At 65.7% G+C, this 113554-nt stretch carries 106 protein-coding genes (1 of these 106 only partly in view); 46 read left to right on the top strand and 60 right to left on the bottom strand.

From position 1 onward, the window contains the following. Positions 1-43: 43 nt before the first annotated feature. Together AB3G45_RS26695 and acnA are read right to left on the bottom strand one after the other, a co-directional pair. Positions 44-805 carry a DUF1223 domain-containing protein gene (locus AB3G45_RS26695; RefSeq protein WP_367833397.1) on the bottom strand — a complete coding sequence of 254 codons (762 nt, stop codon included), beginning with the start codon at positions 803-805 and terminating at the stop codon, positions 44-46. 241 nt (positions 806-1046) lie between these two features. Next, positions 1047-3740: an aconitate hydratase AcnA gene (gene acnA / locus AB3G45_RS26690; protein WP_367828708.1), complete on the bottom strand. Its 2694-nt coding sequence runs from the start codon at positions 3738-3740 to the stop codon at positions 1047-1049. A gap of 265 nt (positions 3741-4005) precedes the next feature. Between acnA and ccmA the strand changes: the two genes are divergently transcribed. The 5 genes from ccmA (at position 4006) to AB3G45_RS26665 (ending at position 6925) form a co-directional block, all read left to right on the top strand. After that, positions 4006-4650 carry a heme ABC exporter ATP-binding protein CcmA gene (gene ccmA / locus AB3G45_RS26685; protein ID WP_367833685.1) on the top strand — a complete coding sequence of 215 codons (645 nt, stop codon included), beginning with the start codon at positions 4006-4008 and terminating at the stop codon, positions 4648-4650. After that, positions 4647-5306 (top strand): heme exporter protein CcmB, encoded by a 660-nt coding sequence (gene ccmB / locus AB3G45_RS26680; protein WP_367833396.1) that lies wholly within the window; start codon positions 4647-4649, stop codon positions 5304-5306. The genes ccmA and ccmB overlap by 4 nt, the downstream gene beginning before the upstream one ends. Positions 5307-5379: 73 nt before the next feature. Further along, the gene (locus AB3G45_RS26675) at positions 5380-6150 is read left to right on the top strand and encodes a heme ABC transporter permease (RefSeq protein WP_367833395.1); all 771 of its coding nucleotides are present in this window, start codon (positions 5380-5382) and stop codon (positions 6148-6150) included. Continuing rightward, a complete protein-coding gene (gene ccmD, locus AB3G45_RS26670) occupies positions 6147-6314 on the top strand; it encodes a heme exporter protein CcmD (protein ID WP_367833394.1) in 168 nt (55 codons plus the stop codon). The genes AB3G45_RS26675 and ccmD overlap by 4 nt, the downstream gene beginning before the upstream one ends. Further along, complete coding sequence (locus AB3G45_RS26665) at positions 6311-6925, top strand: DsbE family thiol:disulfide interchange protein (RefSeq protein WP_367833393.1); 615 nt, start codon at positions 6311-6313, stop codon at positions 6923-6925. Before ccmD ends, AB3G45_RS26665 begins: the two co-directional genes overlap by 4 nt. Positions 6926-6941: 16 nt before the next feature. On the opposite strand, the gene AB3G45_RS26660 is transcribed toward AB3G45_RS26665, so the two are convergent. Continuing rightward, positions 6942-9002, bottom strand: a complete 2061-nt coding sequence (locus AB3G45_RS26660; RefSeq protein ID WP_367833392.1) for a M3 family metallopeptidase — start codon at positions 9000-9002, stop codon at positions 6942-6944. Positions 9003-9385: 383 nt separating this feature from the next. Here AB3G45_RS26660 and AB3G45_RS26655 point away from each other — a divergent pair, with 383 nt between their 5' ends. Beyond that, on the top strand, positions 9386-10504 hold the full coding sequence (locus AB3G45_RS26655; protein WP_367833391.1) for a DUF475 domain-containing protein: 1119 nt from the start codon (positions 9386-9388) through the stop codon (positions 10502-10504). Positions 10505-10629: 125 nt separating this feature from the next. Here the strand turns inward: AB3G45_RS26655 and AB3G45_RS26650 are convergent, their stop codons facing one another. The 5 genes from AB3G45_RS26650 to AB3G45_RS26630 all read right to left on the bottom strand — a co-directional run bounded on the left by AB3G45_RS26650 (position 10630) and on the right by AB3G45_RS26630 (position 15172). Next, positions 10630-10794, bottom strand: a complete 165-nt coding sequence (locus tag AB3G45_RS26650) for a hypothetical protein (protein WP_367833390.1) — start codon at positions 10792-10794, stop codon at positions 10630-10632. Between the two features lie 162 nt (positions 10795-10956). Further along, complete coding sequence (locus AB3G45_RS26645) at positions 10957-12474, bottom strand: tripartite tricarboxylate transporter permease (RefSeq protein ID WP_367833389.1); 1518 nt, start codon at positions 12472-12474, stop codon at positions 10957-10959. Between the two features lie 10 nt (positions 12475-12484). Beyond that, the gene (locus AB3G45_RS26640; RefSeq protein ID WP_367833388.1) at positions 12485-12973 is read right to left on the bottom strand and encodes a tripartite tricarboxylate transporter TctB family protein; all 489 of its coding nucleotides are present in this window, start codon (positions 12971-12973) and stop codon (positions 12485-12487) included. Next, positions 12970-13914, bottom strand: a complete 945-nt coding sequence (locus tag AB3G45_RS26635; protein WP_367833684.1) for a Bug family tripartite tricarboxylate transporter substrate binding protein — start codon at positions 13912-13914, stop codon at positions 12970-12972. Before AB3G45_RS26635 ends, AB3G45_RS26640 begins: the two co-directional genes overlap by 4 nt. 205 nt (positions 13915-14119) lie before the next feature. Continuing rightward, positions 14120-15172 carry an ABC transporter substrate-binding protein gene (locus AB3G45_RS26630; protein ID WP_367833683.1) on the bottom strand — a complete coding sequence of 351 codons (1053 nt, stop codon included), beginning with the start codon at positions 15170-15172 and terminating at the stop codon, positions 14120-14122. Between the two features lie 91 nt (positions 15173-15263). Here AB3G45_RS26630 and AB3G45_RS26625 point away from each other — a divergent pair, with 91 nt between their 5' ends. From AB3G45_RS26625 to AB3G45_RS26615, 3 genes are all read left to right on the top strand, one after another. Continuing rightward, positions 15264-15938 carry a response regulator gene (locus AB3G45_RS26625; protein WP_367833387.1) on the top strand — a complete coding sequence of 225 codons (675 nt, stop codon included), beginning with the start codon at positions 15264-15266 and terminating at the stop codon, positions 15936-15938. After that, positions 15935-17329 carry a sensor histidine kinase gene (locus tag AB3G45_RS26620; RefSeq protein WP_367833386.1) on the top strand — a complete coding sequence of 465 codons (1395 nt, stop codon included), beginning with the start codon at positions 15935-15937 and terminating at the stop codon, positions 17327-17329. Before AB3G45_RS26625 ends, AB3G45_RS26620 begins: the two co-directional genes overlap by 4 nt. Positions 17330-17454: 125 nt before the next feature. Continuing rightward, entirely contained in the window at positions 17455-17940 is a 486-nt protein-coding gene (locus AB3G45_RS26615) for a MarR family winged helix-turn-helix transcriptional regulator (protein WP_367833385.1), read from the top strand. Positions 17941-18132: 192 nt separating this feature from the next. Here AB3G45_RS26615 and AB3G45_RS26610 read toward each other — a convergent pair whose 3' ends face one another. After that, positions 18133-19356, bottom strand: a complete 1224-nt coding sequence (locus tag AB3G45_RS26610; RefSeq protein ID WP_367833384.1) for an argininosuccinate synthase — start codon at positions 19354-19356, stop codon at positions 18133-18135. A 175-nt stretch (positions 19357-19531) separates the two neighbouring features. On the opposite strand from AB3G45_RS26610, the gene AB3G45_RS26605 reads away from it, so the two are divergent. Both AB3G45_RS26605 and AB3G45_RS26600 read left to right on the top strand, forming a co-directional pair. Beyond that, the gene (locus AB3G45_RS26605) at positions 19532-20383 is read left to right on the top strand and encodes an SDR family NAD(P)-dependent oxidoreductase (protein ID WP_367833383.1); all 852 of its coding nucleotides are present in this window, start codon (positions 19532-19534) and stop codon (positions 20381-20383) included. Between the two features lie 110 nt (positions 20384-20493). After that, a complete protein-coding gene (locus tag AB3G45_RS26600) occupies positions 20494-21135 on the top strand; it encodes a LysE family translocator (RefSeq protein WP_367833382.1) in 642 nt (213 codons plus the stop codon). A gap of 56 nt (positions 21136-21191) precedes the next feature. Here the strand turns inward: AB3G45_RS26600 and AB3G45_RS26595 are convergent, their stop codons facing one another. From AB3G45_RS26595 to AB3G45_RS26575, 5 genes are all read right to left on the bottom strand, one after another. Then, entirely contained in the window at positions 21192-21986 is a 795-nt protein-coding gene (locus tag AB3G45_RS26595; protein ID WP_367833381.1) for an ABC transporter ATP-binding protein, read from the bottom strand. After that, complete coding sequence (locus AB3G45_RS26590; protein WP_367833380.1) at positions 21986-22864, bottom strand: ABC transporter permease; 879 nt, start codon at positions 22862-22864, stop codon at positions 21986-21988. The genes AB3G45_RS26595 and AB3G45_RS26590 overlap by 1 nt, the downstream gene beginning before the upstream one ends. Before the next feature lie 127 nt (positions 22865-22991). Continuing rightward, entirely contained in the window at positions 22992-23945 is a 954-nt protein-coding gene (locus tag AB3G45_RS26585; protein ID WP_367833379.1) for an ABC transporter substrate-binding protein, read from the bottom strand. Positions 23946-24063: 118 nt separating this feature from the next. Further along, positions 24064-25302, bottom strand: coding sequence for a 23S rRNA (adenine(2503)-C(2))-methyltransferase RlmN (gene rlmN, locus AB3G45_RS26580; protein WP_367833378.1), 1239 nt, complete (start codon positions 25300-25302; stop codon positions 24064-24066). 149 nt (positions 25303-25451) lie between these two features. Beyond that, positions 25452-26345 (bottom strand): LysR family transcriptional regulator, encoded by an 894-nt coding sequence (locus tag AB3G45_RS26575; RefSeq protein ID WP_367833377.1) that lies wholly within the window; start codon positions 26343-26345, stop codon positions 25452-25454. 129 nt (positions 26346-26474) lie between these two features. On the opposite strand from AB3G45_RS26575, the gene AB3G45_RS26570 reads away from it, so the two are divergent. Continuing rightward, complete coding sequence (locus tag AB3G45_RS26570) at positions 26475-27863, top strand: MFS transporter (protein ID WP_367833376.1); 1389 nt, start codon at positions 26475-26477, stop codon at positions 27861-27863. Positions 27864-27927: 64 nt separating this feature from the next. Here the strand turns inward: AB3G45_RS26570 and AB3G45_RS26565 are convergent, their stop codons facing one another. The 5 genes from AB3G45_RS26565 to AB3G45_RS26545 form a co-directional block, all read right to left on the bottom strand. Further along, positions 27928-28431 (bottom strand): invasion associated locus B family protein, encoded by a 504-nt coding sequence (locus AB3G45_RS26565; protein WP_367833375.1) that lies wholly within the window; start codon positions 28429-28431, stop codon positions 27928-27930. 331 nt (positions 28432-28762) lie between these two features. Continuing rightward, positions 28763-29152, bottom strand: coding sequence for a YkvA family protein (locus AB3G45_RS26560; RefSeq protein WP_367833374.1), 390 nt, complete (start codon positions 29150-29152; stop codon positions 28763-28765). Positions 29153-29223: 71 nt separating this feature from the next. Next, on the bottom strand, positions 29224-29532 hold the full coding sequence (locus AB3G45_RS26555) for a 4a-hydroxytetrahydrobiopterin dehydratase (RefSeq protein ID WP_367833373.1): 309 nt from the start codon (positions 29530-29532) through the stop codon (positions 29224-29226). A 78-nt stretch (positions 29533-29610) separates the two neighbouring features. Continuing rightward, positions 29611-30336 (bottom strand): beta-ketoacyl-ACP reductase, encoded by a 726-nt coding sequence (locus AB3G45_RS26550; protein WP_367833372.1) that lies wholly within the window; start codon positions 30334-30336, stop codon positions 29611-29613. Between the two features lie 86 nt (positions 30337-30422). Beyond that, positions 30423-31604, bottom strand: coding sequence for an acetyl-CoA C-acetyltransferase (locus tag AB3G45_RS26545; RefSeq protein ID WP_367833371.1), 1182 nt, complete (start codon positions 31602-31604; stop codon positions 30423-30425). A gap of 291 nt (positions 31605-31895) precedes the next feature. Between AB3G45_RS26545 and phaR the strand changes: the two genes are divergently transcribed. Then, on the top strand, positions 31896-32474 hold the full coding sequence (phaR, locus tag AB3G45_RS26540; RefSeq protein ID WP_367833370.1) for a polyhydroxyalkanoate synthesis repressor PhaR: 579 nt from the start codon (positions 31896-31898) through the stop codon (positions 32472-32474). Between the two features lie 34 nt (positions 32475-32508). Here phaR and AB3G45_RS26535 read toward each other — a convergent pair whose 3' ends face one another. From AB3G45_RS26535 to mtgA, 4 genes are all read right to left on the bottom strand, one after another. Next, the gene (locus AB3G45_RS26535) at positions 32509-32916 is read right to left on the bottom strand and encodes a hypothetical protein (protein WP_064331869.1); all 408 of its coding nucleotides are present in this window, start codon (positions 32914-32916) and stop codon (positions 32509-32511) included. Positions 32917-33183: 267 nt separating this feature from the next. Then, entirely contained in the window at positions 33184-33369 is a 186-nt protein-coding gene (gene rpmF, locus AB3G45_RS26530) for a 50S ribosomal protein L32 (RefSeq protein ID WP_024271259.1), read from the bottom strand. Positions 33370-33516: 147 nt separating this feature from the next. Next, positions 33517-34164: a glutathione S-transferase family protein gene (locus AB3G45_RS26525; protein WP_367833369.1), complete on the bottom strand. Its 648-nt coding sequence runs from the start codon at positions 34162-34164 to the stop codon at positions 33517-33519. Positions 34165-34240: 76 nt separating this feature from the next. Further along, complete coding sequence (mtgA, locus tag AB3G45_RS26520; RefSeq protein WP_367833368.1) at positions 34241-34924, bottom strand: monofunctional biosynthetic peptidoglycan transglycosylase; 684 nt, start codon at positions 34922-34924, stop codon at positions 34241-34243. A gap of 205 nt (positions 34925-35129) precedes the next feature. Between mtgA and AB3G45_RS26515 the strand changes: the two genes are divergently transcribed. Together AB3G45_RS26515 and hisC are read left to right on the top strand one after the other, a co-directional pair. Next, positions 35130-36047 carry a polyprenyl synthetase family protein gene (locus AB3G45_RS26515; RefSeq protein ID WP_367833367.1) on the top strand — a complete coding sequence of 306 codons (918 nt, stop codon included), beginning with the start codon at positions 35130-35132 and terminating at the stop codon, positions 36045-36047. 4 nt (positions 36048-36051) lie between these two features. Beyond that, complete coding sequence (gene hisC, locus AB3G45_RS26510; protein ID WP_367833366.1) at positions 36052-37107, top strand: histidinol-phosphate transaminase; 1056 nt, start codon at positions 36052-36054, stop codon at positions 37105-37107. A 16-nt stretch (positions 37108-37123) separates the two neighbouring features. Here hisC and ispG read toward each other — a convergent pair whose 3' ends face one another. The 10 genes from ispG to AB3G45_RS26460 all read right to left on the bottom strand — a co-directional run bounded on the left by ispG (position 37124) and on the right by AB3G45_RS26460 (position 48268). Then, on the bottom strand, positions 37124-38377 hold the full coding sequence (ispG, locus tag AB3G45_RS26505) for a flavodoxin-dependent (E)-4-hydroxy-3-methylbut-2-enyl-diphosphate synthase (protein ID WP_367833365.1): 1254 nt from the start codon (positions 38375-38377) through the stop codon (positions 37124-37126). Between the two features lie 137 nt (positions 38378-38514). Continuing rightward, on the bottom strand, positions 38515-39708 hold the full coding sequence (locus tag AB3G45_RS26500) for an MFS transporter (RefSeq protein ID WP_367833364.1): 1194 nt from the start codon (positions 39706-39708) through the stop codon (positions 38515-38517). A gap of 31 nt (positions 39709-39739) precedes the next feature. Then, on the bottom strand, positions 39740-40513 hold the full coding sequence (locus tag AB3G45_RS26495) for a DeoR/GlpR family DNA-binding transcription regulator (RefSeq protein ID WP_367833363.1): 774 nt from the start codon (positions 40511-40513) through the stop codon (positions 39740-39742). 141 nt (positions 40514-40654) lie between these two features. Further along, positions 40655-41515 carry an RNA polymerase factor sigma-32 gene (locus tag AB3G45_RS26490; protein WP_367833362.1) on the bottom strand — a complete coding sequence of 287 codons (861 nt, stop codon included), beginning with the start codon at positions 41513-41515 and terminating at the stop codon, positions 40655-40657. Positions 41516-41777: 262 nt separating this feature from the next. Next, a complete protein-coding gene (locus AB3G45_RS26485) occupies positions 41778-42347 on the bottom strand; it encodes a CarD family transcriptional regulator (protein WP_119257839.1) in 570 nt (189 codons plus the stop codon). Positions 42348-42716: 369 nt separating this feature from the next. Continuing rightward, on the bottom strand, positions 42717-43055 hold the full coding sequence (fdxA, locus tag AB3G45_RS26480; RefSeq protein WP_367833361.1) for a ferredoxin FdxA: 339 nt from the start codon (positions 43053-43055) through the stop codon (positions 42717-42719). 192 nt (positions 43056-43247) lie between these two features. Then, on the bottom strand, positions 43248-43667 hold the full coding sequence (locus AB3G45_RS26475) for an RNA-binding S4 domain-containing protein (RefSeq protein WP_367833360.1): 420 nt from the start codon (positions 43665-43667) through the stop codon (positions 43248-43250). A gap of 4 nt (positions 43668-43671) precedes the next feature. Further along, entirely contained in the window at positions 43672-46725 is a 3054-nt protein-coding gene (locus AB3G45_RS26470; RefSeq protein ID WP_367833359.1) for a helicase-related protein, read from the bottom strand. 228 nt (positions 46726-46953) lie between these two features. Next, positions 46954-47541 carry an RNA 2',3'-cyclic phosphodiesterase gene (thpR, locus tag AB3G45_RS26465; protein ID WP_367833358.1) on the bottom strand — a complete coding sequence of 196 codons (588 nt, stop codon included), beginning with the start codon at positions 47539-47541 and terminating at the stop codon, positions 46954-46956. An 82-nt stretch (positions 47542-47623) separates the two neighbouring features. Continuing rightward, a complete protein-coding gene (locus AB3G45_RS26460) occupies positions 47624-48268 on the bottom strand; it encodes an arylesterase (RefSeq protein WP_367833357.1) in 645 nt (214 codons plus the stop codon). Between the two features lie 59 nt (positions 48269-48327). Between AB3G45_RS26460 and AB3G45_RS26455 the strand changes: the two genes are divergently transcribed. The 3 genes from AB3G45_RS26455 (at position 48328) to AB3G45_RS26445 (ending at position 52516) form a co-directional block, all read left to right on the top strand. Further along, positions 48328-49044, top strand: a complete 717-nt coding sequence (locus AB3G45_RS26455; protein WP_367833356.1) for an ABC transporter ATP-binding protein — start codon at positions 48328-48330, stop codon at positions 49042-49044. Beyond that, positions 49041-51593 (top strand): ABC transporter permease, encoded by a 2553-nt coding sequence (locus AB3G45_RS26450; RefSeq protein WP_367833355.1) that lies wholly within the window; start codon positions 49041-49043, stop codon positions 51591-51593. Before AB3G45_RS26455 ends, AB3G45_RS26450 begins: the two co-directional genes overlap by 4 nt. 179 nt (positions 51594-51772) lie before the next feature. Beyond that, entirely contained in the window at positions 51773-52516 is a 744-nt protein-coding gene (locus tag AB3G45_RS26445; protein ID WP_367833354.1) for a Bax inhibitor-1/YccA family protein, read from the top strand. 172 nt (positions 52517-52688) lie between these two features. Here AB3G45_RS26445 and bfr read toward each other — a convergent pair whose 3' ends face one another. Both bfr and AB3G45_RS26435 read right to left on the bottom strand, forming a co-directional pair. After that, positions 52689-53174 (bottom strand): bacterioferritin, encoded by a 486-nt coding sequence (gene bfr / locus AB3G45_RS26440; protein WP_367833353.1) that lies wholly within the window; start codon positions 53172-53174, stop codon positions 52689-52691. Continuing rightward, positions 53140-53451 (bottom strand): (2Fe-2S)-binding protein, encoded by a 312-nt coding sequence (locus AB3G45_RS26435; protein ID WP_367833682.1) that lies wholly within the window; start codon positions 53449-53451, stop codon positions 53140-53142. The genes bfr and AB3G45_RS26435 overlap by 35 nt, the downstream gene beginning before the upstream one ends. A gap of 388 nt (positions 53452-53839) precedes the next feature. Between AB3G45_RS26435 and AB3G45_RS26430 the strand changes: the two genes are divergently transcribed. Then, on the top strand, positions 53840-54274 hold the full coding sequence (locus tag AB3G45_RS26430; protein ID WP_367833352.1) for a metallopeptidase family protein: 435 nt from the start codon (positions 53840-53842) through the stop codon (positions 54272-54274). Between the two features lie 102 nt (positions 54275-54376). On the opposite strand, the gene AB3G45_RS26425 is transcribed toward AB3G45_RS26430, so the two are convergent. Together AB3G45_RS26425 and AB3G45_RS26420 are read right to left on the bottom strand one after the other, a co-directional pair. After that, on the bottom strand, positions 54377-54583 hold the full coding sequence (locus AB3G45_RS26425; RefSeq protein ID WP_367833351.1) for a DUF1737 domain-containing protein: 207 nt from the start codon (positions 54581-54583) through the stop codon (positions 54377-54379). Further along, positions 54580-55491: a CoA ester lyase gene (locus tag AB3G45_RS26420; RefSeq protein WP_367833350.1), complete on the bottom strand. Its 912-nt coding sequence runs from the start codon at positions 55489-55491 to the stop codon at positions 54580-54582. The genes AB3G45_RS26425 and AB3G45_RS26420 overlap by 4 nt, the downstream gene beginning before the upstream one ends. Positions 55492-55671: 180 nt before the next feature. Here AB3G45_RS26420 and AB3G45_RS26415 point away from each other — a divergent pair, with 180 nt between their 5' ends. The 5 genes from AB3G45_RS26415 to AB3G45_RS26395 all read left to right on the top strand — a co-directional run bounded on the left by AB3G45_RS26415 (position 55672) and on the right by AB3G45_RS26395 (position 59059). Next, the gene (locus AB3G45_RS26415; protein WP_245290181.1) at positions 55672-55881 is read left to right on the top strand and encodes a hypothetical protein; all 210 of its coding nucleotides are present in this window, start codon (positions 55672-55674) and stop codon (positions 55879-55881) included. Positions 55882-56038: 157 nt separating this feature from the next. After that, the gene (leuD, locus tag AB3G45_RS26410) at positions 56039-56644 is read left to right on the top strand and encodes a 3-isopropylmalate dehydratase small subunit (RefSeq protein WP_367833349.1); all 606 of its coding nucleotides are present in this window, start codon (positions 56039-56041) and stop codon (positions 56642-56644) included. Positions 56645-56648: 4 nt separating this feature from the next. Further along, positions 56649-57029, top strand: coding sequence for a RidA family protein (locus tag AB3G45_RS26405; protein ID WP_367833348.1), 381 nt, complete (start codon positions 56649-56651; stop codon positions 57027-57029). A 108-nt stretch (positions 57030-57137) separates the two neighbouring features. Next, positions 57138-58250 (top strand): 3-isopropylmalate dehydrogenase, encoded by a 1113-nt coding sequence (gene leuB / locus AB3G45_RS26400; protein ID WP_367833347.1) that lies wholly within the window; start codon positions 57138-57140, stop codon positions 58248-58250. A 116-nt stretch (positions 58251-58366) separates the two neighbouring features. Next, the gene (locus AB3G45_RS26395; RefSeq protein ID WP_367833346.1) at positions 58367-59059 is read left to right on the top strand and encodes a phosphatase PAP2 family protein; all 693 of its coding nucleotides are present in this window, start codon (positions 58367-58369) and stop codon (positions 59057-59059) included. A gap of 57 nt (positions 59060-59116) precedes the next feature. Here AB3G45_RS26395 and AB3G45_RS26390 read toward each other — a convergent pair whose 3' ends face one another. After that, complete coding sequence (locus AB3G45_RS26390) at positions 59117-61006, bottom strand: MFS transporter (protein ID WP_367833345.1); 1890 nt, start codon at positions 61004-61006, stop codon at positions 59117-59119. 487 nt (positions 61007-61493) lie between these two features. Between AB3G45_RS26390 and AB3G45_RS26385 the strand changes: the two genes are divergently transcribed. After that, on the top strand, positions 61494-62528 hold the full coding sequence (locus AB3G45_RS26385; RefSeq protein ID WP_367833344.1) for an aspartate-semialdehyde dehydrogenase: 1035 nt from the start codon (positions 61494-61496) through the stop codon (positions 62526-62528). 224 nt (positions 62529-62752) lie between these two features. Continuing rightward, positions 62753-63574, top strand: coding sequence for a lytic transglycosylase domain-containing protein (locus AB3G45_RS26380; protein ID WP_367833343.1), 822 nt, complete (start codon positions 62753-62755; stop codon positions 63572-63574). A gap of 108 nt (positions 63575-63682) precedes the next feature. Here AB3G45_RS26380 and AB3G45_RS26375 read toward each other — a convergent pair whose 3' ends face one another. Together AB3G45_RS26375 and pdxY are read right to left on the bottom strand one after the other, a co-directional pair. Next, positions 63683-64324 (bottom strand): carbonic anhydrase, encoded by a 642-nt coding sequence (locus AB3G45_RS26375; protein ID WP_367833342.1) that lies wholly within the window; start codon positions 64322-64324, stop codon positions 63683-63685. A 74-nt stretch (positions 64325-64398) separates the two neighbouring features. Beyond that, the gene (gene pdxY, locus AB3G45_RS26370; RefSeq protein WP_367833341.1) at positions 64399-65274 is read right to left on the bottom strand and encodes a pyridoxal kinase PdxY; all 876 of its coding nucleotides are present in this window, start codon (positions 65272-65274) and stop codon (positions 64399-64401) included. Between the two features lie 276 nt (positions 65275-65550). On the opposite strand from pdxY, the gene AB3G45_RS26365 reads away from it, so the two are divergent. Together AB3G45_RS26365 and AB3G45_RS26360 are read left to right on the top strand one after the other, a co-directional pair. Continuing rightward, positions 65551-70332: an NAD-glutamate dehydrogenase gene (locus AB3G45_RS26365; protein WP_367833340.1), complete on the top strand. Its 4782-nt coding sequence runs from the start codon at positions 65551-65553 to the stop codon at positions 70330-70332. A 186-nt stretch (positions 70333-70518) separates the two neighbouring features. Continuing rightward, positions 70519-71844, top strand: coding sequence for an MFS transporter (locus AB3G45_RS26360; protein ID WP_367833681.1), 1326 nt, complete (start codon positions 70519-70521; stop codon positions 71842-71844). Positions 71845-71920: 76 nt separating this feature from the next. Here the strand turns inward: AB3G45_RS26360 and purH are convergent, their stop codons facing one another. The 4 genes from purH to htpX form a co-directional block, all read right to left on the bottom strand. Beyond that, positions 71921-73531: a bifunctional phosphoribosylaminoimidazolecarboxamide formyltransferase/IMP cyclohydrolase gene (purH, locus tag AB3G45_RS26355; RefSeq protein WP_367833339.1), complete on the bottom strand. Its 1611-nt coding sequence runs from the start codon at positions 73529-73531 to the stop codon at positions 71921-71923. A 100-nt stretch (positions 73532-73631) separates the two neighbouring features. After that, entirely contained in the window at positions 73632-75314 is a 1683-nt protein-coding gene (locus AB3G45_RS26350) for a heparinase II/III family protein (protein WP_367833338.1), read from the bottom strand. A gap of 116 nt (positions 75315-75430) precedes the next feature. After that, positions 75431-76837 (bottom strand): RsmB/NOP family class I SAM-dependent RNA methyltransferase, encoded by a 1407-nt coding sequence (locus AB3G45_RS26345; RefSeq protein ID WP_367833680.1) that lies wholly within the window; start codon positions 76835-76837, stop codon positions 75431-75433. After that, positions 76828-77793, bottom strand: coding sequence for a zinc metalloprotease HtpX (htpX, locus tag AB3G45_RS26340; protein WP_367833337.1), 966 nt, complete (start codon positions 77791-77793; stop codon positions 76828-76830). The genes AB3G45_RS26345 and htpX overlap by 10 nt, the downstream gene beginning before the upstream one ends. A gap of 207 nt (positions 77794-78000) precedes the next feature. On the opposite strand from htpX, the gene AB3G45_RS26335 reads away from it, so the two are divergent. Beyond that, positions 78001-78198 (top strand): DUF1674 domain-containing protein, encoded by a 198-nt coding sequence (locus AB3G45_RS26335; protein WP_367833336.1) that lies wholly within the window; start codon positions 78001-78003, stop codon positions 78196-78198. A gap of 203 nt (positions 78199-78401) precedes the next feature. On the opposite strand, the gene acs is transcribed toward AB3G45_RS26335, so the two are convergent. Beyond that, positions 78402-80357, bottom strand: a complete 1956-nt coding sequence (acs, locus tag AB3G45_RS26330; protein ID WP_367833335.1) for an acetate--CoA ligase — start codon at positions 80355-80357, stop codon at positions 78402-78404. 229 nt (positions 80358-80586) lie between these two features. Between acs and AB3G45_RS26325 the strand changes: the two genes are divergently transcribed. Then, positions 80587-81288: a DUF1013 domain-containing protein gene (locus AB3G45_RS26325; RefSeq protein ID WP_023516580.1), complete on the top strand. Its 702-nt coding sequence runs from the start codon at positions 80587-80589 to the stop codon at positions 81286-81288. A 70-nt stretch (positions 81289-81358) separates the two neighbouring features. On the opposite strand, the gene AB3G45_RS26320 is transcribed toward AB3G45_RS26325, so the two are convergent. Next, positions 81359-83263: a propionyl-CoA synthetase gene (locus tag AB3G45_RS26320; protein ID WP_367833334.1), complete on the bottom strand. Its 1905-nt coding sequence runs from the start codon at positions 83261-83263 to the stop codon at positions 81359-81361. Between the two features lie 132 nt (positions 83264-83395). Next, on the bottom strand, positions 83396-84055 hold the full coding sequence (locus tag AB3G45_RS26315) for a YggS family pyridoxal phosphate-dependent enzyme (protein ID WP_367833333.1): 660 nt from the start codon (positions 84053-84055) through the stop codon (positions 83396-83398). Positions 84056-84252: 197 nt separating this feature from the next. Between AB3G45_RS26315 and leuS the strand changes: the two genes are divergently transcribed. The 3 genes from leuS to holA are packed head-to-tail and all read left to right on the top strand — an operon-like array spanning position 84253 to position 88436. Next, a complete protein-coding gene (leuS, locus tag AB3G45_RS26310; protein WP_367833332.1) occupies positions 84253-86883 on the top strand; it encodes a leucine--tRNA ligase in 2631 nt (876 codons plus the stop codon). After that, positions 86870-87394, top strand: coding sequence for an LPS assembly lipoprotein LptE (lptE, locus tag AB3G45_RS26305; protein WP_367833331.1), 525 nt, complete (start codon positions 86870-86872; stop codon positions 87392-87394). Before leuS ends, lptE begins: the two co-directional genes overlap by 14 nt. Before the next feature lie 7 nt (positions 87395-87401). Further along, the gene (gene holA, locus AB3G45_RS26300; protein ID WP_367833330.1) at positions 87402-88436 is read left to right on the top strand and encodes a DNA polymerase III subunit delta; all 1035 of its coding nucleotides are present in this window, start codon (positions 87402-87404) and stop codon (positions 88434-88436) included. Between the two features lie 15 nt (positions 88437-88451). Here the strand turns inward: holA and AB3G45_RS26295 are convergent, their stop codons facing one another. The 8 genes from AB3G45_RS26295 to hemE form a co-directional block, all read right to left on the bottom strand. Continuing rightward, on the bottom strand, positions 88452-89342 hold the full coding sequence (locus AB3G45_RS26295) for a ParB/RepB/Spo0J family partition protein (RefSeq protein ID WP_367833329.1): 891 nt from the start codon (positions 89340-89342) through the stop codon (positions 88452-88454). 24 nt (positions 89343-89366) lie between these two features. Further along, complete coding sequence (locus tag AB3G45_RS26290) at positions 89367-90161, bottom strand: ParA family protein (protein WP_367833328.1); 795 nt, start codon at positions 90159-90161, stop codon at positions 89367-89369. A gap of 13 nt (positions 90162-90174) precedes the next feature. After that, positions 90175-90810, bottom strand: a complete 636-nt coding sequence (gene rsmG / locus AB3G45_RS26285; protein ID WP_367833327.1) for a 16S rRNA (guanine(527)-N(7))-methyltransferase RsmG — start codon at positions 90808-90810, stop codon at positions 90175-90177. Further along, the gene (gene mnmG / locus AB3G45_RS26280; protein ID WP_367833326.1) at positions 90807-92696 is read right to left on the bottom strand and encodes a tRNA uridine-5-carboxymethylaminomethyl(34) synthesis enzyme MnmG; all 1890 of its coding nucleotides are present in this window, start codon (positions 92694-92696) and stop codon (positions 90807-90809) included. The genes rsmG and mnmG overlap by 4 nt, the downstream gene beginning before the upstream one ends. A gap of 66 nt (positions 92697-92762) precedes the next feature. Further along, positions 92763-94088 (bottom strand): tRNA uridine-5-carboxymethylaminomethyl(34) synthesis GTPase MnmE, encoded by a 1326-nt coding sequence (mnmE, locus tag AB3G45_RS26275; protein WP_367833325.1) that lies wholly within the window; start codon positions 94086-94088, stop codon positions 92763-92765. Between the two features lie 126 nt (positions 94089-94214). Beyond that, a complete protein-coding gene (gene rho / locus AB3G45_RS26270; protein WP_367833324.1) occupies positions 94215-95480 on the bottom strand; it encodes a transcription termination factor Rho in 1266 nt (421 codons plus the stop codon). A gap of 187 nt (positions 95481-95667) precedes the next feature. Beyond that, entirely contained in the window at positions 95668-96207 is a 540-nt protein-coding gene (hemJ, locus tag AB3G45_RS26265; RefSeq protein WP_367833323.1) for a protoporphyrinogen oxidase HemJ, read from the bottom strand. After that, the gene (gene hemE, locus AB3G45_RS26260) at positions 96204-97238 is read right to left on the bottom strand and encodes a uroporphyrinogen decarboxylase (RefSeq protein ID WP_367833322.1); all 1035 of its coding nucleotides are present in this window, start codon (positions 97236-97238) and stop codon (positions 96204-96206) included. Before hemE ends, hemJ begins: the two co-directional genes overlap by 4 nt. Positions 97239-97642: 404 nt before the next feature. Here hemE and AB3G45_RS26255 point away from each other — a divergent pair, with 404 nt between their 5' ends. From AB3G45_RS26255 to dnaQ, 5 genes are read left to right on the top strand one after another with little or no spacing between them, the layout of a single operon-like run. After that, entirely contained in the window at positions 97643-98464 is an 822-nt protein-coding gene (locus tag AB3G45_RS26255) for a pyruvate, water dikinase regulatory protein (RefSeq protein ID WP_367833321.1), read from the top strand. 24 nt (positions 98465-98488) lie between these two features. After that, a complete protein-coding gene (locus AB3G45_RS26250) occupies positions 98489-99085 on the top strand; it encodes a Maf-like protein (RefSeq protein WP_367833320.1) in 597 nt (198 codons plus the stop codon). Further along, positions 99078-99938 (top strand): shikimate dehydrogenase, encoded by an 861-nt coding sequence (locus AB3G45_RS26245; protein ID WP_367833319.1) that lies wholly within the window; start codon positions 99078-99080, stop codon positions 99936-99938. The genes AB3G45_RS26250 and AB3G45_RS26245 overlap by 8 nt, the downstream gene beginning before the upstream one ends. Next, on the top strand, positions 99935-100525 hold the full coding sequence (gene coaE / locus AB3G45_RS26240; protein WP_367833318.1) for a dephospho-CoA kinase: 591 nt from the start codon (positions 99935-99937) through the stop codon (positions 100523-100525). The genes AB3G45_RS26245 and coaE overlap by 4 nt, the downstream gene beginning before the upstream one ends. Next, entirely contained in the window at positions 100525-101229 is a 705-nt protein-coding gene (gene dnaQ / locus AB3G45_RS26235; RefSeq protein ID WP_367833317.1) for a DNA polymerase III subunit epsilon, read from the top strand. Before coaE ends, dnaQ begins: the two co-directional genes overlap by 1 nt. A gap of 82 nt (positions 101230-101311) precedes the next feature. Here the strand turns inward: dnaQ and secB are convergent, their stop codons facing one another. Then, complete coding sequence (gene secB / locus AB3G45_RS26230; RefSeq protein ID WP_367833316.1) at positions 101312-101788, bottom strand: protein-export chaperone SecB; 477 nt, start codon at positions 101786-101788, stop codon at positions 101312-101314. 69 nt (positions 101789-101857) lie between these two features. Further along, on the bottom strand, positions 101858-102328 hold the full coding sequence (locus tag AB3G45_RS26225) for an FxsA family protein (protein ID WP_367833315.1): 471 nt from the start codon (positions 102326-102328) through the stop codon (positions 101858-101860). Between the two features lie 143 nt (positions 102329-102471). Between AB3G45_RS26225 and AB3G45_RS26220 the strand changes: the two genes are divergently transcribed. The 5 genes from AB3G45_RS26220 to gyrB all read left to right on the top strand — a co-directional run bounded on the left by AB3G45_RS26220 (position 102472) and on the right by gyrB (position 107803). Then, positions 102472-103176 (top strand): Tim44/TimA family putative adaptor protein, encoded by a 705-nt coding sequence (locus tag AB3G45_RS26220; protein WP_367833314.1) that lies wholly within the window; start codon positions 102472-102474, stop codon positions 103174-103176. Positions 103177-103189: 13 nt separating this feature from the next. Continuing rightward, positions 103190-104305, top strand: coding sequence for a murein transglycosylase A (locus AB3G45_RS26215; RefSeq protein WP_367833313.1), 1116 nt, complete (start codon positions 103190-103192; stop codon positions 104303-104305). Continuing rightward, positions 104292-104861 (top strand): Smr/MutS family protein, encoded by a 570-nt coding sequence (locus AB3G45_RS26210; protein WP_367833312.1) that lies wholly within the window; start codon positions 104292-104294, stop codon positions 104859-104861. Before AB3G45_RS26215 ends, AB3G45_RS26210 begins: the two co-directional genes overlap by 14 nt. Further along, a complete protein-coding gene (locus AB3G45_RS26205) occupies positions 104858-105238 on the top strand; it encodes a helix-turn-helix domain-containing protein (RefSeq protein WP_367833311.1) in 381 nt (126 codons plus the stop codon). Before AB3G45_RS26210 ends, AB3G45_RS26205 begins: the two co-directional genes overlap by 4 nt. A 132-nt stretch (positions 105239-105370) precedes the next feature. Then, positions 105371-107803, top strand: coding sequence for a DNA topoisomerase (ATP-hydrolyzing) subunit B (gene gyrB / locus AB3G45_RS26200; protein ID WP_367833310.1), 2433 nt, complete (start codon positions 105371-105373; stop codon positions 107801-107803). A gap of 119 nt (positions 107804-107922) precedes the next feature. Here the strand turns inward: gyrB and AB3G45_RS26195 are convergent, their stop codons facing one another. Continuing rightward, a complete protein-coding gene (locus AB3G45_RS26195; RefSeq protein WP_367833309.1) occupies positions 107923-108516 on the bottom strand; it encodes a nitroreductase family protein in 594 nt (197 codons plus the stop codon). Positions 108517-108774: 258 nt separating this feature from the next. Between AB3G45_RS26195 and gabD the strand changes: the two genes are divergently transcribed. Both gabD and AB3G45_RS26185 read left to right on the top strand, forming a co-directional pair. Next, on the top strand, positions 108775-110226 hold the full coding sequence (gabD, locus tag AB3G45_RS26190; protein ID WP_367833308.1) for an NADP-dependent succinate-semialdehyde dehydrogenase: 1452 nt from the start codon (positions 108775-108777) through the stop codon (positions 110224-110226). A 62-nt stretch (positions 110227-110288) separates the two neighbouring features. After that, positions 110289-111089, top strand: a complete 801-nt coding sequence (locus tag AB3G45_RS26185) for an HpcH/HpaI aldolase/citrate lyase family protein (protein WP_367833307.1) — start codon at positions 110289-110291, stop codon at positions 111087-111089. Here AB3G45_RS26185 and AB3G45_RS26180 read toward each other — a convergent pair. Beyond that, positions 111083-112174, bottom strand: coding sequence for a mannitol dehydrogenase family protein (locus AB3G45_RS26180; protein WP_367833306.1), 1092 nt, complete (start codon positions 112172-112174; stop codon positions 111083-111085). The genes AB3G45_RS26185 and AB3G45_RS26180 overlap by 7 nt on opposite strands. A gap of 11 nt (positions 112175-112185) precedes the next feature. Further along, positions 112186-113064, bottom strand: a complete 879-nt coding sequence (locus AB3G45_RS26175) for a GntR family transcriptional regulator (RefSeq protein WP_367833305.1) — start codon at positions 113062-113064, stop codon at positions 112186-112188. 164 nt (positions 113065-113228) lie between these two features. Between AB3G45_RS26175 and AB3G45_RS26170 the strand changes: the two genes are divergently transcribed. Then, positions 113229-113554 carry the 5' portion of an aldo/keto reductase gene (locus tag AB3G45_RS26170; protein WP_367833304.1) on the top strand. 694 nt of this gene lie beyond the right edge of the window, so 326 of the gene's 1020 nt are visible here — the first part of the coding sequence; the start codon lies at positions 113229-113231; its stop codon lies off the right edge, out of view.

Raw genomic sequence — 113554 nt, 5'->3', positions numbered from 1 at the left:
CTCCATGCTGTTTTCGCGCAGCCGCCTGCTGTCGCGCGAGGCGCTACCGCGACGCCTTGTCGCCGGTCAGTACCGTCGCGCCGAGGATGGCGCCGGGCGTATCGGCCGTGCGCATGCGCTGGAGCAGCACGGCGCAGCCGCCGGACTTCTTTTTCTTCTTCAGCATGTCGGCGGGCAGCACCAGATTGGTCTCCTTGCCCTCCCACATGCCGATCGTCTCCATGTCGGTGACGGCGTGCCAGTAGTTGACGGTCTTGCCGCGGTTCTCGCCCTTGTCGATGTTGATCGTGCGCTCGCGCTCGAAATAGGCGATGACGATATTGGCCTTGCCTTCGCCCGGGCCAACGCGGATGCGCAGTTCGTCGTTCTCCACCGCGACGTCGACCGGCACCCGGAGGCCCTTCTTCTCGCCGGGCATGGCGCTGAGCCGCGAACGGATGCCGCTGATGTCGGCGCCGTTGATGTGCTCGCGGCCGTTCAGCACGGCCTGCGGTGTGTAGACGCCGTTGCGGCCGAACATGCGGGCATAGGCATATTGCCGGTCGGTATTGTCCTTCGAGGCGAGCGTGTCCGCCCAGCCGAGATAGTTCCAGTAGTCGACATGGTAGGAGAGCGCGACGACCTCGCCCTCGCGCGCCAGCGCCTCTAGCGCCTTGTCGGCGGGCGGGCAGGACGAGCAGCCCTGGCTGGTGAACAGCTCGACGACGCCCTTGGGCCGAACGGTCTCGCCGGCATGGGCTGCATCGATACCCGCTCCCAGCGTCAGCAGGATCGCCAGACAGTGCGGAATGTGCGGTCTCGGCATGATCAATTCCAGTGGAGCGCCGACAACGGCCAGCCTTTCGAGCCCGTCATACGCGCTTGCCCTTTCAACAGGAAGTCACGATGGAGTGAGCTTCATAGCTGAGAAAAATGCTCCGGAAAATAGAAATGCCGGGGTTTGCAACCCCGGCATGAGACTGTTGATCAAATCCGCCCAACCTTCCCCGCCATCATGGTCGGACTTGGCCCGGCCATGACAGAGGTGGCCGGGGCACTGAAACCGATCAGGCGGCGAGGTCTCTGAGGACGGTTTGGAGGATGCCGCCGTTGTTCATGTACGTGACCTCGTCGAGGGTATCGATGCGGCAGAGCAGCGGGATGTCGCGGACGGTTCCGTCGGCATAGGTGATCCTGGCGATCTTCCTCTCGCGCGGCTTGATGTCGCCTTCCAGGCCCTCGATGGTGACGATCTCGTCGCCCTTCAGGTCGAGGCTCGCCCAGCTCGTGCCGTCCTCGAAGACGAAGGGCACGATGCCCATGCCGACGAGGTTGGAGCGGTGGATGCGCTCGAAGGACTGGGCGATCACCGCCTTGACGCCGAGAAGGTTGGTGCCCTTGGCCGCCCAGTCGCGCGACGAACCGTTGCCGTATTCCACGCCCGCGAAGATGACGAGCGGAACGCCCTCCTCCTTGTACTTCATCGCCGCGTCGTAGATCGACAGCTCCTCCTTCGTCGGATAGTGGATCGTGTAGCCACCCTCCTTGCCGTTCGGTCCGAGCATGTGGTTGCGGATGCGGATATTGGCGAAGGTGCCGCGCATCATCACCTCGTGATTGCCGCGCCGCGTGCCGTACTGGTTGAAGTCGGCCACGGCCACGCCGTTGCCCGTGAGATAGGCGCCGGCAGGGGACGCCGCCTTGATCGAACCGGCCGGCGAGATGTGGTCGGTGGTGATCTTGTCGCCGAACAGGCCCAGCACCCGCGCGCCCCTGATGTCGGAAAGGCCCGAGCCGGTCTTGCCCATGCCCACGAAGTAGGGCGGGTTCTGCACATAGGTCGACTGGTCGTCCCAGGCATAGGTCTGGCCCGCCGGCACCTGCACGTCCTGCCAGTTGGCGTCGCCCTTGAACACGTCGGCATATTTCGTGGCGTAGAGCTCGCGCGTGACATACTTCATGATGAACGCCTGGATCTCCTTGGAGGAGGGCCAGATGTCCTTGAGGTAGACGGGCTTGCCGTCCCTGTCCTGGCCGAGCGGTTCGCTCGTCAGGTCCTTCCGCACGGAGCCGGCCAGCGCATAGGCGACGACGAGCGGCGGGGAAGCGAGGTAGTTCGCCTGCACGTCCGGCGAGATGCGGCCCTCGAAGTTGCGGTTGCCGGAGAGCACGCCGGCGGCGATCAAGCCCTTGTCGTTGATCGTCTTCGAGATCGGCGCCGGCAGCGGGCCGGAATTGCCGATGCAGGTCGTGCAGCCGAAGCCGACGAGGTTGAAGCCGAGCGCGTCGAGATCGGCCTGCAGGCCGGACTTGGCAAGATATTCGCCGACGACCTGCGATCCCGGCGCCAGCGATGTCTTCACCCAGGGCTTGGTCTTCAGGCCCTTCGCGACCGCGTTGCGGGCGAGAAGACCGGCCGCGATCAGCACCGACGGGTTCGACGTGTTGGTGCAGGACGTGATGGCGGCGATCGCCACGTCGCCATGGCCGATGTCGTAGTCCGTGCCCTCGACCGGATAGCGGTTCTCAAGCTGGCCCGGCTTGTTGTAGTCGCCTTCCAGCGAGGCGGCGAAGCCCGAGGCGATGTTCTCCAGCGGGATGCGGCCCTCGGGACGCTTCGGGCCGGCCATGGCCGGAACGACGTCGCCGAGGTCCAGCTCCAGCGTGTCGGTGAAGACGAGGTCGGAACCGTCGCCGTCACGCCACATGCCCTGCGCCTTCGAATAGGCCTCGACCAGCGCGATGCGCTGCTCCTCGCGGCCCGACATGGTCAGGTAATTGACCGTCTCGGCATCGACCGGGAAGAAGCCGCAGGTCGCGCCGTATTCCGGGCCCATATTGCCGATCGTCGCGCGGTCGGCCAGCGTCATGTTGTCAAGGCCCGGGCCGAAGAACTCGACGAACTTCGACACCACACCCTTCTTGCGCAGCATCTGCACGACCATCAGCACCAGGTCGGTCGCCGTCACGCCTTCCTTCAGCCTGCCCGTCAGCTTGAAGCCGATGACCTCCGGCAGCAGCATGGAGACCGGCTGGCCGAGCATGGCCGCCTCCGCCTCGATGCCGCCGACGCCCCAGCCGAGAACGCCAAGCCCGTTGATCATCGTCGTGTGGCTGTCCGTGCCCACACAGGTATCCGGGTAGGCGATGGTCTCGCCGTCTTCGTCCTTGGTCCAAACCGTCTGGCCCAGATATTCCAGATTGACCTGATGACAGATGCCCGTGCCCGGCGGCACCACGCGAAAGTTCTTGAACGCCTGCTGGCCCCACTTCAGGAAGCGGTAGCGCTCGCCGTTACGTGCGTATTCGAGCTCCACGTTGCGGGCGAAGGCCGTCGGCGTGCCGAACTCGTCGACGATGACCGAATGGTCGATGACCAGGTCGACGGGAACGAGCGGGTTGATCTTCTCCGGATCGCCGCCGAGCGAGACCATCGCATCGCGCATCGCCGCAAGGTCCACCACCGCCGGAACGCCGGTAAAATCCTGCATCAGGACGCGCGCCGGGCGATAGGCGATCTCGTTCTCCACCGTGCCCTTGTTCGAAAGCCAGGCGGCGACGGACAGGATATGCTCCTTCGTCACCGAGCGCCCGTCCTCGAAGCGAAGCAGGTTCTCAAGCAGAACCTTCATCGAATAGGGCAGCTTCGAGACCCCGGAAAGCCCGTTCGCCTCGGCCTTCGGAAGGCTGTAATACACATAGTCGGTGCCGTTCACCGTCAAGGTCGAACGACAATTGAAACTGTCTAGGGATCTGGACACGTTATACCCCGTTCCGTCTGGTCGCCAGAAACTGACGTACGAACGCCCGTGCGCCGAAACGCGTATGGGATGCGGGTGCGGCCATTTCCGCTGTCCGTACCCGGAAATCACTCCCCGTGTTCGGCGCTGAATATCAAATTCACGCCGACCGCTGGCGTGTCGCCGGCGTTATAGATAATTTCTAAGAAACGTTCCAGAGTGCCGGACGGCAAATCGGGACAATTTTTTGCGTTGCGACCAGGGTCGTGAAAAGAAAGTGAACGCCATGCGGCTCGTCGCCGAGGGATTGTGTGCCAAACGCGGCGAAGATTTGATTTTCCAAGATATTTCCTTTGAAATCGCCGGCGGCGAAGTCTTGATCGTCAAGGGGCCGAACGGCTCCGGCAAGTCGACGCTGCTGCGGGTCCTGGCCGGGCTGCTGCCGGCCGAATCGGGGACGGCGAAACTCCTTGCTGCAGCGCACCCGGTCGAGCGCCTCGGCGAGGCGGCGCACTATCTCGGCCATCGCAACGCGATGAAGCGCGAACTGACGGTGGAGGAGAACCTCGCCTTCTGGAAGGCCTTCTTCGGCGATTTTTCCGGCGGCGAGGGCGCCAGCGTCGAGACGGCGGTGGAGGCGGTCGGCCTCGGCGGCATCGCCCACCTGCCCTTCGGCTATCTTTCGGCCGGACAGCAGCGCCGCATGGCGATGGCCAAGCTGCTCGTCGCCTGGCGCCCGGTCTGGATCCTCGACGAGCCGACGGCGGCGCTCGACGTGGCGGCCGAGGCAATGTTCGCCGGCCTCGTCACGGCGCATCTCGCCCGCGGCGGCCTTGCCATCGCAGCGACGCACCAGCCGCTCGGGCTGGAGGGCGCGCCGGAGTTGCGGATGACGGGATTTGTACCGGCCGATGCGGGGGATTGGGCATGATGTCCCTCCTCCTGCGCGACCTAAAACTCTCCGTACGTGCCGGCGGCGGCGCGCTGATCGGCGTCCTGTTCTTCATGACGGTCGTCGCGGTCATTCCGTTCGGCGTCGGGCCGGACCTCAACCTGCTGTCGCGCATCGGCCCGGCGATCCTGTGGATCGGCGCGCTGCTCGCCTGCCTGCTCGGGCTCGACCGGCTGTTCCAGGCCGAGTGCGAGGACGGATCGCTCGATCTTCTCCTGATGCAGGAGACGCCGCTGGTGCTGACGGTGTTCGTCAAATGCCTGGCGCACTGGATCGCGACCGGCCTGCCGCTCGTCATCGCCTCGCCGCTGCTCGGCCTCTTCATGAACATGGACGAGGTGGCGATCGGTGCGACGACGCTGACGCTTCTTGCCGGCACGCCGGCGCTGACCTTCATCGGGGCGGCGGGGGCCGGCATTGCCGTGGCGCTGCCGCGCGGCGGCCTGCTCGTGTCGATCCTCGTGCTGCCGCTCGCCATTCCCGTGCTGATCTTCGGCGTCAGCGCGGTCTATGCGGCGATCGAGGACCCGGCGCCCTTCCTGCCGCCCTTCCTCGTCCTCGTCGCGCTCAACCTGTTCTTCGCGGTCATCGGCCCGGTGGCGGCCGCGGCGGCGCTTCGGCTTTCCAGCGACTGACGCGGCGATTTGACGGGAATGTGATTGCGGCAGATCAATTGAAGCCGGGGGGCTTCCGCGTTAAAGAACCATCATGAGCGAACCGAGCCTTGCCATCCGCAAATTCAGCGACCTCGCCAACCCGACCCGGTTCCTGGCGCTGGTCGCGACCGTCTGGCCCTATCTTGCCGGGCTGACGCTCTGTCTTTTCGCCGCCGGTCTCTACCTTTCCTTCACGACAACAGGCGACTACCAGCAGGGCGAGACGGTGCGCATCATGTATGTGCATGTGCCGGCGGCCTGGCTCTCCATGATGTGCTATACCGTCATGGCGCTTTCGGCGCTCGGCACGCTCGTCTGGCGCCATCCGCTCGCCGACGTCTCCGCCAAGGCGGCCGCCCCCATCGGCGCCTGCTTCACGCTGGTCGCCCTCATCACCGGCTCGCTCTGGGGCAAGCCCATGTGGGGCACCTGGTGGGTGTGGGACGCGCGGCTCACCTCCGTCTTCGTTCTGTTCCTGATGTATCTCGGGCTGATCGCGCTCAACCGCGCCATGGACGATCCGACGCGGGCGGCCAAGGTGAGCGCCGTGCTCATCCTCGTCGGCTTCGTCAACATCCCGATCATCAAGTTCTCCGTCGAATGGTGGAACACGCTGCACCAGCCGGCCAGCGTGGTGCGGCTCGACGGGCCGACCATCGACCCGGAATTCCTCTGGCCGCTCCTCGTGATGGCGGTTGCCTTCACGCTTCTGTTCTTCACGCTGCACATCCTCGCCATGCGCAACGAGATCCTGCGCCGGCGGATCGCCGTGCTGCGCCGGCACGCCGCAAGGGCCGCCGGCCGTCCGGGAGAGACTGCATGAGCCATGCCTTCTATGTCACGGCGTCCTATGCCGCCGCCTTCGCCGTCACGGCGGGCCTCGTCCTCTGGGTCTGGCTTGATCACCGCGCGCGGCACCGCGAGCTGGCGCGGCTGGAAGCCGCCGGCATCCGCCGCCGTTCGGCGCGCGACGGGGACAAGCCATGAGCAGCACCGACAATACCGGGAGCAGCGGCAAGCGCACGCGCCTCGTCCTGGCAGCCCTTCCCCTGGCGATCTTCGCCGGCATGGCGGCGATCTTCTTCGTCATGCTGACGGACCCGGACCGCGACACGTCCGAAATCCCCTCCGCGCTGATCGGCACGAAGGCGCCCTACCGCGATCTCGAACCGCTGGCGGGAGCCATGAAGGGCGGCGCCCAGGTGCCGGCGCTCACGGCCGAAAGCGGCAAGGGCAAGCTGACGCTCGTCAATTTCTGGGCGTCCTGGTGCGTGCCCTGCCGGCAGGAACATCCGGTCATCCTGGCGCTGTCCAAGGATCCGCGCCTCAATGTCGTCGGCGTCAACTACAAGGACGGCAGCGAGAACGCGCTGCGCTTCCTCGGCGAGCTCGGCAATCCCTTCTCCGCCATCGGCCTCGATCCCGTCGGCAAGATGGCGATCGACTGGGGCGTCTACGGCATCCCGGAATCCTACCTCGTCGGTCCTGACGGCACGATCCTCTACAAGAAGGTCGGCCCCTTCGATGACAGGAGCCTCAAGGACGGGCTCTATCCCGCCATCGAGAAGGCGCTCGGCACGCCCGCGCAGGCCGGCTGAACTGAGGAAGGTCCGCTCAGGCGGCGAGCCCCTTCTTCTCCAGCATGGCCTCGGGGCTCGGCAGCTTGCCGCGGAAGGCCTTGTAGGCATCCTCCGGGTCGATCGAACCGCCGACGGCGTAGATATGGGCCTTCAGCCGCGCGGCCATGGCCGGATCGAAGGCGTCGCCCGTCTCGGTGAAGGCGGCGAAGGCGTCGGCGTCGAGCACTTCCGACCACATGTAGGAATAGTAGCCCGCCGAATAGCCGTCGCCGGAGAAGACGTGCTGGAAATGCGGCGTGGCGTGCCGCATGACGATGGATGCCGGCAGCCCAATCGTTTCCAGCACCTCCCGCTGCACCGCCATCGGATCCTCCACACCGCCGCGCGTGTGGAAGGCCATGTCGACCAGGGCGGAGGACGTGAACTCCACCGTCGCGAAACCGGAATTGAAGGTGCGGGCGGCGAGCACCTTGTCGAGCAGCGCCGCGGGCATCGCCTCGCCGGTCCGGTAGTGCACCGCATAGCGCGTCAGGATGTCCGGCACGGTCAGCCAGTGCTCGTAGAGCTGCGAGGGCAGCTCTACGAAATCGCGCGCGACGCCCGTGCCCGAGACCGAGGGGTAGGTGACGTCGGAGAGCATGCCGTGCAGGGCATGGCCGAATTCGTGGAAGAGCGTGCGCGCATCGTCGAGCGAGAGCAGCGCCGGCTTGCCTTCGGCAGGCTTGGCGAAGTTGCAGACATTGTAGACGATCGGCAGTTCGCCGACCGCGCCGTTCCTGAGCGGCAGGCGGTGCTGGCTCTGGTAGGAGCTCATCCACGCGCCCGAGCGCTTGGAGGCGCGGGCGAAATAGTCGCCGAGGAACATAGCGACGAGCCGGTCGTCGCGGTCGAGGATCTCGAAGACGCGGACGTCGGGATGATAGACCGGCACGCCGGTCTTCTCGACGGCGCGAATGCCGAACAGCCGCCCGGCGACGTCGAAGCAGGCGTCGATGATCTTTTCCAGTTGCAGATAGGGTTTCAGCTCCGCCTCGGAGAAGCTGAACTTTTTCGCGCGCAGCTTTTCGGCATGATAGCGCCAGTCCCAGGGCATGACCGCATGGTTGTGGCCTTCCTCCGCAATGAGGGCGGCAAGCTCGGCCTCCTCCTCGCGCGCCCGCGCCAGGGCCTTTTCCCAGACCTGCATGAGCAGGCCGTTCACCGCCTCCGGCGTCTTGGCCATGGTGTTGTCGAGCTTCAGCGCGGCGAAGTTCTCGTAGCCGAGCAGGCCGGCCTTTTCGGCGCGCAGTGCCAAGGTTTCCTTGACGATGCCACGGTTGTCCGTTTCACCATCGTTCTCACCCCTAGCCACCCAGGCGCGAAAGGCCTGTTCGCGCAGGTCCCGGCGGGTGGAGAAGGTGAGGAAGGGCTCGATGATCGAGCGCGACAGGGTGACGGCGAAGCGGCCTTCCTCGCCGCGCTCGCGGGCCGCGGCAGCCATGGCGTCCTTCAGGAAGTCCGGCAGCCCGTCGAGCGCCTCGCCCTCGTCGAGCAGGAGCGCCCAGTTCTTCTCGTCGGCCAGAACGTTCTGGCCGAATTTCGCGCCGAGCCCGGCCAGCGTCTCGTTGATCGCGGCGAGGCGGTCCTGCTCGGGCTTTGCCAGCCTGGCGCCGGACTTGACGAAACCCTTCCAGTGCCGCTCCAGCACGCGGACCTGCTCCAGCGAGAGGTCCAGCGTCTCGCGGGCCTGCCAGAGCGCATCGATACGCGCGAAGAGCGCCGCATTGGTGCCGATCTTCGAATAGTGCCGCGACATTTTCGGCGCGACGTCGCGTTCCAGCGCCTGGATCGTGTCGTTGGTGTTGGCGCCGGCGCGGCTCCAGAAGAGCGCGGAGACGCGGGAAAGCTCGTCGCCGGCGATTTCAAGCACGACGACCGTGTTGTCGAAGGTCGCGGGCTCCGGATTGCCGGCGATGGCGTCGATCTCCGCCTCGTGCGCGGCGAGCGCGGCGGCGAACCCGTCCGCGAAGGCATCGTCCTTCACGAGATCGAAACGCGGCAGGCCGTTGAGGCCGGTCCACTCGACGAGGGCGGGATCGATGCGCGTTTCAGTCATGGGCCTTGGTCCTTTCCGGCAAATCAGCGTGCGGCGACTATAGGAATTGCGTAGGGCATTGGTACAGGGCGGCCGCGCAAAATAGACGGGAACCCAAAGGCGCGCGCGGCGTTTGAGCCAGAGCGGCGGCCCGCCTCTTGACGCGGAGGGCAACTTCGGTGAAAAGAGGGGCCATCCGCGGCCTTTGACATCGGGTTGCCGCGGTGAACCCTGGTGCCGGGCCCCTCTGGCGAGAGTTTTTACGGCGCTCTCGTGATGTCGGTACCGCCAGCAATTAGCCGGCGGATTCATACGCACATGAACATCCTGACCATGCCTCACCCGCATGCCCGTTGTGGTATGCGCTTTTCGCTTTCCCGTCCCTCCAGCCTGGAGGTGCTGTCATGATCGGCAACGGCGAAGGCAAGACCACCCTCTCCTATCTCAAATGGGCATTCATCTCGACCGTCATCGGCCTCGCGCTCGGCGCGTGGCTGGGCTGGCAGTCGGAAGGCACGCTCGCCGGCATGGCGACCGTCTTCTTCATCTGCGCGGTACTCGCGGTGCTGGAGATTTCGCTCTCCTTCGACAATGCCATCGTGAATGCCAACAAACTCAAGGACATGACGCCGGTCTGGCAACGCCGGTTCCTGACCTGGGGCATCCTGATTGCCGTCTTCGGCATGCGCATCGTCTTCCCGCTGCTGATCGTCGTCATCGCCGCCGGTATCGGCCCGATCGATGCGCTCATCCTCGCAGCCCGCGAGCCTGCGGAATATGCCCGCATCATGCATGATGCGCACCTGCCCATCGCCGCCTTCGGCGGCACCTTCCTGATGATGGTCGGCCTCACCTACTTCTTCAACCATGAGAAGGACGTGCACTGGATCAGTTTCATCGAGAAGCACATGGCCCGCTCGGCGACCGTCAAGGGTATCGAGATCGCCTTCGTCCTGGCGCTCATCATCGGCTTCTCGAAGCTTCTGGAGCCGCAAGCGGCGAACACCTTCGTGCATGCGGCGGTCTACGGCCTCCTGACCTTCCTTGCAGTGGAAGTGATCGGCGGCCTGCTCGACGCATCGCAGAAGGCGATGTCGGAAGCGGCCAAGGGCGGCCTCGGCGCCTTCATCTATCTGGAAGTGCTCGATGCCAGCTTCTCCTTCGACGGCGTCATCGGCGCCTTCGCCCTGACGCAGAACCTCTTCGTCATCGCGATCGGCCTGGGCATCGGCGCCATGTATGTGCGCTCGATGACCATCATGCTGGTGGAGAAGGGCACGCTGGCAGAATACCGCTACCTGGAGCACGGCGCGTTCTACGCGATCCTCATCCTCTCGGTGGTCATGTATTGCCAGACGCTGGTGCACATTCCGGAAGTCATCACCGGGCTTGGCGGCGCGACGCTGATCGGCATCTCGCTCTGGTCGTCGATCCGCTACAACAAGCGGGAGAAGGCACTGGGGCACCACGAGGCTCCGCACGGAACGGATCGCGTGGCGGCCCATCTCGGCGGCAAGGCCTGACGAAACCCGCAGCCGGCCGTTCGCGGCCGGCTCCTCCGCCTTCTGAAAGCGGGACCCGACACACAGAAGGCCCGCCGATCTTGCGACCGGCGGGCCTTTTCATTCGGGAAATTCTCTTGGCGGCCTCAGGCGCGCGGGAAGTCGGCGGGGTTGATGCCGAGCGTCCTCAGGTCGCGCTCCTTCGGGCGGCGGTGCCCTTCGACAGCCGCGGCGGCTGCATTGGCAGCGCTCAGTACGGCGAAGGCCCGGCCGAAGAAGCCCTGGGCGAAGGAATTGCGGAGGGTGGTCATTGGATTGCTCGCTTTCTGTTTTAGCTTACGAGCAGAAGATGATGCCTCGGGCCTCGAAGGACAAGCGACGGAATCTCAGCCCAGCCATGCAATGGATGCAGGCCGGAAACGGGGGCTTCCGGCCTGCATCCTGCCCTGTCCCGGAAGGACCCCGGGTAAGGCTCAGTCTTCGTTGGCCGCGAACTGCGAGAGAACCTCGCCCCTGCCGCGGGCGCGCAGGATGAGCGGCACGACGACGGCGAGGACGGCAAGCACGAAGAGCACGGCGGCGATCGGCGACAGGAAGAGCGCGGAGACGTCGCCCTGGCTTATCGCCAGCGCCCGGCGCAATTGCTGTTCCGCCATCGGCCCGAGGATGAGGCCGACGACGACGGGCGCGATGGGATAGCCGAAGATGCGCATGGCAAAGCCGAGCAGGCCGAAGGTGAGCAGCATGCCGAGTTCGAAGACCGACGGGTTGGCGCCGATCGTGCCGAGCGTCGCAAACAGCAGGATGCCGGCATAGAGCCAGGGCTTCGGGATCGTCAGAAGCTTCACCCAAAGGCCGATCAGCGGCAGGTTCAGGACCAGCAGCATGAAATTGGCGATGAGGAGGCTTGCGATGAGGCCCCAGACGAGCTGCGGATTGGTCGCGAACAAGAGCGGGCCGGGTTGCAGGCCGTATTGCTGGAAGCCGGCAAGCATGATCGCCGCCGTCGCCGTGGTCGGCAGGCCGAGCGAGAGCAGCGGCACCAGCGTGCCGGCAGCCGACGCGTTGTTCGCCGCCTCCGGGCCGGCGACGCCTTCGATGGCGCCCTTGCCGAACTCGTCCTTGTGGCTGGAGAACTGCTTCTCCGTCGAATAGGACAGGAAGCTCGCTATATCGGCGCCGCCGGCCGGCATGGCGCCGATCGGAAAGCCGATGAAGGTGCCGCGCAGCCACGGTTTCCACGAGCGGGCCCAGTCCTGCGCGCTCATCCAGACCGAGCCCTTCACCGCCTCCACCTTGTCGGGGATGCGGTCGCCCTGGCAGGCGACGTAGAGCGTCTCGCCGATGGCGAACATGGCGACGGCGAGCGTCGTCACCTCGATGCCGTCGAGCAGGTCCGGAATGCCGAAGGACAGCCGCGCCTGGCCGGTCTGCTGGTCGATGCCGATGACGGCAAGGCTAAGGCCGACGAAAAGGGCGGTGAGGCCGCGCAGCGTCGAATCGCCGAAGGCCGCCGAGACGGTGACGAAGGCGAGCACCATCAGCGCAAAATATTCGCGCGGGCCGAAGGAGAGCGCGAACTTGACCACGAAGGGCGCGATGAAGGCGAGGCCGAGCGTGGCGATGAGGCCGGCGACGAAGGAGCCGATCGCCGCCGTCGCGAGCGCCGGCCCGCCGCGCCCGGCCCGGGCCATCTTGTTGCCCTCGAGCGCGGTGACGACGGAAGCGCTCTCGCCCGGCGTGTTGAGCAGGATAGAGGTGGTTGAGCCGCCATACATGCCGCCGTAGTAGATGCCGGCGAACATGATGAGGGAGCCGGCCGGATCGAGCTTGTAGGTGACGGGCAGCAGCAGCGCCACCGTCAGCGCCGGGCCGATGCCGGGCAGGACGCCGACGGCGGTGCCGAGCGTCACGCCGATCAAGGCATAGAGCAGGTTCATCGGCTGGGCGGCGATAGAGATGCCCTGCAGCAGGAATTCGAATGTACCCATCGGACGTTCCTCAGAAGAACAGGTGTTCCAGCGGCCCGGCGGGCAGCGAAAGCTGCAGGAAGCGGCCGAAGATGATGAAGACGACGAAGCTGAAGGCGATGCCGATCGGCAGCGAGATCCACAGCTTGCGCCGGCCGAAGCCGAAGGCGGTCAGCGCGAAGAGCACGCCCGTCGCGATCGAGAAGCCCGCGGTCTTCAGGAGCAGCATCTGCCCGGCAAGACCGGCGACGATGAAGACGACCGGCTTCACCTCGATCGGCTCGCGCTCCGGGAAATCGCCGCGCCAGGCCTCGAACCCCGTCCAGACGGCGAGCAGCGCAAGGCCGATGGCGACGACATGCGGCACGGTGGCGGGGCCGATGCGGGAATAGTTGCTCATCTCCGCAAGGCGCCCGGCATCCCACCAGATCACGGCGGCGACGACGAAGAGGACGGGTGCGATGGCCAGCGCCGCCCGGTCGGGGCGGCGCCTTTCGCTGGAGGCGTGGACCGTGCTCATTTGACGAGCCCGATGTCCTTGAGGATGCTTTCCGTCGCCGCGATGTCCTTGTCGAGCTGCGCCTTGAAGGCATCGCCGGCAAGATAGGTGTTCTGCCAGCCCTTGGTCTTCAAGGTTTCCTTCCAGGCGTCGGAGTTCACGACCTTCGCGATATCGGTGTCGATGGCCGCGACCTGCTCGGCCGACAGGCCGGGGGCGGCGGCGATCATGCGCCAGTTCTCGACGACGACGTCGAGGCCGCCTTCCTTGATGGTCGGGGCGTCGATGCCCTCGATGCGCTCGGCGCTGGAGATGGCGATCAGGCGCAGCGTGCCGGCCTTTACCTGGGCCTCGAACTCGCCGTAGCCGGAAATGCCGGCGGTCACCTGGTTGCCGAGGATGGCGGCAAGCGCCTCGCCGCCGCCGGAATAGGCGATGTAGTTGATCTTCGTCGGATCGACGCCGGCGGCCTTGGCGATCAGGCCCGCCGTGATGTGATCCGTGCCGCCGGCCGAGCCGCCGGCCCAGGACACCGCGCCCGGATCGTCCTTCAGGGCCTTGACGAGGTCGTCCATCGTCTGGATCGGCGAAGCGGCCGGAACGACGATCGCTTCATACTCGCCGGTCAGGCGCGCGATGGGCGTCACGTCGTTGAGCGTCACCGGCGACTGGTTGGTGAGGATCGCGCCGACCATGACGTAACCGCCGACGATGAGGGCGTTCGGGTTGCCGCTGTTCTGGCCGGCGAACTGGGCAAGGCCGATCGTGCCGCCCGCGCCCGGAACGTTCACCACCTGCACGCTGCCGGAGATCTTCTCGTCCTGCAGGACGGTCTGCAGCGAACGGGCCGTCTGGTCCCAGCCGCCGCCCGGTCCGGCCGGGGCGATGATCGAATAATCGGCGGCAAACGCCGGAAGCGCCATGGCGCCGGCGATGAGGGATGCCAGGAAGAAGTGTTTCAAGAGTATGTCCTCCGTCAGGCGCGGCTTGGCGCGCATCGTTGCTTCTGGCGGGAGGATGGGCGGCCGGCGGCGGCGCGAACGATGGTTCGCAGGCGCGGTCACGGCAGAATTCTCCTCCCGGTCTTCCGTCCGCCTCCACGGACGATGAAGAGCCCAAAGGCACCACAGGAAGCTGACATCTACCTGACATGGCCCCGAAGCGGCGCTACTGCGTGCGCAGGACCTCGTTCCAGCGGGCGATCAGCCGGGCCCGCTTCACCTGGTCGAGATAGACCATGAGGCCCGGGCTCACCGGCACGGGCTTGAGTTGCGCGCCGAGCAGCGCGCTCATCGTGCGCGCCGTGTTGGTGCCCGATACGTCGGGACTGACGGCGGCGATCTGCAGTTCGCGAGCCATGATCGTCTGGCCCTCCTTCGACATGAAGAAGGCGAGGTAGCGCCGGCCGAGCTCGGGAGAGGCGGCGGCCTGCGGCACAAGGCCGATGCGCGACATGACGACGGTATAGTCCTTCGGCAGCACGATGCCGACATCGGGATGGCGCGAGGCCCAGTCCGCCGCATAGGAGCCGAGGATATTGTAGCCGAGAACGAAGCGCCCGTCGGCGACGCGCTCCAGGATGGCCGAACTGGTGGAATAGAGCTTCACCCCCGCCGCCCCCATGGCCTGGATCACCGTCCAGATATCGCCGAACTGCTCCTGGTCGCGCGCCATGAAGAGGAAGCCGACGCCGGAGCGCTCGATATCGTAGGTGCCGATGCGGCCGTAGACCGCCTCGCCCTGCCGCTTGAGGTAGTCGACGAATTCGGCGCGCGAGGCCGGCGGCTTCCCGTCCTTGAAGCTCGGCTTGTGATAGACGAAGACGGCAGGCTCGAAGGTCAGTGCATAGGCGGTGTTGCGCCAGTTGGCCCAGGCCGGCCAGCGATCGCTCATCGGCAGGTCGCTGCGCTGGGCATAGCCGTCATTGCTGAGCTTGACCTGGAGGTCCATCGCCGAGGAGAAGGCGAAATCGGCCGTCTTCTCCCCCGCATCCGTCTCGCGCACGATGCGGTCGTAGACCTCGCCGGTCAGCATCTCGTCATAGCGCAGCGCCACATCCGGATTGGCCGCCTGGAAACCCTCGATCATCGGCCGGGCAAGCGGTTCGTCCAGCGAAGAATAGACGACGAGCACCGGCGCGTCCGCATCGCCGTTGCGGGCCGGGAAGAAGGCCGGCTCGGAAAATGCGGGTAGGGGCGCCGCCAGGAGCGCGAGAAGCATGAGGACAAGACGCATGGCGCGACCTTGCCAAAGCGCGAGGCCGTTCACAAGTGCGCCGCCCGCCGTTAAGCTCGCGGCGGGAGGACGAGACGTGCGCATTCTACTGGTCGAGGACAACGAAGCCCTGGCGGACGGCCTGTCCGCCATCCTGAAGGGCACGGGGCATGCGGTGGACGTGGTGCGCGACGGCACTTCCGCCGATGCCGCCATCGCGTCGGAAAGCTTCGACCTCGTCATCCTCGACCTGACGCTGCCCGAGATGGACGGCCTCGACGTGCTGCGCGCCATGCGCGCGCGCCGCAGCAAGGCCGCCGTCCTGATCCTGACGGCCCGCGGCGCGCCGGAGGAGCGGGTGCGCGGCCTCGACCTCGGCGCCGACGACTACATGATAAAGCCCTTCGACATCTCGGAATTCGAGGCGCGCGTGCGCATGCTGCTGCGCCGGCAGGCGGGGCTGCGCTCGGCGGCCATCGCCTTCGGCGATGTCGTGCTCGACCTCAACTCGCGCAGCTTCTCGGCCGCCGGCGTGCCGCTCGACATTCCCGCCCGTGAACTCGGCCTGCTCGAAATCCTCTTCATGCGCGCGGGAAAGGTGGTCGCCAAGGAGGCCATCATGCAATCGCTCGCCGCCTTCGACGACGACCTCTCGGCCAATGCCATCGAGCAATATGTCAGCCGGCTCCGCAAGCGGCTGGCGCCGCACGGCCTGACCGTGCGCACCGCCCGCGGCATCGGCTACTATCTCGACAAGGCGCCCGCCGCTTGACGCTCCTTCCGGCCTCCTCGCTGCGCCGGCGCCTGCTTGCCTGGCTGCTCGTCTCGACGGCGGTGATCGGCATCGTCGCCCTCGTCGACACTTACAACGAAGCCGTCAAGACGGCGAACGAGGTCTCCGACCGGGTGCTGGCCGGATCGGCGCTGGCGATCGCCGAGCGCGTCGTGGTGACGGAGAACGGCACGCTCGAAGTGGACATTCCCTATGTCGCGCTGGAAATGCTGACCTCGGCCGCACAGGACCGCGTCTTCTACCGCGTCGAAGGGCCGCCCGGCCGGTTCATCACCGGCTACCAGACCCTGCCGACCATCGCGGAGACGGCCGGCCAGCCGATCGGCTTTGCCGACGCGACCTTCCGCGGCGAACCGATCCGCATCGCCGTGCTGCAGCGTTCGGCGTCGACCGGCGTCAATTCCGTGCCCTTCGCCGTCACCGTCGCCGAAACCACCATCGCCCGCCGGCAGTTGACGGAAACGATCCTGCTGCGCTCGGCGCTGCGCCTCGCCATGATGATCGCCGGCGCCGCCCTTATCGTCTGGATCGCCGTCACCGTGTCGCTCCGCCCGCTCTACAGGCTGAGCGACGCCATCGCCGAGCGCAGCCCGAACGACCTGCATCCGATCGAGCAGCGCGTGCCGAGCGAGGTGCAGGGGCTCGTCGATACGGTCAATTCCTTCATGGTGCGCCTGCAATCGGCGCTCGATGCGCTGCGGCACTTTTCCGGCAATGCCAGCCACCAGCTCCGCACGCCGCTCGCCATCATCCGCACCCAGCTCGCATTGGCCAGCCGCGCCGCCACGCTGGAGGAGGCGCAGGAGACGGCCCGCAAGGGCGATGCCGCCGTCGCCCATGCCGAGCGCATCCTCGCCCAGCTCCTGCTGATGGCCAAGATCGACGCTGCCGGCTCCCGCGAGCCGCAGAAGCCGGCACCGGTCGATATCGCCGCACTCGCCCAGCAGCTCACCGCCGACCGCGTGCCGGCCGCCGCGGAGGCCGGCATCGACCTCGGCTATGAGGGAGACGGCCCGACCCTTGCGCGCGTCGAGCCGCTGCTTTTCGGCGAACTCCTGCGCAATCTCGTGGAGAACGCCCTTGCCTATGCGGGGAGCGGGGCGGAGGTTACGGTTCGCGTGCGCCAAGAGGCGGGCGCCGTGCTTCTGAGCGTGGAGGACAACGGTCCCGGCATTCCCCCCGGGCGCCGCGGCCTTGTGCGCCAGCGCTTCTTGCGCGGCGAACACCGCGATGCGCCAGGCATGGGCCTCGGCCTGCCGATCGTGGAGGAGATCGCCGGCCTGTTCGATGCAACGATGGCGCTGGACAGCGGCACGAACGGGCGGGGTCTCTGCGTGACGATCCGCTTCCCGCCCGGGGACGACCGCTAGGACTGCCGCACTGGCGGGAGCGTCGAGCGTGCAGCAGGCCAGCCATGCGAAGCAGCCATGGCTGGCCGGTTGCTCCTTCCGGCAATGCATAGTAAGCTCTCCTTACAATCAGCCGGAAAGCGAACATGTCCTCCCGACCCGATCCCGACGCCCTCGGTTTCGTCCTTATCGACGTTGCCCGCATGCTGCGCAGCGCCTTCGAGCGCCGCATCGCCACCGCCGGTCTCGGCCTCACGCCGGGCGAGGCGCGCACCCTGGTGCGCGTCGCCACGCTGGAGGGCAGCCGCCAGCTTGAGATAGCCCAGCGCATGGGCATCGAGCCGATGACGCTCTCGACCTATCTCGACCGCCTGCAGAGCCTCGGCTACGTGGAGCGCCGTCCCGATCCGGCCGATCGCCGGGCCAAGCTGATCTTCACCACGCCGGCCGCTGGCGCCCTCATCGCCAATATCCGCACCGAGCAGATCGAGTTGATGGAGCTGGTGACGAGCGGCATCGGTCCGGAGGAGCTGGAACTGATGCGCGACCGGCTGAAGCGGCTGCGCGCCAACCTCTTCGCGCTGGAGGAAGACAGCGCCGCCGCGACGCTTGCCAAGGAAGCCGGCCGGTGACGATGCCGCAAATGAGCGAGCGCCGCACCATCGCCCCCGTCATGGGCTGATCGCGATCCCTTCCTATGCCCGCTGCGGTGCGATCTGCAGTCGCGATGCGCTGCCGGCCGCCGAGCCTGCGGAGCAGCGTCACCGGAAACAAAAAGGCCCGCGGCCGGGAACGGCAGCGGGCCTTTTGCGTAGTGCGTGCGATCAGCCGCGGCGCTTGCGGGCGGCGAGCGTACGCAGGCGCAGCGCGTTCAGCTTGATGAAGCCGGCGGCGTCCTTCTGGTCGTAGGCGCCCTGGTCGTCCTCGAAGGTCACCAGCTTGTCGGAGTAGAGCGACTGGTCCGATTCACGGCCGGTCACCATGACATTGCCCTTGTAGAGCTTCAGCGTCACTTCGCCTTCGACATGTTCCTGGCTCTTGTCGATCAGCGCCTGGAGCATTTCGCGCTCCGGCGAGAACCAGAAGCCGTAATAGATCAGTTCCGCGTAGCGCGGCATCAGCTCGTCCTTCAGGTGCGCGGCACCGCGGTCGAGCGTGATGCTCTCGATGGCGCGGTGTGCGGCGAGCAGGATCGTGCCGCCGGGCGTCTCGTAGACGCCGCGCGACTTCATGCCGACGAAACGGTTCTCCACGAGGTCGAGACGGCCGATGCCGTTGTCGCGGCCGTAGGTGTTGAGGGTCGCGAGCAGCGTGGCCGGCGACATGCGCACGCCGTTGACGGAGACGGCGTCGCCGCGCTCGAAGCCCACCTTGATGACGGTCGCCTTGTCGGGCGCCGATTCCGGGGAAATGGTGCGCATATGCACATATTCCGGCGCCTCGACGGCCGGGTCTTCCAGCACCTTGCCCTCGGAGGAGGAGTGCAGCAGGTTCGCATCGACCGAGAACGGCGCCTCGCCCTTCTTGTCCTTGGCGACCGGGATCTGGTGCTGCTCGGCGAATTCCAGGAGATGGGTGCGACTCTTGAACGACCAGTCGCGCCAGGGCGCGATGATCTTGATGTCCGGGTTCAACGCATAGGCGGACAGTTCGAAGCGGACCTGGTCGTTGCCCTTGCCGGTCGCGCCGTGCGCGATGGCGTCGGCGCCGGTCTTGGCGGCGATCTCGATCAGGTGCTTGGAGATCAACGGGCGGGCGATCGACGTGCCGAGCAGGTAGACGCCTTCATAGACCGCATTGGCGCGGAACATCGGGAAGACGAAATCGCGCACGAATTCCTCGCGCACGTCCTCGATGAAGATCTCCTTGATGCCGAGCATCTCGGCCTTCTTGCGCGCCGGCTCCAGCTCCTCACCCTGGCCGAGATCGGCGGTGAAGGTCACGACTTCGGCGCCAAGTTCGGTCTGAAGCCATTTCAGGATGATCGAGGTGTCGAGGCCGCCCGAATAGGCCAGCACGACTTTCTTCACGTCTTTATGTGATGCCATGGTGATGAGGTCCGTTGCATGAAGGGGCGCGGCAAACCCGCGGAGGCCCGGTATGCCGGCACTTTTAGCGAGATTGGCGCGTGACGCAAGGGTGCGTGCCGATGCAGGGCGGGTTTGACTGCGCCGGACGAAGACCCATATTCGCCGCAGCGAACCCCTTAAAGGAGGCGAAGCCATGACGACCCTGCAAGAGATCATCAAGGAATCCAACGTCGCCGTCATCACCGGCGGCGCCGCCGGCATCGGCCTTGCCGCCGCACGGCATTTTGCCGAAGCCGGCATGTGCGTCGCCATTGCCGACCTTGACGCCGACCGCCTCGGCGAAGCCCGGGCCGAACTAGAGGCGATCGCCGGCGAGGCCAACGTCATGGCGGTGGAGACGGACGTCGCGCACCGGCACGCCCTGGAGGCGCTGGAGCGCGCCGTTCTGCAGCGCTTCGGCCGCGTGCATGTGCTCATGAACAATGCCGGCATCCAGCCGGACACCTCCGTCTTCAGCGCGGAGGCGAACTGGGACCACATCCTTTCCGTCAACCTGACGGGCGTGATCCACGGCACGCAGGTCTTCGGGCCGTCCATGCTGGCCCATGGCGAGCCGGGTCTCATCATCAATACCGGCTCCAAGCAGGGCATCACCACGCCGCCCGGCAATCCCGCCTACAATGTCTCCAAGGCAGGCGTGAAGGTGTTCACCGAGGCGCTCCAGCACGAATTGCGCAACACGGCGGGCGCAAGGCTTTCGGCCCATCTGCTGATCCCCGGCTTCGTCTTCACGGAGCTGACGAAGGGCGATCGCACGGAAAAGCCGGATGCCGCCTGGACGCCGGCCCAGACCGTCGCCTTCATGATGGAAAGCCTGGAGCGCGGCGATTTCTACATTCTGTGCCCGGACAACGACGTGCCGCGCACGCTCGACGAGCGCCGGATGGCTTGGGCGATCGGCGACGTCATCGAGAACCGTCCGCCGCTCTCGCGCTGGCACAAAGACTATGCCGGGAAGTTCCGGGCCTTCGTCGAAGGCGACTGATGTCACAGGGTCGATGAGGCGGCGTAACAGCCCATCATAGACTTTGATTGGTAATTTCCGGAAAGCCGGATTAGAGGTCTTTGATCTTCCCCGGCTTTCAAGGCTCTGCCATGGATTTCCTGCCCACGCTCCCGACGCTTCTCGCCTTCACGGCCGCAAGCCTGCTGCTCGCCATGACGCCCGGCCCGGACATGACGCTGTCGATCAGCCGCGCGCTCTCGCAGGGGCGCGGCCCGGCGCTCTTCGTCGTGGTCGGCACCAGCCTCGGCATCGTCGTGCACACGCTGCTCGTCGCTTTCGGCGTCTCCGCCCTCATCACCGCCTCGCCGACCGCCTTCCTGATGCTGAAGACGGGCGGCGCCGCCTATCTCCTGTGGCTCGCCATCCAGGCGATCCGCTACGGCTCCAACCTCACCGTCAAGGCGGCGGCTGGGCCGCGCGGCACGGCGCTCACCAATATTTCCAGCGGCTTCTGGGTGAACCTGCTCAATCCGAAGGTCATCATCTTCTTCATGACCTTCCTGCCGCAGTTCATCACGGCGGGCGATCCGGACGTCACCGGCAAACTGGTCTTTCTCGGCCTGTTCTTCATCGTCGTCGGCATGCCGGTGAACGTGCTGGTGATCCTCGCCGCCGACAGGCTGGCGGCCTGGCTCCAGCAGAATCCCAAGGTGCTGCGCGGCATCGACTATACCTTTGCCGGCGTCTTCTCCGTCTTCGCGACGAAGATCCTGTTCACGCAGGCGCGGTAGGTCTTCGTTCCCCGCGCCTCGGACGCGAAACCGCCGCGTGCTTCTGCCGGAACTGCTCAGCCGATCAGCAAGGCGTCGTCGTCCAGCGTCTGGCCGCGCATCTTGCGGAACATGGCGATCAGGTCCTCGACCTGAAGCGTCTTGCGGCTGTCGCCGGAAACGTCGAGCACGATCTCGCCGCCGTGCAGCATGACGGTGCGGTGGCCGTAGTCCAGCGCCTGGCGCATGGAGTGCGTGACCATCAGCGTCGTCAGCTTGCGCTCGGAGACGATCTTCTGCGTGAGGGTCATGATGAACTCGGCCATGCCGGGATCGAGCGCCGCGGTGTGCTCGTCGAGCAGCAGCACGTCGGAGCCGGCAAGCGTCGCCATGATGAGCGAGACCGCCTGGCGCTGGCCGCCGGAGAGCAGATCCATCCGGTCGCGCATGCGGTTTTCGAGGCCGAGGTTCAGTTCGGCGATGCGCTCGCGGAAGACGGCGCGGCGCTGCGGGCCGAGGGCGGAGGCAAGGCCGCGCCGCTCGCCGCGGCGGGCGGCGAGCGCGAGATTCTCCTCGATCGACAGGGCGCCGCAGCTTCCCGTCAGCGGGTCCTGAAAGACGCGGGCGACGCGGCCGGCGCGCGCGGCGGTGCCCTGGCGGGTGACGTCCGTCGTGCCGATCTTCACCTGGCCTTCGGTGGCGATGACGTCGCCGGCCAGAACCCCGAGCAGCGTCGACTTGCCGGCGCCGTTCGAGCCGATGACGGTGACGAACTGCCCCTCCTCGATGGTGAGGCTGACGCCGTTCAGCGCCTGTTTCTGCAGCGGCGTGCCCTTGCCGAAGACGACCTTGATATCGGAGACGGAGATCATCAGGCGGCTCCCCCGCGGCGAAGGCGCGGCAGGACGAGCGCCACGGTGACGAGCAGGGCCGTCACGAAATTGAGGTCGGACGCCTGCAGGCCGAGCACGTCGGAAGAAAGCGCGAGCTGGATGGCGATGCGGTAGAGGATGGAGCCGAGCACGCAGCCGATCAGCGCCATGAGGATGCCCCTCGCGCCGAACAGCGTCTCGCCGATGATGACGGCGGCAAGGCCGACGACGATGGTGCCGACGCCGGAGGTGACGTCGGCAAAGCCGTTCGTCTGGGCGAAGAGCGCGCCGCCGAGCGCCACGAGCGCATTGGAGAGCGCGATGCCGAGATAGATCTGGCGGTTGGTGTCGACGCCCTGGGCACGGGCCATGCGGGCATTCGCGCCCGTCGCGCGCATCGAAAGGCCGGCATCGCTTTCCAGGAAGCGCCAGACCAGCACGACGGCGACGACGACGAGGACGCCGACGAAGAGCGGGCGGACGTAGAAGTCGCGAAGGCCGAGGCCGAAGAAGGGGCTGATCATCGTGTCGGCATTGATCAGCGCGACATTCGGCTTGCCCATGACGCGCAGGTTGACCGAGAACAGCGCGATCATCGTCAGGATCGAGGCGAGGAGGTTCAGGATGCGGAACCGCACGTTCAGCAGCGCCGTGACGAGGCCGGCAATGGCGCCGGCCACCATGGCGACCGCCGCGGCGAGCCACGGATTGACGCCCGCGATGATCAGCACGGCCGCGACGGCGGCGCCGAGCGGAAAGGAGCCGTCCACCGTCAGGTCCGGGAAATCCAGCACGCGGAAAGCAAGGTAGACGCCGAGCGCGACGAAGGCATAGACCAGCCCCAGTTCGACGGCACCCCAGAAGGCAATCAGGCTCACGGCTCTCGGCTTTCTCTCTTCACCCGTTCCCCACGGGTCTTGCGGGAGGGTCTTCTTAACAGATCAACCGCTGCCGGGCGATCCGGCAGCGGTTGATTCCGATTGGAAATGTCCGGGAAACCCGGGATTATTCGATCACGCGGGTCGCGCGGCCGACGACGGCTTCGGGAAGCGTGACGCCCATCTTGGCGGCGGCGCCCTTGTTGACGACGAGGTCGGTGCCGGCGGCGACCTTCACGGCGATGTCGCCCGGGTTCTCACCCTTGAGGATGCGTACGACGATCTCGCCCGTCTGCTTGCCGACATCCTTGTAGTTGAAGCCCAGCGCCGCGATGGCGCCGCGCGAAACGGAATCCGTGTCGGCGGTGAAGAGCGGCAGCTTGGCTTCCTCGGCAACGGCAACGGCGCCTTCGAGGGCCGAGATGATCGTGTTGTCCGTCGGGATGTAGATCGCATCGGCGCGGCCGACGAGTGCGCGCGCGGCGCCCTGTACTTCGGCAGACTTGGTGGCGGCGGATTCGACGACCGTCAGGCCGGCCTTCTCGGCCTCTTCCTTCAGCACGGCGAGCAGCGAGACGGAATTGGCCTCGCCCGAATTGTAGAGGAAGCCGATCGTCTTGGCTTCGGGGAGGATTTCCTTGATCAGCGCCAGGTGCTCGGCAACCGGCGACAGGTCGGAAAGGCCGGTGACATTGCCGCCGGGCTTGTCCATGTCCTTGACGAGCTGCGCGCCGAGCGGGTCGGACACGGCCGTGAAGACGACCGGGATGTCCTTCGTCGCGGAAACGACGGCCTGGGCCGACGGCGTGGAGATCGGCACGATGACGCTCGGCTCTTCGCCGGCGAACTGGCGGGCGATCTGCGCGGCCGTCGCGGGGTTGCCCTGCGCCGATTCGTAAAGGAAGGTCAGGTTCTCGCCTTCCTTGTAGCCGGCGGCCTCCAGCGCTTCCTTGACGCCGTCGCGGGCGGCGTCGAGCGCCGGATGTTCGACGATGGCGGTCACGGCAACCGTGACGTCCTCGGCCTTGGCCGGCAGCGAAATCGCGAGCGTTGCCGCGAAAGCAAGCAGAAGGTTGCGCATGGATGGTCTCCCTAGAATGATTTCAAGCCGTTTCTAGGCAAAACGGCCCTTCAAATCAATTCTCGCAGGCCGCTTCATCAATCACAATTTCTGATGGGAAGGCGCGGCAGACCGGCGCTCAGTCGTCCTCGCCATGCCCGACGATCATCATCGCCTCGAAAGCCATGCGGTCGACCTTGCGCATGCGCTCGGATTCCGATTTCAGCTGGCCGCAGGCGGCAAGGATGTCGCGGCCGCGCGGGGTGCGGATCGGTGAGGCATAGCCGGCCTGGTTGATGAAATCGGCGAAACGCTCGATCTGCTCCCAGTCGGAACATTGGTAGTTCGTGCCCGGCCAGGGATTGAAGGGGATGAGGTTGATCTTCGCCGGAATGCCCTTGAGGAGCTGCACCAGCAGCTTGGCATCCTCCAGCGTGTCGTTCACGTCCTTCAGCATCACATATTCGAAGGTGATGCGTCGGGCGTTCGACAGGCTCGGATAGGCGCGGCAGGCGTCCAGCAGCTCCTTCAGCGGATATTTCTTGTTGATCGGCACCAGCATGTCGCGCAGGTCGTCGCGCACGGCATGCAGCGAGATCGCCAGCATGACGCCGATCTCCGAGCCGGTTCGGTAGATCTCCGGCACGATACCGGAGGTCGACAGCGTCACGCGCCGCTTGGAGAGCGACAGGCCGTCGCCGTCGGTGGCGATCAGCAGCGCCGTCTTGACGCTTTCGAAATTGTAGAGCGGCTCGCCCATGCCCATCATGACGATGTTGGAGACCTTGCGCCCTTCCGCCGGCACGATGGCGCCGGTCGGCGTGTCGCGGTCCGGGAAATCGCCCAGCCGGTCGCGGGCGAGCAGGAGCTGCGAGAGGATTTCCTCGGCCGTCAGGTTGCGCACCAGCTTCTGCGTGCCGGTGTGACAGAAAGAACAGGTGAGCGTGCAGCCGACCTGGCTGGAGATGCACAGCGTGCCGCGGCCTTCCTCGGGAATGTAGACGGTCTCGATCTCGACCGGCCGGCCGGCGCCGCGCGCGGGAAAGCGCAACAGCCATTTGCGCGTGCCGTCGCTGGAAATCTGCTCGTCGACGATCTCGGGACGGGCGATGGTGAAATGCGTCTTCAGCATTTCGCGCATGTCCTTGGAGACATTGGTCATGTCGTCGAAATCGGAGACGCCGCGCACATAGAGCCAGTGCCAGAGCTGGCTGACGCGCATCTTCACCTGGCGCTCGTTGACGCCCTTTTCGACGAGCGCGCGGCCCATCTCCTCGCGCGAAAGGCCGATCAGCGACGGCTTTTCGGCGGCGGGGAGGGTGCGGACGACAGGCGCCTTGACGGGCTCGGCCGTGTTGAGAAAGTCCATGCTTGCCATCGGGTCATCCTCAAGAACAGGGCACGCCGGCGCAGGCTTTTGCGCCGCAAGCGGTCCTTGCTCGACAGAAGTTCATTGCGGGCCAGGAGCGTCTGAAAACGCGGATTTCGGCCCGGTTGCCGGCCCTTTAGCACTGTTCCGGCGGAAAGTCACCTCTCCGCGCACACGGCGCGCAGGCACGCCCGCAGCCAGCGATGGGCCGGATCGGCATCGAGGCGCGGATGCCAGAGCATGGAGATGGTGTGCCCGGGCAGGTCGAGCGGCAGCGCGAAGGCGGCCATGCCGTCCCGCAGCCTTGCCGTATAGCGTTCCGGCACCTCCGCGACGAGGTCCGATCCCCGGGCGAGCGCCAGCGCCTCGGAAAAGCTCGCGACGGTGACGGCGATGCGGCGCGCAAGACCGAGACGGGCGAGCGCCTCGTCGACTGGGCCGCCCTCGCGCCCCCGGCGGGAGACCAGGACATGCGCGGCGACCGCATAGCGCTCCGGCGTCATCGGGCCTTCGGTGAAAGGATGCCCTTGGCGCACGACGGCGATGAACCGGTCGTGGAACAGCGCCTGCGCCCGCACCTCCGGCCCCGTCGTACCGCCGATCACGCCGGTCTCCAGATCCACCGTGCCATCGCGCAAGGACGCGCTTTCCTTGTCGGGTTTGGCCGAAAAGCGCAGTTTCACGCCCGGCGCCTCGCGGGCGATGCGGGCCAGAAGCGCCGGCCCGAAGGTTTCCACGAACCCCTCGCGGTTGCGCAGCGTGAAGGTCCGCACGAGGGCCTTGAGGTCCAGCAATTCGGCCGGCCGCAGCAGCGTCTCCGCCTCCTCGACGATCCGCCCCACCGCCTGGCGCAGGACGAGCGCCCGCGGCGTCGGCACCAGGCCGCGCCCGGCCCGCACCAGCAGCGGATCGCCGGTCACCGCACGAAGACGGGCGAGCGCCCGGCTCATCGCCGACGGGCTGAGCCGCAGCCGCTGCGCGGCGCGCGCGACGCTGCCTTCGGCAAGCAGCACGTCGAGGGTGACGAGAAGGTTGAGATCGGGCCGGGACATGGCGCGATCCTAGCATTCTTCCGGGAAGATGACATGGCGTTTGACGCACGAATGACGTGCAAACGATGCGCCTTCCGCCTTGTCCGCCAAAAATCTATCTGTCGAAAGAACCAACGACAGGAGAACGCCATGGCAGATGCACGGACCCTCACGACGACACATGGTACGGCCGGTGCGCTTGGCGGCCTGTCGCTCGCCATCCTGCTCTCCTCGCTCGGCACCAGCATCGCCAATGTCGCGCTGCCGACGCTGGCGGAAGGCTTCGCCGCACCGTTCGGGCAGGTGCAATGGGTGGTGCTGGCCTATCTGCTGGCGAGCACGGTGCTGATCGTCGGCGTCGGGCGCCTCGGCGACCTTTTCGGCCGCCGCCGGCTGCTGCTTGCGGGCCTTGTGCTGTTCACCGTCGCTTCGGCGCTGGCGGGGCTTGCGCCGACGCTGCCGCTCCTGATCGCCGCCCGAGCCCTGCAGGGGCTGGGCGCGGCGGCGATGATGGCGCTTGCCATGGCCTTCGTCAGCGAGACCGTGCCGCGCGAACGGATCGGCAGCGCCATGGGCCTTCTCGGCACCATGTCCGCGGTCGGCACCGCGCTGGGCCCCTCGCTCGGCGGCCTGCTGATCGCGGGCTTCGGCTGGCCGGCGATCTTCCTCGTCGCCATTCCCTTCGGCCTTGCCGCGCTGGCGCTGGTCTGGCGGTTCCTCCCCGCCGATCGGGCCGGCGCGGCGGCTGCCCGTTTCGATTTCCCCGGCACCGGCCTGCTGGCGGTAACGCTCACCGCCTATGCGCTGGCGATGACCGTGGGCAAGGGCGCCTTCGGGCCGCTCAATGCCGCCCTCGTCGCCGCTTCCGCCGCGGGCATGGGCCTCTTCGTCCTGCAACAGCGGCGGGCGGCCGCACCGCTGATCCGTCCCGCCGCATTCCGTCGCGCCGGGTTCCGGGCGAGCCTGGCCGCCAACGGGCTCGTCGCCACGGTGATGATGGCGACGCTCGTCGTCGGGCCGTTCTACCTCGCTCGCACCCTGAGGCTCGGCCCGGCCGGCGTCGGCTTCGTGCTGGCGGTCGGCCCCTTCGTCTCGATTGCAAGCGGCGTCGTCGCGGGGCGCATGGTCGACCGTTTCGGCGCCCGGCGCATGGGATTGGGAGGGCTTGCCGCGATGAGCCTGGGCGCGCTGGGGCTGCCCATCCTCTCCGCCTTTCTCGGCCTTGCCGGCTATGTCGCGGCGATCGTCCTGCTGACGCCGGGCTACCAGCTTTTCCAGGCCGCCAACAATGCGGCCGTCATGGGCGGTGTCGGCGTGGAGGAGCGCGGCGTCATCTCCGGCCTGCTCGCCCTGTCGCGCAATCTCGGCCTCATCACGGGAGCGTCCCTGATGGGGGCGGTCTTCACGCTCGCCGTCGGCAGCAGGGCGTTGACGCAGGCCGATCCCGCGGCGATCGCCACCGGCATGCAGGTCACCTTCACGCTGGCGGCCGTCCTCGTCCTGGCAGCGCTCGCCCTTATGGCGCGCAGCCGCGCCTGACGCTCGAACAAACGAAAAGACCGGCGCGAACGCCGGCCTTTTCCGTTTTCGCCTGCCGGAAGGATCAGCGGCAGCTTTCGATCTGCTTCAGCGCCGCCGAGATGCCCGACAGCGAATAGGAGTAGGACGTGCCCGTGCCGCGCCGGGATTTCGCCTGGACCTGCATGTCCCTGCCGCCCTTCATGGCCGCGACGAGGGCCGGCTCTTCCGCGGCGTTCTCCACCCAGGCCGAATTGCCCTTGGTGAACATCACGAAGGTGCGCCCGTCGATGACGACGTTGACCTTGGAGGCTTCCTGCAGCGGATAGCCCATCATCGCCTGCGGCTCGTAGCTGATGTTCTGGCCCGGGCGCTGCGAGACGAGGAAGAAGACGTCGCCGTGGTCGACGCCGGCCGGGTTCTTCTCCTTCGGCACCGACAGCACGTAGCAGACCTTGCCGCCGTTCGCCTGGTAGGAATAGGCACCCCAGGCATTGAACTGCTGAATGCGCGTCGGCGTCTGGGCCGAGGCAACGCCTGCGGTCACGACGACGAGGGCGAGTGCGGTTGCGAGCTTTCTTACGAACATGTTTTCCTGCCGGTTGTCTTGCCAGTGATTGCCCGGCCGAAGGCGGCGCCTTCGATGCCGGTGTCGGCCATGCATGATGACGATTTGATTTATTTTGACTTAATTCAGGTTACCAAACCGTCAACATGCAACGCATTTACAAGGCTCTTCCGCGCCGCACCGGCACAATCGCGCAGGCAAAGCCGCCAAGCCCGTTGGCCGGGATTGCCGAGAAAGGTGCGCGCGCAGTCCCCGTTTGGTGAGATAGAACCCGTCGAAGCCATTTAAGGCACAAGGAATAGGGCAAGAATTTGACTTCTCGCCCTACGGTCGAGCACGGCGCGGGCGGGCCTCAGCCGGCCGGCTGCGCGTCCGGCTCTTCCGCAAGCGCCTTGTCGGCGGCCACATAGTGGTCCTCGCGGATATGGCCGCGGATGGCGGCGAAGGCGGCCGTCAGCACCGCGATGTCATCGGAAAAGCCGACGAGCGCGAGGAAATCCGGAATACCGTCGAGCGGCAATACGAAATAGGCAAGCGCGGCGAGCAGGATGCCGCGCACCCTGGTCGGCGTGCGGGAATCCAGCGCGCAATAATAGGCGGCGACGAGATCGCGGGAGAACGGCATCTGCCGCATCGCGCGCTTGAGGACCGGCCAGAACCGCCTCTTCACGCGGTTCTCCTGACGCTCCTGCTCGTCCTCGTCTCCCGGCAGAAGGATCTCGCCGATCTTCACGTCATCCATGCATGGCCTCCTTCAGGTGGCAATGCCGGAAAAACCCGGCGGGAATGATATGGGAACGGTTTTGCGGCTGTTCAACTCTTCGTGCGCAGGGCCGCCGCACTGTCCATGGCCGTCGCCAGCTTGAAGTCGAGTTCGGTGAGGCCGCCCGCATCGTGGTTGGTCAGCCGCACCTCGACGCGGTTGTAGACGTTGAACCATTCGGGATGATGGTTGAATTTCTCCGCCGCGAGCGCGCCCTCGGTCATGAAACCGAAGGCCTCGCGGAAAGTCTTGAACTTGAATGTCTTCCCGATGGCGATACCGTCATCCGAGCGGGTCCAGCCGTCAAGCGCCGCGATCGCCGCGGAGATCGCTTCTTCGCTCAGCTTTTCCTGTTTCATGGCGTGCTCCTCTCCGGTCGATCCTACCATGGAAAACGGCGCCCGAAGGCGCCGTGTTCCGTTTGAGAAGAAATGCGGTCAGACGAAGAACTGGCCGCCGTTCGCCGAGATGGTCGAGCCGGTGATGAAGCCGGCGTCGTCCGAGGCGAGGAAGACGACGATGCGGGCGATCTCGTCCGGCTCGCCGAGGCGGCCGACCGGGATCTGCGGGATGATCCGCTCGTTCAGCACCTTTTCCGGGATGGCGCGCACCATCTCGGTGCCGATATAGCCCGGGCAGATGGCGTTGACCGTGATGCCCTTGGCGGCACCTTCCTGGGCGAGCGCCTTGGTGAAGCCGAGGTCGCCGGCCTTGGCGGCGGAATAGTTCGCCTGGCCCATCTGGCCCTTCTGGCCGTTGATCGAGGAGATGTTGATGACGCGGCCGAAGCTGCGGTCGCGCATGCCGGTCCAGATCGGATGCGTCATGTTGAAGAGGCCGGTGAGGTTGGTGTTGATGACTGCGCCCCACTGGTCAGGCGTCATCTTGTGGAACATCGCATCCTTGGTGATGCCCGCATTGTTGACGAGGATATCCACCGGGCCGAGATCGGCCTCCACCCTGCCTATCCCCTCGACGCAGGCCTCGTAGCTCGCAACGTCCCATTTGTAGACCGGAATGCCGGTTTCCGCCTTGAAGGCGTTGGCGGCGTCGTCATTGCCGGCATAGCTTGCAGCCACCGTGTACCCGGCCGCCTTCAACGCCACCGAAATGGCGGCGCCGATGCCCCGCGACCCGCCCGTTACCAATGCTACCCTGCTCATGTGGCTCACTCCCCTGAGGCTGTTTTCGAGTCGACCCGACGCCCCGCCGGCGGCAGGTCATGGCAAAGCAGTCTGTAAGCTTGTGCCTACATGCTCTCGACGCACATCGCCACGCCCATGCCCCCGCCGATGCAGAGCGTGGCAAGGCCCTTCTTCGCGCCGCGGCGCTTCATCTCGAAGAGGAGCGTGTTGAGGATACGGGCGCCGGACGCGCCGATCGGGTGGCCGATGGCGATGGCGCCACCGTTGACGTTGACGATCGAGGGATCCCAGCCGAGATCCTTGTTGACGGCGCAGGCCTGGGCGGCGAAGGCCTCGTTGGCCTCGACGAGGTCGAGGTCGCCGATCTTCCAGCCGGCGCGCTCCAGCGCCTTGCGGGAGGCCGGGATGGGGCCGGTGCCCATGATCTTCGGGTCGACGCCGGCCGTCGCCCAGGAAACGATGCGGGCGAGTGGCTGGATGCCGCGGCGCGAGGCTTCGGCCTCGCTCATCAGGAGGGCGGCGGCCGCGCCGTCGTTGAGGCCGGAGGCGTTGGCGGCCGTTACCGTACCTTCCTTGTCGAAGGCGGGACGGAGCTTCGCCATCGATTCGAGCGTCGCGCCGTGGCGGATATATTCGTCGGCCTCGACGCTGACATCGCCCTTGCGGCCCTTGACGATGAAGGGAACGATCTCGTCCTTGAAGCGGCCCTCCTTCTGGGCGGCCTCGGCCTTGTTCTGCGAGGCGACGGCGAAGGCGTCCTGCTCGTCGCGCGAAAGCTGCCACTGCCTGGCGACGTTCTCGGCGGTGATGCCCATGTGGTAGCCGTAGAAGGCGTCGGTCAGGCCGTCCTTGATCATCGTGTCGATCATCTTGAAATCGCCCATCTTCACGCCGCCGCGCAGATGCGCGCAATGCGGCGCCATGGACATGGATTCCATGCCGCCGGCTACGATGATGCCGGCATCGCCCGTGGCGATCTGCTGCATGCCGAGCGCCACGGCCCGCAGACCCGAGCCGCAGAGCTGGTTCATGCCCCAGGCGGTCGCCTCCTGCGGGAGGCCAGCCTTCATCGCGGCCTGGCGGGCCGGGTTCTGGCCCTCGCCGGCCGGCAGGACCTGGCCGAGAATCACCTCGTTCACCTCGCCCACGGCCACGCCCGCGCGCTCCAGAACCGCCGAAATGACCGTCGCCCCGAGTTCGTGGGCGGACGTGTTGGCGAAGGCTCCGTTGAACGAGCCGACCGCGGTGCGGGCGGCGCTGGCGATGACGATGGATGGGGTGCTCATGGCGTGCTTCCTCATGTCTGCGACCTTGCGGTCGGGCTTGGAACCGGCCCCGGCGCACGAGCGGCGCGAGCCCGGCGGTTCTCCCGAAATCAAAACTGGCAAAGCGGAGGGGGAGAGTCAAACGGGATATCCGATGCCGCTAAAATTTCATGCAAGCGGCCTGCGGCACGAAAAACCATGTTGCGCAGCATCGCTCACCGCATTGCACAATTCGATTGTCAGCGCGCGTCTTTTTGCCGATACTCGCCAGAACCAAAAAAGAAATGGAAATACGGGGATGAGGAGACCCTAATGGCCAGGAACGACGGTCAGATCGTCATCAAGAAATATGCGAACCGGCGGCTCTACAACACGGGCACGAGCACCTATGTGACGCTGGACGATCTCGCGGTCATGGTGAAGAAGGGCGAGGATTTCACCGTGCAGGACGCCAAGTCCGGCGAGGACATCACCCATTCGGTGCTGACGCAGATCATTTTCGAGCAGGAATCGAAGACCGGCAACACGCTTTTGCCCATCTCCTTCCTCCGCCAGCTCATCTCCTACTACGGCGACCAGATGCAGATGGTCGTGCCGAGCTATCTCGAGCACTCCATGCAGGCCTTCACCGAGCAGCAGTCGCAGATGCGCGAGCAGATCAACAAGACCTTCGGCGATACGCCGCTCGGCAAGAACCTGCAGGTGCCGATGGCGCTGATCGAGGAGACGACGCGGCGCAACACGGAAATGTTCCAGCAGGCGATGAAGATGTTCACGCCCTTCGCCAATGCGGCCCAGCCGAAGGAGACCCGCAAGGCCGAGGCCAAGGATCTCGACGAGCTGAAGGAGCAGTTGCGCGCGCTCCAGACGAAGCTCGACAAGCTGAGCTGAGGAAACGGGCCGGCGCGGGCCTGCCCCGCGCCCCTCACAGCCCGATCGAAAGATCCCGGCTCGCCGTGCGGATCGACACGGCAAAACCCGCGATGACATCGATGAAGGTGATCGTCATCAGGATGAAGAAGATCTGCGTCGCGGCGCCCTGCACCAGCAGGAACTCGACGAGGAACACCACGAACAGCACCATCGACAGCATGTGATCGAGCAGCGCGCGCGACCCCGGACGCGTCGCCTTCAGAATCTCCACGAAGAGCAGCACGAGCGCGATCAGGATGAGGAGGTCGCCGAAGGCCATGGTCCAGGTCGTGCCGGACAGCATGTTAACCGCCATCACCTCGCTGTCGAGCACGGCGACGCCGCCATCGCCGAAGAGGCCGGTCATGGCGAGGTTGTAGAGGGCGAAGGGGATAATCAGCAGCGGTATGGCCAGAAGCATGAGCGGCGGTCTCCTAGAGCATTTCCAGCAAAAGTGCGAAGCGGTTTTGCGTCCGGAAATGCGGCAAAACAAAGAGTTAGAGCGCTTTCGGAGAAAAGCCGAAATGCTCTAACGGCCGTCTTCGCGCGAGCGGCCCTACCGTCCTCTTAGCCCAAGAATCGGCATAAGAAAATGTCGTCGCGGCAAAGCCAGGACATTCCGGGATACGTCACCCAAAAGAAAAGGGCCGGCAAGCCGGCCCCCGATCTCAACTGATGCCGAAAACGCTTATGCGCTTTCCTTCGGCGTCAGAACCTGGCGACCGCGATACATGCCGGTCTTCAGGTCGATGTGGTGCGGGCGGCGCAGTTCGCCGGAGTTCTTGTCTTCAACGTAGGTCGAACCCTTCAGAGCGTCTGCGGAACGGCGCATACCGCGCTTGGACGGGCTCGTTTTTCTTTTCGGTACAGCCATTTCACTAACTCCACTTATCGGGCAAACACATCCACGGGCCACCGGACGGGCGACAGGGACATGTCTTTATCTCGGAAATTGGGCCGGCTTATACACAGCTAATTCCCGCTTGACCAGTCCCCGGGCTTTTTTTTTCGATTCCGGCGGTCAAACCTCGTCTTCGGGCACGATCCACGGCTCGGCAAGCGCCGCCGCCTGCCACGCCTGCCAGGCCGGATGCGCCTTCATGCGCGCCATATAGGCGAGGACCGTCTCGTCACGGGTCAGGCGATAGGTCTCGAACCGGTTGACGACGGGGGCATACATCGCGTCGGCGGCAGAGAAACCGCCGAACAGGAACGGCCCGCCCGAACGCGCAAGCGCCGTCTTCCAGATCGTCTCGATGCGGGCGACGTCGTCCATGACGCCCTCCGGCAGGTCGATTTCGGCCGGCTTGCGACGGATGTTCATCGGGCAGGCGCCGCGCAGCGCCCGGAAGCCGGAGAGCATTTCCATCGCGATCGCCCGCGCCTCGGCACGCGCTGCGCTGTCCTTCGGCCAGATGCCGGCATTCGGAAAGAGTTCGGCGACATATTCGATGATCGCCAGCGATTCCCACACCCGCACCGCGCCATGGTGCAGCACCGGCACCCGCCCCGTCGGCGAGATCTTGCTGAATTCCGGATTGCCGGCGGGAAAGTCGAAGGGGATGACCTTGTCCGTGAACGGCACGCCGGCCGCCGTCATGGCGATCCAGGGCCGGAAGGACCAGGAGGAATAGTTCTTGTTGCCGATATGGAGGATGAGGTCCGACATGGTGTTCCCGCGCGTTTCTGAGATGGCCGGAACCCTAGGCCTTCACCGCTCCCGGCGCCAATGAAAAGGCCTGAACTCACTCATAAAGGCACTTGATATATTCGCCCGAGCGGCTGGCGCGCCGCTCGATGAGGCGGGCGAGGCGCTGCAGGCCGCGGCCCGGCTTTCCGGCGTTGCGTTCGTAGGGATTGGGTAGCGAGACGGCGAGAAGGGCGGCCTGACGGCGCGAGAGCTTGGCGGCCGGCACCTTGAAATGGTGCTGCGCGGCGGCCTCGATGCCGTAGATGCCGGGTCCCCATTCGGCGATGTTGAGGTAGATCTCCATCAGCCGCTTCTTGCTCCAGACGAAATCCGCGGCGACGGCGAGCGGCAGTTCCATCGCCTTGCGCAGGAAGGAGCGGCCGTTCCACAGGAAGAGGTTCTTGGCCGTCTGCATGGGGATCGTGCTGGCGCCGCGCGTCTGCTCGCCGGCCAGCGCCTCGTTGACGACGGCGCGCATCTCGCCCCAGTCGACCCCGCCGTGACGGCAGAACTGACCATCCTCGGACATCATGACCGCCTGGACAAGGTTGGGCGAAATCTCGTCGAACTCCACCCATTGCCGGTCATAGCCACGCAGGAGCACGAGGTCGCGCAGCATCAGCGTGGAGACCGGGCGGATGAAATCGACCGTGTAGAGCAGGATCAGCGCATAGGGCAGCGCCACGACCGCAATGACCACGAGCACGAGCCGCTGCCAGGTCCGGCGAAGCCGGCTCATCCAACCGTCCTTCTCACCGGCCCCTGCCTCCGTTTTGCCCGCATCTGCGCGTGTTTCCGGTACGATGTCCAAGAGCCGGCGTGTCCTTCCGTCGTTGCGCCTTCATATCGTCCCGGCTCGCCAAAAACCAGTCTGCGCCGCGATTCTTTGAAGCAGCGCGGGCATGGCCGTTGCTTCGTCCGGGAGGCCATGCCAAAGAGCGGCCATGAGCGAACGTCACCAGGAATTCCAGTCCCTCCTGAAGGGCAATGCCGAGGCAGTGGAAACGCTGCTGGCGGGCCTCTTGTCCGGCACCGTCGAGGCGGACGAGATCGCCCGGCCCGAACGGCTGCTCGCCGCCATGCGCCACGGCGTGCTCAACGGCGGCAAGCGGCTGCGGCCCCTCCTCGTCATCGAATCCGCCGCGCTCTTTGCGGGTGTGGAGCGCATGGCGGCGCTGCGCGTCGGCGCCGCGCTCGAATGCATCCACTGTTATTCGCTCGTGCATGACGACCTGCCGGCCATGGACGACGACGACCTGCGCCGCGGCCAGCCGACCGTGCACATCGCCTTCGACGAGGCGGCCGCGATCCTTGCCGGCGACAGCCTGCTGACGCTCGCCTTCGATATCGTCGCGGCGCCCGAAACCCGCCTGCCCGACGCCACCAAGACGGCGCTGGTGCTGGCGCTCGCCCGCGCCGCCGGCATCGGCGGCATGGCCGGCGGCCAGGCGCTCGACCTTGCGGCCGAGAGCGAAGCGCCGGACGAGGCCGGCATCGTGACGCTGCAGGCGATGAAGACCGGCGCGCTGCTGCGCTTTGCCTGCGAGGCCGGCGCGATCGTTGCGGGCGCCTCGGCCGGGGAGCGCCTGACGCTGCGCCGCTACGGCGAGACGGTGGGCCTCGCCTTCCAGATCGCCGACGACCTGCTCGACCTTACCGCCGATGCCGCGACCATGGGCAAGGCGACCGGCAAGGATGCCGATCGCGGCAAGGCGACGCTGGTTTCCCGGCGCGGCCAGGCCTGGGCGGAAAACCGCCTGCGCGACCTCGTGGCCGAGGCCGAGGCGCTTCTCGCGCCGTTCGGCCATCGCGCCGGCATCCTGATCGAAACCGCCCATTTCATCGCCAATCGCAGGAACTGACACCATGAGCAAATTCTGGTCGCCGATCGTCGCCACGCTCAAGCCCTATGTCGCCGGCGAGCAGCCGCGCATTCAAGACCTCATCAAGCTCAACACCAACGAGAACCCCTACGGTCCGTCGCCGAAGGCGATCGCCGCCATGCAGGAGGCCGTCGCCGACAGCCTGAAGCTCTATCCGGACCCGACCGCGCAGGCCCTGCGCCAGTCGATCGCCCGGTTCCACGGCGTGGAGGCGGAGGAGGTGTTTGTCGGCAACGGTTCGGACGAGGTGCTGGCGCATGCCTTCGCGGCGCTCCTCAAGCACGACAGGCCCCTCCTCTACCCGGATATCACCTACAGCTTCTACCCGACCTATTGCGGCCTTTTCGGCATCGAGGCGCAAGAGATTGCGCTGAAGGACGATTTCACCATCGACCTCTCGGACTATGACCGCCCGTGCGGCGCGATCATCCTGCCGAACCCGAACGCGCCCACCGGCATCGGCCTGCCGCTTGCCGCCATCGAGACGCTGGTGGCCGGGCATCCGGACCAGCCCGTCGTGGTGGACGAGGCCTATATCGACTTCGGCGGCGAGAGCGCGATCCCGCTGACCCGCAAATACGACAACCTGCTCGTGGTCCACACGCTGTCGAAGTCCCGCTCGCTGGCGGGCCTGCGCGTCGGCTACGCCATCGGCCGCCGCCCGCTGATCGATGCGCTGGAGCGCGTAAAAGACAGCTTCAACTCCTATCCGCTCGACCGCATCGCCCAGGCCGGTGCCGCGGCCGCCATCGACGATCGCGAATGGTTCGACGAGACGCGCGGCAAGGTGATCGAGACGCGTGAACGCGTCACCGGGGCGCTGCGCCAGCGCGGCTTCGAGGTGCTGCCCTCGCAGGCGAATTTCGTCTTCGCCCGGCATCCGGCCGTGAGCGGCGAGGCGCTGGCGAAGGGCCTGCGCGAGCGCGCCGTGCTGGTGCGCCACTTCGCCAAGCCGCGGATTTCCGATTTCCTGCGCATCACCATCGGCACGCCCGAGGAATGCGACCGGCTGATCGCGGCGGTCGAGGAGATCGTCTGAGGCTTAGGGCCGCCGGTTATTCGGCGGCCGCCTGGCCCTGGCCGTATCGCTTCTCGATATAGTCGTTGACCAGCGTCTCGAATTCGCCGGCGATGTCGGTGCCGCGCAGCGTCATGGCCTTCTTGCCGTCGACATAGACGGGGGCGATCGGCAGTTCGCCGGTGCCGGGCAGGGAGATGCCGATATCGGCATGCTTGCTTTCGCCCGGGCCGTTGACGATGCAGCCCATGACCGCGACCTTCAGCCCCTCGACGCCAGGATATTTCTCCCGCCAGACCGGCATGTTCTTGCGAATGTCGTCCTGGATCTTCTGGGCGAGTTCCTGGAAGACCGTGGAGGTGGTGCGCCCGCAACCCGGACAGGCGGCGACGACGGGGGTGAACTGGCGGAAGCCCATGACCTGCAGCAGCTCCTGCGCCACCTGCACCTCGCGGGTGCGGTCGCCGCCGGGCTCGGGCGTCAGCGAGATGCGGATCGTGTCGCCGATGCCCTGCTGCATGAGGATGCCGAGCGAGGCGGAGGAGGCGACGACGCCCTTCGTGCCCATGCCGGCCTCCGTGAGGCCGAGATGCAGCGCATGGTTCGAGCGGGCCGAGAGCATCGCATAGACCGCGATGAGGTCCTGCACGTTGGAGACCTTCGCCGAGAGGATGATGTGGTCGCGGGCAAGGCCGATCTCCTCGGCAAGCTCGGCGGACAGCAGCGCCGACTGGCAGATCGCCTCGCGCATCACCTGCTGGGCGGTCAGCGGAAAGCCCTTGTCCTGGTTCTCGTCCATCAGCCGGGTCAGCAGTTCCTGGTCGAGCGAGCCCCAGTTGACGCCGATGCGCACCGGCTTGTCGTGTCGGATCGCCGTCTCGACGATGGCGGCGAACTGCCGGTCCTTCTTGTCCTTGAAGCCGACATTGCCCGGATTGATGCGGTATTTCGCCAGCGCCTCGGCGCAGGCCGGGTGGTCGGCGAGCAGCTTGTGGCCGATATAGTGGAAGTCGCCGACGAGCGGCACGTCCATGCCGAGGCGCAGGAGGCGCTCGCGGATCTTCGGCACCGCCGCCGCGCTCTCGTCGCGGTCGACCGTGATGCGCACGATCTCCGAGCCGGCACGGTGAAGGGCGGCGACCTGCGCCACCGTCCCGTCGATATCGGCCGTATCCGTATTGGTCATCGACTGCACGACGACGGGCGCCCCGCCGCCGACGAGCACGCCGCCGACATCGACGCCGACGGACCGGCGCCGCGGCTTCGGTTCATAGTCGAAGGAGAAGGACATTGTGGAGCCTCTTGCTCGAAAACCGGCCGCGCACGGCATCGCTCGCCCGGCCTTTGCCCTCAGGTGGATCAGGAAACGGGGCTTGTCAACCGTGGGGACCGGAACGCGCGACGATTTGATCGTCGCGCGTTCCGTGCTCAGAGGCGTTCGCGCACATCCGCATGCACGGCATGATGCGACAGCAGCAACACGACGACGAAGAGCGCCGGCAGCAGGGTGAAGATGATGGAAAAGCCGGTATGCTCGGCGATGAAGCCGATGACGGAAGGCGCGAAGAGCGCGCCGGAATAGCCCATGACCGTCGCGACGGAGAGTGCGACCCCTTGCGCGAAGCCGGGCAGGTTGCCGGCGGCGGAAAAGGCGATGGGCACCATGTTGGAAATGCCGATGCCGCAGATGGCGAAGCCGAGCACCGCCACGAAGGCATTCGGCGCCATGCCAGATATGACCATGCCGACCATCGCCATGACCGTGCAGAAGCGCAGCGTCTTCACCGCGCCGAAGCGGTCGCGCACATGGTCGCCGGCAAAGCGCATGGTGGCCATGGTAAGCGAGAAGGCGCCGAAGGCGAGGCCGGAAACCGCCAGCGAGGCACCGAGTTCGTCGCGCATGTAGAGCGCGCCCCAATCGAGGATCGCGCCTTCCGGCACCATGGAGAACAGCGCCATCAGGCCGATCAGCCAGGGCAGCGGCGTCATCGGCAGGCGCACCTTGGCACGCTCCTCGCTCGGATGCGGCGCATCGTGCAGCACGAAGGGCCAGAGGAAGGCGAGCATGACGACGCCGAGCACGGTGAGCAGCACGGCATGGCCCATCACGCCGATCATCTCGATGAGGACGCCGCCGGTCGCCGCGCCGAGGAAGGCGCCAAGGCTCCAGAAGGCGTGGCAGGACGACATGATCGCCCGCCGCATGGACCTTTCGACCTCGACCGCATTGCCGTTCATCGCCACGTCCATCGCGCCCATCAGGCCGCCGAAGAGGAAGACGGCGAGGGCCCCGAGCGGGACGGTCGTGGTCACGGAGAGAAGGAGCATGGTGGAGAGGAAGAGGACCGCGGCGCCCTTGACGATGCGCATCGTGCCGTAATGGGCGATCAGGATGCCGGCGACCGGCATCAGCACGAGCGAACCGATGCCGAAGCACATGATCATCAGGCCGAGGCCGGATTCGGAGAGCGACAGGCGGCCGGCGAATTCCGGAATTTTGGGCGCCCAGGCGCCGGCGAACATGCCGTTCAGCAGGAAGAGGCCGGAGACGGCGAGCCGCGTCGGCGGAAAATAGGCCTTCGCGAAGGGGGTGCCTTTGATGGCGTTTTCGGGCGTGGTCATGGGAGGTCCGTTTCAGGATGCTGGGAGGGGCCTATCCGGCCCGCAGGATATCGATGCCGGTGGCGGCGAGCACCGCCGCCTCGGCCGCGCCCGCATCCGCCTCGATCACGGCGCTGGCCACGCGCGAGAGCGGGATGACGGAATAGGGCGCTGCGGTGAAAAGCTTGTCGTTGGTGACGATGACGATCACCGTCCGGCTGCGCGAGGCGACGAAGCGCTTGAACTCGGCCTCCTCGAAGGTGTCGGCGGTGACGCCGGCTTCCGGGTCTATGCCGCAGACGCCGAGCACCAGCACGTCCGGCCGCAGGACCTCGGCATCGCGCATCGCCTTGGCGCCGATCGCGGCACCCGAGCAGGCGTCGATCAAGCCGCCGAGCTGGATCGTCGCGATGTCGCGCTCGAGCAGCGCGGCGGCGATCGCCGGTCCGTTGGTGGCGACGGTGAGGCCTGCCCTCGCCGGCAAGGCGCGGGCGAGGGCCACATTGGTGCTGCCGGCATCGAGGAAGACGGTCGCGCCGGCGGGCACGAGGCCGGAGGCCGCGCGGGCAAGCGCCGCCTTGCGCTCTCCGGCGATCCCCATGCGCTCGTTCATCGTGGTGGAGGCGTGCGCCATGCGCAAGGCGCCGCCATAGACCCGGCGGCAGAGGCCGGAGGCCGCCATTTCGCGCAGGTCCCTCCGGATCGTGTCTTCCGACACGCCCAGTTCCTGCGCCAGTTCCGCCGCGATCACCCGCCCCGAATGGTCGAGCCGCGCGCGGATCAGCTCTTGCCGTTCCCCGAGGAGAAGAAGGTCCTGTCCCAACATCGCCGAATCCAATCATGCACGATTGCGTAGCAATGCGCATGAATCGGCATGAACGTCAATGAACAGGGACGATCACGATTGATTGCCGGGCAAAACGCGGGATTCCGGGACGGCTCCGCAATCCCTTGCGGCCACCGCTCCTCAGGCGTAGGCGAAATCCGTGGTCTTGCCGACCAGTACGGCGCGCAGTTTCTCAAGCGCGCGATTTTCGATCTGGCGCACGCGCTCCTTGGAAATGCCGAGCACGGCACCGAGTTCCTCGAGCGTCGCGCCGTTTTCCGCCAGCCGCCGGGCGCGAATGATCTTCATCTCACGCTCGTTGAGCTGGCCGAGGGCGGCCTGCAGCCAATGGTGACGCCGCTCGCCGTCGATGCTGCCTTCCGCCTGCTCGTCGGGGAGGGGAGCGTCGCTGGTGAGGAAATCGAGCCGGTTCGAACCCTCGCCCTCGGCGGAGGAGATCGGCGCCTGGAGCGAGACGTCGGAGGAGGACAGGCGGGCATCCATGGTGCGCACGTCCGCGGTGCTGACGCCGAGCGCGGCGGCGATCTCCTGGTGCATCGCCTCGGCGGTCAGATGCGTATCACCGCGGGCGAGCCGGGCGCGCAGGCGCCTGAGGTTGAAGAAGAGCGCCTTCTGGGCGGAACTGGTGCCACCGCGCACGATCGACCAGTTGCGCAGCACGTAATCCTGGATCGAGGCACGGATCCACCAGCTGGCATAGGTGGAAAAGCGCACCTGCCGCTCCGGCTCGAAGCGGGCGGCCGCTTCCAGAAGACCGATATAGCCTTCCTGCACGAGGTCGCCGAGAGGCAGGCCGAAGTTCCGGAACTTCCCCGCCATCGAGACCACCAGGCGCATATGCGCCATGGCGATACGGTTGCGGGCTTCCTGATCCTTGTTGTTCTTCCAGGCCTGGGCCAGCGCCTGTTCCTCGTCGCGCTCCAGATAGGGGGCGGACATCGCGAGCTTGATCATGCGGCGGTCTGCGGTCGTCGTAGCCATGGCGGGTCTCTCCACGTAAACCGAACCGGTGCAAGGCGGCGTGTTGCCGCGCCGCCTTGCACCCTGCGTGAGGACGACGTTTGGGAACGGCCGACGGATCGCTCGAAAATGGCTTTCAGGCAAATAAAATGGGCAAACCATCCGTGCGGCCGCCCGAAGCCGGTCGTCCTCGCACGAGGAAACGGACGGCTTCCGGAAAAGTTCCCATAAAAAAACCCGGCTGTTGCCAGCCGGGCTTTAAAATCGAAAGGGGTGCCCTAGATCAGGCCGCCTCGTCCTGCGAATCGTCCTCTTCGATGGCCTTGCCGCGCTTGGGACCCTTGGCGAGGTTCGTCTCGACGAGGCGGACGGCCTCGGTTTCCGACATCTTGTTGACGGCGGCGATTTCCCGCGCCATGCGGTCGAGGGCAGCCTCGTAGAGCTGGCGCTCGGAATAGGACTGTTCCGGCTGGTTTTCCGCGCGGTAGAGGTCGCGGACCACTTCGGCGATCGAGATCAGGTCGCCCGAATTGATCTTGGCATCGTATTCCTGCGCACGGCGCGACCACATGGTGCGCTTCACGCGGGCCTTGCCCTGGACAACCTTCAGCGCGCGATCGACGAAATCGGTCTCCGACAGTTTGCGCATGCCGATCGAAACGGCCTTGGCAACCGGCACCTTGAGACGCATCTTGTCCTTTTCGAAATCGATGACAAAGAGCTCAAGCTTCATGCCGGCGACTTCCTGCTCCTCGATGGCCACGATCTGGCCGACACCGTGAGCGGGATAGACGATCGATTCACCGGTCTTGAAGCCCTGGCGCGTGGAAGATTTCTTCTGCTGGGTCGTCATTCTGTTCAAATACTCCCTGTTACGCTCCCGGCATGGCCGGGTGGGTCCGGGGACCCGGGAAAGACGGGGGGCACCGTTGCGGTGTCACCACTCTGGTCCGTCCGCCAAGCGCAAAAAAGGTCCCCGGCGACGCGTTCACATTCTAGCAACCGGAGCTGCCTATGGGAGGTGAGCGGCGTCGAGGGATCGTTTGCTTTCGTGGTGGTGTTCGGGCACGCGAAATGCCGCGATGTGGATCAGTATCCGGACCCTATCACAAAAAAGTGCCGAAATCAATAATTTGCTTCGCATGGGTCATCAAGCCTGTCCCATCGCCTTTTGGCGGGAGCACGCTTTTTTCCCCAGCTTCGGCCGCCGCCCGTGCGGCGATCAATCGCCCTGGCCCGGATTGGGAGAGAAGTACTTCTCGTACTTGCCTTCCTCGCCGTCCATTTCCTTCGCCTCGGGCATCGCGTCGCGCTTGACCGTGATGTTCGGCCAGATGGCGGCGAATTCCGTGTTGATCTTCAGCCACTTGTCGAGACCCGGCTCGGTATCCGGCTTGATCGCCTCGGCGGGACATTCCGGTTCGCAGACACCGCAGTCGATGCATTCGTCGGGATGGATGACGAGGAAGTTCTCACCCTCGTAGAAACAGTCGACCGGGCACACTTCCACACAGTCCGTGTACTTGCAGCGGATGCAGTTGTCGGTCACGACATACGTCATGAGGAACTCCAGAATCGTCATAAGGCGGCTGCGGACGAGACCGCCCGCCGCCGCGGTATCCGTCACGCGATCGGCCTGCCGGACAGGAGAGACCGCGCGCACGAAGGGCCGTCCGGAGGCTGAGGTAAAGGCTTTGCGGGCGGTTTGCAAGCGTAATACATGCGCCGCCGGGCGCATGCGAGGTATAGAATTCTAATCGTCGCCGCCGCCGGGAAAACCGTGCAGGCGGTCGGTTTCGCGGCGTTCCCGCTTGGTGGGCCGGCCGGTGCCGCGCTCGCGCGTCGCCTGTTCGAAGAGCGAGCGCTCCTCGCGCGGCAGCGGGGGCGGCGTCATGTCGCTGTAGAGGAGACGGGCTTCCTCGTAGGGCCCGCGACGCTCGCCGGGCCGCAGCACCTTCACGACCATGTCGTGCCGGTCGAGCGAGAGCGCCACGACATCTCCCGGGCGCACCATGTGCGAGGGCTGGCGGACATTCCGGCCGTTGACGCTGACATCACCCGCTTCCACGGATTTCGCCGCCAGCGAGCGGGTTTTGCGCAGCCGCGCGAAGAACAGCCACTTGTCGATGCGCTGTCGCGCCTGACCTGCCGGCTGTTCCTCGTCATGCGCCATCGGCTTACTTCTTCATCTGCTCCTTGAGCGCGGCCAGCTTGGCGAAGGGCGAATCCGGGTCGATCGGCTTTTCCTTGCGAGGCGGCCGGGCCTCGAATTTCGCCTGCTGCGGCTTGCCGCCGCGCTCGTTACGCTCGGGGCGATGCTCGCCACGATCCGGGCGATTGCCGCCCTGCGGCTTTCCGTCGCGGCCCTTGGCCTGGTCGGGGCGGCCGCGGCCGCCCTCGCGTCGCTCGCCGCGTTCGCCGGCCGGCTGGCCGCGATGGCGATCACCCCCGCGGCGTTCGCCCTGACCCTGACGATCCCCCTGGCGGTCGCCGCCGTGACGGTGGCCCTGGCGCTGGTTGTCGTGGCGCGAGCCCGGGCGCCAGAGCAGAACCGGCTTGGCTTCGACCGGCTCGCCTTCGGCGGCGGCTTCTTCCGCTGCCGGCGCTTCCACGGCCTCGGCGGCTGGGGCCTCGACCGGGACGACAGCCGAGGCCTCGGCGACGGCAGCCGGAGCTTCGCTTTCACCCTCGGCGGCATCGACGTCGTGTTCGTCGGCGGTTTCCGCGCTGGTCTCGGCCGGCGCTACGGCAGTGGCATCGGCCGGAGCCGGGGTCGCCGCGGCGAGATGGGCGGCAGCCTCTTCGGCCTTCACGCTGTCGGCGCGGTAGCCGAGGCCCTTGAGGATCTCTTCCATGTCGTCCGGCGTCGCGCCAAGGATGGAGAGCATGGCGGTCGTCGCCATGAAGCGGCGGCCGTCATAGGCGCCCTCGGGGCGTGGCGTGCCCGGCTTCCACTGCAGCAGCGGGCGGATGAGATCGGCGAGGCGCTCCAGGATATCGATGCGCACGGCCCGCTTGCCGAGGAAGCGGAAGCCGGCGAGCTTGTAGAAGGCGCGTTCGAAGCTCGGATCGGTGACGACGGAGGTACGGCCGGCGGCGAGCACCGGGATGAGGTCGCCGTAGCCCGGCTTGTCGAGGCCGTCGTTCTTCAACGCCCAGAGCAGCGTGATGAGCTCGGCCGGAGCCGGCTTCAGGAGCGCCGGCATGAAGATGTGGTAGGCGCCGAAGCGGATGCCGTGCTTGCGGATCGAGGCGCGGGCCTCCTGGTCGAGCGACTTGACGTCCTCCGCCACGTCGCGGCGGAAGAGCACGCCGAGGTTCTCGACGAGCTGGAAGGCGAGCCCCTTGGCGAGGCCCTGCAGATCTTCCGCGCGCGAAAGATCGTCGAGCGGCTTCAGCACGGTCGCGATGTGATGGTTCACGAAACGCTCGATGCGGGCGGCGACGTGGTCGCGCGCATTGCCGGTCAGCTGCTCGTCGGAAAGCAGGATGACGCGCGGACGCATGACGTGGTCGCTCGCCGCAAGGCGCGCGACGGGGTCGCCGAGCCAGCGCACCGTGCCGTCGGAGCCGAGCGCGAGATCGCCGTTGCCGGCGGCATGCAGGCGTGCGGCCCGAGCTTCGAACTCCAGCGCGAGCGCCTTCTGCGCAGCCGCCTGCACGGCCTTCGCATCGGGACCTTCCGTTCCGGAGGCCAGCGTGAACCGGAAACCGGCCAACTGCCCGACATGATGTCCCTCTACGAAGACATCGCCATTCACACTGATTTCAGCTTCCAGCATCGCATTCTCTCTCAGGCGCTTCATGAGCACAGATGTCCTGCGATCAACAAAGCGTTTCGTCAACCGTTCATGTAGCGCATCGGACAATCGGTCTTCGATTTCCCGCGTCTTTTCCTGCCAGTGTGTCGGATCGGCAAGCCATCCGGGCCGATTCGACACATAGGTCCACGTCCTTATCTGTGCGATTCGTGCCGAAAGCGTGTCGATCTCCCCATCGGTTCGATCCGCGCGGCGCACCTGATCGCCCAGGAAGTCCTCGTTGACCGTACCGCGCCTTACAAGGTCCGCATAGAGCGTGGAGATGAGGTCGGCGTGCTGGGCGGGGGTGATGCGCCGGTAGTCGGGAAGCGCACAGGCCTCCCAGAGCTTTTCGACCCGCTCCGGCGTCGTCGTGAGGTCGCGGACGTCGGGATAGCGCGACAGCTGCTCCAGCGCCTGCTGGTCGACGGCCGGCAGCGCCCGCGTCAAGCCGCCTATCGGCGGCGGCGCGTCGAGCGACTGGCGCAGCGCCGAAAGGGAGGAATAGTCGAAGCGGGTGGTGCGCCATTGCAGCACGCGCACGGGGTCGAACTGGTGCGTCTCGATGCGCTTGACCAGCTCGTCGTCGAAGGGATCGACCCGGCCCGTCACGCCGAAGGTACCGTCGCGCAGGTGCCGGCCGGCCCGGCCGGCGATCTGGGCGAGCTCCGCCGGGTTGAGGTTGCGGAACTGGTAGCCGTCGAACTTGCGGTCCTGCGCGAAGGCGACATGGTCGACGTCGAGGTTGAGGCCCATGCCGATCGCGTCGGTGGCGACGAGATATTCGACGTCGCCTTCCTGGTAGAGCGCAACCTGGGCGTTGCGGGTGCGTGGGCTAAGCGCGCCGAGCACGACGGCGGCACCGCCGCGCTGGCGGCGGATCAGCTCGGCGATCGCATAGACCTCGTCGGCCGAGAAGGCGACGATGGCCGTGCGCTGCGGCAGGCGGGTGATCTTCTTGGAGCCGGCATAGAAGAGCTGCGACAGGCGCGGGCGCTCGATCACATGGATGCCGGGCAGGAGCTGCTCCAGGATCGGCTTCATGGTGGCGGCGCCGAGCAGCAGCGTCTCGTCGCGACCGCGCAGATGCAGCACCCGGTCGGTGAAGATGTGGCCGCGTTCCAGATCGCCGGCAAGCTGCACCTCGTCGATCGCGACGAAGGCGGCGCGCGTCTCGCGCGGCATGGCCTCCACGGTGCAGACCGAATAGCGCGCCATATGCGGCGTGATCTTCTCCTCGCCGGTGACGAGCGCCACATTGTGCTGGCCGACCTTGTCGACGAGGCGCGTATAGACCTCGCGCGCCAGGAGGCGCAGAGGCAGGCCGATAACGCCCGTCTCATGAGCCACCATGCGTTCGATTGCGTAGTGGGTCTTGCCCGTATTGGTCGGGCCGAGCACCGCGGTGACCCCGCGGCCGCTCAAGATCATGGGTGCTTGCGACAAGTCACGCCCCGGCAGGTTTCATCTCCGCCGGACGCGTCCGGCAGGCAACAGATGCCCATCGGGGACGGCAATGGCAAGGGCCAAGGCGAAATGCGCCGGTTTTCTCCAGCCTTTGCGGCCCGCGCGGAACAGCCTGCGAACGAATCGGAGACGAATCGCTGACTCGGGATGATTCAGGGTTTGTTCACCACGAAGGATGGGCGGTGGCTCCGGTCAGACCGGATGGTCATGGTCGCGCAGGTCCGCCCCGTCCCAGCCGCCGCCGGCCTCGTAGAGCGGGAAAACCTCTTCCGTGAGATACGGCCCGCCGCCGACCGATTCCTTCGAGGACATCAGCACGAAGCGGTTCACCGTGAAGGGGGCGGTACCGAAGTTGCCGCGGCCGGAGAGGTAATGGGCGACGTCCTCGGTGCGGGCGTTGCGCAGGCGGGCGAGCGTGACGTGGGGCGTGAACTTTCGCGGATCGGCGGGAAGGCCGAGGCGCTGGCAGATGCGCTCGATCTCGCCCTGGAGGGCGTACATTTCCGGCGCCTGCGTCACGCCGGCGAAGATGGAATGCGGCTTCTTCGAACCGAAGGAGCCTATGCCCGACAGCGCGAGCTGGAATTCCGGGCGCTCGATGCGGTCGAGCTTGTCGACAACCTCGTCGGCGGTGCGCCCGTCGATATCGCCGATGAAACGCAAGGTAATGTGGAAGTTCTCGACATCGATCCAGCGGGCCCCGGGAAGTCCGCCTCTCAGTAAGGAGAGGCTCATGGCAGCATTGCGCGGCACTTCGAGGGCGACGAAAAGTCTCGGCATAGCGACTTCTCCCTGCTGGAATGTACTGTCAGCGAATCACGCAACGGATTTTTGCGCAACCCTTATTTCGCACCCACGAAAACTACTCCTTCGCCGGTATCGATTTGATGAACGCTTCGGCGGCCGGAAGCATCGTCGCCACCATTACGTCCACCCCTTCCGAATTCGGATGCATGCCGTCTTCCAGCTGCAGGTTCGCCTTGGTGACGACCCCGTCGAGGAAGAACGGATAGAGCGCGACACCGTGCTTTTCCGCCATGCGCCGATAGATGCCGTTGAAGCGCGCGCCATAGTCGGGGCCCATGTTCGGCGGGGCCAGCATGCCGGCGAGCAGCACCGCGATACCGCGTTCCTTGAGCCGCGCCAGCATGGCGTCGAGGTTCTTCTCCGTCTGTTCCGGCGCAATGCCGCGCAGCGCGTCGTTGGCGCCGAGCTCCAGGATTACGCCCTGCGTGCCCTCGGGGATCGACCAGTCGAGCCGGGCAAGGCCGCCGGAACTCGTGTCGCCGGAAACGCCGGCATTGGCGATCTCGACCTCGTAGCCCTTATCGCGCAGCGCCTTTTCCAGCTTCACGGGAAAGGCGTCCGCCGCGGGCAACTGGTAGCCGGCCATCAGGCTGTCGCCGAAGCCGACGAGCTTCACAGGCTCCGCCCGGGCGGCATTCACGGATAACAAAGCTGTGATTGCAAGTGAGGCGAAAAATCCAAGCGCCGCTTTAAACGACATGTCGCTGATCCTAGATTGCTGGCATTCCAGTTGCTTCAAGACATATAGGGCAGAATTCCTTGGCCAAAACCATCATCGATCTCAAAAAAGCCGATCTCACCCTCGGCCGGGCGGCCGCCTCCGTGCATGTGCTGAAGGGGATCGACCTTGTCATCGATGGCGGCGAATCGGTCGGAATCGTCGGCCCGTCCGGCTCCGGCAAGTCGACGCTCCTGATGGTGCTGGCCGGGCTCGAACGGCTGGACAGCGGCGAGATCCATATCGACGGCGCGGGCCTGCACGGCATGACCGAGGACCAGGTGGCCGATTTCCGCGGCCGCAATATCGGCATCGTCTTCCAGTCCTTCCACCTCATTCCCAACATGACGGCGCTGGAGAACGTCGCGGTGCCCCTGGAGCTTGCCAATGTGCGCGACGCCTTCGAGATCGCCCGGCGGGAACTGACGGCGGTCGGTCTCGGCGAGCGCCTGTCACACTATCCGGGCCAGCTTTCGGGCGGCGAGCAGCAGCGCGTGGCGATCGCCCGGGCGCTGGCGCCCGCGCCGAAACTGCTGATCGCCGACGAGCCGACCGGCAACCTCGACACCGAGACCGGCCGGCAGATCGCCGATCTTCTCTTCGCCAAGCAGGCCGAGCGCGGCATGACGCTGGTGCTGGTAACGCACGATCCGGCGCTTGCCGCCCGGTGCAGCCGGCAGGTCACCATGCGCTCCGGCGAGATCGTCTCCGGTGCGGCGCCCGTCAAGGCGGCGCTGGCCGAAACGGTGCCTGCATGAGGATCGGCACGGTCCTCAGGCAGGTTCCGCTGGCGCTCCGCCTGGCGCTGCGCGAAATGCGCGGCGGCCTCAAGGGCTTCTACATCTTCCTTGCCTGCATCGCGCTCGGAACGGCGGCGATCGCCGGCGTCAACTCGGTGTCGAGCGCCATCACCCAGGCGATCGCCTCGCAGGGGCAGAGCCTGCTTGCCGGCGATGTGCGCTTCGAGTTCAACAACCGGTTCGCGACGCCGGAGGAATTCAGGCATTTCCAAAGCCTTGGCGATGTCTCGCTGTCCTCCAGCCTGCGCTCCATGGCGCGTCTGCCGGACGGCTCCGACCAGACGCTGGTCGAGGTCAAGGGCGTCGACGGCGCCTACCCGCTCTACGGCACGCTGGAGACCAGCCCGCAGCAGCCCTCCGCCACGCTCTTCGCCAGGGAGGGCGAGAGCTACGGCGCGGTCGTCGCGCCGCTGCTGCTCGACCGGCTCGGCATCGCCGTCGGCGACAAGATCCTACTCGGCACGGCCAGGCTGAAGGTGACGGCGACGCTGGTGCGCGAGCCGGACGCCGTTTCGGAAGGGTTCGGCTTCGCGCCGCGGCTGATGATCTCGGAGGAGGCCATGACGGCGAGCGGCCTCGTGCAGACCGGCAGCCTCGTGGAGAACGCCTATCGCATCCGGCTCGCCGATACCGGCCTGTCGCTCGCGAAGGTGCGGGCCGACGCCACGAAGGCCTTCCCGCAGGCCGGCTGGTCGATCCGCACCTCCAACAGCGCCGCGCCCTCGCTCACCAACAACATCACCCGTTTCTCGCAATTCCTGACGCTGGTCGGCCTGACGGCCCTGATCGTCGGGGGCGTCGGCGTGGCGAACGCCGTGCGCGCCTATCTCGATTCCAAGCGCTCGGTCATCGCGACCTTCAAGTGCCTCGGTGCGCCGGCCTCGCTGGTCGCGCTGGTCTATCTCGCGCAGATCGCGCTGATCGCCGCGGTCGGCATCCTGATCGGCCTTGTCGCCGGCGCGCTGATGCCGCTGGTGGCGATGCGCTTCCTCGACGGCGTGCTGCCGGTGCCGGCGGAAGCGACGATCTATCCCTCGGCGCTGCTGCTCGCCGCCGTCTTCGGCCTCCTGACGGCGCTCGCCTTCGCGGTCCTGCCGCTCGGCCACGCCCGCGAGGTGCCGGCGACGGCGCTCTTCCGCGAGCAGGGTTTCGAGGCCGGACGCCTGCCGAGCTGGCCCTATGTCGCGGGCGCGGCGGCCTTCCTTGCGGCGCTGGCCGGGCTTGCCATCCTCACCGCCTATGACCGCTACATCGCCGTCGTCTTCCTCGGGGCGATCGCCTTCGCCTTCGTCGTGCTGCGCGCCGTCGCCTTGCTGATCACCGCGCTCGCGCGGCGCAGCCCGCGCGTCAATTCACCGTCGCTGCGGCTTGCCATCGGCAATATCCATCGGCCGGGCGCGCTCACCTCCTCCGTCGTGCTCTCGCTCGGCCTCGGCCTTGCGCTTCTCGTCACGCTGACGCTGATCGACGGCAATCTGCGCCGGGAACTGACCGGCAACCTGCCGGAACGGGCGCCGAACTTCTTCTTCGTCGATATCCAGGGCAGCGAGCTCGACGGGTTCCGCACCGTGCTGCAGACGAACATGCCCGACGGCAAGATTATCGAGGTGCCCATGCTGCGCGGCCGCGTCATGGAGCTGAACGGCGTCGAGGTCTCGAAGGTCAAGGTGCCGCCGGAGGGGCAATGGGTGCTGCGCGGCGACCGCGGCATCACCTATGCCAAGCGCACGCCGGAGAATTCGACGCTCGCCGAGGGCGAATGGTGGCCGGAGGACTATTCCGGCGAGCCGCTCGTCTCCTTCGCCGCCGAGGAAGGCCGCGAACTCGGCCTCAGGATCGGCGACAGCGTGACGGTCAACGTGCTCGGCCGCAACATCACGGCGCGCATCGCGAACTTCCGCAATGTCGAATGGGAATCGCTGTCGATCAACTTCGTCATGGTCTTCTCGCCGAACACCTTTGCCGGCGCGCCGCATGCGTGGCTGGCGACGGTGATCGACCCGCAGGCGACGGCCGGGCAGGAGGCGGCGACCCTGAAGGCCGTCACCAACGCCTTCCCGACGATCACCAGCGTGCGCGTCAAGGATGCGCTCGACGTGGTGAACGAACTGGTCGGCCAGCTCGCCACCGCCATCCGCGCGGCGGCTGCCGTCGCGCTCATCGCCTCGATCCTTGTGCTTGCCGGGGCGCTCGCCGCCGGCAATCGGGCGCGCGTGCACGATGCCGTGGTCCTCAAGACGCTGGGGGCGACGCGCGCCACGCTGATCCGTGCCTTCAGCTACGAATATCTGATGCTGGGGCTGGCGACGGCGGTCTTCGCGCTCCTTGCCGGCGGCGTGGCGGCCTGGTTCGTGGTGAGCCGCATCATGATGCTGCCGTCGAGCTTCCTGCCCGACGTCGCCGTCATGACGGTCGTCACGGCCCTCTTCATGACCGTCGGTATCGGCCTTGCCGGCACCTGGCGCATCCTGGGGCAGAAGGCCGCGCCCGTGCTGCGCGAGCTTTGAAACCGGCGGGATCCGAGGCCCCGTAGGGGCCGCGGGTCTTGTACGAGACACAATTCATGCGCATATTGGGCACAGGCAAGCTGGAGCCCCGCAGCGGATGCCCGGATTCCGTGCCGACCTGCGGCAAATAAACGGGAACCCGACACCGTCACCCCGAGGGGGCTTTACGAGAGGAAAACATGGCTGATCTTCGCAACTACCAGACCCGAACGGCCCATGCCGGCGCTCAGGCCGGTGCCGTCATCGACGAGGGCCTGCGCGCCTACATGCTCCGGGTCTACAACCTGATGGCTCTGGGTCTCGCGATCACCGGCGTCGTGGCGTATTTCGCCTCGCAGGCCGCCTTTGCTGACGGCCAGCTCACGAGCTTCGGCCAGGCCATCTATGTGAGCCCGCTGAAGTGGGTCGTGATGCTCGCCCCGCTCGCGCTGGTCTTCTTCCTGAGCTTCCGCATCCACACGATGAGCGTTTCGGCCGCGCAGGCGACCTTCTGGGTCTATGCCGGCCTGATGGGCCTGTCGCTGTCGTCGATCTTCCTGATCTATACCGGCGCCAGCATCGCGCAGACCTTCTTCGTCTCCGCCGCCGCCTTCGGCGCGCTGTCGCTGTTCGGCTACACGACGAAGCGGAACCTGTCCGCGATCGGCTCGTTCCTGATCATGGGCCTGTTCGGCCTGATCATCGCCTCGCTCGTCAACCTGTTCCTGCAGTCCTCGGCGCTCGACTTCGCGATCTCCGCGATCGGCGTCCTGGTCTTCGCGGGCCTGACGGCCTGGGATACGCAGAAGATCAAGGAGATGTATTTCGAAGCCGACGACGTCGCCGTGGCCGGCCGCAAGGCCATCATGGGTGCGCTGACGCTCTATCTCGACTTCATCAACCTCTTCCTGTTCCTGCTGCGTTTCCTCGGCAACCGCGAGTAACGCCGGACACGAAACCCCTCGGCACCGCCGGGGGCTATAGGAAACAAAAAACGGGCCCCGGTTCGACCGGGGCCCGTTTTTTTGTGCAAGGAGCTGGAAGGCCAGCGCGGTCCCGGTTCCCCTGAGCGGCCTGGCGAAGCAGGGGGGATCCGGACCGCGCGCGCTGCGCGCCTTACTCGGCTTCGTTGGCCGGCGCGGCGTTGAGCTGGCCGTACTTTTCCTCGCCGAGCTTGCCGAGCAGCTCCAGCTGGGTCTCGAGGAAGTCGATATGGCCTTCCTCGTCGATCAGCAGCTCCTCGAACAGCTTCATGGTGACGTAGTCACCGGCGTCATGACAGATGTCGCGCGACTTCTTGTAGGCCGTGCGGGCGTCGTATTCGCCGGCAAGATCGGCTTCCAGCACTTCCTTGACGTTCTGGCCGATGCGAAGCGGCGCGACGGTCTGGAGGTTCGGATGGCCTTCGAGGAAGATGATGCGGGCGACGAGCTTGTCGGCGTGCTGCATCTCTTCGATCGACTCGGCGCGCTCCTTCTTGGCGAGGAGCGTGTAACCCCAGTCTTCCAGCAGCCGGTAGTGAAGCCAGTACTGGTTGACGGCACCGAGTTCGAGATAGAGCGCTTCGTTAAGCTGCTCGATGACTTTTTTGTCGCCTTTCAAGGTCCGCTCTCCTGTTTTCTTCATGGAATTGTTTGAGGCGGGTCATGAAATCAAATATCTCGTCATCCGTCGAGTGGCGGCCGGCGTGATACTGCTCGGTCGTGCGGATGATGATGTCGACGACATTGGGGAAACAGCCGCAGCAGCGGCCGCGCTTCTGCATGGCGTGATAGACTTTTGCCGGCACGATGAGCTGCCAACAGTCCTCGTCGAGGAGGCTGTTGATCACGTCAACGATTTCCTTGTCGGTGATGAAGTTGCAGCTGCAAACCAGCATTTCGTCTTGCCTGCCATACGCAAAGTACTGAGTTTCCACGATTAAGCAAAAGGCGACCTTGATTGTCAAGAATGAACAGGTCAGTCCTGCTGACCGATCAATTTAGAGTGATTCTAATCTTGATTAGAAATCTCGTGTTTTCATGGACTTAGACTGCCGGCACCATCGCCCGAAAACGGCAAGGGTGCGGCAAACTGACCGATCACGTTTTGTTAAAAAAGCCGTTGCGGCGGCGGTCTTCCCGGGCCGAAACGCTTTTTCGTCGTCATGTGGACGGTCGAATCGACCGGGAATGCCGTGCGCTCCCGCGTCCGGTGCACGCGGGGCATGCAATTTCGTCCCTCGAAAAACCCTGGAAATCGTCTATATGACGGGCAAAGGAGAGCCCATGGCCCGCATTGACCAGACCGAGGATTGGCGCCATCGCCATGCCCCGACCATCAGCACGTTCGAATCCCTGGCGCTGGAAGCCTATGGCCACCTGCCGGAGGAGTTCCGTGCACTGACCGGCAACCTCATCATCGAGATCTCCGAGTTCCCGAGCGACGACGTCTTCGAGGACATGGCGCTGGAAACCCCGTTCGACCTCTTGGGCCTCTTCGAGGGCCGCGGCATCACCGAGCGCTTCACCGTGGAGACCGGCGAGATGCCGAACCGCATCACCCTCTACCGCCGCCCGATCCTCGACTATTGGGCGGAAAACGAGGAGACGCTGGGCGACATCATCACCCATGTCCTCATCCACGAGATCGGCCACCATTTCGGCCTGTCCGACGACGACATGGAACGCATCGAGGCGAGTGCGGAGATCGCGGCGGGCTGACCCGCACCGCCGCTCCGTCATGGTCCCGCTTGATCCCACCATCCACGCCGCGGACCCGGAGCCTCGCCTCAAGGCCGGGCACGCCGCGTACCGCGTTGCCGCCTATTGCTCGGAAAGCTTGATATCGGGCGTATAATCCTTGCCGGGAACGTCCTTCACCACGGCCTGGCCGCACTGCATCACCTTGGTCTCGGCATTGTAGGCATAGGTCGGCGAACCGTGCAGGTCCCAGCCCTTGTTCAGCGCCAGCGTCACCTTGTGGCAGAACGAGGCGTCGTCGGGACCCGTCAGGAAGCGGTAGACTTTCATGCTTTCTTCTTTCTCTCGTTGATCATGTCGGCCTTGGCGAGGAGGCGCCCGGCCTGGTCGGCGTGAAGCTTCTCCACCATGCGGCCGGCAAGGGAGACGACGGCTTTCCCGGCATTGTCGGGTGCGGCGAAGGCCGAGACGATGGCGAGCGCCTCTGCCGCCTCGGCTTCCGTCACGCCATAGGCCTCGTTGGCGGCGGCGATCTGCGCGGGATGGATCAGCATCTTGCCGTCAAAACCCATCTGACGGCCCTGCCGGCATTCCGCCGCGAAATTCCCGTCGTCGGAAAAATCGTTGAAGACGCTGTCGATGACGTCGAGCCCGCAGGCCCGCGCGGCGACCACCACCTGCAGCAGAAGCGGCACCAGGAACGGCCGGCCGGTAACATCGGCGATACCGGTTTCCTTGCGCAGGTCGTTGAGGCCGACGACGAAGCAATCGAGCCGCCCGCCATGGGTGCGGCCGGTTTCGGCGATGGCGGCGAGGTTGAGGAGGGACGCCGCCGTCTCGATCATCGCCCAGAGGCGCGGCCCTTCGTCGGCGCCCGCCTCCGAAAGCCAGTCGGCGGCGGTGAGGACATCCTGCGGCTCGGAGACCTTCGCCAGCAGCACCGCATCGGGCATGCAATCGAGCACCGCTTCAAGGTCGAGGACCCCGTCCGGCCCGTCGAGCGGATTGATCCGGATGACATGCTCGCGGCCGGAGGCGCGGTTCAGCGTCCTGAAATGTTCGACGAGGGCGGCGCGCGCTTCGGCCTTCTTTTCCGGCAGAACGGAATCCTCGAGGTCGAAGATGACGGCGTCGCAATCGAGCAGGGCCGACTTGGCGAGCGCCCGCGCATTGACGGCGGGAACGCTGAGCACCGAGCGGCGCAGGCGAAGCGGATGGTGGTGCGGTATCCTGTTCATCCGCCCTTTTTGCCGCGCTTTGCCGCGGCCCGCAAGCACCGCCGCATGCAGGACATTGTAACGCAGCAGATCGGCAGGATTCGGCCTTGCAAAGGACAAATTCGCCCCCCACATTCCCTTATAGAGAAAGGGCAAATCAAAATGCAGCGCATCCGCTCCGTCACCTTCACCGTCTTCACCATGCTTGTCGCAGGCGCGACCTTCCTGTTCGCCGCCTCCGTGGGCCTTGCCATCGCCGGCATCGTCGCCGTGCTGATGCTCGGTTCCATGCTCGCCGCCAAGCTTCAGCCGGCCCCGGTCCGCGCCACCGCGCGCAACGACCGCCGTGCGCCCGGCCAGCGCGAACCGCGCATCTGGAACGACGGTCGCGGCACGATCATCGACCTTTAGACAAGGGTCCGCTCCCGAAAGGGACGCCCCGGGCGCCTTTCCGCGCCCGGCATTTGCGTTTCGCGCCCGGTTTTCCGGAAGATTCTCCTTCAAATTCCGGGAAAACTCATCTAAACGCTTGCATCAACCGACATCACCGCATTTCGAGGGTTTTCGCATGGACAAGTTCGTCAAGCTGACCGGCGTCGCCGCGCCGCTTCCCGTCGTCAATATCGACACGGACATGATCATCCCGAAGGACTACCTCAAGACGATCAAGCGCACCGGCCTCGGCAAGGGCCTCTTCGCCGAAGCGCGCTACAATGAGGACGGCAGCGTCAACGAGAGCTTCGTGCTGAACAAGCCGGCCTACCAGAACGCCTCGATCCTCGTCGCCGGCGACAATTTCGGCTGCGGCTCCTCGCGCGAGCATGCGCCGTGGGCCCTGCTCGACTTCGGCATCCGCTGCGTCATCTCCACCAGCTTCGCCGACATCTTCTACAACAACTGTTTCAAGAACGGCATCCTGCCGATCGTCGTCAGCCAGGGCGACCTCGACAAGCTGATGGACGATGCCAGCCGCGGCGCCAACGCCATCCTGACGGTCGACCTGGAAGCCCAGGAGATCACCGGCCCGGACGGCGGCCGCATCGGCTTCGAGATCGACGCCTTCCGCCGCCACTGCCTGCTGAACGGCCTCGACGATATCGGCCTGACGCTGGAAAAGGCGGCCTCGATCGACAGTTTCGAGAAAGAGGCTGCGGTCTCGCGCCCCTGGGCCTGAGACCTTGCGGCGGCTGATCTCCTCCGGCTCTCCCTTCGAAGTGACGGCGGGCTATTCGCGCGCCGTCGTTCAGGGGGACTGGTGTTTCGTATCCGGAACAACCGGTTACGACTATACCACGATGACCATGCCCGAAGGGGTCGAGGACCAAGCGCGCAACTGCCTTGCCACCATCGGCGACGTTTTGCAGGAAGCCGGCTTCTCCCTCGCCGATGTCGTGCGCTGCCACTATTACGTGACCGACGCCGCCTTCGCCGACCGCGTCTTCCCCATCCTCGGCGAAACGTTCAAAATGATCCGCCCTGCCGCAACCATGGTGGTCTGCGACCTCATCCGGCCGGAAATGCTGATCGAGATCGAGGTCACGGCGCTGCGCGCAAGTTAGCCGCAAGGCGGAGCGCCTCGCGCAAAATTCTTTCTTTTCAGCGATTTTCCTTGAACGGAAGTTGCGCTAAGAAGCGCGCGACCATTCCGTGACATCAAGGACAATCCCATGACAGCGCGTACCCTCCTCCTTCTGCCCGGCGACGGCATCGGCCCGGAAGCCATGGCGGAAGTCCGCAAGATCATCGCCTATATGAACGTCGAGCGCGGCGCGGGCTTCGAGACCGACGAAGGCCTCGTCGGCGGCTCGGCTTATGACGCCCATGGCGCGGCGATCTCGGAAGGCGACATGGAGAAGGCGCTGGCAGCCGACGCCGTACTGTTCGGTGCCGTCGGCGGCCCGAAATGGGATGCCGTGCCCTACGAGGTGCGCCCGGAAGCCGGCCTGCTGCGCCTGCGCAAGGACCTGAAGCTCTTCGCGAACCTGCGCCCCGCCATCTGCTACCCGGCGCTCGCCAACGCCTCCTCGCTGAAACCGGAGCTCGTCGAGGGCCTCGACATCCTCATCGTGCGGGAACTCACGGGCGGCGTCTATTTCGGCGAGCCGAAGGAGATCATCGATCTCGGCAACGGCCAGAAGCGCGGCATCGACACGCAGGTCTACGACACCTACGAGATCGAGCGCATCGCCGGCGTCGCCTTCGAGCTGGCGCGCACCCGCAACAACCGCGTCTGCTCCATGGAAAAGCGCAACGTCATGAAGTCGGGCGTGCTGTGGAACCAGGTGGCGACGGAAACGCACAAGCGCAGCTATTCCGATGTCCAGCTCGATCACATGCTGGCCGACGCCGGCGGCATGCAGCTCGTGCGTGCGCCGAAGCAGTTCGACGTCATCGTGACGGACAACCTCTTCGGCGACATGCTCTCCGACGTCGCCGCCATGCTGACCGGTTCGCTCGGCATGCTGCCCTCCGCATCGCTCGGCGCGCCGGATGCCAAGACCGGCAAGCGCAAGGCGCTCTACGAGCCCGTGCACGGCTCGGCACCGGACATCGCCGGCAAGGGCATCGCCAACCCGATCGCCATGATCGCCTCCTTCGCCATGTGCCTGCGTTACTCGTTCAACATGGTCGCCGAAGCCGACAATCTGGAAAAGGCGATCGCCGAGGTCCTCGACAGCGGCATCCGCACCGGCGACATCATGGCCGACGGCTGCCGCCAGGTCGGCACGACGGAAATGGGCGACGCCATCCTCGCAGCGTTCAAGAAGCTCTCGGCCTAAAACCGAACACGAAAAGGCTCCCGGCGGTTTTCCACCGGGAGCCTTTTTCATGCGCGTCCCTTGAAAAGCCGGTTTCCGCCGACACATGGAAGCAACGCCGTTTCCAAGGGATGCCCATGAACCGATCGTTCGCGACCTCCTCGCTCTGGATCCTCGCCGCCACCGCGGTGCTCGTCCTGGCGCTCGTGCCCTTCGATCCGGCGATCTCGCAGCGCGCCCAGGGCCTTCCCGGCGCCATCATGACCTTCAACCGGCGCATCACGGATTTCGGCACCTTCGCCTGGATGATCTACGGTTCCGGCTTCCTCGTCATCCTGGCCTATGTCCTGCACCGGGTCAGCCGGAACGAGACACTGGCCGGCCGGACAAAAACCGCTTGGCGGCTGCCGCTCTATTTCTTCCTGACCATCGGCGCGACGAGCGCGCTCGTCCATCTCGTCAAGCTCCTGGTCGGCCGGGCCCGGCCGGAGCTTTTTGCCGAACACGGAGCCTACAGCCTGACGCCGTTCGCCTATGACGATCTCTATTCCAGCTTCCCCTCGGGCCATTCGGCGGCCGTCGGCGCGTTCTTCGGCGCCTTCTCCATGCTGGCGCCGCGGCTGCGCCCGCTCTTCCTCGTCAGCGCCCTGACGATCGGCGTGTCGCGCGTCATCGTCGGCGCGCACTATCCCAGCGACGTCGCCGCCGGCCTGCTGCTCGGCCTCTGGACGGCGATCGCCACCGCTTTCCTCTTCGCCCGCAGGGACTGGCTCTTCCGCTTCGACGCGCGCGGCTGGCCGCTGCCGAAATCCATGCTTGCGGCAAGATGAAACCCGGCCCGTGTCGCCACGAGCCGGGTCCGCCAGGGATACATCGGAAGGGAAGGATCAATCCATGGCGTGGATGTCGCGGTCCTTCGTTTCCGGCAGGAACAGAAGGCCGATGACCAGCGTGATGCCCGCAAAGATGATCGGATACCAGAGGCCGTAGTAGATATCGCCCTGGGCCGCGCTCATCGCGAAGGCCGTCGCCGGAAGCAGGCCGCCGAACCAGCCGTTGCCGATATGATAGGGCAGCGACATGCCGGTATAGCGGATGCGGGTCGGGAAGAGCTCGACCAGGAGGGCGGCGATCGGACCGTAGACCATCGTGACATAGATCACGAGGACGGTCAGCACGGCGATGATAAGGGTCCAGTTCACGTTCGCCGGATCGGCGACCATGGTGAAGGCACCGCCGCCGGCGATCGTGTAGACGGCCATGTCGGTGACGCCGGCGGCCTCCTCGGCCGTCAGCAGCTTGCCCGCGACGAGATCGGCCGCCGGCATGGTGGCCTTCTCGCCGGCGCGGATGGCGGCGGCATCGAGGGCGAGTTCCGGATTGGCCGCGACGAAGGCGTCGAGCTTGGCGTCCACGACCTTGGCCGCAGCGCGGACCAGCGGATAGCCCGCGTCATGGAGCGCGACGTTCGTCTGCTTCTGGAAGGCGGCGTCGAGCGCCTTGGCCTGGTCGCCGGCAGCCGTCGCGTCATAGCTGGCGATCGTCTGCTCGCCGATCTTCACCGTCGCGGCCGTGCCGGCGGGCGCCGTGGTGACGACGTCGTAGGGCACGGAGTTGCGGGTCAGGAACGAGGTCGCGATGTCGCAGGACGTGGTGAACTTCGCCGTGCCCGTCGGGTTGAACTGGAACTTGCAGTCCCCGGGGGCGGCGGCGACGGTCGCGCGGACCGTTTCCTGCGCCTCTGCCAGCGCCGGATTGCCGGCCCAGGTAAGCGCCTTGAACAGCGGGAAATAGGTCAGCATGGCGAGCAGGAGGCCGGCCATGATGATCGGCTTGCGGCCGATCTTGTCCGACAGCCAGCCGAAGAAGACGAAGAAGCCGGTGCCGATGAGCAGCGAGGCCGCGACCATCAGGTTCGCCGACTGGCCGTCGACCTTCAGCACGCCCGTCAGGAAGAACAGCGCGTAGAACTGGCCGGAATACCAGACGACGGCCTGGCCGACGACGGCGCCGAACAGCGCGAGCAGCGCGATCTTGGCGTTGCGCCACTGGCCGAAGGCCTCCGTCAGCGGGGCCTTGGAGCCCTTGCCCTCTTCCTTCATCTTCGCGAAGGCCGGCGATTCGTTCATCTTCAGGCGGATCCAGACGGAGACGCCGAGCAGCACGGCCGAGAGCAGGAACGGAACGCGCCATCCCCATTCGGCAAAGGCTTCCTTGCCGAGCATGAACTGCACCGCGAGGATGACCACCAGCGACAGGAACAGGCCGAGCGTCGCCGTCGTCTGGATCCACGAGGTGAAGTAGCCGCGCTTGCCGTCCGGCGCGTGCTCGGCGACATAGGTCGCAGCGCCGCCATATTCGCCGCCGAGCGCCAGGCCCTGCAGCATGCGCAGGAGGATCAGGATGATCGGGGCGGCGATGCCGATGGTGGCGGCACCGGGCAGGAGGCCGACGACGAAGGTCGAGAAGCCCATGATCAGGATGGTGACGAGGAAGGTGTATTTGCGGCCGACGAGATCGCCGAGGCGGCCGAACACCAGCGCGCCGAACGGGCGGACCAGGAAGCCGGCGGCAAACGCGAGCAGCGCGAAGATGTTGCGCGTCGTCTCCGGATACTGGCTGAAGAAGGTGGCGCCGATATAGATCGCCAGCGAACCGTAAAGATAGAAATCATACCACTCGAAGACGGTGCCGAGCGAGGAGGCGAAAATCACCTTCTTCTGCTCGCCCGTCATGGGCGCCGACTTGACGGTGCCCACGGTCGAAACATTTGCCATTTCATTGTCCTCCACAAAAACGGCGTAGCGGGCGGCCCCATGAAATCCGGAATCTCTCCCTAAAACCCCGGACGGGGCGCGCCTGATGGAAGGATGGCAGAAAACCAAACGCCGCATCAGCGCTGCTTTGGGCTTATGACTTTCGGCTTAGGCCTTAAGTCGGGCGCGGCCGCCGCCGCTCAAACGCCCTATCCGCCAGGCAAGGCTTGACTCTTCGGCAGATGAGCGTATGCAGCACGCACGCAAGGGAACCGACATGAACCGCTTTGGACAGTCCATCGCCCGCATGATCGCTCCGGCCTTCACCGCCGGACGGGTTCGTCATTGCGTATCGATTTCCAAAACAATGGCCAAAACGACGACGAAAACCGTCTGACGTCTCTGGCCACCGCTCTCTCCCCGGTACGGCCGGGGACCGAAACCCGCGCCATGGCCGACGGGTTTCCCTCCTGACCCCGCGGAGAGACAGAGAAAGAGAGCTTTAGACATGGGTTTCAAGATCGCAGTCGCCGGCGCGACCGGCAATGTCGGCCGCGAAATGCTGAACATCCTTTCCGAGCGCGGTTTCCCGGCCGACGAGGTCGTGGCGCTCGCCTCCGCCCGCTCGCAAGGCACCGAGGTCTCCTTCGGCGACAGGACGCTGAAGGTGCAGAACCTCGAGAACTACGATTTCTCCGACACGGATATCTGCCTGATGTCGGCCGGCGGCACGGTATCGCAGAAGTGGTCGCCGAAGATCGGCGCGCAGGGTTGCGTCGTCATCGACAATTCCTCGGCCTGGCGCTACGACGCCGACGTACCGCTGATCGTTCCGGAAGTGAATCCCGATGCCATCACCCAGTTCACTCGCAAGAACATCATCGCCAATCCGAATTGCTCGACCGCCCAGCTCGTCGTCGCGCTGAAGCCGCTGCATGACCGCGCCACCATCAAGCGCGTCGTCGTGTCGACCTACCAGTCCGTCTCCGGTGCCGGCAAGGACGGCATGGACGAGCTGTTCAACCAGACCCGCGCCGTCTTCGTCGCCGATCCGATCGAATCGAAGAAGTTCACCAAGCGCATCGCCTTCAACGTCATCCCGCACATCGACAGCTTCATGGAAGACGGCTACACGAAGGAAGAGTGGAAGGTCCTCGCCGAGACCAAGAAGATGCTCGACCCGAAGATCAAGGTAACCTGCACGGCCGTGCGCGTTCCCGTCTTCATCGGCCATTCCGAATCGGTCAACATCGAGTTCGAGAAGGAAATCACCGCGGACGAAGCGCGCGACATCCTGCGCGATGCGCCGGGCTGCCAGGTCATCGACAAGCACGAGAACGGCGGCTACATCACGCCGTATGAATCGGCCGGCGAAGACGCCACCTACATCTCGCGCATCCGCGAGGACGCGACGGTCGAGAACGGCCTCAACATGTGGGTCGTCTCCGACAACCTGCGCAAGGGTGCCGCCCTCAATGCCATCCAGATCGCCGAACTCCTGGTCTCGCGCGGCCTGATCAAGGCGAAGAAGCAGGCCGCCTGACGGCGCAAGGCGGAGCGCTCGCCCTCTTTCGGGAAAATTGGCAACGCTCCCTTAATCAATTTTAAATAAAAGCCCCGGTTGTTCCGTCTGAGAACAATCGGGACTTCGCTTTGAAGCGGCGCCCGGCGGCATCGCCGGGACGGTTCACGGCAAGGTGCGGTGACAGGAACAGCGGAGGCATGGCATGCTCCCGCAGCGGAATTGACGAGATCACGGGGTTTTTCATGGGCATGACAAAGAGCGTGGCCAAGGTGCTGGCCGCAATGATCGCCATGGCGGCGGTGCCGGCCGTGGCCGAAGCGGCCAAGTGCGGCAACGACGGGGGCGGTTTTCCGGCCTGGGTGGAGGCATTCAAGGACGAGGCGACCGGCCGCGGCATCAGCCGCGGAACGCTCGACAAGGCCTTCGCCAATGTCAGCTATGCCCGCGCCACGATCCGCGCCGACCGCGGCCAGAAGAGCTTCAAGCTCTCGCTGGAGCAGTTCATGCAGAAGCGCGGCGGCCAGACGATCATCCGCCGCGGCAAGAGCCTGAAGAAGCAGAATGCCGCGCTGTTCGACCGTATCGAGGCCCGCTACGGCGTGCCCGCCGGCCCGCTGCTCGCCATCTGGGGCATGGAAACCGGCTTCGGCGGCTTCCTCGGCAAGGAACACACGATCTCGGCCGTGGCGACGCTCGCCTATGACTGCCGCCGGTCCGACTATTTCACGAACCAGCTCTACGCCACGCTGCAGCTCGTGCAGAAGGGTGTCCTTTCGACCTCGGCCCGCGGCGCGGCGCATGGCGAGATCGGCCAGACGCAGTTCCTGCCGGCCAACGTCCTGAAATACGGCGTCGACGGCGACGGCAACGGCCGCATCGACCTCGTCGGCTCGAAGGCCGACGCGCTCGCCTCCACCGCCAACTTCCTGCGCGGCCACGGCTGGAGCGCCGGCGGCGGCTACCAGCCGGGCCAGGCCAATTTCGGCGCATTGCAGGGCTGGAACGCGGCGAGCGTCTACCAGCGCGCGATCGCCATCATCGGCGCGGAAATCGACGGCGACTGATCGGCGATTCTTTGCCCATCCTCGGGTCAAGCGCGAGGATGGCGCTGGAGAGTGAGACAAAACTATCGGAAAACCGAAGCCCGGCCAGGTCCCCTGGCCGGGTTTTCGTTATGCGCCCGGGCGCAGGAAATCGCCGGTCTTGGCGTCCATGATCCACAATTCGCCGGACGAGATATCGAACCAGGCGCCGTGCAGCTGCAGGCGGCCCTTTTCCTCGAGGATGCGCACGCAGGGGAACGTGCGCAGGTTGGCCAGCGAATTGCGGATGGAGACGCGTTCCAGCGCGCGCTGGCGCTCACCGCGCGTCAGGATCTCCGCGCCCTGGATCTGCTCGGCGACCGGCTTCAGCATGGCCATCCACCTGCCGATGAAATCGCCCGGCGACAGCGGCTCGGCATCCGGATCGAGCGCGGCGGAAATGCCGCCGCAGCGGCCGTGCCCCATCACCACGATGTCGCTGACCTTCAGCGACTGCACGGCGAATTCCAGCGCCGCCGAGGTCGCATGGAAATTGCTGTCCGGCTCGTAGGGCGGCACGAGATTGGCGACGTTGCGCACGACGAAAAGCTCGCCGGGACCGCTGTCGAAGATCGTCTCCGGCGCGGCACGGGAATCGCAACAGGCGATCACCAGCGTCTTGGGTTTCTGCCCGGTTTCGGCGAGCGCCCGGTAGCGGGCCGACTGCTCTGCATAGCGGCCGGACATGAAGTTGCGGTAGCCATTCAAAAGACGATCGGGAAAGCGGTTCATGGTGTCAAAATACCCCCGTGAGCGATCTGCCCCGCATAAATCACTCCGAAGGGCGAGGCGCAAGGCCGGATCGTTCAGGATCGCCGCGGCTGGGCCGGATGCACGAGCCGGCGCATATGCACCATCGCCATGGGCGTGGAAATGCTGGAGGCGTCCTGCTCCAGCGTCAATTCGTCGGCGCCGCGCTTGGCGGTGCGCGCGACGATCTCGAAGACGCTGGCGGTCGCCATCATCAGGGCGCGCTCCTCCGGCAGGCCTTCCATGATCCGCGAGAGGAAGACGGCGGCCAGGAGGTCCCCCGTGCCGTTCGGCGGGTTCGGCACCAGCCGGTGCTCCGCCAGCAGCGCATGGCGCCCGGAGAGATAGAGATTGCCGGTGCTTCCCGCCATCAGCGCCAGGGAGGAGGTAACGAGCATGCGGGCCGGCCCGAGCGACAGCGCCGCCTCCAGGATCGCCCCGTTGGTCTCGAGCGGCGCGCCGGCAAGCCAGGCAAGCTCGAACCGGTTGGGCGTGGCGATCGAGGCGAGCGGGACCAGCGCATCGCGGATCGCCACTGCCGTGTCCTCCGGTACGTAGAGGCCGCGCTCGTCGCCGCAGACCGGGTCGCACATGTAGAGAAGATCGGGATTTTCCGCCCGCAGCGCCGCGACGAGCCGCGCCACCGAATGCGCCTGGGCCGCACTGCCGAGATAACCCGAGAGCACCGCCTTGACCTCGCCGCGCCAGGGCGCGCGGATGAGGTCGGAGACCACCGCGTCGAAATCCTCGGCGGAGATCGTCACCCGCGTCGAACGCCCGCGACCGGGATGCCAGGGCAGGATGACCGTCGGCAGCGCCCAGACCGGGTGGCCGAGCGTCTCGAGCGCGAAGACGGCAGCCCGGTTGCCCACCGTGCCGCGCACCACATGGCTCGAAATCACGATGACCGTGCCCTTGTCGCTCTCGTTCATGACCGGCTCCCTGCCTTTGTCCGAGTGATGACAAGGGGGGCATTTCCTGTCAACGCCCACCGCTTTTCCGACTACGGGCCGGAAAGTCCAGGAATACGGCCTCAGCCGGTTTCGGGCTGCTTTTCGACGAAAAAACACGATTTTCAGGGCAAAACGACAGTAAAACTGACCTATCTTGGACAAAATCGATTGAATTTTCTCACGATTCCACAAATTTCGTCGCGTGCATTTTTTCTTCTGCTAACGTCCGGCCGATCGGATTCGAGGGAGAATTCCATGGGTGCCAGGACCAACGTGAAACGAGAAAAACACATCGAGGCCGCAAAGGCCGCAGCCGCAGCCCTCGGCGCAAAGACGCTGAACCCGGATATCCTCTTCGGGCGCGCCAGCAAGGACGACATCGAGCACTATACGGGCGAGATGCTGGCCGCGGCCGCCGCCCATGCCATGGCCGAGATCGAAGCCTGGGACGGCAGCGGGCCGCGCATCACGGTTGCCACGCTCGCCGACGTGCGCCCGCAGGGCCAGCCGGTCTCGGTTCTCTCCGTCACCGATCGCAACCAGCCGTTCCTCTACGATTCGGTGATGGGCGAGGTCACGAGCACGCATCGCGACATCCACCTGGCGATCCACCCCATCCTTGTCGTGGCCCCCGGCGAAACGCCGAAACTCTTCTCGCCGGACGAGGACAGCGACCCGGCTCAGCGGGTCAGCCATATCGAGATCCACCTGTCCGAACTGGCGCCGAACGAGGCCACCGCGCTTGCCCAGCGGATCGGGACCGTGCTCGACCAGGTGCATCTGGCGGTCGACGACTGGCCGTCCATGGTGGAGAAGCTCGACAGCGCCATGGCCGACATGGAGCGCTATGCCAAGGACAAGCCGGGCAAGGACGAGACGCTCGCCTTCCTTCACTGGCTGCGCGGCAACAACTTCACCTTCCTGGGCATGCGCGAATACAGCTATTCCGGCAAGGGCGAGGCGGCGACCGTGGAGCGCGGCGGCGAGGGCCTCGGCATCCTGTCCGATCCGGACGTGCGCGTGCTGCGCCTCGGTAAGGACGCCGTGACGACGACGCCGGAAATCCTCGAATTCCTCGAAGGCCCTGATTTCCTGATCGTCACCAAGGCCAATGTGAAGTCCCTCGTGCACCGCCGGGCCTATATGGACTATGTCGGCCTCAAGCGCTTCGACGCGAAGGGCAGGGTGATCGGCGAACTGCGCATCGTCGGCCTCTTCACCTCGACGGCCTATACCCACGCCGCCGGCCAGATCCCGCTGCTGCGCTCCAAGGTGGCCGCGGTCATCGAGCATTTCGGCTACGACCCGAAGAGCCATTCCGGCAAGATGCTGATCAACACGCTGGAATCCTATCCGCGCGACGATCTCTTCCAGATCGACACCGGCCTGCTCGCCACCTTCTGCGAGCAGATCAACGAACTGTCCGACCGGCCGCGCATCCGCGTCCTGCCGCGCATCGACCGCTTCGACCGCTTCGTCTCGGTCATCGTCTACGTGCCGCGCGAGCAGTACGATTCGGACGTGCGCGAGAAGATCGGCAGCTATCTGAAGTCGGTCTATGACGGCCGCGTCTCGGCCTATTACCCGGCCTTCCCGGAAGGCGGCCTTGCCCGCGTGCACTTCATCATCGGCCGCTCCGGCGGCAAGACGCCGCGTATTGCGCAGGGCAAGCTCGAACAGGCGGTGCGCGAGATCGCCACCCGCTGGACCGACCGCTTCGAGGCGCTTTCCAACGCCGACGGCGTGCGGCTCGTCGCCGACCACAGCTACCAGGAGGACTTCTCCCCCGCCGAGGCCCATGCGGACCTTGCCCTCATCACCACGGCGACGCCCGAAAACCCGATCAGCATCGCCTTCTATCGCAAGGCCTCGAACACGGATCACGCCTCCGTCGAACTGAAGATCTTCCATGCGGGCGAGCCCGTTTCGCTGTCGCGGCGCGTGCCGCTTCTGGAGAATCTCGGCTTCAACGTCATCAGCGAGCAGACGCACGACCTGGCGCTTGCCGGCCTCGACGGCAGCGAGCGGCGCGTCATCCTGCATGACATGGAGCTGCGGCAGCGCGACGGCATCGAGATCAACCTCGCCAAGCTGAGCCCGATGCTGGAGGAGGCGTTCCTCGCCGCCTGGCACGGCGAGGTGGACGACGACGCGCTGAACCGCCTCGTTCTCACCGGCGGCCTCGCCGCCCGCCAAATCATGGCGCTGCGCACCTATTCGCGCTACCTGCGCCAGACGGGCATCGCCTATTCGCAGGGCTATATCGCCGATACGCTCAACAAGTATCCGCTTATCGCCGCGAACCTCTTCCGCCTGTTCAAGACCCGCCTCGACCCGAAGCTTTCCGAGCGCCAGCGCGAGAAGAAATCGGCGGATGTGGCGGCCGCGATCGAGGCAGCGCTGGCCGATGTGCCGAGCCTCGACGAGGACCGTATCCTGCGCCGCTACGTCAACGCCATCGAGGCGACGCTGCGCACCAACTATTTCCAGCACGACGCGGACGGCAAGCCGCGTAAAACGCTGGCGATCAAGCTCGATCCGAAAGCCCTGGACGGCCTGCCGGAACCGCGGCCCTTCCGCGAGATCTTCGTCTACGGCGCCGAGGTCGAGGGCGTGCACCTGCGCTTCGGCAAGGTCGCCCGCGGGGGCCTGCGCTGGTCCGACCGCGCGCAGGACTACCGCACGGAAGTGCTCGGCCTCGTCAAGGCCCAGCAGGTCAAGAACTCGGTCATCGTGCCCGTCGGCGCCAAGGGCGGCTTCTACCCGAAGCAGCTTCCCGTCGGCGGCAGCCGCGACGCGGTCTTCAAGGCCGGCGCCGAGGCCTACAAGACCTATATCCGCACGCTGCTCTCCGTCACCGACAACATCGTCGGCCAAGACGTCGTGCCGCCGGCCGATACGGTGCGCCTCGACGGGGACGACCCCTATTTCGTCGTCGCCGCCGACAAGGGCACGGCAACCTTCTCCGACACGGCGAACGGCCTGGCGCAGGAGGCCGGCTTCTGGCTCGACGACGCCTTCGCCTCTGGCGGCTCGGCCGGCTACGACCACAAGAAGATGGGCATCACCGCCCGCGGCGCCTGGGAAACCGTAAAACGCCACTTCCGCGAGATGAACATCGACATCCAGAAGACGGCCTTCACCGTCGCCGGCGTCGGCGACATGTCGGGCGACGTCTTCGGCAACGGCATGCTGCTGTCGCGAAAGATCCGGCTCCTCGCCGCCTTCGACCATCGCGACATCTTCATCGATCCGAACCCGGATACCGATGCGTCCTTCGCCGAGCGGCGGCGCATGTTCAACCTGCCGCGCTCCAGCTGGCAGGACTATGACCGTTCGGTCCTGTCCAAGGGCGCGATGATCATCCCGCGCACGGAGAAATCCGTGACGCTGACGCCGGAGGCCATGGCCGTGATCGGCATCGACAAGGCCAAGGCGACGCCCTTCGAGATCATGACGGCGATCCTGAAGGCGCCGGTCGACCTCCTGTGGTTCGGCGGCATCGGCACCTATATCCGCGGCCAGAACGAGACGGACGCGGAGGTGGGCGACCGCGCCAACGACCCGATCCGCATCGTCGCCGACGACGTGCGCGCCAAGGTGATCGGCGAGGGCGCGAACCTCGGCGTCACCCAGCGCGGCCGCATCGCCTTCGGCCTCAAGGGCGGGCGCTGCAATTCCGACGCCATCGACAACTCGGCCGGCGTGAATTCGTCCGACGTCGAGGTCAACATCAAGATCGCGCTCGCCGCCGCCATGCGCGACGACCGGCTGCCGCGCGCCAAGCGCAACGTGCTGCTCGCCTCGATGACCGACGAGGTCGGCCATCTCGTGCTGCGCAACAACTACCTGCAATCGCTCGCGATCTCGCTGACGGAGCGGCAGGGCGCGGCCAACCGCGCACCGCTGACCCGCCTGATGGACCGCTTCGAGGCTGCCGGCCAGCTCAACCGCAAGGTCGAGACGCTGCCCGACGACCGCGCCATGGCCGAGCGCTACCAGGCCGGCAAGCCGCTGACGCGGCCGGAGATCGGCGTGCTGCTCTCCTATGCCAAGCTGGTGCTGTTCGACGAGCTCATCCACACCGACCTGCCGGACGAGCCCTATTTCGAACCGACGCTGATGGGCTACTTCCCGGCAAAGATGCAGAAGGCCTATGCCGACGACATCCGCGCCCATCGCCTGCGCCGCGAGATCATCGCGACGATCCTTGCCAACGAGGTGATCAACCGCGGCGGCCCGGCCTTCGTCAACACGCTGACGGACGGCACCGGCTTCGGCCCCGCCAATGCGGTGAAGGCCGCCGTCATCGCCCGCGACGGCTACGGCCTCGCCGCGCTCTATGCCGGCGTCGACGCCCTGGACAACCAGGTCTCCGGTTCGGTGCAGAACGAGCTCTACGAGGAGATCGGCCGCATCTATGCCGCCGTCACCAGCCTGCTCCTGACCACCGGGGCCGTGTCGGGCCCGATGAGCGAGGCCGTGCACAAGCTCAAGCAGGCGCTGAAGCAGCTGCGCCCGCAGCTTTCCACCCTCATCTCCGAACAGGCCGGCGACGAGGCCCGTCGCAAGGCCCATGCCTACGAGGACGAGGGCGTGCCGACGGAACTGGCGGAGGAGATCGCCACGCTCTCCATGCTGACCTTCGTGCCGGAGGTCATGCTGATCGCCGGGGCGACGGGCGACACGCTCGGCAAGACGGCGCAGACCTTCGCCGGCATCAGCGCGACGCTCAATATCGGCCGGCTGCTTTCGTCGGCGAGCCGCATCCCGACCGGCGATCTCTACGAGGCGCTCGCCCTGCAGCGCAGCCTCACCGACATCGCCAATGCCCGCCGCGATCTTGCCACCGCGGTGCTGACGCGCCACAAGGGCGACAAGGCGCCGCTCGCCGCCTGGCAGCTGGGCGACCGCGAGCGTCTCGCCCGCGTCACCGCCAATCTCTCGGCCCTGACGGAAGCGGGCGAGGCCACGCTCGCCAAGGTCAGCGTCGCCGCCGGCGTCCTGAGCGACCTCGCCCAGGATCGGGCACAGTAGGGCACCGCCTCCACCGCAGCCGCCTCGCGCGGCTGCGGCTCGCCGCACCCGTTGAACGCCGCCACCGGCAAATGCTAGCTTCCCGCCGAACCGGCGTGAAAACCCGCCGCAGCGATTCGAGAAGCGGGGGCGGGCGTGGCGGAAGCGGCAAAAGGGCGGACGGACCGTCTCGGCATAGCGGGCTGGATGCTGTTCGACTGGGCGGCGCAACCCTTCTTCACGGTCATCACCACCTTCATCTTCGGCCCCTATCTGGTCTCGCGCCTCACCGAAGACCACGCGGCAGGGCAGGCGGCCTGGAGCTACACGCTCACCATCGCCGGCATCGCCATCGCGCTGCTCGCGCCCGTCATGGGCTCCATCGCCGACGCCTCCGGCGCGCGAAAACCCTGGATCGCCGCCTTCGCCGCCGTCAAGATCCTGGCGCTCCTCGCCCTCTGGCAGGCCGCGCCCGGCAGCAGCCTCGTCTTCGCCATGGCGATGATCGTGCTCGCCACCGTGGCGGCGGAATTCTCCATCGTCTTCAACGATTCGATGATGCCGCGCCTCGTCAGCCCGGCGGATACCGGTCGCATCTCCAACATCGCCTGGGGCCTCGGCTATCTCGGCGGCATGATCGTGCTGATCGCGGTCGTCGCGCTGCTGGCCGCAAATCCCGAGACCGGCCGCACCGCGATCGGCATTGTCCCACTCTTCGGCCTCGACGCGGCCGCGGGCGAGGATGCGCGCATCACCGGGCCGATCTCGGCGCTCTGGTATCTCGTCTTCATCCTGCCGATGTTCCTCTTCACGCCGGACCAGGGCCGCGGACTACCTATCAAGGCCGCCGTGCGGGCGGGCCTTGCCGATCTTTCCGTCACGCTGCGCGACCTGCGCAGGAAGCCCGGCATCCTGCGCTTCCTGATTGCCCGGATGCTCTACCAGGACGGGGTCAACGGGCTTCTGGCGCTCGGCGGCACCTTCGCCGCCGGCATGTTCGCCTGGCAGACCTTCGAACTCGGCATCTACGGCATCATCCTCAACGTGGTAGCGATCGGCGGCTGCCTCTATGCCAGCCGCATGGACAGGCGCCTCGGTTCGAAGACCGTCGTGGTGGCGAGCCTCGTCTGCCTGACGCTCGCCACCATCGGCATCGTCTCGACCGGTCCCGGCTTCACGCTGTTCGGCCTCGTGCCGCTGCCGATAGAAGATTCCGGCGGCCTGTTCGGCACCGCGGCGGAAAAGGCCTATATCCTCTACGGCCTCCTGATCGGCATCGCCTTCGGCCCCGTCCAGGCCTCCGCCCGCTCCTATCTCGCAAGAAGCATCCATCCTGACGAGGCGGGCCGGTATTTCGGTCTCTACGCCCTGTCCGGCCGCGCCACGTCCTTCCTCGCGCCGCTCTCCGTCGCGCTCGTCACCACCGCGACCGGCTCCGCCCGCCTCGGCATGATGGCGCTCATCGCCTTCCTCCTCGCCGGCTTCCTGCTCCTGCTGCGCACGCCCTATCCGGCGGCGAAAGTCGATGCCTGAAACGCGAAACGCCCCGTGAACGGGGCGTTTCCAGCCGGCGAAGAATCCGGCTAACTTTATTTCGGCGACCGAAAATCTAATGGCGGAAATGGCGCATACCGGTGAAGACCATGGCAACGCCCGCCTCGTCGGCCGCGGCAATGACTTCCGCATCGCGCATCGAGCCGCCCGGCTGTATCACCGCCGTGGCGCCCGCGGCGATCGCCGAGAGCAGGCCGTCGGCGAAGGGCAGGAAGGCTTCCGACGCGACGGCGGAGCCGCGCGTCAGCGGCTCGGCAAGGCCCATGGCCCTGGCCGCTTCCTCGGCCTTCAGGCCGGCGATGCGGGCGGAATCGACGCGGCTCATCTGGCCGGCGCCGATGCCGGCCGTCTGGCCGTCCTTGGCATAGACCACCGCATTCGACTTGACGTGCTTGGCGACCTTGAAGGCGAACTTCATGTCGACCAGTTCCTGCACGGTCGGCGCACGCTTGGTCACGACCTTCAGTTCGAGGTCCTCGACCATGCCGTTGTCGCGGCTCTGCACGAGGAGGCCGCCCGACACCGTCTTGGCGGAAAGGCCCGGCAGGCGCGGATCGGGCAGGGCGCCCGTCACCAGCAGGCGCAGGTTCGGCTTGCCGGCGATGATGGCGCGCGCCTTCTCGTCCGCGTCCGGCGCGATGATGACCTCGGTGAAGAGCTTGACGATCTCCTCCGCCGTCTCGCCGTCCAGCACCGTGTTGAGCGCGATGATGCCGCCGAAGGCGGAGACCGGATCGCAGGCGAGCGCCCGCGCATAGGCATCCTTCAGCGTCCTGCCGGTGGCGACGCCGCAAGGATTGGCGTGCTTGATGATCGCGCAGGCCGGGCCGTTCTCCGGCAGGAACTCGGCGACGAGTTCGAAGGCGGCGTCGGTATCGTTGATATTGTTGTAGGAAAGCTGCTTGCCCTGCAGCAGCGTGGCGGTCGCCACGCCCGGGCGGTTCTCGCCGGTGACATAGAAGCCCGCCTTCTGGTGCGGGTTCTCGCCGTAGCGCATCTCTTCCTTCAGCACGCCGCCGAGCACGCGGTGGCGCGGCATGGATATATCGAGCGCTTCGGCGAACCAGTTGGAGATCGCCGCGTCATAGGCGGCGGTGCGGGCATAGGCTTTCGCCGCCATGCGCTGGCGGAAGGCGTAGGAGGTCGAACCGTCGGCAAGTTCCTCCAGCAGCGCGGCATAATCGGCGGGATCGGTGACGATGGTCACATAGGCGTGGTTCTTGGCCGAGGCGCGGATCATCGCCGGGCCGCCGATATCGATGTTCTCGACCGTCGTCGGATAATCGCCGCCCTTGGCGCGCACCTCCTCGAACGGATAGAGGTTGATGACGGCGATGTCGATCGCGTCGATGCCGTGCGCCTTCATCGCCTCGACATGCTCCGCATCGTCGCGGATCGCCAGCAGGCCGCCATGCACGGTGGGATGCAGCGTCTTCACGCGGCCATCCATGATTTCCGGAAAGCCGGTGACCTCGGAAACGTCGGTCACGTCGAGCCCGGCATCGCTGAGCGCCTTGTGCGTGCCGCCGGTCGAGAGCAGCCGCACGCCCTTTTGCGCAAGGGCACGGGCAAGATCGACGATGCCGGCCTTGTCGGAGACGGACAGGAGGGCCGTGCGCGGGGCGACACGATCGGGGGCGGGGATTTTCTTGGAAATGACGGCCATGGGGCGCTCCGTTCTGACGGCCCGGAAGGGCGGGCCGGATGGTCATGCGCCCCGTTATCACAGGCCCGGCCGCGAGAAAACCGCCAAACGCCCGGAATTCTCAGCGCTGCCGCACCAGGGACCACTGAACTTCGGCCACCTCGGCAAGCGGCATGGTCAGCGTGAGCTGGCGCGAGACCCTAACGCCGGAGGGATCGGCGAAGAAGACGTCCTCCTCCTCCTCCACCGTAACGTCGACGCAGGTCAGCGCCCAGGCCTCGCCATCCGGCGCGATCAGCCGCATCTCGTTGGAAGAGACCCGGTAGAGCTGGATCGTCGGATGGATGTGAAAGCGCACGACCGCCGTGCTCCTGCCTATTGCCCCGACGGGATCGGCGGGCTTGTAGAAACGCTCCCGGCCGCGGATTTCGGCGCCCGTCGCCGCGACGAGAATGTCCCGCTCGTAGAGCAGGCCGAAGCGCTTGAGATAGCCGTCATGGGTTGCCGTCACGCTGTCGGCGCCCGACGGCCGCTCGGTCCGCGACACCTCCACCCTGCCGACGCCGCCGACGACGATGGGCCCGAGGAAGCGGGAGGTGGAGACGGGCGAGGAGGAGGTATCGTCGAGCGTGGCCACGGAATGGGCTGCGGTGGTGCGAGACAGCTGCCTGAGCGCCTCGCCGGCAAAGCGCGGGCGTCCGGAATTGACGATGAAGCGGTTCCTGCCCGAGGACATCTCGATGGAAAGCGCGCCGGCGGCGGCCGTCGCCGAAAGATCGACCGATTTCGGCACGCCCGTATCCATCAGCACGACCGTCTCCTTGACGGCCAGGCGATCGTACCGGCTCTGCGGGAGCGCCTTGAAAGGCGCGCCGCCGGTCTCGTCGTAGCGCAGCACCGACATCAATTCGTTGGCGAGCGTATAGCTCGCGCCGTTGAACAGCGCGAGCTCGCCGCCCTGGTGGCGGAAGAAGCGCAGCGCCGGAAAGATGCGGTCGATGGAGGGGATGAGCTGCACAGGCATGTCGTGGCCGAGATTGACATAGGTCTGGCGCAGCGGCAGCAGGTCGAGCAGCACATCGAGCGCAGCCCGGGGATTGCGCGAGGAATGGCCGCCATCGGGCAGGATCTGCCGGTCGAGTTCCTCATCGAGATGGCGGGCGGCCTTGCGCATGCGCGAGGCCGAGGCCGGCATGGCGATGGAGGCCATGGCGAGCGCGATGCGGACCCTCAGCCGCGGCTCGCCGTCGCGCGTCGTATCGGCGACATGGCGCAGATAGCGCACCTGGAAGGCCAGGCTCTTGAGGAAGCGGCGATAGAAGGGGTAGTCGGCATCCTTCAGGACGACCGGCGAATGGGAGAGCCAGGCGATGATGCGCTGGGCGGCGACGTCCGGCCGCCAGGCGAGGCCGCCGATGACGCGCCCATGGCTCTGCAGCCAGTCGTCCACCACGAAACGGGCGGTGTGGGCGGCCTTTTCCGGATCGACCAGCCGCATATGCCGCAGCCAGCCGAAGGAATGCAGGCGCACGGCAAACTCTTCGGAGGGAAGCTCCAGCGCGAAGGGGGATTCGCCCTCGCATTCGAGAATCCGCCCGGCCAACGGAAAGCGCCCGGCGAGGATTTCTTCTCCGGCAAACGAATCGGCGGGGTGAAGGTCGGTCGGCGCGACGACCAGCCGGTCCGGCGTGCCGCCGGAAAAGCGCATGGCACTGATTCGCCCGAGCGCGAGCCTCCGCGAAAACCGGCGCCAACCCTCACGCATATACAGATAGAGAAGCCGCTGCCTGTCGGAAAGCTGCATGGTTAACGAATGCCTCCTTGGCCTATAGCTAGGCCGAGAAGGCAAGCGGCGTCAATCGACCGGCGACCGATGGGCTGTTGACGATGGTCGTGGCACTTCGGAAAGGGCTTTTGCGTTCAGCCTGCATGGACGAGCCGCACGGCATAGAACCCGTCCAGGCCGCCGGCATGCGCCGCCGTCGGGGGCAGCATGGCGGGCGTGGTGCGCAGTTCGCCGCGCGGCGAGACCGCCGCTTCCAGGCCCGGCCAGGCGGCGGGATCGACCGGCGCGATGCGCCAGTGCGGATTGTCGGCGAGAACCCGCGCGACCATGTCCTCGCCCTCGCTCGGATCGAGCGAGCAATTGGAGAAAACCAGCTCTCCCCCGGGGCGCACGAGCGTCAGCGCATGGCGCAGCAGGCGCTCCTGCAGGGCGGCCAGCTTGCCTATATCCTCCGGTCCCTTGGTCCACAGCACGTCGGGGTGGCGGCGGATCGTACCCGTCGAGGAGCAGGGCGCATCGAGCAGCACGGCATCGAACAGGTCATGCGGGCGGTATTCCGCCATGTTCGCCTCGACGGTCGTCGCCGAAAGGCCGAGGCGTTCAAGATTGCCGACGAGCCGCTTCAGGCGGTTGGCGGACTGGTCGAGCGCCGTGACATCCGCGCCGGCGAGCGCAAGCTGCGCCGTCTTGCCGCCGGGTGCGGCGCAAAGATCGGCGACGCGCTTGCCGGCAAGGTCGGAAAAGAGCCTGGCGGGCAGGCTCGCCGCCGCATCCTGCACCCACCATTCGCCGGCCTCGAAGCCTTCGAGCGCCGGAATGGCGCCGGAGGCCACCGGCAGCCGGACGGATCCCGTCGGCAGGACGAGGCCGCCGAACCGCTCGGCCCAGCCTTGCGGGTCGGACTTGACGGTAAGGTCGACGGTGGAGGGTTCGAGCATCGCGGCGGCGATGCGGGCGGCGTGATCACGGCCATAGACCTCGGCGAGCCGCGCGTGGAACCACGGCGGAATGACGGAAACCGCCTGCGTCGCCGTCAGGTGCGAGGCCTTTTCGCGCGAAAGGCGGCGCAGCACCGCATTGGTGAGGCTGGCGAAGCGGCGGTTGCGCGGGTCGATCTGCGCCTGCTCGACCGCAAGGTCGACGGCGGAATGGTCGGGCACGTCGAGATAGAGGATCTGCGCCGCCGCGACCGTCAGCACATGGTGCAGCGCGCGGGCGCCGTCCGGCAGCGGGGTTCCAACCAGCGTGTCGAGGATGGCCTCGATGCGGGGAAGGTGACGCAGCGCCGTGTTGAGGATGGCGCGCACGAGCGCGCGGTCGGCATCGTTCAACTCGCGATAGGCCGGATTGCCGTTTTCGAGGTCGAGCATGCCGTCGAGCGGCGTTCTGCGGTCGATGACCGCCGCCAGGATCTTGGCCGCCGCCTGCCGGGCGCGCAGGCCCGGCTTTTCCGGAGAGCTCGCGGCAGCCTCCGCAGACGGCCCCTTGCCGGGGCGTTTCGGATGCGTTCTGTTTCTGCGTTTGTCGTCGTTCAAGACCAGGGACCTTTGGGCGGTTCGGAACCACCGCGTCCCCAGCCGGTCGACGGGACGGAGCGCGATTTGCGCACCGGATTATCAGCCCGCACCGGCTCCGTCGAGCGTGTCTGCATGCCGCGGGCCATTTCCTGAAGCGCGGCGATGCGGTTCTCCGTGTTCGGATGGGTGGAGAACAGGTTGTCCATGCGCTCGCCGGAGAGCGGATTGATGATGAACATGTGGGCGGTCGCCGGATTGTGCTCGGCGGCGGCGTTGGGGATGCGGCCGGCGGCGACGGCGATCTTCTTCAGCGCCGAGGCGAGCCAGAGCGGATTGCCGCAGATCTCCGCGCCGCGCCTGTCGGCGGAATATTCGCGCGTCCGGCTGATCGCCATCTGCACCAGCATGGCGGCGAAGGGGGCGACGATCATGGCGATGAGCACGCCGATGAAGCCGAGCGGGTTGTTGTTTTCCCGGTTGCCGCTGCCGCCGAAGAACATGGCAAAATTGGCGAGCATGGAGATCGCACCGGCGATCGTCGCCGTCAGCGTCATGGTCAGCGTGTCGCGATTCTGGATATGGGCAAGCTCGTGCGCCATCACGCCCGCCACCTCTTCATAGCTCAAGGCGTGGAGCAGGCCCGTCGAGGCGGCGACGGCGGCGTTTTGCGGGTTGCGGCCGGTGGCAAAAGCATTCGGCTGGTCGCTGTTGATGACATAGACGCGCGGCATGGGCAGGCCGGCACGCGCCGCGAGGTCACGCACGATGCCGTAATATTCCGGCGCCGAGCGCTCGTCGACCTCCTTGGCGCCATACATGGACAGCACCATGCGGTCGGAATTCCAGTAGGAGAAGAAGTTCATGGCGATCGCGACGAGAAGCGCGATCATCATGCCGCCCTTGCCGCCGATGAGCAGGCCCACGCCCATGAAAAGCGCCGTCATGGCGGCGAGAAGCATGGCTGTGCGAACGATGTTCATGCGTTTTCGGCTCCTGTCAGGTTTCTGCCGGGTTTCCATTCCCCGCTGTCAAGGGAATGTTTCACGTGAATCAACGCTATCCACAACGCTTTACGCTTCGCTTTTGTATGTCGTTCTCGCAAAACCACTGCAAACTTTTGCACGACATGCCTATATGATGGGAAGCGAACAGGAATTCTTCAATATCCGGGAAGGATGCCCAATTTCATGCAGAGCGACAACGACAATCATACGGACGGCCGCAAAGTGCTGTCCCCCGCCGCCCAACGGGCCCTCCAGGAGGCCGAGGAACGCCGCAATGCCGCCCCGCCGGCCGAGCCCGCGCCGGAGACCGGCGGCCGCGGCGGGGCCGATCCGGCACGGTTCGGCGATTGGGAGATCAAGGGCCGGGCGATCGATTTCTGAGAGGAAATTCGGAGAGCGGCCGTGACACATCGTCTCCCTCTCCATCGTCATGGTCGGGCTTGACCCGACCATCCACGGTCAGAGGTGGAGCGTGGATCCTCGGGTCGAGCCCGAGGATGACTCGGGAAGCAATCTTCCAGAAAGTTGATTCTTCAAACGAAAACGGCGGCCCGAAGCCGCCGTTTCGCTTTATGTCGTTGGCCTCAACCCGCAGCCTTGTTCTGCCGGTTGGCGATCAGGTCGTCGACGACGGCCGGATCGGCGAGCGTCGAGGTGTCGCCGAGCGCCCCGAAATCGTCCTCGGCGATCTTGCGCAGGATGCGGCGCATGATCTTGCCGGAGCGGGTCTTCGGCAGGCCGGGCGAGAACTGGATCTTGTCCGGCGTCGCGATCGGGCCGATCTCCTTGCGCACATGCTTGACGAGGTCCTGGCGCAGCGTGTCGGTACCTTCCTCGCCGGCCATCAGCGAGACGTAGCAGTAGATACCCTGGCCCTTGAGGCTGTGCGGGTAGCCGACGACGGCCGCTTCCGAAACGAGGTGGTGCGAGACGAGGGCCGACTCGATTTCGGCCGTGCCGAGGCGGTGGCCGGAAATGTTGAGCACGTCGTCGACGCGGCCGGTGATCCAGTAATAGCCGTCCTCGTCGCGCCGGCAGCCGTCACCGGTGAAGTACTTGCCCTTGTAGGTCGAGAAATAGGTTTCGACGAAGCGCTTGTGATCGCCGTAGACCGTGCGCATCTGGCCCGGCCAGCTGTCGGTGATGCAGAGATTGCCGTCGGCCGCCCCTTCCAGCACCTTGCCCTCGTTGTCGACCAGTTCGGGCTTGATGCCGAAGAAGGGCCGCGTGGCTGAGCCGGGCTTGAGGTCCGTCGCGCCCGGCAGCGGGGTGATGAGGATGCCGCCGGTCTCCGTCTGCCACCACGTATCGACGATCGGCGAACGGCCCTCGCCGACGACGTTGTAGTACCATTCCCAGGCTTCCGGGTTGATCGGCTCGCCGACCGAGCCGAGCAGGCGCAGCGAGGAGCGCGAGGAGCGCGTGACGAAGGCGTCGCCCGCTCCCATCAGGGCGCGGATCGCCGTCGGGGCGGTGTAGAAGATGTTGACCTTGTGCTTGTCGACCACTTCCCAGAAGCGGCCGGCATCCGGGAAGTTCGGCACGCCCTCGAACATCAGCGTGGTCGCGCGGTTCGCCAGCGGGCCGTAGACGATATAGGAATGGCCCGTCACCCAGCCGACATCGGCCGTGCACCAGTAGATATCGCCGTCCTGGTAGTCGAAGACGTATTTGTGCGTCATCGAAACATAGACGAGGTAGCCGGCCGTGGTGTGCAGCACGCCCTTCGGCTTGCCGGTGGAGCCCGACGTGTAGAGGATGAAGAGCGGGTCTTCCGCCTTCATCCTGGCCGGCGGGCAATCGCGCGGCACGGTCAGCACTTCCTGGTGGTGCCAGATGTCGCGACCCGGCGCCCAGCCGGTCTTGCCGCCGGTGCGGCGCACGACCAGAACCTTGTTGACGATGACATGCTGCTTGGCCGCGATGTCGATCGCCGTATCGGTGTTTTCCTTGAGCGGAATGGGTTTGCCGCCGCGCACGCCCTCGTCGCAGGTGACGACGAAGGTGGATTCGCAGTCGACGATGCGGCCGGCCAGCGCATCCGGCGAGAAGCCGCCGAAGACGACGGAATGCACGGCGCCGATGCGCGCGCAGGCGAGCATGGCATAGGTCGCTTCCGGGATCATCGGCATGTAGATGGTGACGCGGTCTCCCTTCTTCACGCCGTGCTTCTTCATCACGTTCGCCATGCGGCAGACGTGCTCGTAAAGCTCGTTATAGGTGATCTTCTTGTCGATATAGGGATTGTCGCCTTCCCAGATGATGGCGACCTGGTCGCCATGCGCCTTGAGATGGCGGTCAATGCAATTGTAGGAGACGTTGGTGATGCCGTCCTCGAACCACTTGATCGGCACCTTGCCCGTGAACGACGTGTTCTTCACCTTCGTATAGGGCTTGAACCAGTCGATGCGCATGCCGTGCTTGTCCCAGAAGCGCTCCGGGTTCTCGATGCTTTCGCGATACCAGTTCTGATAGGTTTCGTTGTCGATCAGCGCACGGCTTTTCGCGGATTTCAGCACCGGATAGGTCTTTGCGGACATGGATTCCTCCTCACTGCGCATGGGCGGGAAAGCCGTATCTCCTCCGGCCTCTCGCGTCTCCCTTGCCATACATATCAGGTCAAATCCTTCGGGCAATTAGACAAAAGGTCATTTGCTCTTGAAGAATTGCATTTCTGCGACAGTGATTGTATAGAGGGCGCATTTCCCGGAACATAGTGGTTACACCCCACGGCCCGCGACACCGCGGACGGACAGAAGGACTATATCTATGGCTCAGCAGCTCCTCATGCCAAAGGCGACCGCGGTCTGGCTGGTCGACAACACGGCGCTGTCGTTCGACCAGATCGCCACATTCTGCAAACTGCACCCGCTCGAAGTGAAGGCCATCGCCGACGGCGAATCGGCCCAGGGCATCAAGGGCCTCGACCCGATCTCGACCGGCCAGCTTTCCCGCGAGGAGATCGCCCGTGCAGAGGCCAATCCGAACCACAAGCTGAAGCTGTCCGAACCGAAGGTCCGCGTGCCGGAATCCAAGCGCAAGGGCCCGCGCTACACGCCGGTTTCCAAGCGCCAGGACCGCCCCAACGCCATTCTCTGGCTGGTGCGCAACCATCCGGAACTGAAGGATGCGCAGATCTCGCGTCTCGTCGGCACGACCAAGTCGACGATCGAGCAGATCCGCGAACGCACCCACTGGAACTCGACCAACCTGACGCCGATGGACCCGGTGACGCTGGGCCTGTGCTCGCAGATCGACCTCGACCTCGAAGTCGAGCGCGCCTCGAAGGGCCGTCCGCTGCCGACCGCCGCCGAACTCGGCGCAACGCTGGAATCCGCGCAGGAAACGGAAAAGCTGCCCTACAGCACCGACCGCGAGGAGGAGAAGGAAATCGACGCCGACGCCGTCTTCGCCAAGCTGAAGTCGCTGAAGTCGGCCACGCCCGACGAGGACGAAGACGACCGTTTCTGAGAGAACAACCTTCGCCCTAAGCACTGCCTATCGCGTCCAAACCCGGCCCTGCGGCCGGGTTTTTTGTTGCTCACACGATCCGCCGGCCCGCCAGGACTTCCGCGATCTCGTCCAGGATGGCGGGGTCGTCGATGGTGGCCGGCATCTTCCAGTCGACCCGGTCGGCGATCTTCTGCATGGTGCCGCGCAGGATCTTTCCCGAGCGGGTTTTCGGCAGGCGCTTCACGCAGATCGCCGTCTTGAAGGCGGCGACCGGGCCGATGCGCTCGCGCACGAGGCCCACCACTTCCTGCTCCACGAGCGATGATTCACGTGAAACACCGCTTTTCAGCACGAGGAAACCGGCCGGCAGCTGGCCTTTCAAGGCATCGGCGACGCCGATGACGGCGCATTCGGCGACGTCGGGATGGCTGGCGCAGACCTCTTCCATCGCGCCCGTCGAGAGGCGGTGGCCGGCGACATTGATGATGTCGTCGGTGCGCGACATGATGAAGACATAGCCGTCCTCGTCCACATAGCCGGCATCCGCGGTCTTGTAGTAGCCGGGGAACTCCGAAAGGCAGGTCGAGCGGAACCGTTCGTCGGCATTCCAGAAGGTCGTCAGGCAACCCGGGGGGAGGGGCAGCCTGAGGGCGATATTGCCGAGCGTGCCGGGCGAGACCTCATGGCCGGCATCGTCCAGCACATGCAGTTCGTAGCCCGGCATGGGCACGGTGGGGGAGCCGTGCTTCACCGGCAGCTGGCCGAGGCCGAGCGGATTGCCGACGATCGGCCAGCCCGTCTCCGTCTGCCACCAATGGTCGATGACCGGCACGCCGAGCACGGCTTCGGCCCAGCGGATCGTATCCGGATCGGCCCGCTCGCCGGCCAGGAACAGCGCGCGCAGGCTGGAAATGTCGTGCCGCCTGACGAAGGCGCCGTCCGGATCCTCCTTGCGGATGGCGCGGAAGGCGGTCGGGGCGGTGAAGAGCACCGAGACCTTGTAGTCCTCCACCACCCGCCAGAAGGCGCCGGCATCCGGCGTGCCGACCGGCTTGCCCTCATAGAGCACCGTGGTGCTGCCGTTGAGAAGCGGCGCATAGACGATGTAGGAATGACCGACGACCCAGCCGATATCCGACGCCGCCCAGTAGACCTCGCCACGCTCCACGCCGTAGAACGCCCGCATCGTCCAGGCGAGCGCGACCATGTGGCCGCCGTTGTCGCGAATGACGCCCTTGGGCTGGCCGGTCGTGCCCGACGTATAGAGGATATAGAGCGGATCGGTGGCCGCCAGCGGCACGCAGGGGATGTCACGCCCGTCCTCCCGCGCCGCCGAAAGCGCCGGACCGAGATCGACGTCGCGCCCGGGTTTCAGCTCCGCCGCCAGTTCCGGCCGCTGCAGGACGAGGCAGCGCTCCGGCTTGTGCCCGGCAAGATCGATCGCCGCATCGAGCAGCGGCTTGTAGGCGACGACGCGGTTGGGCTCGACGCCGCAGCTCGCGGTGACGACGAGCTTGGCGGTGGAATCGTCGATGCGCGCGGCAAGTTCGCTTGCGGCAAAACCGCCGAACACCACCGAATGGATCGCCCCGATGCGCGCGCAGGCCAGCATGGCAAAGATCGCTTCCGGGATCATCGGCATGTAGAGGATGACCCGGTCGCCCTTTTCCACGCCCTGATCGACCAGCACCGCCGCCATGGCGTTCACATGGGTGAGGAGTTCGCCATAGCTGTAGCGCGCCTTGCGGCCGGTCACCGGGCTGTCGTAGATCAGCGCGGCATCTTCGCCATGGCCCGCCGCCACATGCCGGTCGACACAATTGTGACAGGTATTGCCGATCGCATCGGGAAACCAGCGCCCGTAGACGCCCTGCGCGGCGTCGAAGATTGCCGTCGGATCGCTGAACCAGTCGATCGCCCGCGCCGCCTCGGCCCAATGACCGTTCCGGTCATTCTTCCACGCCCGATAGATCTCGGCATAGGTCTTGTGCATCGCATCCTCCCTGTCCGGCCAGGAGACGGCCGGTTCCTCCAACGGGAAGAATAGGAGAGGATGGGGCGTCGGGAAAGCCAGACCAAAGCCTCACGGGGCGATTTGCCCCCTGCGCGTCGTCAATCGGGAATGTCAGCGCGTTCCGAAGATCGCCGAGCCGACGCGCACGCCGGTCGCACCGAAGCCGACGGCGACCTCGTAGTCGCCGGACATCCCCATCGACAGGCGGTCGAGATTGCAGCGTCCGGCGAGCTTTGCGAGCAACGCGAAATGCGGCCCCGGATTCTCGTCCGCCGGCGGAATGCACATCAGCCCCTCGATGGTAAGGCCGAGCTCGCCGCGGCAGAAGGCGACGAAGGCGACCGTATCGTCGGGCGCGATGCCGGCCTTCTGCGGTTCGAGCCCCGTATTGACCTGGACATAGAGCCGCAGCGCGCGCCCCTGCCGCGCCATCTCGGCGGCGATCGCCCGGGCGATCTTCTCCCGGTCCACCGTCTCGATGACATCGAAGAGCGCGACCGCCTCGGCCGCCTTGTTGGATTGCAGCGGGCCGATGAGATGAAGCGTAATGCCGGCCGTCTCGGCGCGCAGCGCGGGCCATTTGCCCTGGGCCTCCTGCACGCGGTTCTCGCCGAACACCCGCTGGCCGGCCGCAATCGCCGGGCGAATCGCGTCTCCGTCGAAGGTTTTCGAGACCGCCACCAGCGTCACCGCCTCGGGCCTGCGGCCGGCCTCGACAGCGGCCTTGCTGATCCGGTTGCGAACGTCGTCGAGAAGGTCCTGAAGGTCCATGGTCACTCTCCATCGGCATCTGGTTCCGGACCTAGCGAAATCGGCGCGGTTTGCCAAGCGCGCGTATGCCGCTTCTCTCCACCCGGAGGCCGGAAAACTTGACGCTCCGGCGGTTTCATGATGAAGGTCTCGACACCATATTCGCATGGGCGCACCGCCCTCCAAGACTCCCAAAAGACTTCCGGAACATCAAAGACATGGCCACCGAACGTTACAATCCGCGCGACGCCGAACCCCGCTGGCAGGAAAAATGGAACGATGACGGCGTCTTCCTGACCAGGAACGACGATCCGCGCGAGAAGTACTACGTCCTCGAGATGTTCCCCTATCCGTCGGGCCGCATCCATATGGGCCATGTGCGCAACTATGCGATGGGCGACGTGGTCGCGCGCTACAAGCGCGCCCGCGGCTTCAACGTGCTGCACCCGATGGGCTGGGACGCCTTCGGCATGCCCGCCGAAAACGCCGCCATGCAGAACAAGGTGCACCCGAAGGGCTGGACTTACGACAACATCGCGACCATGCGCAACCAGCTGAAATCCATGGGCCTGTCGCTGGACTGGTCGCGTGAATTCGCCACCTGCGACGTCGAATATTACCAGCGCCAGCAGCATCTCTTCCTGGATTTCCTGGAAAAGGGCCTCGTCTACCGCAAGCAGTCCAAGGTGAACTGGGACCCGGTCGACCATACCGTCCTTGCCAACGAGCAGGTCATCGACGGCCGCGGCTGGCGCTCCGGCGCGCTGGTCGAGCAGCGCGAGCTGACGCAATGGTTCTTCCGCATCACCGATTTCAGCCAGGATCTGCTCGATTCGCTGGAAACGCTCGACCAGTGGCCGGAAAAGGTCCGGCTGATGCAGAAGAACTGGATCGGCCGTTCCGAGGGCATGCTGGTGCGCTGGGAAATTTCCGAAGGCGCGGGCCTGACGGGCGAAAAGGATGTTACCGTCTACACGACCCGTCCTGACACGCTGTTCGGCGCCTCCTTCATCGCCATCTCCGCCGACCACCCGCTTGCCCGGGAGGCGTCTGCGAAGAACCCCGAGATCATGGCCTTCGCCGAGGAATGCCGCCGCGCCGGCACCTCGCTCGCGGCGCTGGAAACGGCTGAGAAGAAGGGCATGGACACCGGCATCCGCGTCCGCCATCCCTTCGATGCAGGCTGGGAACTTCCGGTCTACATCGCCAATTTCGTGCTGATGGACTACGGCACGGGCGCCATCTTCGGCTGCCCTTCCGGCGACCAGCGCGACCTCGATTTCGCCCGCACATACGACCTGCCGGTCGTGCCCGTCGTGATGCCCGAAGACGGCGACGCCGCGACGTTCGCGATCGCGGAGGAAGCCTATGTCGGCGACGGCGTGATGATCAATTCCCGCTTCCTCGACGGCCTCAGCACCGATGCCGCCTTCGAAGAGGTCGCAAGGCGCCTGTCCGCCGCCACGCTCGGCAACGCCCCGCAGGGCGAGCGCAAGGTGAACTTCCGCCTGCGCGACTGGGGCATTTCGCGCCAGCGCTACTGGGGCTGCCCCATTCCGGTCATCCATTGCGAGGATTGCGGCGTCGTGCCCGTGCCGAAGGCCGACCTGCCGGTCAAGCTGCCCGACGACGTCACCTTCGACAAGCCGGGCAACCCGCTCGACCGCCATCCGACCTGGCGCCATGTCGCCTGCCCGCAATGCCGCAAGGACGCCCGCCGCGAGACGGACACGATGGACACTTTCGTCGATTCGTCCTGGTATTTCGCCCGCTTCACCGCCCCGTGGGAGAACGACCCGACGGATCCGGCCGCGGCCAATGCCTGGCTGCCGGTCGACCAGTATATCGGCGGCATCGAGCACGCGATCCTGCACCTGCTCTATTCGCGCTTTTTCACCCGCGCCATGCAGGCAACCGGACATGTGGACGTGAAGGAACCCTTCAAGGGCCTCTTCACCCAGGGCATGGTGGTGCATGAAACCTATAGCCGCACCGTCGAGGGCAAGCGCGAATGGGTAACTCCCGCCGAGATCCACATCGAGGAGGAGGGTGGCAAGCGCCGCGCGACCCATATCGAATCCGGCGAAGAAATCGCCATCGGCTCGATCGAGAAGATGTCGAAGTCGAAGAAGAACGTCGTCGATCCCGATGACATCATCGCTTCCTACGGCGCCGATACCGCCCGCTTCTTCGTGCTCTCCGATTCCCCGCCGGACCGCGACGTCATCTGGTCCGAAGCCGGCGTCGAAGGCGCGCACCGCTTCGTGCAGCGCGTCTGGCGCCTCCTTTCCGAGGCTGCCCCGGCGCTGAAAGCCACACAGAGCCGCCCGGGCATGGAGGGCGAGGCCCTCGCCGTCTCGCAGGCCGCCCACAAGACGCTGAAGGCCGTGCAGGCCGACTACGACAAGCTTGCCTTCAACAAGGCCGTCGCCCGCATCTACGAATTCGTCAATGCGCTCGCCGCACCGCTGACGGCCGTTGCCGCCGGCAGGGCTTCGGCCGACCTCACCGCCGCGCTCCGCGAGGCCGCCGGCATCCTCGTCCGCATCGTCGCCCCCATGACGCCGCATCTTGCGGAAGAGTGCTGGCGCGAGATCGGCGGGAAGGGCCTCGTCGCAATGACCTCGTGGCCCTCCTATGAGGACCGCCTCGTCGCCGACGACGAAGTGACCCTGCCGGTGCAGATCAACGGCAAGAAGCGCGCGGATTTGACAATCGCCCGCGATGCGGACCAGACTGCCGTCCACGCAGCCGTTCTGGCGCTCGACGCCGTCCAGGCCGCACTTGCCGGCCAGCAACCCAAGAAGATCATCGTCGTACCGCAGAGGATCGTGAATGTTGTTGTCTGACGGAAACGGCCTCTCCCGGTTCGCCAAGGCCTTTGCCGGCATCGCCGTCCTCGGCGTCATCGCCGGCTGCCAGGTGCGGCCCCTCTATTCAACGCCCGCCGGGACGGAGGGCAAGCTCGCCGCCGTAGCCATCTCGAAGGCCGACGACCGCGTGGAACAACAGGTCCGCAACGACCTGATCTTCCTCTTCTCCGGCGGCGCCGGCGAGACGCGCAGCGCGCTCTATCACCTCGAGCTCAACGTGACGGTCCGCCAGATCGGCGTGCTGCTCGACGTGCGCGACGACATTCCTCTCGCAGGCCGCATCGTCGTTTCCGCCGATTACAATCTCGTGCAGACCGACTCCGGCGAGACATTGGCCTCCGGCAAGCGCTCGGCGGTCGCTCTCCTCGATTATCCCGTGCAGGAATTCGCCAAGGTCCGCGCCGTCCGGGACGCCGAGAACCGTGGTGCCCGCGAGCTGGCGGAGTTGATCCGCGCCGACGTCGCGTCGGCGCTCGGCCGACGCTGAGCCGGCTATGGCCGAAGTCAAGTCGCACGAGTTCGACGGGTTCCTGAAGCGCAAGCCGCTGCCCGTGCGACTGTTCCTGATCTACGGCCCCGACAGGGGCCTCGTCTCGGAACGTGCCGCGGCCCTCGCCGCGGTCAGCGGCGTGGATCTGGACGACGCGTTTTCCGCGGTGAAACTCGACGCCGGCGAAATCGGCGGCCAGCCGGGCCGGTTGATCGACGAGATGAACGCGATCGGCCTCTTCGGCGGCGACCGCCTCGTCTGGATCCGCAATGCCGGCAGCGAAAAGGGCGTTTCCGACGGCTTGGACATTCTCGCCAGGATGCCGGCCGGTCCCTCCACCCTCATCATCGAGGCAGGCGACCTGAAGAAAGGCGCTGCGCTGCGCAAGGCGGCCGAATCCTCCTCCGCTGCCGTCGCCATCGCCTGCTACGCGGACGACGGACGCGCGCTGCAGGCGCTCATCGACCAGGAACTTGCTTCCGAGGGCCTTCGCATTTCTCCCGCGGCCCGCGCACGCCTGATGGAAACCATCGGTGGCGACCGGCTCGCCTCGCGCAACGAGGTGCGCAAGCTCGCGCTCTATTGCCGGGGCAAGGAGATGATCGAGGAACAGGACGTCGAGGAGATCGTCGGCGATGCCAGCGCGATATCGACGGACGACGCCATCGACGCCATCCTCAAGGGCGACAAGGACGGCTTCCTGCACGCCATCCAGAAGATCGTCTCGTCCAAGACGCCGGTCTTCCTCGTCCTGCAGGGATGCCTGCGGCAGTTCCAGCTTCTGGAACTAATGCGGGCCGAAATGGACGAGAAACGGGCGCCGGCCGGCCAGGCCATGGCGACGCTCGGCCGCCATCTGCATTTCCGCCGCAAGCCGATCGTCGAGAATGCGCTGAAAACCTGGACGAGCCCGGCGATCCGACGGGAAACGCAGCGCCTGCAAGCCGCCATCCTGCAAAGCCGGCAGCGGCCGGCACTGGAAGATACGATCGCCATGCAGACGATGTTGGCGACCGTTCTTCAATCCGCCCGTCGTTGAATCCGGCTAAGGATATTATCGCCGCTCAAGAAGCCGGCAGATTTCCTCAAGCTGCTCCAGGGTCTTGTAGGCGATCCGAAGATGACCGCCGCTTCCCTTGTGATTGACGGTCACATCGAGGCCGAGCACGTCCGAAAGCGTGCGCTCCAGCGCCAGCGTGTCGGCGTCCTTCTCGTCCTTGCGCGGCGCTGCGCTATGGTTTGGATCGCTCTGCGCCTTGATGTCGTTCTGCGCAAGCCGCTCCGCATCCCGCACAGACATGCCCTTTGCCACGACGGTCTTTGCCAGCGCAATAGGATCAGAGGTCGGGATAAGCGCCCGGGCGTGGCCGGCCGAGAGCGAACCGGAGGCCAGCATGTCGCGCACCGGCTCCGGCAGCTTCAGCAGGCGAAGGCTGTTTGCCACATGGCTGCGGCTCTTGCCGATGATCTCGCCGAGGTCGTTCTGCGTGTAACCATGGTCGGCGATCAGCAACTCATAGCCCATCGCCTCTTCCAGCGGGTTGAGATCGGAGCGCTGGACGTTCTCCACGATGGCGATCTCGAGCGCCGTCCGGTCGTCCACATCCCGGATGATGACCGGGATATCGATCAGCCCCGCGAGCTGCGCGGCGCGCCAGCGGCGTTCTCCGGCGATGATCTCGTAGCGATTATCCGCGGTGGCGCGAACGACGACCGGCTGCACGATGCCGTGCTGGCGGATCGAGGACGCGAGATCCTGCAATTCCGATTCATCGAAATAGCGCCGCGGATTGCGGGGATTGCGACCGATGAACTCGATCGGGACGAGGCGATCGGGATTGACCGCCGGACGCTCGCCCGTATCGGCGGCGGGCAATTGGTCCATTTCACCGATCAGGGCGGCAAGACCGCGGCCAAGGCGCCTCTTAGAGTTGTCTTCATTCATCGGTTCTACTCACGGATACGGAAATCAGGCAGCCCGACGCTGCCTTTCACGCTGGATCACCTCGGAGGCGAGCTGAAGATAGGCCTGACTTCCGGCGCATTTTAGATCGTACAGAATGGCCGGCTTGCCGTAGGACGGCGCTTCGGACACGCGGACATTGCGCGGAATGAGCGTATGATAGACCTTTTCACCCAGATGCGTGCGCACATCGTTGACGACCTGCTGCGCAAGATTGTTACGCGAGTCGAACATGGTAAGCACGATGCCCTGGATATCCAGATACGGGTTGACGGTCCGCCGCACCTGATCCACCGTCTCCAGCAACTGGCTGAGGCCTTCGAGCGCGAAGAACTCGCACTGCAGGGGCACCAGAACGGAATGCGCCGCGGCAAGCGCGTTCATGGTCAGGAGGTTGAAGGACGGCGGGCAATCGACCAGCACGTAAGAGTAAGACAGCGCTTCCGCCGAGGCGAGCGCCCGGCGCAGGCGGAAGACGCGATCGTTCTGCTGCGCGATCTCCATTTCGATGCCGAGAAGGTCCATGGTCGACGGGATGATGGACAGATTGGGCACCGCTGTCTGCAAAACCGTTTCGGCGACGCCATGACTGCCGATCAGGAGATCATAGGACGAAAGCGCGCGATTGCGGCGGTCGATGCCGAGGCCCGTGCTGGCATTGCCCTGGGGGTCCAGATCGACGATCAGCACACGCTCGCCGATCGCGGCGAGCGCGGTGGCAAGATTGATGGCCGTCGTCGTCTTGCCGACGCCACCCTTCTGGTTTGCAATGGTGATGATCCGGTTTTTCTCGCCAGCCATGGATATTCGCCAATCACTCGTGTTTTCGCGAAAGCTTCGAAAGTTCGAGCACCACGGAATCCGGCTCGACGACACTGGCATGTTTTACCAGATCGAATCCCCACCTTCCATGTGCTTTCTCGACCTCGCGCCGATAATCCCGGCCTTTATGCAAGAAAAACCTGAGATCCGGGTTCCCGTCAGCCCATGGGCGCCCGAATTCCATCAAAAGGTCCAGATCCGCCAGCGCACGGGCCGATATCGCATCGCAATGCGGGATTATCGCCGGCGCCTCCTCGATGCGAATCGCATGAACCGAGGCCCGCGCGCCGGTTTCCAGGATGGCTGTCCGCAGGAAAGCGGCCTTCTTGTTATTGCTTTCGACAAGATGAACCCATCCGTCTCCCGCGCCGGCCAGCAGAATGCCGGTGACGACGCCGGGAAAACCTCCGCCACTGCCGAGATCGACCCAAATTCGCGGTCCAGGGCACAGGGCATAAATCTGCACGCTATCGACAATATGGCGGCTCCAGACCTCCGCCACTGTCGAGGGAGCGACCAGATTGATGGTCTTTGCCCATTTCTGGAAAAGCGCGACGAAGGCGTTCAGCCTGTCCTCGGTTTCACGTGAAACATTCAGACCGGCAAATTCACGGGGCAGAAGCGTCATGCAAGGGCCGTCCGTTGTGTCGCTGCCGCATCGGGCACGCGCTTGAGGTGGGCGAGGAGAAGCGTCAAGGCCGCCGGCGTCATGCCATCCACCCGCGCAGCCTGCGCCAGGTTCGACGGGCGCGCCGCCGCCAGCTTCTGCCGCAGCTCGATGGAGAGGCCGGGCAGGGTACTGAAATCGAAATCCGCCGGAATGCCGCGTTCTTCTTCCCGACGGGCTTCGGCGATATCGGCCTCCTGGCGATTCATATAGACCGCATATCCGGCCTCGATCTCGACGGCATCGCGCACGCGCGGCGAAAACGCCAGCAATTCAGGCCAGACCGACGCCAGCCGCGCAAAGTCGATGTCCGGATAGGCGAGGAGGTCATAGGCGCTGCGGCGCACACCGTCCTGATTGATCCGGATACCCTTGCTTGCAGCCTCATTGGGCGAGAGCTTCAAGTCCCCCAGCTTCTCGCGCGCGGCCTGCATCTCCGCGGACCATCGCTCGAACCGCTGGCGCCTGTCGTGACCGACAAGGCCAAGCGCCATTCCCAGAGGGGTGAGCCGAACATCGGCATTGTCCGCCCGCAGCGAAAGACGGTATTCCGCCCGCGAGGTGAACATGCGGTAGGGCTCCGTGACGCCACGAGACGTCAGGTCGTCCAGCATGACGCCGATATAGCTGTCGGTGCGGCTGAAAACCTGACCGTCCCCGCCGGCCGCCCGCCGAGCCGCGTTCAGGCCGGCAACCAGCCCCTGCGCCGCCGCCTCTTCATAACCCGTCGTGCCGTTGATCTGGCCGGCAAGGAACAGCCCGGGTTGGCGCCGTACTTCGAGCGTCGCGGACAGTTCCCGCGGGTCGACGTGGTCATACTCGATGGCGTAGCCGGGCTGCAGGATACGCACCTGCTCCAGGCCGGGAATGGTGTGGATGAACGCTTGCTGCACGTCAGCTGGAAGAGAGGTCGAAATGCCGTTTGGATAGACGGTATCGTCGTCCAGGCCCTCCGGTTCGAGGAAAATCTGGTGACCGTCCCGTTCGCCGAACTTGACGATCTTGTCCTCGATCGACGGGCAGTAGCGCGGGCCGACCCCTTCGATCTGGCCGGAATACATCGCCGATCGGCCGATATTCTCCTCGATGATGCGATGGGTGGCCGACGTCGTTCGCGTCACGCCGCATTCGATCTGCGGCGTGGTGATCCGGTCCGTCATGAAGGAGAAGGGCACGGGCTGCTCGTCCGCCGCCTGGCGCCCGACCGCGTTCCAGTCGATTGTCCGGCCGTCAAGCCGTGCCGGTGTCCCGGTCTTCAGGCGGCCCAGCTTGACGCCGAGGCGCTCGAACGTCGCTGAAAGCCCGAGGGACGGGTCTTCCCCGACGCGCCCTGCCGGAATCTTTTCGGAACCGATATGGATAAGCCCGCGGAGAAACGTGCCCGTGGTGATGACGACGGCGCCGCAAGCAAGACGGCGACCATCCTTGAGGATGACAGCGACAATCCGGCCGCCCCGGCAATCGAGATCAAAGGCGTCGCCTTCGACGACTGCCAATCCCGGAATCGCCGCAATCTCGGCCTGCATGGTCTCACGATAAAGCTTCCGGTCCGCCTGGGTGCGAGGGCCGCGCACCGCAGGACCCTTTCGCCGGTTCAGCAGGCGAAACTGAATGCCCGCCCGGTCCGCGACGCGACCCATCAGGCCGTCGAGCGCATCGACCTCGCGCACGAGGTGTCCCTTGCCGAGCCCGCCAATGGCAGGATTGCAGGACATGACCCCGATCGTCGACGCCTTGTGAGTAAGAAGGGCGGTCTGCGCTCCGTATCGCACCGCAGCGGCAGCGGCCTCGACGCCGGCATGGCCGCCGCCGATCACCACCACATCATATGTCTTCATTTCTGTCATATCGCACCACCTGTTTCACGTGAAACGCCCACAGCGACTCGTGTACGTTGTGCTGTTTCACGTGAATCACTTGCCTATGCAAAATTCCGAAAAGATCACGTCCAGCAGGTTCTCTACATCCACGCGACCCGTGACTCGTCCCAACGCCTGCCCCGCGAGGCGAAGATGTTCTGCCTGTATATCGAGACCCCCGGCATGCCCAGCCAACGCGGCCTCGATATGGCCGCGTGCCGTGGCCAGATTGTCCGCATGGCGTTGGCGGGTTGGCAGCGCGAGCGCGCTACCTCGATCGAGATCCGGGAGATGGGCACCCACATGGTCCAGGAGATTTGCCATGCCTTCACCCGTCCGCACGGAGATCATAACATCGGCCTCCGGTTGCGGCCAGGAGGCACCCCGCATATCCGCCTTGGTTCGGACCCGGACAACCGGACCATCATAGTCCGGCAGGAAGCCGGCCCAGTCCGGATTGTCGGTCGCAGACAGCAGGAGCACCAGGTGGGCCTCTGCCAGCGACCGGTGGGTACGCCGAATTCCCTCCCGTTCAACGATATCGTCGGTTTCACGCAGGCCGGCCGTATCATAGAGCCGAACGGCAAAACCGTCGAGATCGAGATCGACATGCAGAACGTCGCGCGTCGTTCCGGGGATTTCAGTGACGATGGCGACCTCCCTCCGGGCAAGATGGTTCAGCAGGCTCGATTTGCCGGCGTTCGGCGGCCCGGCGATCACCACCTTGAGACCATCCCGGACGATCTCCCCCGCCCGTGCGCCGGAAAGATGGTTAAGGATATCTTGCTCAAGGCCGCGCATATCCTGCCAGATCGTATCCGCCACGGAACCTGGAACGTCGTCCTCGTCGGCGAAATCCAGTTCGGCCTCGATCATCGCACGCGCATGCGTCAGTCGTTTCGCCCACGAATCGTAAAGCCTCGACAGGCCGCCGGACGATTGCTCGGCCGCCAGACGACGCTGCATCTCGGTTTCGGCGACGATCAGGTCGGCAAGTCCCTCGACCTCCACCAGGTCCATGCGGCCATTCAGGAAGGCCCGCCGGGAGAATTCGCCGGCTTCCGCCGCGCGTAATCCCTCCATGTCGGCCAGTTCTGCCAGAACGGCCCGCACCGTGGCCCGGCCACCGTGGATCTGAAGTTCGGCGCAGTCTTCTCCCGTAAATGAATTCGGCCCGGGAAAGAGCAGGACGAGGCCTTCGTCGAGCTTCTCACCGTTCCGTTTTCGAATCGTTTGGAGCGACGCACGGCGCGGCGCCGGCTGAACGCCACACAGCGTGCGAACCACTTGCGCGCTGCCCGGCCCGCTCAGCCTTATCACCGCCACGCCGGAGGGGAGGCCGCCGCTCGACAGGGCAAAGATCGTATCCGTGGAACGCATGACCTTATTATTCCGGGTGCGAATCGAAGAATCCGTTTCGGAAAAGAACTGATTCCGTTCGTCTCAAACGAAAATGGCCCCGCCTCGCGGCGGGACCATGGTGTTCGGCACGGCGGCGCGCGCCGCTCAGGTGTTCATCGAATCGAAGAAGTCGCCGTTGTTCTTCGTCTGCTTCAGCTTGTCGATGAGGAATTCGATCGCATCCGTGGTGCCCATCGGGGCGAGGATGCGGCGCAGCACGAAGATCTTCTGAAGGTCCTGGCGCGGCACGAGGAGGTCTTCCTTGCGCGTGCCGGACTTGAGGATATCCATGGCCGGGAAGATACGCTTGTCCGCCACCTTGCGATCCAGCACGATTTCCGAGTTGCCGGTGCCCTTGAACTCTTCGAAGATCACTTCGTCCATACGGCTGCCGGTATCGATCAGCGCGGTCGCGATGATCGTCAGCGATCCGCCTTCCTCGATGTTGCGCGCCGCACCGAAGAAGCGCTTCGGGCGCTGCAGGGCGTTCGCGTCGACACCGCCGGTCAGGACCTTGCCCGAAGACGGAACGACGGTGTTGTAGGCGCGGCCAAGGCGGGTGATCGAATCGAGCAGGATGACGACGTCGCGGCCGTGTTCGACGAGGCGCTTGGCCTTCTCGATGACCATTTCGGCGACCTGGACGTGGCGCGTCGCCGGCTCGTCGAAGGTCGAGGACACGACCTCGCCGCGCACCGAACGCTGCATGTCGGTCACTTCCTCCGGACGCTCGTCGATCAGGAGCACGATGAGATAACATTCCGGATGGTTGGCGGTGATGGAATGGGCGATGTTCTGCAGGAGAACCGTCTTACCCGTGCGCGGGGGGGCGACGATGAGGCCGCGCTGGCCCTTGCCGAGCGGCGCGACGAGATCGATGACGCGCGGGGAGAGATCCTTCGAGGTCGGGATCTCCAGCTCCATCTTGAAGCGCTCGTTCGGATAGAGCGGCGTCAGGTTGTCGAAATGGACCTTGTGACGGATCTTTTCCGGGTCGTCGAAATTGATCGTGTTGACCTTGAGCAGCGCGAAATAGCGTTCGCCTTCCTTCGGGCCGCGGATCGGGCCTTCCACCGTATCACCGGTCTTCAGCGAGAAGCGGCGGATCTGCGAGGGCGAAATGTAGATGTCGTCGGGGCCTGGCAGGTAGTTCGCATTGGCCGAACGCAGGAAGCCGAAACCGTCCTGCAGCACTTCCACGACGCCCTCGCCGATGATTTCCACATCCTGCGAGGCCAGCATCTTCAGGATGGCAAACATCAATTCCTGCTTGCGCATCGTGCTCGCGTTCTCGACCTCGAGCGATTCGGCAAAGGCAAGGAGGTCGGTCGGAGTCTTGTTCTTGAGGTCTTGTAGCTTCATTTCGGCCATGAATGGTCCATGCTGCGTGTCATCGGGATGGGAAAAGGCGTGCGGGTCAAGGCCGAACTGCGGGGGAACGGGTGCAGCTCAATGAACGAATACACATGCCACGAAAGATGAGATGCGCGGAAAATAGCGGTTCCCGCGCTGGCCCGCAAGGGGGCATCGGAATTTCATCCGTTTTGTCGCACACGGCTCAGAACGGCTTGACGACGACCATGATGACGACGAGGACCATCAGCAGCGCCGGCGCCTCGTTCCAGATGCGCCATTGGCGGCCCGTCCTGGTGTTGCGATCCTCGGCAAATGCCTTCACGGCGCGGCCGTAGAACTGGTGCACACCCGACAGAAGGACCACGAAGAAAAGCTTGGCATGCAGCCAGCCGCCTTCGAAACCGTAGACCGACCAGGCGAGATAGAGGCCGAGCAGCCAGGAAAGGCCCATAGCCGGCTGCATGATCACCCGGTAGAGCCGCTGTTCCATGACCTTGAACAGTTCGGCCTCCGCCGAGCCGGGCGGGGCATCCGTGTGGTAGACGAAAAGCCGCGGCAGGTAGAGCAGCCCCGCCATCCAGGAGATGACGGCGATGATGTGCAGCGCCTTGATCCAGAGGTAGAGATCCTCAGGCGGATGGAGCACGAGAAGAAGGGCGAGCAGCGCGAAGACGGCGAGCGCCACCGTGGCGCGCAGCCGCGCCCGGCGCCCGGCGCGCTCGCCCGCCTGTTTCTCGCTCACCGCGCCTCTCCGCGCACGCGCGCCACGAGCCGCGCAACGGTGTCCGGATCGGCCTGCGGCGTGATGCCGTGGCCGAGATTGAAGATCAGCGGCCCGTTGCCGAGCGCCTGCAGGATGGCGTCGATGCCTTCGTCGAGCGCCGCGCCACCGGCAACCACCCGCATCGGATCGAGATTTCCCTGGACGGGACCCTCCTTCTGCAGATCGGCCGCGAAGGAAAGCGGCACGGACCAATCGAGGCCGATCGCATCGGCCCCGGTCTGCTGCCGGTAGGTTTTCAGCAGCAGGCCCGCGCCCTTGGCGAAGGCGATGATCTTCGCCTGCGGGCGGCGAGCCTTCACCGAGGCGATGATCCTTCTCACCGGGCGCACCGCGAAATCGGCAAATTCCCGCTCGCCGAGCACGCCGGCCCAGGAATCGAAGATCTGCACCGCATCGGCGCCGGCATCGATCTGCGCGACGAGGTAATCGGCCGAAAGGTCGGCGAGAAGGTCGAGGAGGTGCGAGAAGGCGCGCGGTTCCCGGTAGGCGAAGAGGCGCGCGGGGGCCTGGTCGGGCGTTCCATGGCCGGCGATCATATAGGTCGCAACGGTCCAGGGCGCGCCGCAGAAGCCGAGCAGCGCGGTTTCCTCCGGCAGGACACCGCGGATACGGCCGACGGCCTCTATGACCGGCTTGAGATGCTCTGCCACCCCATCCCCCTCCAGGGCGAGGATGCCGTCGGCGTCGATCGGATCGAGGCGCGGCCCATGGCCTTCCTCGAAGCGGACATTGCGCTTCAAGGCATCAGGGACCACGAGGATATCGGAAAACAGGATCGCCGCGTCGAAGCCGTAGCGGCGGATCGGCTGGAGCGTCACTTCCGTCGCCAGTTCCGGCGAATAACAGAGATCGAGGAAACTTCCCGCCGCCGCGCGCGTCTGCCGGTACTCCGGCAAGTATCGTCCGGCCTGACGCATCAGCCAGAGGGGAGGGGGGGAGACCGTTTTCCCATTGAGGACTTCGACGATCTTCCGGCTTTTAGCAGACACCGCGGGGTTCTCCTAATCATTAAATAATCTCTTTGAAAAGGTTTCTATTTCTTAGAGTCGGTGACTATCAAGGATTAAATCCTCTCCACAGGGATCCGGTCCTGCCGCCGACGGACGGGAAAAGACGAAATGTGCCGGGAGATCTTCGGCGTGAATTGAGGAAAGCCGGAATCGTCTTTTTGAATCAAGGTGATTCCTGGTGGCCGGCAAAAAGGCTTCCTGTGGATGGCCTGTGAAGAAACGCGACACTTTGCCATGTCATGAGTCTTATCCACATGCCCGGTGAATCGCTTTCCGTTCTCCCGCCAATTGTGGATAAAATGCCGGTTATCCCCTTGCCTCCGCACCCCTGCCGTTCTTAGCTCCATGCTCTCCCGGTTCATCAACAGGGGGCGGAGGATATTGTGGAAAGCAGCAAAAACTACTTCCATCTGCACCTGATATCGGACTCGACGGGTGAGACGCTGATCGCGGCGGGGCGGGCGGCGGCGGCGCAGTTCCAGTCGTCGCAGGCGCTGGAGCATGTCTATCCGCTGATCCGCAACCGCAAGCAGCTCATGCCGGTGCTCGACGCCATCGACGGCGCACCGGGCATCGTGCTCTATACGATCGTCGACCGGGAGCTCTCGCAGATCATCGACCAGCGCTGCCGGGAGATGGGCGTGCCGTGCGTCTCCGTGCTCGAACCGGTCATCGATCTCTTCCAGTCCTATCTCGGCGCCCCTTCGCGCCGGCGGGTGGGCGCGCAGCATGTGATGAACGCGGATTATTTCGCGCGCATCGACGCGCTGAACTTCACGATGGACCACGACGACGGGCAATTGCCGGCCGATCTCGATGAGGCCGACGTCATCCTCGTCGGCATCAGCCGCACATCCAAGACGCCGACGAGCATCTATCTCGCCAATCGCGGCATCAAGACCGCCAACGTGCCGATCGTGCTCGGCGTGCCCCTGCCGGATCGGCTGTCGGCGGCCGCTAAGCCGCTGATCGTCGGGCTGATCGCCACGACGGATCGCATCGCCCAGGTGCGGCAGAACCGCGTGCTCGGCCAGACGCAGGATTTTCGTGGCGATGACTATATCGACCGGGCGCAGATTTCCGAGGAGCTGAAATATGCCCGCGCCATCTGCGCGCGCAACAACTGGCCGATCATCGACGTCACCCGGCGCTCTATCGAGGAAACGGCCGCCGCCATCGTTGCTCTTCGCCCGAAGCTTCGCTAACCCGGAGCACGAACGGAGATAGTCATGACACCGCTGATCCTTGCCTCGCAAAGTCCCTTCCGCCGCATGCTCATGGAGGATGCCGGCCTTGCCTTCGAAACCGAGGCGGCCGCCATCGATGAGCGCGCGGTCGAGGCGGCGCTTGCCGTCCACGATCCGACGCCGGAGGCGATCGCCGCGGCCCTGGCGGTCGAAAAGGCGCTGGATGTCGCCCGACGGCGTCCCGGCGCCCTCGTCATCGGCTCGGACCAGACGCTCTCCCTGGACGGGCGGGTGTTCCACAAGCCGGCCGACATGGCGGAAGCCAGGACCCATCTTCAGGCCATGTCCGGCCGTACCCATTCCCTGAACTGCGGCATCGCCCTCGTGCGGGACGGGGAAACGGTGTGGCGCCATGTCTCCGTCGCGCATCTGACGATGCGGCCGCTCTCGCATGCCTTCCTCGACCGTCACCTCGCGCGGGTCGGCACGCGGGTGCTGGCAAGCGTCGGCGCCTATCAGCTCGAGGGCGAGGGGGTGCAGCTCTTCGAGCGGATCGACGGGGACTACTTCACCATTCTCGGCCTGCCGCTTCTTCCTTTGCTGGCTAAGCTTCGCGATCTCGGTGCCATCGATGCATGATTCACGTGAAACATCCGTTCGCCACGCCTTCGTGACGGGCTACCCGGTCAAGCATTCGCGCTCGCCGCTGATCCATGGCCATTGGCTGGAAAGGCTGGGATTACAGGGATCCTATACGCGGCAGGAGGTTTCCCCGGAAAAGTTCGCCGGCTTCATTTCGAGATTGAAGAGCGGTGAATCCGGCTTCGTCGGCGGCAATGTCACCATCCCGCACAAGGAGACGGCCTTCGCGCTCGCCGACCGTCCGGACGCGCTGAGCGAAGAACTCGGTGCTGCGAACACGCTCTGGCTGGAAGACGGCCGGCTGCATGCGACCAATACGGACGGCTTCGGCTTCCTCGCCAATCTCGATGCCGCGGCCCCGGGCTGGGACAGGACGGACCGGGCTGTCGTCCTCGGGGCGGGCGGCGCCAGCCGGGCGATCATCCAAGCGGTGCGCGACCGTGGCGTCTCGGAAATCCACGTCGTCAACCGCACCGTCGGACGGGCGCAGGAGCTCGCCGACCGGTTCGGGCCGAAGGTCCACGCCCATGCCATGTCGGCCCTGGCGGAGGTGTCGACGGGCGCGGGGCTATTCGTCAACACGACCTCGCTCGGCATGGATGGCGGGGCGGCGCCGGATTTCGATTTCTCGATGCTGGCCGAGGGCGCGGTGGTGACCGACATCGTCTATGTGCCGCTGGTGACGCCTATCCTGCGCCAGGCGGTCGAGCAGGGCTTTGCCACGGTGGACGGCCTCGGCATGCTGCTGCACCAGGCGGTGCCGGGTTTCGAAAGATGGTTCGGGGTGCGGCCGGCTGTCGATGCGGCGTTGCGCCAAATGATCCTCGCCGACATGGAGGCGCATCGATGATCGTGCTCGGCCTCACCGGATCGATCGGGACGGGCAAGTCGACGACCGCGGCGATGTTCCGCGATCTCGGCGTGCCTGTGCACGATGCGGATGCGACGGTGCACGATCTCTACCGCAGCGACGCCGTCGCGCCGGTCGCCGAACAGTTTCCCGAAGCGCTCCGGGACGGGACCATCGACCGCAAGGCACTGTCGGCGGCGCTCGCCCGCTCGCCCGATCGCTTTGCCGCCCTGGAGGCGATCATCCATCCGCTGGTGCGGGCACGGGAAAAGGCCTTCCTCGATGCGGAGCGGGATCGCGGCGCGCCGCTCGTCCTGCTCGATATCCCGCTCCTCTACGAGACGGGGGCCGAGGCGCGGGTGGACAAGGTGGTCGTCGTCACCTGCGCGCCGGAGATACAAAGGCAGCGCGTGCTCGCCCGCCCCGGCATGACGGAGGAAAAATTCAAGCTCATCCTGTCGCGCCAGATGCCCGATGCGGAAAAGCGCCGGCGCGCCGATTTCATCATCGATACGGGCAGGGGGCTTGATGCGGCGCGCGAACAGGTGGAAGAGTTCGTCGAACGTTTGAAGGGACGGGAAGGCTGATGCGCGAAATCATCTTCGATACGGAAACGACGGGCCTCGACAACAAGCTCGACCGCGTCATCGAGATCGGCGGCGTGGAACTGGAGAACCATTTTCCGACCGGCCGCACGCTGCACCTCTTCATCAGCCCGGGCGAGCGCAAGGTGCATCCCGATGCACTTGCCATCCACGGCATCACGGACGAGTTCCTGAAGGACAAGCCGCCCTTCGCCGATCTGGCGCAAGAGATCCTCGACTTCTTCGGCGAGGCCCGCTGGGTGGCGCACAATGCCAACTTCGACATGGGCTTCATCAATGCCGAGTTCGAGCGTGTCGGCCTGCCGCCCATCCTGCAGGAAAGGGTGACGGACACGCTGGCGCTGGCGCGCCGCAAGCATCCGATGGGCCCGAACTCGCTCGATGCGCTCTGCCGGCGCTACGGTATCGACAATTCGCACCGCACGAAGCACGGCGCCCTGCTCGACTCCGAGCTTCTGGCCGAAGTCTATATCGAGATGATCGGCGGCCGGCAGGCGGCGCTGGGGCTCGGCATGGCCGAGAGCGGCCGCCGGACGCTGGTCGAGGCGGAGGACGATGTCGTCCTGCCCATCGGCGTCAGGCCGAAGCCGCTCGCGCCCCGCCTCACCGATGAGGAGCGCGCCGCCCATGCCGTCATGGTAGAGAAGATGGGCGACAAGGCGATCTGGGCGAAATACGGCGATTGAAACCGGCCCGCTATTCAGAAGGCAAAAGAAAACGCCCGGTCACTTTGTGGCCGGGCGTTTTCGTTGAATACCGGTATTCGCCTCAGTTGGCGTTGACCTTGGCCTTGACCTGTTCTTCGGCCATGCGCTGGGTGAACATCTGGGCGAAGTCGATCGGGTCGATCATCAGCGGTGGGAAGCCGCCGTTGCGCGTCGCGTCGGAGATGATCTGGCGGGCGAAGGGGAAGAGCAGGCGCGGGCACTCGATGAAGAGGACCGGCAGCATGTGCTCCTGCGGGAAGCCCGTGATGCGGAAGACGCCGCCATAGGCGAGCTCGGCGTTGAAGAGCATCTTGTCGCCCTCCTTGGCTTCCGCGTTCAGCGAAAGGATGACGTCGAAGTCCGTGTCGGAAAGCGGGTTGGCATTGACGTTGACGCTGATGTTGATCGCCGGCGCCTTGTCGCGGGCCTGCAGCGACCGCGGCGCACCCGGGTTCTCGAAGGAGAAGTCCTTCACATACTGCGCCAGGATGTTGAGCGAAGGGCTCGCGGCGTTGTTCTCGGTTACTGCGTCGGTCATGGAAACATCCTCGGGGACTCTGGAAAGTCAGGCCATCTAGCATTTCAGCCCCGGGCTTACAACCCGCCGTCAGGATCGGCCGTCGCGATGGAAGTCGCTTTCGTCGAGGTCGATCGTGCGCTGCGGGCCGGTGCGGGGATCGGTCTGCGGCCCGTTGGCGGGCTGCGCGCCGCCGATATCGACGACCACGACATTGCGCATCAGCCGGGCCCAGAGAAACGAGCGGACCGGGGGAAGAAACAGGGCGATGCCGACGATATCGGTGAGGAAGCCGGGAATGAGCAGGAGGATGCCGGCAATCATGATCATGGCCGCATCGAGCATTTCCTTGCCCGGCGTGCGGCCCTGCAGGCCCGACTGGCGCAGCCGCGCGAGCACGCCGAAGCCCTGGATGCGCATCAGCACGACGCCCGCGACGGCGGAAAGCACGACCAGCGACAAGGTGGCGAAGAGGCCGATGTGCCGCCCGACAAGAATGAAGCAGGCGATTTCCGCCAGCGGTAGCACGAGAATGAAGAGGGGAATGAGACGTCGAAGCATGGCCTTGACTGTCGCATAGATTCGCGCGGGCCGATACTGCCGGTGCCGTTTGGCCGCATTCACGTCATCGCCATTTGAATGATCGGGTTTTGCGGACTATATGGGGAAGGAACAAGAAAAACGAAAACGGCTGCGGATCGATAATGGGCTCATTCGACTTTGTAACGATTTTTTTCCTGGTGGCTGCGGTGGTCATCTTCCTGCAGTTGCGCAGCGTGCTCGGCCGGCGCACCGGCAGCGAGCGCCCGCCCTTCGATCCCTATTCCAAGCGCGAGACCGCTTCCGAGGCTGATTCGGCCGATCGCGGCAAGGTGGTCACGCTGCCGCGGCGCGACGGGACGGACGGGGAGGAAAATCCCTATGCATCCGTCGACAGCTTTGCCGCGCCGGGCACGCCGCTCAACGAGCAGCTTCGCCAGCTCGTCAAGGTCGATCCCTCCTTCAACCCGAAGGAATTCGTCAACGGCGCGCGCATGGCCTATGAAATGGTCGTCGTCGCCTTTGCCGACGGCGACCGCAAGGCGCTGAAGAACCTCCTGTCGCGCGAGGTCTATGAAGGCTTCGACGCGGCCATCTCGGAACGCGAGAGCAAGGGCGAGGTCGTCCGCTCCAGCTTCGTCGGCATCGAGAAGGCCGATATCGTCAGCGCCGAGGCCAAGGACAGCGAGGCGAATGTGACGCTGCGCATCGTCAGCCAGCTGATCTCGGCCACCTATGACAAGGCCGGCACGCTGGTCGAGGGCGACGCGGAAACGGTGGCCGAGGTCAACGACCTGTGGACCTTTGCCCGCGATACCCGCTCGCGCGACCCGAACTGGAAGCTGATCGCCACCGAATCGGAAGGCTGAGCGAGGCAGGCCAATGGACTATCGCCTGGTTCCGGCCCGGTTTTCGGCGCTCCCCGGCTGGAACGAGGATGATCCGACAGCGCTTCTTTCGGCCATGGCCCGCTGTCGCGATCACATCCGCACCGTAAAACCCTACAGGACAGGCTCGCTCGGCATTACCGCCGGCGAGCTTTTGACGTTGCTGGACGCGGCAGAAGAGGAGAAGCCGGAGGGGCCTGCCGCGGTGCGCGCCTTCTTCGAGGCGCAGTGCGTGCCGTTCCTCATCGAGAAGGGAGACGGTTCTTCCGGTTTCGTCACGGCCTTCTACGAGCCGGAGGTCGCCGTGCGGGCGGAACCGGACGCCGAGTACCGGTATCCATTCTACGCCCGGCCGCATGACCTGGTCGACATCGACGACACCAATCGCCCGGCCGGTTTCCCGCCGGGCTTTGCATTCGGACTCGGGACCGACGGCGGCATCGCCGAATATCCCGACCGCGGCGAGATCGAGCGCGGCTATCTTGCGGGCCGCGGGCTGGAGATCGCCTATGCCTGCGCGAAGGTGGATGTCTTCTTCGCCCATGTGCAGGGCGCGGCGCGGCTCGTCTATCCGGACGGGTCGGTCAAGCGAATCACCTATGCCGCCAAGAGCGGCCATCCCTTTTCCGCGATCGGCAAGCTGCTGATCGACCGTGGCGAGATCGATGCGGCGACCGTCTCCATGGCCTCGATCCGCGACTGGCTGGCACGGCACGAGGACCAGGTCGACGCCGTGCTCCGGCACAACCGCTCCTTCATCTTCTTCAAGGAGGCGGAGGTCGCGGATCTGTCGCTCGGGCCGATCGCCGCGGCGAAAGTGCCGCTCGTCGCCGGCCGCTCGCTGGCGGTCGACCGGCTGATCCACACCTTCGGCCTGCCCTTCTTCGTTTCGTGCGAGACCCTCACCCATATGGACGGCGGCAGGCCCTTCCGCCGCCTGATGCTGGCGCTCGATACCGGAACGGCGATCGTCGGCCCGGCGCGCGGCGATATCTTCACCGGTTCGGGCGATGCGGCGGGCGCGCTGGCGGGCCATGTGCGCAACGCGGCGACCTTCCATATCCTCGTGCCGAAGGCGGCGGCGGAGCGATACCTCCATGCCGAAGGATAAGACGCTTTCGAGCGAGGACCGTATCCTCTGGGGCAAGGTGGCGCGCAGCACGCGCGCCATGCCGGGCAAGCTCGACGCCCTGACGGAATTCGAGGAAGCCTTCGTGGAAAAGCCGGAGGCGGAAAGGAAGCCTGAGCCGGAACCCAGGAACAAGAAATCCGCCCCGCCCGCAGAGGGCATCGCGCTCACCATCGGCCGCGACAGGGAGACACGGCACCACCCGCTGGAGCGCCCGGTCAAGCGCAAGATCGCCAAGGGCCGCCTGGCGCTGGAAGCGCGCATCGACCTGCACGGCATGATCCAGAGCGAGGCACACGGTTTCCTGCTCGGCTTCCTCATCCGGGCGCATGAGCGGGGCCTGCGCCATGTGCTCGTCATCACCGGCAAGGGCACCTCGCTCGGCAGCGACGGCGCCTTGAAGCGGGCGGTGCCGTTGTGGTTCTCGCTGCCGGAGTTCCGGCCGCTGATCTCCTCCTATGAGCCGGCCGCGCGCAACCACGGCGGCGACGGGGCGCTCTATGTCCGGCTCGCCCGGCATCCGGGGGAAAAACGATGACGACACCCTTCGGCAAGGCCGTGCGGCACCTGCGCGATCGCAAGGGCGTCTCGCAGAAGGACATGGCGAGGGCGCTCGGCGTCAGCCCGGCCTATCTCTCGGCGCTGGAGAACGGCAAGCGCGGTACGCCGAGCTTCGATTTCCTCCAGCGCGTGGCGGGCTACTTCAACGTCATCTGGGACGAGGCCGAGGAACTGTTCCGCATCGCCCGGATTTCCGATCCGCGCGTCGTGGTCGATACGTCGGGCCTGCCCCCGGAATACACCGCCTTCGCCAACCGGCTTTCGGCGGAAATCCGTGACCTGCCGCCCGAGACAGTGCGCCGTCTTGCCGGTATTCTGGAAAAAGCATGCAATAACCGGGTAAAACCCGGCTGATCCCCGGAATTCTGCCGTGTTTGCCCCTCCCGGATTTGGAACTTCAGGGCACAATCCCTATATTCAAGGACTTGGAAAGCGGTGATTCGCCGCGCTTCCCGCCTTCCGCGAACACTCTGGAAAGACGTTTGAATGACTGACACACCCGAGACCGACAACGGCCCGGCCGAGTATGGCGCAGATTCGATCAAGGTCCTCAAGGGGCTCGATGCGGTGCGCAAGCGCCCCGGCATGTATATCGGCGATACCGATGACGGTTCGGGCCTGCACCACATGGTCTATGAGGTCGTCGACAACGCGATCGACGAGGCGCTTGCCGGCCATGCGGATATCGTGACGGTCACGCTGAATGCCGACGGTTCCGTGACGGTGACGGACAACGGCCGCGGCATCCCGACCGACATCCACAGGGAAGAGGGCGTTTCGGCCGCCGAGGTCATCATGACCCAGCTCCATGCCGGCGGAAAGTTCGACCAGAATTCCTACAAGGTCTCGGGCGGCCTGCACGGCGTCGGCGTGTCGGTGGTGAATGCGCTCTCGGTGAAGCTGAAGCTGAAGATCCGGCGCGCCGGAAAAATCCACGAGATGAGCTTTACCCATGGCGTGGCCGACAGCCCGCTGGCGGTGACCGGCGACTGCGGCAGCGAGACCGGCACGGAAGTGACCTTCATGCCCTCGACCGGGACCTTCTCGAACATCGATTTCAACTATGCGACGCTGGAACATCGCCTGCGCGAGCTCGCCTTCCTGAATTCCGGCGTGCGCATCCTGCTCACCGACCGCCGCCATTCGGATATCAAGCAGGACGAATTGATGTACGAGGGCGGCCTTGAAGCCTTCGTGATCTATCTCGACCGGGCGAAGAAGCCGCTGGTTTCGAAGCCGATCGCGATCCGGGGCGAGAAGGACGGCATTACCGTCGAAGTCGCGATGTGGTGGAACGACAGCTACCACGAGAACGTGCTCTGCTTCACCAACAACATTCCCCAGCGCGACGGCGGCACGCATATGGCGGGCTTCCGTGGCGCGCTGACCCGTCAGGTCGTCTCCTATGCCGATACGTCCGGCATCACCAAGAAGGAGAAGGTGACGCTGCAGGGCGAGGATTGCCGCGAAGGCCTGACGGCGGTGCTGTCGGTCAAGGTTCCCGATCCGAAATTCTCCTCCCAGACCAAGGACAAGCTGGTCTCCTCCGAAGTCCGCCCGGCCGTGGAGAACCTCGTCAACGAGGCGCTCTCCACCTGGTTCGAGGAGCATCCCGCCGATGCCAGGACGCTCGTCGGCAAGGTGGTCGAGGCCGCGGCCGCCCGCGAGGCCGCCCGCAAGGCGCGTGAACTGACGCGGCGCAAGGGCGCGCTCGACATTTCCTCGTTGCCCGGCAAGCTCGCCGACTGCTCCGAGCGCGATCCCGCGAAATCCGAACTCTTCCTCGTCGAGGGCGATTCGGCCGGCGGCTCGGCCAAGCAGGGCCGCTCGCGCGAAAACCAGGCGATCCTTCCCCTGCGCGGAAAGATCCTCAATGTCGAGCGCGCGCGCTTCGACAAGATGCTGTCCAGCCAGGAGATCGGCACGCTGATCACCGCACTCGGCACGTCGATCGGCAAGGACGAGTTCAACGCCGACAAGCTGCGCTACCACAAGATCATCATCATGACGGATGCCGACGTCGACGGCGCGCATATCCGCACCCTGCTGCTCACCTTCTTCTTCCGGCAGATGCCGGAGCTGATCGAGCGCGGCCATCTCTACATCGCCCAGCCGCCGCTCTATAAGGTGGCGCGCGGCAAATCGAGCCAGTACCTGAAGAACGAGAAGGCGCTGGAGGATTACCTCGTCGCGGTCGGCCTCGACGATGCGGCACTGGAGCTCAGCTCCGGCGAGGTGCGCGTCGGCCAGGACATCCTGGAGCTGATCCAGGACGCGCTGCGCCTGCGCACGCTGCTCGACGGCCTGCATTCGCGCTACCATCGCGCGATCATCGAGCAGGCGGCCATTACCGGCGCGCTGAACCTTGAGCTCAGCCACGACCGAGAGGCCTATGCCGCCAAGGCGGAGGAGGTCGCCCGCCGGCTCGACCTCATCGCCGAGGAGACGGAACGCGGCTGGACCGGCTCCGTGGCCACGGATGGCGGCCTGCGCTTCGAGCGCATGGTGCGCGGCGTCAAGGAATTCGCGCATATCGATATGGCGCTGATCGGCTCCGCCGACGCCCGGCATATCGACCAGCTTTCAGGGCGCTTCAAGGAAACTTATGAAGTGCCGCCGATGCTGCGCCGCAAGGACGGCCAGATTGAGATTTCCGGCCCGCGCGCCCTGCTCGACGCCGTCTTCGCGGCCGGCCGCAAGGGTCTTTCCATGCAGCGCTACAAGGGCCTCGGCGAGATGAATGCCGAACAGCTCTGGGAAACGACGCTCGACCCGAACGTCCGCTCGCTGCTGCAGGTGAAGGTGACGGATGCGACGGATGCCGACGGGCTCTTCGCCCGCCTGATGGGCGATGAGGTGGAGCCGCGCCGCGACTTCATCCAGGAAAACGCCCTCAGCGTCGCCAATCTCGATATCTGAGCAAAGAGCCGCCGAACCTCTCCTCCGTCATGGTCGGGCTTGAACCCGACCATCGAGGACGACGGACGTGGGAGGGGTTGCGTGGCCGCTCCCATTCGACCGCCCCTCAGCAAGCCTCCTCAGGGCACGAACCGTCCCTCGGAGACGAATTCTTCCACCTTCTTGCGCCCGCTCGGCACCTCGCGTTTCATGAGATCCTCCGGCAGCGTCTCCTTCGGGGCGATCTTGCCGATGGCGAGCGCCGCTTCCACGCGGAAATTCTCGGGGATGCCGAGGACCTCCCTCGCCTTCTCCCGGTCGATGCCGCCCATGCCGTGGGCATGGTAGCCGGCGCGCGTCGCCTCCAGGGCGAGATAGGCCCAGGCGGCGCCGGTGTCGAAGGCGTGGGTATAGGCCGGGCGCATTTCGCCGGCGGCATTCGCCCGGTGGGTCTGCGAGACGATCACCGCGAGCACGGCCGCCTTGTCCGTCCAGCGGCGGTTGCCCTCGTCCAGCGTGTCGTAGATCCGCTCGAAGGCCTCGGTGCCGCGATGGCCGTAGACGAAACGCCAGGGCTGGCCGTTGGCGGCGGAAGGCGCCCAGCGCGCCGCCTCGAACAGCGAAAGCAGCGTTTCGTGCGGCATCGCCTCGCCGGTGAAGGCGCGGGGCGACCAGCGGTCGAGATAGATGGGATCGATGGGGTGGTCGGCGGTGCGGCCGGTGGGATGGGTCATTGCAAGCCTCGAATGTCAATTTTGCCGGTGGACCTTGGAGTTTGTCAGGGAAAAGTGGGAACCGGTTTTCCCGAAGACAAACGAAAACAAAGAAACCCGGAGTCCGTCAGATTCAGAATGAACCTGACGGACTCTAGACCGGGCGGCACGCCGCGCGAAGCGGTAAAATCGCGTGCCTGTCGCATTGTCGAACCGGTGGGGGACGCAATATAACCCTTCCGACAGGTGAGAAACGCATCGCAAAACGGGAGATATCCGATGAGCCTCAAAGACCCCAGCCTGCTGCGCCAGGCAGCCCTCGTTGGCCCCCGCTGGATCGAGGCGGACGGTGGCGGCATCGCCGTGAAGAACCCCGCGACGGGCGAACTGGTCGGTTACGTTCCGAAGCTCGGCGCGAAGGAGACGAAGGAGGCGATCGACGCCGCCGCAAGCGCCCAGAAGGGCTGGGCCGCCCGCACCGCCAAGGAGCGCTCGACCGTGCTGCGCAAGTGGTTCGAGCTGATGATCGAGAACAAGGACGATCTCGGCCGCATCCTGACCATGGAACAGGGCAAGCCGCTGGCGGAAGCGACCGGCGAGATCGTGTATGGCGCCAGCTTCGTCGAATGGTTCGCCGAGGAAGGCCGCCGCCTCTACGGCGATATCGTGCCCGGCCACCAGAAGGACAAGCGCATCCTCGTGATGAAGCAGCCGATCGGCGTCGTCGCGGCGATCACGCCCTGGAACTTCCCCAACGCCATGATCACCCGCAAGGCGGGCCCCGCCTTCGCCGCCGGCTGTGCCATGGTGCTGAAGCCCGCCTCGCAGACGCCCTTCTCGGCCATCGCCATCGCCGTCCTCGCCGAGCGGGCCGGCCTTCCTGCCGGCCTGTTCTCGGTCATCACGGGCTCGGCCCGCGAGATCGGCGCGGAACTCACGGCCAACCCGACCGTGCGCAAGCTCACCTTCACCGGATCGACGGAAATCGGTGCCGAACTCTACAAGCAGTGCGCCCCGACCATCAAGAAGCTCGGCCTGGAGCTTGGCGGCAATGCGCCCTTCATCGTGTTCGACGACGCCGATCTCGACGCGGCGGTCGAGGGTGCGCTGATCGCGAAATTCCGCAACAACGGCCAGACCTGCGTGTGCGCCAACCGCATCTATGTGCAGGACGCCGTCTATGACGCCTTCGCCGAAAAGCTCGCCGCCGCCGTCGGCAAACTGAAGACCGGCAACGGCTTCGACGAGGGCGTCGTGCTCGGCCCGCTGATCGATACGGCGGCGCTGGAGAAGGTCGAGGAGCATGTTTCCGACGCGGTGAAGAAGGGTGGCCGCGTGGTGCAGGGCGGCAAGCGCCACGCGCTCGGCGGCACCTTCTACGAGGCGACCGTGCTTGCCGACGTGACGCCCGACATGGCCGTCGCCCGCGAGGAGACGTTCGGCCCGGTCGCCCCGCTCTTCCGCTTCACGGACGAGGACGACGTCGTCGCGCAGGCGAACGACACGGAATTCGGCCTCGCCTCCTATTTCTACGCCAAGGATCTGTCACGGGTGTTCCGCGTGGCCGAGGCGCTGGAATACGGCATGGTGGGCGTCAATACCGGCCTGATCTCGACGGCCGAGGCGCCGTTCGGCGGGATGAAACTCTCCGGCCTCGGCCGCGAGGGCTCGCGCTACGGCATCGAGGAGTTCACCGAGATCAAATATGTCTGCCTCGGCGGCATCGCCTGAGGTCATCTGACGGAGAGGCCGGCCGGCATCCTCCGGCCGGCTCCGGTTCGAGAGGGAAAATCGTGGCAGCACCGAAAAACACCTTCAAGGCCGCCCTGCGCGACGGCCGGTTCCAGCTTGGCCTGTGGGCCGCCCTCGGCAGCGCCTATGCGGCGGAAATCCTGGCCGGCAGCGGTTACGACTGGCTGCTGATCGACGGCGAGCACGGGCCGAACGACATGCCGCTGTTGAGCGCGCAGGTCGGGGCGCTGCACCGCTCGCCGACCCATGCCATGGTCCGCCCGCCGATGGGCGAGGCTTGGATCCTGAAGCAATTGCTCGACCAGGGCGCACAGACCTTCCTCATCCCGATGGTCGAATCGGCCAAGGAGGCCGAGGCGCTGGTGCGCGCCGTGCGCTATCCGCCGCACGGCATCCGCGGCGTCGGCGCAGGCCTTGGCCGCGCGAGCGATTTCAACCGCGTGCCGGAATATCTCGCCACCGCCAATGACGAGATCTGCCTCATCGTGCAGGTCGAAAGCCGGGCGGGTCTTGCGGCGATCGACGAGATCGCGGCGGTGGAGGGCGTCGACGGCGTCTTCGTCGGCCCGTCGGACCTTGCCGCCGACATGGGCTTCCTCGGCAATTCCGGCGCGCCGGAGGTGCTCGCGGCGATCACCCACGTCTTCGCCCGCACCAAGGCGCACGGCAAGGCACGCGGCATCATGACGGTGTCGCTGTCGCAGGCGGCGGTCTACCGCGATCTCGGCGCGGATTTCATGGCGATCGGCACCGACGTCAACTGCCTCGTGTCGGCTGTCGACGGCCTGCGTCGCAGCTTCCTCGGCGAGGAGGGGACGCAGGAGCGCGGCGGCGGCTACTGACTGCCGGCGATCGCGGCCAGTCTCGGCATCGGCACGTCGGGCGTCCAGGCCAGGAAGTCGCCGATGCGGCGGACGCGCTTTTGCGCATGGTGGTTGGCGATGTCGCCGAGGCGATGCTCCAGAAAGGGGTTGTCGAAGCGCTCCAGCGTCGCTGCGACATAGGCCTCCGCCTCATGGCCTAGCCCCCGCGCGGCAAAGCCGGGCACGACCTCCTCGCGATAGATCGAGAGAAGCCGCTGCCGCACGCCGGCGTCGGTGAGGATCGCCTTGACTGTCTCCTCTGCCGGCCGGTTCTCGCTCAGCCAGATATCGGCCAGCACCGTATGGCCGAGATTGAGGATGTGCAGCTTCAGCTTCTCATAGGGCGTCAGGTCGTCGACGAGGCGAATGTCCGCGTGCCGGCACGGCAATGTCAGGCCCGGCTGGTTCTCGATCGCCCAGAGCGCATAGGGTTCCGCGACGGCGCCGGCCGGTTCCAGCGGTTCGGAGACGATCCGGTCGACCAGCGTGTTGCCCCAGACCACGCTTTCGCAAAGCCAGTCCCTGAAATCGGACTCCGGGTAACGATCGGCCTGCAGATCAAGGATCAGCCGCTTCAGAACGTCGCCGTTTCTCGACACGAGTTCGCAGGGCAGCATCGTCAGCCCGCGCCGGTTCGCCGCGAAACGGTCGTGGAGAAGCGCCAGCAGCTTGCCGGGGAAAGAGGCGGGAACGGGACCGGCAAGGTCGTCCGGCCCCACCGTGTAGCCGGTATCGCCGGTATTGGAGAGCACGACCGCGGCCTCTTCGCGAAAGATCCTCTTTACCGTCTCCCAGTCGCTTGCCGTCGAAAGCGTGCGCGCGATGCTGGTGACGCGCTGCTCGCGTTCGACATCGCGCCCGTCCTTTCGCCCCCGCACGATCACCCGATAGCCGCCCGGCGCGGCGAGGGCGGCAAGCCGGCCCGCGCGCTCCGGGGAACCCGTGGTCTGGACCACCGTGATGCGGCCGAGCGCCTCGCCCCTCTCCAGCGCTTCGCCGACGAAAAGGTCCGCATGCGCCTGCAGGAAGCGGCTGGTTCCGAATTGCAGGATGGGTGTGTCCATTGCGGTCCTCGTCAGTTGATCGATTGCAGGAGTGTTTCGCGCGCCGATTTCAGGTGCTGCCGGCAGGCAAGCTCGATCTCGATCGGATCGCGCGAGCGCAGCGCCGCGATATAGGCGAGATGTTCTTCCAGCGCCCTTGCATTGCGCTCGCGGGCATTCGTCTTGTTCCATTGGTAATGGTAGTGGAAGACGATGGCGATGACGTCGTAGAAATCGACGATGAAGCGGTTCTTCGAGGCCCGGTGCACGAAGAGGTGGAAACGCTCGTCGAGTTCGGAGAAATCGAGGTAGCGGTTCTCGATGTCGGCGAGGATGGCGTGGTGCCGGGCCTCGATCGCCTCCAGCTCGTGCCAGGCGGCGTGATCGGCCGGCAGATGGGCGAAGGCGGCCGCCGAGCGCAACTCGAACATCTCGCGCACTTCCGTCAGCTCCAGCGCGAATTCCCGGGTAAAACCCTTCAGCACCCAGTGGCTGTTCGGCCGTTTCTCGATCAGGCCGAAGCGGCTGAAGCGGATGAGGAACTCGCGCACGCTCGTCGTGCCGATGCCGATCTCGCGGGCGAGTTCCAGTTCGTTGATCTGCATGCCCGGCTGGGCGCCGCCGTCGAGAATCCGGCGCATGAAGCTGCGCTCGATGATCTCCGAGAGCGAATCGGTTTCCTCGGTCGGAAAGTAATCGCCGGCGACGGGCTTGCGCAGCACGATCTTGCGCCGCTTCTCCCAGGTGAGCAGACCCACCTCCTCCAGCCGCGTGAGGATCGCGCGCACGGTCGTGCGGCTGATGCCAAGCGTGCTGCCGAGTTCCGGTTCGGACGGCAGGTTCGCCGTCTGCTCCAGGAGCTTCAGGCAGCGATTGAAGGCGTCCTTGAAGACGGTGTTCTGTTTGGCCATGGATGCCGCCGGTTCTCTCGTGTCGGGCGGACCGGGCGAAAGGCCGGACGCGCCGGCGTCGTCGTCTCCCGTTTCCTCCTTCGGGCATATTACCCATTGACGACGATCTGTCTATTGTCGATAAAAGACAAGCGACGGCGGGAGGGCGCGGTCGGGGAGGCTGCATGAAGACGCGGAGCATCGGCAGGACGGGCCTGGCTGTGACCGAATTCAGTTTCGGCACCGCGGCGCTTGGCGGCCTCTACCGCGCCTGCCCGCGAGAAGCGGCGATGGAAACGCTTCGGGCGGCCTGGGACGAGGGCCTGCGCTATTTCGATACGGCGCCCTGGTACGGCTTCGGCCTTGCGGAACGCCGCGTCGGCGATTTCCTGCGCGACAGGCCGAAAGGCAGCTGGGTGCTCTCCAGCAAGGTCGGCCGTGTCATGGTCCCCGTCGCCGACGACAAGGTGCCGAGCTACGGCTATGTCGATCCGCTGCCCTTCGATGTGCG

It is taken from the genome of Shinella sp. S4-D37, from assembly GCF_040812195.1.
Classification (GTDB): Bacteria; Pseudomonadota; Alphaproteobacteria; order Rhizobiales; family Rhizobiaceae; genus Shinella.
This window is presented reverse-complemented; position numbering and strand designations above follow the sequence as displayed.

Bases quoted from the DNA above. Each gene is read 5' to 3' on its own strand.
- AB3G45_RS26695 (WP_367833397.1), bottom strand. From the start codon at position 805: ATGCCGAGACCGCACATTCCGCACTGTCTGGCGATCCTGCTGACGCTG.
- ccmA (WP_367833685.1), top strand. From the start codon at position 4,006: ATGCGGCTCGTCGCCGAGGGATTGTGTGCCAAACGCGGCGAAGATTTG.
- ccmB (WP_367833396.1), top strand. From the start codon at position 4,647: ATGATGTCCCTCCTCCTGCGCGACCTAAAACTCTCCGTACGTGCCGGC.
- AB3G45_RS26675 (WP_367833395.1), top strand. From the start codon at position 5,380: ATGAGCGAACCGAGCCTTGCCATCCGCAAATTCAGCGACCTCGCCAAC.
- ccmD (WP_367833394.1), top strand. From the start codon at position 6,147: ATGAGCCATGCCTTCTATGTCACGGCGTCCTATGCCGCCGCCTTCGCC.
- AB3G45_RS26665 (WP_367833393.1), top strand. From the start codon at position 6,311: ATGAGCAGCACCGACAATACCGGGAGCAGCGGCAAGCGCACGCGCCTC.
- AB3G45_RS26660 (WP_367833392.1), bottom strand. From the start codon at position 9,002: ATGACTGAAACGCGCATCGATCCCGCCCTCGTCGAGTGGACCGGCCTC.
- AB3G45_RS26655 (WP_367833391.1), top strand. From the start codon at position 9,386: ATGATCGGCAACGGCGAAGGCAAGACCACCCTCTCCTATCTCAAATGG.
- AB3G45_RS26650 (WP_367833390.1), bottom strand. From the start codon at position 10,794: ATGACCACCCTCCGCAATTCCTTCGCCCAGGGCTTCTTCGGCCGGGCC.
- AB3G45_RS26645 (WP_367833389.1), bottom strand. From the start codon at position 12,474: ATGGGTACATTCGAATTCCTGCTGCAGGGCATCTCTATCGCCGCCCAG.
- AB3G45_RS26640 (WP_367833388.1), bottom strand. From the start codon at position 12,973: ATGAGCACGGTCCACGCCTCCAGCGAAAGGCGCCGCCCCGACCGGGCG.
- AB3G45_RS26630 (WP_367833683.1), bottom strand. From the start codon at position 15,172: ATGCTTCTCGCGCTCCTGGCGGCGCCCCTACCCGCATTTTCCGAGCCG.
- AB3G45_RS26615 (WP_367833385.1), top strand. From the start codon at position 17,455: ATGTCCTCCCGACCCGATCCCGACGCCCTCGGTTTCGTCCTTATCGAC.
- AB3G45_RS26610 (WP_367833384.1), bottom strand. From the start codon at position 19,356: ATGGCATCACATAAAGACGTGAAGAAAGTCGTGCTGGCCTATTCGGGC.
- AB3G45_RS26605 (WP_367833383.1), top strand. From the start codon at position 19,532: ATGACGACCCTGCAAGAGATCATCAAGGAATCCAACGTCGCCGTCATC.
- AB3G45_RS26600 (WP_367833382.1), top strand. From the start codon at position 20,494: ATGGATTTCCTGCCCACGCTCCCGACGCTTCTCGCCTTCACGGCCGCA.
- AB3G45_RS26595 (WP_367833381.1), bottom strand. From the start codon at position 21,986: ATGATCTCCGTCTCCGATATCAAGGTCGTCTTCGGCAAGGGCACGCCG.
- AB3G45_RS26585 (WP_367833379.1), bottom strand. From the start codon at position 23,945: ATGCGCAACCTTCTGCTTGCTTTCGCGGCAACGCTCGCGATTTCGCTG.
- rlmN (WP_367833378.1), bottom strand. From the start codon at position 25,302: ATGGCAAGCATGGACTTTCTCAACACGGCCGAGCCCGTCAAGGCGCCT.
- AB3G45_RS26575 (WP_367833377.1), bottom strand. From the start codon at position 26,345: ATGTCCCGGCCCGATCTCAACCTTCTCGTCACCCTCGACGTGCTGCTT.
- AB3G45_RS26570 (WP_367833376.1), top strand. From the start codon at position 26,475: ATGGCAGATGCACGGACCCTCACGACGACACATGGTACGGCCGGTGCG.
- AB3G45_RS26565 (WP_367833375.1), bottom strand. From the start codon at position 28,431: ATGTTCGTAAGAAAGCTCGCAACCGCACTCGCCCTCGTCGTCGTGACC.
- AB3G45_RS26560 (WP_367833374.1), bottom strand. From the start codon at position 29,152: ATGGATGACGTGAAGATCGGCGAGATCCTTCTGCCGGGAGACGAGGAC.
- AB3G45_RS26555 (WP_367833373.1), bottom strand. From the start codon at position 29,532: ATGAAACAGGAAAAGCTGAGCGAAGAAGCGATCTCCGCGGCGATCGCG.
- AB3G45_RS26550 (WP_367833372.1), bottom strand. From the start codon at position 30,336: ATGAGCAGGGTAGCATTGGTAACGGGCGGGTCGCGGGGCATCGGCGCC.
- AB3G45_RS26545 (WP_367833371.1), bottom strand. From the start codon at position 31,604: ATGAGCACCCCATCCATCGTCATCGCCAGCGCCGCCCGCACCGCGGTC.
- phaR (WP_367833370.1), top strand. From the start codon at position 31,896: ATGGCCAGGAACGACGGTCAGATCGTCATCAAGAAATATGCGAACCGG.
- AB3G45_RS26535 (WP_064331869.1), bottom strand. From the start codon at position 32,916: ATGCTTCTGGCCATACCGCTGCTGATTATCCCCTTCGCCCTCTACAAC.
- rpmF (WP_024271259.1), bottom strand. From the start codon at position 33,369: ATGGCTGTACCGAAAAGAAAAACGAGCCCGTCCAAGCGCGGTATGCGC.
- AB3G45_RS26525 (WP_367833369.1), bottom strand. From the start codon at position 34,164: ATGTCGGACCTCATCCTCCATATCGGCAACAAGAACTATTCCTCCTGG.
- mtgA (WP_367833368.1), bottom strand. From the start codon at position 34,924: ATGAGCCGGCTTCGCCGGACCTGGCAGCGGCTCGTGCTCGTGGTCATT.
- AB3G45_RS26515 (WP_367833367.1), top strand. From the start codon at position 35,130: ATGAGCGAACGTCACCAGGAATTCCAGTCCCTCCTGAAGGGCAATGCC.
- hisC (WP_367833366.1), top strand. From the start codon at position 36,052: ATGAGCAAATTCTGGTCGCCGATCGTCGCCACGCTCAAGCCCTATGTC.
- ispG (WP_367833365.1), bottom strand. From the start codon at position 38,377: ATGTCCTTCTCCTTCGACTATGAACCGAAGCCGCGGCGCCGGTCCGTC.
- AB3G45_RS26500 (WP_367833364.1), bottom strand. From the start codon at position 39,708: ATGACCACGCCCGAAAACGCCATCAAAGGCACCCCCTTCGCGAAGGCC.
- AB3G45_RS26495 (WP_367833363.1), bottom strand. From the start codon at position 40,513: ATGTTGGGACAGGACCTTCTTCTCCTCGGGGAACGGCAAGAGCTGATC.
- AB3G45_RS26490 (WP_367833362.1), bottom strand. From the start codon at position 41,515: ATGGCTACGACGACCGCAGACCGCCGCATGATCAAGCTCGCGATGTCC.
- AB3G45_RS26485 (WP_119257839.1), bottom strand. From the start codon at position 42,347: ATGACGACCCAGCAGAAGAAATCTTCCACGCGCCAGGGCTTCAAGACC.
- fdxA (WP_367833361.1), bottom strand. From the start codon at position 43,055: ATGACGTATGTCGTGACCGACAACTGCATCCGCTGCAAGTACACGGAC.
- AB3G45_RS26475 (WP_367833360.1), bottom strand. From the start codon at position 43,667: ATGGCGCATGACGAGGAACAGCCGGCAGGTCAGGCGCGACAGCGCATC.
- AB3G45_RS26470 (WP_367833359.1), bottom strand. From the start codon at position 46,725: ATGATCTTGAGCGGCCGCGGGGTCACCGCGGTGCTCGGCCCGACCAAT.
- thpR (WP_367833358.1), bottom strand. From the start codon at position 47,541: ATGCCGAGACTTTTCGTCGCCCTCGAAGTGCCGCGCAATGCTGCCATG.
- AB3G45_RS26460 (WP_367833357.1), bottom strand. From the start codon at position 48,268: ATGTCGTTTAAAGCGGCGCTTGGATTTTTCGCCTCACTTGCAATCACA.
- AB3G45_RS26450 (WP_367833355.1), top strand. From the start codon at position 49,041: ATGAGGATCGGCACGGTCCTCAGGCAGGTTCCGCTGGCGCTCCGCCTG.
- AB3G45_RS26445 (WP_367833354.1), top strand. From the start codon at position 51,773: ATGGCTGATCTTCGCAACTACCAGACCCGAACGGCCCATGCCGGCGCT.
- AB3G45_RS26435 (WP_367833682.1), bottom strand. From the start codon at position 53,451: ATGCTGGTTTGCAGCTGCAACTTCATCACCGACAAGGAAATCGTTGAC.
- AB3G45_RS26430 (WP_367833352.1), top strand. From the start codon at position 53,840: ATGGCCCGCATTGACCAGACCGAGGATTGGCGCCATCGCCATGCCCCG.
- AB3G45_RS26425 (WP_367833351.1), bottom strand. From the start codon at position 54,583: ATGAAAGTCTACCGCTTCCTGACGGGTCCCGACGACGCCTCGTTCTGC.
- AB3G45_RS26420 (WP_367833350.1), bottom strand. From the start codon at position 55,491: ATGAACAGGATACCGCACCACCATCCGCTTCGCCTGCGCCGCTCGGTG.
- AB3G45_RS26415 (WP_245290181.1), top strand. From the start codon at position 55,672: ATGCTTGTCGCAGGCGCGACCTTCCTGTTCGCCGCCTCCGTGGGCCTT.
- leuD (WP_367833349.1), top strand. From the start codon at position 56,039: ATGGACAAGTTCGTCAAGCTGACCGGCGTCGCCGCGCCGCTTCCCGTC.
- leuB (WP_367833347.1), top strand. From the start codon at position 57,138: ATGACAGCGCGTACCCTCCTCCTTCTGCCCGGCGACGGCATCGGCCCG.
- AB3G45_RS26395 (WP_367833346.1), top strand. From the start codon at position 58,367: ATGAACCGATCGTTCGCGACCTCCTCGCTCTGGATCCTCGCCGCCACC.
- AB3G45_RS26390 (WP_367833345.1), bottom strand. From the start codon at position 61,006: ATGGCAAATGTTTCGACCGTGGGCACCGTCAAGTCGGCGCCCATGACG.
- AB3G45_RS26385 (WP_367833344.1), top strand. From the start codon at position 61,494: ATGGGTTTCAAGATCGCAGTCGCCGGCGCGACCGGCAATGTCGGCCGC.
- AB3G45_RS26380 (WP_367833343.1), top strand. From the start codon at position 62,753: ATGGGCATGACAAAGAGCGTGGCCAAGGTGCTGGCCGCAATGATCGCC.
- AB3G45_RS26375 (WP_367833342.1), bottom strand. From the start codon at position 64,324: ATGAACCGCTTTCCCGATCGTCTTTTGAATGGCTACCGCAACTTCATG.
- pdxY (WP_367833341.1), bottom strand. From the start codon at position 65,274: ATGAACGAGAGCGACAAGGGCACGGTCATCGTGATTTCGAGCCATGTG.
- AB3G45_RS26365 (WP_367833340.1), top strand. From the start codon at position 65,551: ATGGGTGCCAGGACCAACGTGAAACGAGAAAAACACATCGAGGCCGCA.
- AB3G45_RS26360 (WP_367833681.1), top strand. From the start codon at position 70,519: ATGCTGTTCGACTGGGCGGCGCAACCCTTCTTCACGGTCATCACCACC.
- purH (WP_367833339.1), bottom strand. From the start codon at position 73,531: ATGGCCGTCATTTCCAAGAAAATCCCCGCCCCCGATCGTGTCGCCCCG.
- AB3G45_RS26350 (WP_367833338.1), bottom strand. From the start codon at position 75,314: ATGCAGCTTTCCGACAGGCAGCGGCTTCTCTATCTGTATATGCGTGAG.
- htpX (WP_367833337.1), bottom strand. From the start codon at position 77,793: ATGAACATCGTTCGCACAGCCATGCTTCTCGCCGCCATGACGGCGCTT.
- AB3G45_RS26335 (WP_367833336.1), top strand. From the start codon at position 78,001: ATGCAGAGCGACAACGACAATCATACGGACGGCCGCAAAGTGCTGTCC.
- acs (WP_367833335.1), bottom strand. From the start codon at position 80,357: ATGTCCGCAAAGACCTATCCGGTGCTGAAATCCGCGAAAAGCCGTGCG.
- AB3G45_RS26325 (WP_023516580.1), top strand. From the start codon at position 80,587: ATGGCTCAGCAGCTCCTCATGCCAAAGGCGACCGCGGTCTGGCTGGTC.
- AB3G45_RS26320 (WP_367833334.1), bottom strand. From the start codon at position 83,263: ATGCACAAGACCTATGCCGAGATCTATCGGGCGTGGAAGAATGACCGG.
- AB3G45_RS26315 (WP_367833333.1), bottom strand. From the start codon at position 84,055: ATGGACCTTCAGGACCTTCTCGACGACGTTCGCAACCGGATCAGCAAG.
- leuS (WP_367833332.1), top strand. From the start codon at position 84,253: ATGGCCACCGAACGTTACAATCCGCGCGACGCCGAACCCCGCTGGCAG.
- lptE (WP_367833331.1), top strand. From the start codon at position 86,870: ATGTTGTTGTCTGACGGAAACGGCCTCTCCCGGTTCGCCAAGGCCTTT.
- holA (WP_367833330.1), top strand. From the start codon at position 87,402: ATGGCCGAAGTCAAGTCGCACGAGTTCGACGGGTTCCTGAAGCGCAAG.
- AB3G45_RS26295 (WP_367833329.1), bottom strand. From the start codon at position 89,342: ATGAATGAAGACAACTCTAAGAGGCGCCTTGGCCGCGGTCTTGCCGCC.
- AB3G45_RS26290 (WP_367833328.1), bottom strand. From the start codon at position 90,161: ATGGCTGGCGAGAAAAACCGGATCATCACCATTGCAAACCAGAAGGGT.
- rsmG (WP_367833327.1), bottom strand. From the start codon at position 90,810: ATGACGCTTCTGCCCCGTGAATTTGCCGGTCTGAATGTTTCACGTGAA.
- mnmG (WP_367833326.1), bottom strand. From the start codon at position 92,696: ATGACAGAAATGAAGACATATGATGTGGTGGTGATCGGCGGCGGCCAT.
- mnmE (WP_367833325.1), bottom strand. From the start codon at position 94,088: ATGCGTTCCACGGATACGATCTTTGCCCTGTCGAGCGGCGGCCTCCCC.
- rho (WP_367833324.1), bottom strand. From the start codon at position 95,480: ATGGCCGAAATGAAGCTACAAGACCTCAAGAACAAGACTCCGACCGAC.
- AB3G45_RS26250 (WP_367833320.1), top strand. From the start codon at position 98,489: ATGACACCGCTGATCCTTGCCTCGCAAAGTCCCTTCCGCCGCATGCTC.
- AB3G45_RS26245 (WP_367833319.1), top strand. From the start codon at position 99,078: ATGCATGATTCACGTGAAACATCCGTTCGCCACGCCTTCGTGACGGGC.
- coaE (WP_367833318.1), top strand. From the start codon at position 99,935: ATGATCGTGCTCGGCCTCACCGGATCGATCGGGACGGGCAAGTCGACG.
- dnaQ (WP_367833317.1), top strand. From the start codon at position 100,525: ATGCGCGAAATCATCTTCGATACGGAAACGACGGGCCTCGACAACAAG.
- secB (WP_367833316.1), bottom strand. From the start codon at position 101,788: ATGACCGACGCAGTAACCGAGAACAACGCCGCGAGCCCTTCGCTCAAC.
- AB3G45_RS26225 (WP_367833315.1), bottom strand. From the start codon at position 102,328: ATGCTTCGACGTCTCATTCCCCTCTTCATTCTCGTGCTACCGCTGGCG.
- AB3G45_RS26220 (WP_367833314.1), top strand. From the start codon at position 102,472: ATGGGCTCATTCGACTTTGTAACGATTTTTTTCCTGGTGGCTGCGGTG.
- AB3G45_RS26215 (WP_367833313.1), top strand. From the start codon at position 103,190: ATGGACTATCGCCTGGTTCCGGCCCGGTTTTCGGCGCTCCCCGGCTGG.
- AB3G45_RS26210 (WP_367833312.1), top strand. From the start codon at position 104,292: ATGCCGAAGGATAAGACGCTTTCGAGCGAGGACCGTATCCTCTGGGGC.
- AB3G45_RS26205 (WP_367833311.1), top strand. From the start codon at position 104,858: ATGACGACACCCTTCGGCAAGGCCGTGCGGCACCTGCGCGATCGCAAG.
- gyrB (WP_367833310.1), top strand. From the start codon at position 105,371: ATGACTGACACACCCGAGACCGACAACGGCCCGGCCGAGTATGGCGCA.
- AB3G45_RS26195 (WP_367833309.1), bottom strand. From the start codon at position 108,516: ATGACCCATCCCACCGGCCGCACCGCCGACCACCCCATCGATCCCATC.
- gabD (WP_367833308.1), top strand. From the start codon at position 108,775: ATGAGCCTCAAAGACCCCAGCCTGCTGCGCCAGGCAGCCCTCGTTGGC.
- AB3G45_RS26180 (WP_367833306.1), bottom strand. From the start codon at position 112,174: ATGGACACACCCATCCTGCAATTCGGAACCAGCCGCTTCCTGCAGGCG.
- AB3G45_RS26175 (WP_367833305.1), bottom strand. From the start codon at position 113,064: ATGGCCAAACAGAACACCGTCTTCAAGGACGCCTTCAATCGCTGCCTG.